100 protein-coding genes, 6 tRNA genes, 2 rRNA genes and 1 pseudogene (1 of these 109 running past the window's edge) are annotated in these 114987 nt (G+C 37.8%); 87 read left to right on the top strand and 22 right to left on the bottom strand.

All coding sequences use genetic code 11. The annotated features are described in order from the left end of the window. From MKY27_RS17055 to MKY27_RS16900, 32 genes are all read left to right on the top strand, one after another. Positions 1-2737, top strand: a 23S ribosomal RNA gene (locus MKY27_RS17055) (it extends 192 nt beyond the left edge of the window). 87 nt (positions 2738-2824) lie between these two features. Continuing rightward, positions 2825-2940 (top strand): 5S ribosomal RNA (gene rrf / locus MKY27_RS17050). 248 nt (positions 2941-3188) lie between these two features. Continuing rightward, positions 3189-3821 carry a FusB/FusC family EF-G-binding protein gene (locus MKY27_RS17045; RefSeq protein WP_339174331.1) on the top strand — a complete coding sequence of 211 codons (633 nt, stop codon included), beginning with the start codon at positions 3189-3191 and terminating at the stop codon, positions 3819-3821. 99 nt (positions 3822-3920) lie between these two features. After that, entirely contained in the window at positions 3921-5207 is a 1287-nt protein-coding gene (locus MKY27_RS17040) for an alpha/beta fold hydrolase (RefSeq protein ID WP_339196534.1), read from the top strand. 163 nt (positions 5208-5370) lie between these two features. Further along, positions 5371-5446, top strand: a tRNA-Asn gene (locus MKY27_RS17035). 129 nt (positions 5447-5575) lie between these two features. Continuing rightward, positions 5576-5650, top strand: a tRNA-Glu gene (locus tag MKY27_RS17030). A 45-nt stretch (positions 5651-5695) separates the two neighbouring features. Beyond that, positions 5696-5771 (top strand) — tRNA-Val (locus MKY27_RS17025). Positions 5772-5801: 30 nt separating this feature from the next. After that, positions 5802-5885 (top strand) — tRNA-Tyr (locus tag MKY27_RS17020). A 13-nt stretch (positions 5886-5898) separates the two neighbouring features. After that, positions 5899-5973: transfer RNA gene (locus MKY27_RS17015), tRNA-Gln, on the top strand. A 17-nt stretch (positions 5974-5990) separates the two neighbouring features. Beyond that, positions 5991-6063 (top strand) — tRNA-Lys (locus tag MKY27_RS17010). 196 nt (positions 6064-6259) lie between these two features. After that, positions 6260-7165, top strand: a complete 906-nt coding sequence (gene rocF, locus MKY27_RS17005) for an arginase (protein WP_339174326.1) — start codon at positions 6260-6262, stop codon at positions 7163-7165. Between the two features lie 149 nt (positions 7166-7314). Next, the gene (gene sigW / locus MKY27_RS17000; RefSeq protein ID WP_008405972.1) at positions 7315-7878 is read left to right on the top strand and encodes an RNA polymerase sigma factor SigW; all 564 of its coding nucleotides are present in this window, start codon (positions 7315-7317) and stop codon (positions 7876-7878) included. Between the two features lie 13 nt (positions 7879-7891). Next, entirely contained in the window at positions 7892-8506 is a 615-nt protein-coding gene (locus tag MKY27_RS16995; RefSeq protein ID WP_339174322.1) for a zf-HC2 domain-containing protein, read from the top strand. Positions 8507-8714: 208 nt separating this feature from the next. Further along, positions 8715-9551 (top strand): diadenylate cyclase CdaA, encoded by an 837-nt coding sequence (gene cdaA, locus MKY27_RS16990; protein WP_339174321.1) that lies wholly within the window; start codon positions 8715-8717, stop codon positions 9549-9551. After that, positions 9544-10560, top strand: coding sequence for a CdaR family protein (locus tag MKY27_RS16985; protein WP_339196531.1), 1017 nt, complete (start codon positions 9544-9546; stop codon positions 10558-10560). The genes cdaA and MKY27_RS16985 overlap by 8 nt, the downstream gene beginning before the upstream one ends. Before the next feature lie 83 nt (positions 10561-10643). Beyond that, a complete protein-coding gene (gene glmM, locus MKY27_RS16980) occupies positions 10644-11996 on the top strand; it encodes a phosphoglucosamine mutase (protein ID WP_339196529.1) in 1353 nt (450 codons plus the stop codon). A 416-nt stretch (positions 11997-12412) separates the two neighbouring features. Next, on the top strand, positions 12413-12937 hold the full coding sequence (locus MKY27_RS16975) for a type 1 glutamine amidotransferase domain-containing protein (protein WP_339174314.1): 525 nt from the start codon (positions 12413-12415) through the stop codon (positions 12935-12937). 702 nt (positions 12938-13639) lie between these two features. Beyond that, on the top strand, positions 13640-15439 hold the full coding sequence (gene glmS / locus MKY27_RS16970; RefSeq protein WP_339174312.1) for a glutamine--fructose-6-phosphate transaminase (isomerizing): 1800 nt from the start codon (positions 13640-13642) through the stop codon (positions 15437-15439). 169 nt (positions 15440-15608) lie between these two features. Continuing rightward, positions 15609-16820, top strand: a complete 1212-nt coding sequence (locus MKY27_RS16965) for a hypothetical protein (RefSeq protein WP_339196527.1) — start codon at positions 15609-15611, stop codon at positions 16818-16820. Positions 16821-16842: 22 nt separating this feature from the next. Beyond that, on the top strand, positions 16843-17652 hold the full coding sequence (locus MKY27_RS16960; protein ID WP_339196525.1) for a TnsA endonuclease N-terminal domain-containing protein: 810 nt from the start codon (positions 16843-16845) through the stop codon (positions 17650-17652). After that, positions 17652-19787, top strand: coding sequence for a Mu transposase C-terminal domain-containing protein (locus MKY27_RS16955; protein ID WP_339196523.1), 2136 nt, complete (start codon positions 17652-17654; stop codon positions 19785-19787). The genes MKY27_RS16960 and MKY27_RS16955 overlap by 1 nt, the downstream gene beginning before the upstream one ends. Beyond that, positions 19780-21348: an ATP-binding protein gene (locus MKY27_RS16950; RefSeq protein ID WP_339196520.1), complete on the top strand. Its 1569-nt coding sequence runs from the start codon at positions 19780-19782 to the stop codon at positions 21346-21348. The genes MKY27_RS16955 and MKY27_RS16950 overlap by 8 nt, the downstream gene beginning before the upstream one ends. A gap of 11 nt (positions 21349-21359) precedes the next feature. Further along, a complete protein-coding gene (locus MKY27_RS16945) occupies positions 21360-23252 on the top strand; it encodes a TnsD family transposase (protein WP_339196517.1) in 1893 nt (630 codons plus the stop codon). After that, positions 23224-24786 carry a Tn7-like element transposition protein TnsE gene (locus MKY27_RS16940; RefSeq protein ID WP_339196515.1) on the top strand — a complete coding sequence of 521 codons (1563 nt, stop codon included), beginning with the start codon at positions 23224-23226 and terminating at the stop codon, positions 24784-24786. The genes MKY27_RS16945 and MKY27_RS16940 overlap by 29 nt, the downstream gene beginning before the upstream one ends. A gap of 25 nt (positions 24787-24811) precedes the next feature. Further along, the gene (locus MKY27_RS16935) at positions 24812-30661 is read left to right on the top strand and encodes a hypothetical protein (protein WP_339196512.1); all 5850 of its coding nucleotides are present in this window, start codon (positions 24812-24814) and stop codon (positions 30659-30661) included. A 418-nt stretch (positions 30662-31079) separates the two neighbouring features. Further along, entirely contained in the window at positions 31080-31343 is a 264-nt protein-coding gene (locus tag MKY27_RS16930; protein ID WP_339196509.1) for a hypothetical protein, read from the top strand. A gap of 785 nt (positions 31344-32128) precedes the next feature. Continuing rightward, on the top strand, positions 32129-33241 hold the full coding sequence (locus tag MKY27_RS16925; RefSeq protein WP_339196506.1) for an ABC transporter permease: 1113 nt from the start codon (positions 32129-32131) through the stop codon (positions 33239-33241). Further along, complete coding sequence (locus MKY27_RS16920; protein WP_339196505.1) at positions 33242-33919, top strand: ABC transporter ATP-binding protein; 678 nt, start codon at positions 33242-33244, stop codon at positions 33917-33919. It abuts the gene before it with no gap. A gap of 121 nt (positions 33920-34040) precedes the next feature. After that, positions 34041-34745 (top strand): ZIP family metal transporter, encoded by a 705-nt coding sequence (locus tag MKY27_RS16915; RefSeq protein ID WP_339196503.1) that lies wholly within the window; start codon positions 34041-34043, stop codon positions 34743-34745. Positions 34746-34844: 99 nt separating this feature from the next. Then, complete coding sequence (locus MKY27_RS16910) at positions 34845-35774, top strand: phosphotransferase family protein (protein WP_339196501.1); 930 nt, start codon at positions 34845-34847, stop codon at positions 35772-35774. 20 nt (positions 35775-35794) lie between these two features. Next, positions 35795-36004: an ATPase gene (locus tag MKY27_RS16905; RefSeq protein ID WP_339174301.1), complete on the top strand. Its 210-nt coding sequence runs from the start codon at positions 35795-35797 to the stop codon at positions 36002-36004. Beyond that, positions 36001-36714: a class I SAM-dependent methyltransferase gene (locus MKY27_RS16900; RefSeq protein ID WP_339196499.1), complete on the top strand. Its 714-nt coding sequence runs from the start codon at positions 36001-36003 to the stop codon at positions 36712-36714. The genes MKY27_RS16905 and MKY27_RS16900 overlap by 4 nt, the downstream gene beginning before the upstream one ends. A gap of 267 nt (positions 36715-36981) precedes the next feature. On the opposite strand, the gene MKY27_RS16895 is transcribed toward MKY27_RS16900, so the two are convergent. Then, positions 36982-37749, bottom strand: a complete 768-nt coding sequence (locus MKY27_RS16895) for a sulfite exporter TauE/SafE family protein (protein ID WP_339196497.1) — start codon at positions 37747-37749, stop codon at positions 36982-36984. Positions 37750-37848: 99 nt separating this feature from the next. Between MKY27_RS16895 and MKY27_RS16890 the strand changes: the two genes are divergently transcribed. Both MKY27_RS16890 and psiE read left to right on the top strand, forming a co-directional pair. Continuing rightward, positions 37849-38736 carry a LysR family transcriptional regulator gene (locus MKY27_RS16890; RefSeq protein WP_339196495.1) on the top strand — a complete coding sequence of 296 codons (888 nt, stop codon included), beginning with the start codon at positions 37849-37851 and terminating at the stop codon, positions 38734-38736. A gap of 121 nt (positions 38737-38857) precedes the next feature. Continuing rightward, on the top strand, positions 38858-39286 hold the full coding sequence (gene psiE, locus MKY27_RS16885; protein ID WP_339196493.1) for a phosphate-starvation-inducible protein PsiE: 429 nt from the start codon (positions 38858-38860) through the stop codon (positions 39284-39286). 42 nt (positions 39287-39328) lie between these two features. On the opposite strand, the gene MKY27_RS16880 is transcribed toward psiE, so the two are convergent. Next, positions 39329-39469 carry a hypothetical protein gene (locus MKY27_RS16880; RefSeq protein WP_339196491.1) on the bottom strand — a complete coding sequence of 47 codons (141 nt, stop codon included), beginning with the start codon at positions 39467-39469 and terminating at the stop codon, positions 39329-39331. A gap of 599 nt (positions 39470-40068) precedes the next feature. Between MKY27_RS16880 and MKY27_RS16875 the strand changes: the two genes are divergently transcribed. After that, positions 40069-41637: an IS1182 family transposase gene (locus tag MKY27_RS16875; protein ID WP_339196489.1), complete on the top strand. Its 1569-nt coding sequence runs from the start codon at positions 40069-40071 to the stop codon at positions 41635-41637. Positions 41638-41768: 131 nt separating this feature from the next. Here the strand turns inward: MKY27_RS16875 and MKY27_RS16870 are convergent, their stop codons facing one another. Further along, on the bottom strand, positions 41769-42737 hold the full coding sequence (locus tag MKY27_RS16870; RefSeq protein WP_339196487.1) for a DMT family transporter: 969 nt from the start codon (positions 42735-42737) through the stop codon (positions 41769-41771). Positions 42738-42878: 141 nt separating this feature from the next. Between MKY27_RS16870 and MKY27_RS16865 the strand changes: the two genes are divergently transcribed. The 6 genes from MKY27_RS16865 to MKY27_RS16840 all read left to right on the top strand — a co-directional run bounded on the left by MKY27_RS16865 (position 42879) and on the right by MKY27_RS16840 (position 48996). Further along, a complete protein-coding gene (locus MKY27_RS16865; protein WP_339196485.1) occupies positions 42879-43739 on the top strand; it encodes a LysR family transcriptional regulator in 861 nt (286 codons plus the stop codon). Positions 43740-43950: 211 nt separating this feature from the next. Beyond that, positions 43951-45135 (top strand): amidohydrolase, encoded by a 1185-nt coding sequence (locus MKY27_RS16860; protein WP_339196483.1) that lies wholly within the window; start codon positions 43951-43953, stop codon positions 45133-45135. A gap of 128 nt (positions 45136-45263) precedes the next feature. After that, positions 45264-46445: an amidohydrolase gene (locus tag MKY27_RS16855; RefSeq protein WP_339196481.1), complete on the top strand. Its 1182-nt coding sequence runs from the start codon at positions 45264-45266 to the stop codon at positions 46443-46445. Between the two features lie 62 nt (positions 46446-46507). After that, positions 46508-46801: a DUF5316 domain-containing protein gene (locus MKY27_RS16850; RefSeq protein WP_339196479.1), complete on the top strand. Its 294-nt coding sequence runs from the start codon at positions 46508-46510 to the stop codon at positions 46799-46801. Positions 46802-46905: 104 nt separating this feature from the next. Continuing rightward, on the top strand, positions 46906-48033 hold the full coding sequence (locus MKY27_RS16845; protein ID WP_339196477.1) for an S-layer homology domain-containing protein: 1128 nt from the start codon (positions 46906-46908) through the stop codon (positions 48031-48033). Positions 48034-48171: 138 nt separating this feature from the next. Next, on the top strand, positions 48172-48996 hold the full coding sequence (locus MKY27_RS16840; RefSeq protein WP_339196475.1) for a methyl-accepting chemotaxis protein: 825 nt from the start codon (positions 48172-48174) through the stop codon (positions 48994-48996). A gap of 44 nt (positions 48997-49040) precedes the next feature. Here the strand turns inward: MKY27_RS16840 and MKY27_RS16835 are convergent, their stop codons facing one another. Further along, complete coding sequence (locus MKY27_RS16835) at positions 49041-49499, bottom strand: DUF2975 domain-containing protein (protein WP_339196473.1); 459 nt, start codon at positions 49497-49499, stop codon at positions 49041-49043. A gap of 133 nt (positions 49500-49632) precedes the next feature. Between MKY27_RS16835 and MKY27_RS16830 the strand changes: the two genes are divergently transcribed. The 5 genes from MKY27_RS16830 (at position 49633) to MKY27_RS16810 (ending at position 52733) form a co-directional block, all read left to right on the top strand. Further along, a complete protein-coding gene (locus MKY27_RS16830) occupies positions 49633-50052 on the top strand; it encodes an ABC transporter permease (RefSeq protein ID WP_339196471.1) in 420 nt (139 codons plus the stop codon). 33 nt (positions 50053-50085) lie between these two features. Beyond that, on the top strand, positions 50086-50535 hold the full coding sequence (locus tag MKY27_RS16825) for a GNAT family N-acetyltransferase (RefSeq protein ID WP_339196469.1): 450 nt from the start codon (positions 50086-50088) through the stop codon (positions 50533-50535). A gap of 16 nt (positions 50536-50551) precedes the next feature. Then, positions 50552-51088 carry a GNAT family N-acetyltransferase gene (locus MKY27_RS16820; protein ID WP_339196467.1) on the top strand — a complete coding sequence of 179 codons (537 nt, stop codon included), beginning with the start codon at positions 50552-50554 and terminating at the stop codon, positions 51086-51088. A 106-nt stretch (positions 51089-51194) separates the two neighbouring features. Further along, on the top strand, positions 51195-51626 hold the full coding sequence (locus MKY27_RS16815; RefSeq protein WP_339196465.1) for an NUDIX hydrolase: 432 nt from the start codon (positions 51195-51197) through the stop codon (positions 51624-51626). Positions 51627-51671: 45 nt separating this feature from the next. Further along, complete coding sequence (locus MKY27_RS16810) at positions 51672-52733, top strand: sorbosone dehydrogenase family protein (RefSeq protein WP_339196463.1); 1062 nt, start codon at positions 51672-51674, stop codon at positions 52731-52733. Between the two features lie 54 nt (positions 52734-52787). Here MKY27_RS16810 and MKY27_RS16805 read toward each other — a convergent pair whose 3' ends face one another. The 5 genes and pseudogenes from MKY27_RS16805 to MKY27_RS16785 form a co-directional block, all read right to left on the bottom strand. After that, positions 52788-52991 carry a helix-turn-helix transcriptional regulator gene (locus tag MKY27_RS16805; RefSeq protein ID WP_079523390.1) on the bottom strand — a complete coding sequence of 68 codons (204 nt, stop codon included), beginning with the start codon at positions 52989-52991 and terminating at the stop codon, positions 52788-52790. Continuing rightward, entirely contained in the window at positions 52988-53515 is a 528-nt protein-coding gene (locus MKY27_RS16800; RefSeq protein ID WP_339196460.1) for a DUF6773 family protein, read from the bottom strand. Before MKY27_RS16800 ends, MKY27_RS16805 begins: the two co-directional genes overlap by 4 nt. A gap of 151 nt (positions 53516-53666) precedes the next feature. After that, complete coding sequence (lepB, locus tag MKY27_RS16795) at positions 53667-54227, bottom strand: signal peptidase I (protein WP_339196459.1); 561 nt, start codon at positions 54225-54227, stop codon at positions 53667-53669. Positions 54228-54269: 42 nt separating this feature from the next. After that, positions 54270-55442 carry an amidohydrolase gene (locus MKY27_RS16790; RefSeq protein WP_339196457.1) on the bottom strand — a complete coding sequence of 391 codons (1173 nt, stop codon included), beginning with the start codon at positions 55440-55442 and terminating at the stop codon, positions 54270-54272. Positions 55443-55461: 19 nt separating this feature from the next. Then, a pseudogene (locus MKY27_RS16785) lies at positions 55462-56004 on the bottom strand (GNAT family protein). A gap of 386 nt (positions 56005-56390) precedes the next feature. On the opposite strand from MKY27_RS16785, the gene MKY27_RS16780 reads away from it, so the two are divergent. After that, positions 56391-58094 (top strand): GGDEF and EAL domain-containing protein, encoded by a 1704-nt coding sequence (locus MKY27_RS16780; protein WP_339196455.1) that lies wholly within the window; start codon positions 56391-56393, stop codon positions 58092-58094. A gap of 252 nt (positions 58095-58346) precedes the next feature. Here MKY27_RS16780 and MKY27_RS16775 read toward each other — a convergent pair whose 3' ends face one another. Further along, entirely contained in the window at positions 58347-58748 is a 402-nt protein-coding gene (locus MKY27_RS16775) for a PH domain-containing protein (protein WP_339196454.1), read from the bottom strand. A 77-nt stretch (positions 58749-58825) separates the two neighbouring features. Then, positions 58826-60037 (bottom strand): FAD-dependent oxidoreductase, encoded by a 1212-nt coding sequence (locus MKY27_RS16770; RefSeq protein WP_339174245.1) that lies wholly within the window; start codon positions 60035-60037, stop codon positions 58826-58828. Between the two features lie 120 nt (positions 60038-60157). Here MKY27_RS16770 and MKY27_RS16765 point away from each other — a divergent pair, with 120 nt between their 5' ends. The 4 genes from MKY27_RS16765 (at position 60158) to MKY27_RS16750 (ending at position 62732) form a co-directional block, all read left to right on the top strand. Next, positions 60158-60820 (top strand): phospholipid phosphatase, encoded by a 663-nt coding sequence (locus tag MKY27_RS16765; protein ID WP_339196451.1) that lies wholly within the window; start codon positions 60158-60160, stop codon positions 60818-60820. A gap of 116 nt (positions 60821-60936) precedes the next feature. Then, on the top strand, positions 60937-61251 hold the full coding sequence (locus tag MKY27_RS16760; protein ID WP_339174242.1) for a PadR family transcriptional regulator: 315 nt from the start codon (positions 60937-60939) through the stop codon (positions 61249-61251). 1 nt (position 61252) lies between these two features. Then, complete coding sequence (locus MKY27_RS16755; RefSeq protein ID WP_339196449.1) at positions 61253-62299, top strand: DUF4097 family beta strand repeat-containing protein; 1047 nt, start codon at positions 61253-61255, stop codon at positions 62297-62299. 76 nt (positions 62300-62375) lie between these two features. After that, positions 62376-62732, top strand: a complete 357-nt coding sequence (locus MKY27_RS16750) for a hypothetical protein (RefSeq protein WP_339174238.1) — start codon at positions 62376-62378, stop codon at positions 62730-62732. Between the two features lie 90 nt (positions 62733-62822). Here MKY27_RS16750 and MKY27_RS16745 read toward each other — a convergent pair whose 3' ends face one another. Both MKY27_RS16745 and MKY27_RS16740 read right to left on the bottom strand, forming a co-directional pair. After that, positions 62823-64535 (bottom strand): ABC transporter ATP-binding protein, encoded by a 1713-nt coding sequence (locus tag MKY27_RS16745; RefSeq protein ID WP_339174235.1) that lies wholly within the window; start codon positions 64533-64535, stop codon positions 62823-62825. Further along, positions 64532-65275 carry a MerR family transcriptional regulator gene (locus MKY27_RS16740; protein WP_339199771.1) on the bottom strand — a complete coding sequence of 248 codons (744 nt, stop codon included), beginning with the start codon at positions 65273-65275 and terminating at the stop codon, positions 64532-64534. The genes MKY27_RS16745 and MKY27_RS16740 overlap by 4 nt, the downstream gene beginning before the upstream one ends. A 348-nt stretch (positions 65276-65623) precedes the next feature. Here MKY27_RS16740 and MKY27_RS16735 point away from each other — a divergent pair, with 348 nt between their 5' ends. The 8 genes from MKY27_RS16735 to MKY27_RS16700 all read left to right on the top strand — a co-directional run bounded on the left by MKY27_RS16735 (position 65624) and on the right by MKY27_RS16700 (position 71797). Next, positions 65624-67204: an NlpC/P60 family protein gene (locus tag MKY27_RS16735; RefSeq protein WP_339196447.1), complete on the top strand. Its 1581-nt coding sequence runs from the start codon at positions 65624-65626 to the stop codon at positions 67202-67204. A gap of 129 nt (positions 67205-67333) precedes the next feature. After that, positions 67334-67735 (top strand): DUF948 domain-containing protein, encoded by a 402-nt coding sequence (locus tag MKY27_RS16730; protein WP_339196445.1) that lies wholly within the window; start codon positions 67334-67336, stop codon positions 67733-67735. Between the two features lie 340 nt (positions 67736-68075). Next, positions 68076-68198: a hypothetical protein gene (locus MKY27_RS16725; RefSeq protein WP_339174224.1), complete on the top strand. Its 123-nt coding sequence runs from the start codon at positions 68076-68078 to the stop codon at positions 68196-68198. A 23-nt stretch (positions 68199-68221) separates the two neighbouring features. Beyond that, entirely contained in the window at positions 68222-68344 is a 123-nt protein-coding gene (locus tag MKY27_RS16720; protein ID WP_339174221.1) for a hypothetical protein, read from the top strand. Positions 68345-68770: 426 nt separating this feature from the next. Continuing rightward, complete coding sequence (ahpC, locus tag MKY27_RS16715; protein WP_339174218.1) at positions 68771-69334, top strand: alkyl hydroperoxide reductase subunit C; 564 nt, start codon at positions 68771-68773, stop codon at positions 69332-69334. 212 nt (positions 69335-69546) lie between these two features. Then, positions 69547-71103 (top strand): alkyl hydroperoxide reductase subunit F, encoded by a 1557-nt coding sequence (gene ahpF, locus MKY27_RS16710; RefSeq protein WP_339196443.1) that lies wholly within the window; start codon positions 69547-69549, stop codon positions 71101-71103. Between the two features lie 96 nt (positions 71104-71199). Next, entirely contained in the window at positions 71200-71490 is a 291-nt protein-coding gene (locus MKY27_RS16705) for an RNA polymerase alpha subunit C-terminal domain-containing protein (protein ID WP_339176666.1), read from the top strand. 85 nt (positions 71491-71575) lie between these two features. After that, positions 71576-71797 (top strand): hypothetical protein, encoded by a 222-nt coding sequence (locus tag MKY27_RS16700; protein WP_339174214.1) that lies wholly within the window; start codon positions 71576-71578, stop codon positions 71795-71797. Between the two features lie 121 nt (positions 71798-71918). Here MKY27_RS16700 and MKY27_RS16695 read toward each other — a convergent pair whose 3' ends face one another. Further along, positions 71919-72794 (bottom strand): MerR family transcriptional regulator, encoded by an 876-nt coding sequence (locus tag MKY27_RS16695; protein WP_339196441.1) that lies wholly within the window; start codon positions 72792-72794, stop codon positions 71919-71921. Between the two features lie 178 nt (positions 72795-72972). Here MKY27_RS16695 and MKY27_RS16690 point away from each other — a divergent pair, with 178 nt between their 5' ends. Continuing rightward, complete coding sequence (locus tag MKY27_RS16690; protein WP_339196439.1) at positions 72973-75174, top strand: MMPL family transporter; 2202 nt, start codon at positions 72973-72975, stop codon at positions 75172-75174. A 78-nt stretch (positions 75175-75252) separates the two neighbouring features. On the opposite strand, the gene MKY27_RS16685 is transcribed toward MKY27_RS16690, so the two are convergent. After that, complete coding sequence (locus tag MKY27_RS16685) at positions 75253-76989, bottom strand: ABC transporter ATP-binding protein (RefSeq protein WP_339196437.1); 1737 nt, start codon at positions 76987-76989, stop codon at positions 75253-75255. Continuing rightward, the gene (locus MKY27_RS16680; RefSeq protein ID WP_339174204.1) at positions 76989-78731 is read right to left on the bottom strand and encodes an ABC transporter ATP-binding protein; all 1743 of its coding nucleotides are present in this window, start codon (positions 78729-78731) and stop codon (positions 76989-76991) included. The genes MKY27_RS16685 and MKY27_RS16680 overlap by 1 nt, the downstream gene beginning before the upstream one ends. Before the next feature lie 593 nt (positions 78732-79324). Here MKY27_RS16680 and MKY27_RS16675 point away from each other — a divergent pair. The 5 genes from MKY27_RS16675 to MKY27_RS16655 all read left to right on the top strand — a co-directional run bounded on the left by MKY27_RS16675 (position 79325) and on the right by MKY27_RS16655 (position 84378). Next, entirely contained in the window at positions 79325-79831 is a 507-nt protein-coding gene (locus MKY27_RS16675; RefSeq protein ID WP_339174201.1) for a fructose-2,6-bisphosphatase, read from the top strand. A gap of 17 nt (positions 79832-79848) precedes the next feature. Continuing rightward, complete coding sequence (locus MKY27_RS16670; RefSeq protein ID WP_339196435.1) at positions 79849-81429, top strand: amidohydrolase; 1581 nt, start codon at positions 79849-79851, stop codon at positions 81427-81429. Between the two features lie 155 nt (positions 81430-81584). Beyond that, entirely contained in the window at positions 81585-83207 is a 1623-nt protein-coding gene (locus tag MKY27_RS16665; protein ID WP_339196433.1) for a glutathione ABC transporter substrate-binding protein, read from the top strand. Between the two features lie 109 nt (positions 83208-83316). Then, positions 83317-83823, top strand: a complete 507-nt coding sequence (locus MKY27_RS16660) for a DNA-deoxyinosine glycosylase (protein WP_339196432.1) — start codon at positions 83317-83319, stop codon at positions 83821-83823. A gap of 84 nt (positions 83824-83907) precedes the next feature. Further along, on the top strand, positions 83908-84378 hold the full coding sequence (locus MKY27_RS16655) for a DinB family protein (RefSeq protein WP_339174191.1): 471 nt from the start codon (positions 83908-83910) through the stop codon (positions 84376-84378). 77 nt (positions 84379-84455) lie between these two features. On the opposite strand, the gene MKY27_RS16650 is transcribed toward MKY27_RS16655, so the two are convergent. Continuing rightward, positions 84456-85226: a TSUP family transporter gene (locus MKY27_RS16650; RefSeq protein ID WP_339174189.1), complete on the bottom strand. Its 771-nt coding sequence runs from the start codon at positions 85224-85226 to the stop codon at positions 84456-84458. Between the two features lie 133 nt (positions 85227-85359). Here MKY27_RS16650 and MKY27_RS16645 point away from each other — a divergent pair, with 133 nt between their 5' ends. From MKY27_RS16645 to MKY27_RS16615, 7 genes are all read left to right on the top strand, one after another. Continuing rightward, a complete protein-coding gene (locus tag MKY27_RS16645) occupies positions 85360-86079 on the top strand; it encodes a YjjG family noncanonical pyrimidine nucleotidase (RefSeq protein ID WP_339196430.1) in 720 nt (239 codons plus the stop codon). Between the two features lie 54 nt (positions 86080-86133). Next, a complete protein-coding gene (locus MKY27_RS16640) occupies positions 86134-86802 on the top strand; it encodes a nuclease-related domain-containing protein (protein WP_339196428.1) in 669 nt (222 codons plus the stop codon). 134 nt (positions 86803-86936) lie between these two features. Next, complete coding sequence (locus MKY27_RS16635; RefSeq protein ID WP_339196426.1) at positions 86937-87812, top strand: polysaccharide deacetylase family protein; 876 nt, start codon at positions 86937-86939, stop codon at positions 87810-87812. 100 nt (positions 87813-87912) lie between these two features. Continuing rightward, positions 87913-88749 carry a putative RNA methyltransferase gene (locus MKY27_RS16630; protein WP_339174179.1) on the top strand — a complete coding sequence of 279 codons (837 nt, stop codon included), beginning with the start codon at positions 87913-87915 and terminating at the stop codon, positions 88747-88749. Between the two features lie 6 nt (positions 88750-88755). Continuing rightward, the gene (locus tag MKY27_RS16625; RefSeq protein ID WP_339174177.1) at positions 88756-89646 is read left to right on the top strand and encodes an NAD-dependent epimerase/dehydratase family protein; all 891 of its coding nucleotides are present in this window, start codon (positions 88756-88758) and stop codon (positions 89644-89646) included. A gap of 63 nt (positions 89647-89709) precedes the next feature. Beyond that, entirely contained in the window at positions 89710-90312 is a 603-nt protein-coding gene (locus MKY27_RS16620; protein ID WP_339174175.1) for a 1-acyl-sn-glycerol-3-phosphate acyltransferase, read from the top strand. 56 nt (positions 90313-90368) lie between these two features. After that, positions 90369-90830, top strand: a complete 462-nt coding sequence (locus MKY27_RS16615) for a low molecular weight protein-tyrosine-phosphatase (protein WP_339196424.1) — start codon at positions 90369-90371, stop codon at positions 90828-90830. Positions 90831-90903: 73 nt separating this feature from the next. Here MKY27_RS16615 and MKY27_RS16610 read toward each other — a convergent pair whose 3' ends face one another. After that, positions 90904-91650 (bottom strand): hypothetical protein, encoded by a 747-nt coding sequence (locus MKY27_RS16610; protein WP_339196422.1) that lies wholly within the window; start codon positions 91648-91650, stop codon positions 90904-90906. A 172-nt stretch (positions 91651-91822) separates the two neighbouring features. Here MKY27_RS16610 and MKY27_RS16605 point away from each other — a divergent pair, with 172 nt between their 5' ends. The 7 genes from MKY27_RS16605 to MKY27_RS16575 all read left to right on the top strand — a co-directional run bounded on the left by MKY27_RS16605 (position 91823) and on the right by MKY27_RS16575 (position 99447). After that, positions 91823-92686 carry a neutral zinc metallopeptidase gene (locus MKY27_RS16605; protein ID WP_339174170.1) on the top strand — a complete coding sequence of 288 codons (864 nt, stop codon included), beginning with the start codon at positions 91823-91825 and terminating at the stop codon, positions 92684-92686. Between the two features lie 159 nt (positions 92687-92845). Beyond that, positions 92846-93565, top strand: coding sequence for a YebC/PmpR family DNA-binding transcriptional regulator (locus tag MKY27_RS16600; protein WP_339196418.1), 720 nt, complete (start codon positions 92846-92848; stop codon positions 93563-93565). Between the two features lie 195 nt (positions 93566-93760). After that, positions 93761-95509: a methyl-accepting chemotaxis protein gene (locus MKY27_RS16595; RefSeq protein WP_339196416.1), complete on the top strand. Its 1749-nt coding sequence runs from the start codon at positions 93761-93763 to the stop codon at positions 95507-95509. A gap of 171 nt (positions 95510-95680) precedes the next feature. After that, positions 95681-97378 carry a M3 family oligoendopeptidase gene (locus MKY27_RS16590; RefSeq protein WP_339196413.1) on the top strand — a complete coding sequence of 566 codons (1698 nt, stop codon included), beginning with the start codon at positions 95681-95683 and terminating at the stop codon, positions 97376-97378. 149 nt (positions 97379-97527) lie between these two features. Next, positions 97528-98616, top strand: coding sequence for an AI-2E family transporter (locus MKY27_RS16585; protein ID WP_339196411.1), 1089 nt, complete (start codon positions 97528-97530; stop codon positions 98614-98616). Between the two features lie 115 nt (positions 98617-98731). Beyond that, positions 98732-99199 (top strand): hypothetical protein, encoded by a 468-nt coding sequence (locus MKY27_RS16580; protein ID WP_339196409.1) that lies wholly within the window; start codon positions 98732-98734, stop codon positions 99197-99199. Positions 99200-99219: 20 nt separating this feature from the next. Beyond that, positions 99220-99447: a hypothetical protein gene (locus MKY27_RS16575; protein WP_339196407.1), complete on the top strand. Its 228-nt coding sequence runs from the start codon at positions 99220-99222 to the stop codon at positions 99445-99447. A 495-nt stretch (positions 99448-99942) separates the two neighbouring features. Here the strand turns inward: MKY27_RS16575 and MKY27_RS16570 are convergent, their stop codons facing one another. The 4 genes from MKY27_RS16570 to MKY27_RS16555 form a co-directional block, all read right to left on the bottom strand. Beyond that, positions 99943-102060, bottom strand: coding sequence for an MMPL family transporter (locus tag MKY27_RS16570; protein ID WP_339196405.1), 2118 nt, complete (start codon positions 102058-102060; stop codon positions 99943-99945). Positions 102061-102167: 107 nt separating this feature from the next. After that, positions 102168-103184, bottom strand: coding sequence for an inorganic phosphate transporter (locus tag MKY27_RS16565; RefSeq protein ID WP_339196403.1), 1017 nt, complete (start codon positions 103182-103184; stop codon positions 102168-102170). A 22-nt stretch (positions 103185-103206) separates the two neighbouring features. Continuing rightward, entirely contained in the window at positions 103207-103827 is a 621-nt protein-coding gene (locus MKY27_RS16560) for a DUF47 domain-containing protein (RefSeq protein ID WP_008405849.1), read from the bottom strand. Positions 103828-104028: 201 nt separating this feature from the next. Next, the gene (locus MKY27_RS16555) at positions 104029-105192 is read right to left on the bottom strand and encodes an SAM-dependent methyltransferase (RefSeq protein WP_339196401.1); all 1164 of its coding nucleotides are present in this window, start codon (positions 105190-105192) and stop codon (positions 104029-104031) included. 136 nt (positions 105193-105328) lie between these two features. Between MKY27_RS16555 and hflX the strand changes: the two genes are divergently transcribed. The 8 genes from hflX to MKY27_RS16515 all read left to right on the top strand — a co-directional run bounded on the left by hflX (position 105329) and on the right by MKY27_RS16515 (position 114957). Next, positions 105329-106606 (top strand): GTPase HflX, encoded by a 1278-nt coding sequence (hflX, locus tag MKY27_RS16550; protein ID WP_339196399.1) that lies wholly within the window; start codon positions 105329-105331, stop codon positions 106604-106606. A 315-nt stretch (positions 106607-106921) separates the two neighbouring features. Next, positions 106922-108406 carry a peptide MFS transporter gene (locus MKY27_RS16545; RefSeq protein ID WP_339196398.1) on the top strand — a complete coding sequence of 495 codons (1485 nt, stop codon included), beginning with the start codon at positions 106922-106924 and terminating at the stop codon, positions 108404-108406. Positions 108407-108807: 401 nt separating this feature from the next. Further along, on the top strand, positions 108808-109641 hold the full coding sequence (locus MKY27_RS16540) for a GNAT family N-acetyltransferase (RefSeq protein WP_339196397.1): 834 nt from the start codon (positions 108808-108810) through the stop codon (positions 109639-109641). 44 nt (positions 109642-109685) lie between these two features. Beyond that, on the top strand, positions 109686-110795 hold the full coding sequence (menC, locus tag MKY27_RS16535; RefSeq protein WP_339196396.1) for an o-succinylbenzoate synthase: 1110 nt from the start codon (positions 109686-109688) through the stop codon (positions 110793-110795). Positions 110796-111072: 277 nt separating this feature from the next. Further along, a complete protein-coding gene (locus MKY27_RS16530) occupies positions 111073-112029 on the top strand; it encodes an ABC transporter permease (protein ID WP_339196395.1) in 957 nt (318 codons plus the stop codon). Then, positions 112016-112972 carry an iron chelate uptake ABC transporter family permease subunit gene (locus MKY27_RS16525; RefSeq protein ID WP_339196393.1) on the top strand — a complete coding sequence of 319 codons (957 nt, stop codon included), beginning with the start codon at positions 112016-112018 and terminating at the stop codon, positions 112970-112972. The genes MKY27_RS16530 and MKY27_RS16525 overlap by 14 nt, the downstream gene beginning before the upstream one ends. Next, positions 112969-113736 (top strand): ABC transporter ATP-binding protein, encoded by a 768-nt coding sequence (locus tag MKY27_RS16520; RefSeq protein WP_008405841.1) that lies wholly within the window; start codon positions 112969-112971, stop codon positions 113734-113736. Before MKY27_RS16525 ends, MKY27_RS16520 begins: the two co-directional genes overlap by 4 nt. Before the next feature lie 183 nt (positions 113737-113919). Next, positions 113920-114957: a siderophore ABC transporter substrate-binding protein gene (locus MKY27_RS16515; protein WP_339196391.1), complete on the top strand. Its 1038-nt coding sequence runs from the start codon at positions 113920-113922 to the stop codon at positions 114955-114957. Positions 114958-114987: the final 30 nt, after the last annotated feature.

Genomic DNA, 114987 nt, shown 5'->3' with positions numbered 1-114987 from the left:
ACTGAAACATCTAAGTACCTGCAGGAACAGAAAGAAAATTCGATTCCCTGAGTAGCGGCGAGCGAAACGGGAAGAGCCCAAACCAAAGAGCTTGCTCTTTGGGGTTGTAGGACACTCTATACGGAGTTACAAAAGAATGAACTAGACGAAGCGACTTGGAAAGGTCCGCGAAACGAGGTAAAAGCCCTGTAGTCAAAAGTTCATTCCCTCCAGAGTGGATCCTGAGTACGGCGGAACACGTGAAATTCCGTCGGAATCCGGGAGGACCATCTCCCAAGGCTAAATACTACCTAGTGACCGATAGTGAACCAGTACCGTGAGGGAAAGGTGAAAAGCACCCCGGAAGGGGAGTGAAATAGATCCTGAAACCGTGTGCCTACAAGTAGTTAGAGCCCGTTAATGGGTGATAGCGTGCCTTTTGTAGAATGAACCGGCGAGTTACGATTACGTGCGAGGTTAAGTTGAGAAGACGGAGCCGCAGCGAAAGCGAGTCTGAATAGGGCGAATTAGTACGTGGTCGTAGACCCGAAACCAGGTGATCTACCCATGTCCAGGGTGAAGGTGAGGTAACACTCACTGGAGGCCCGAACCCACGCACGTTGAAAAGTGCGGGGATGAGGTGTGGGTAGCGGAGAAATTCCAATCGAACCTGGAGATAGCTGGTTCTCTCCGAAATAGCTTTAGGGCTAGCCTCGTGATTGAGAATACCGGAGGTAGAGCACTGTTTGGACTAGGGGGGCATCTCGCTTTACCGAATTCAGACAAACTCCGAATGCCGGATATTTATACACGGGAGTCAGACTGCGAGTGATAAGATCCGTAGTCAAGAGGGAAACAGCCCAGACCACCAGCTAAGGTCCCCAAGTAATCGTTAAGTGGAAAAGGATGTGGCGTTGCTTAGACAACCAGGATGTTGGCTTAGAAGCAGCCATCATTTAAAGAGTGCGTAATAGCTCACTGGTCGAGTGACGCTGCGCCGAAAATGTATCGGGGCTAAACGATTCACCGAAGCTGTGGATGCATACTTTGAGTATGCGTGGTAGGAGAGCGTTCTAACAGCGTTGAAGTCAGACCGGAAGGACTGGTGGAGCGGTTAGAAGTGAGAATGCCGGTATGAGTAGCGAAACATGGGTGAGAATCCCATGCACCGTATGACTAAGGTTTCCTGAGGAAGGCTCGTCCGCTCAGGGTTAGTCGGGACCTAAGCCGAGGCCGATAGGCGTAGGCGATGGACAACAGGTTGATATTCCTGTACCACCTCCTCACCGTTTGAGAAATGGGGGGACGCAGTAGGATAGGGTAAGCACGCCGTTGGTTGCGCGTGTTCAAGCAGTAAGGCGTGTATGTAGGCAAATCCGCATACTCTAACGTTGAGCTGTGATGACGAGCTCGTATGAGCGAAGTTCCTGATTTCACACTGCCAAGAAAAGCCTCTATCGAGGTGAGAGGTGCCCGTACCGCAAACCGACACAGGTAGTCGAGGAGAGAATCCTAAGGTGTGCGAGAGAACTCTCGTTAAGGAACTCGGCAAAATGACCCCGTAACTTCGGGAGAAGGGGTGCTTCTTTGGGTGCATAGCCTAGAGAAGCCGCAGTGAATAGGCCCAGGCGACTGTTTAGCAAAAACACAGGTCTCTGCAAAACCGTAAGGTGACGTATAGGGGCTGACGCCTGCCCGGTGCTGGAAGGTTAAGAGGAGCGGTTAGCGCAAGCGAAGCTGTGAATTGAAGCCCCAGTAAACGGCGGCCGTAACTATAACGGTCCTAAGGTAGCGAAATTCCTTGTCGGGTAAGTTCCGACCCGCACGAAAGGCGTAACGATCTGGGCACTGTCTCAACGAGAGACTCGGTGAAATTATAGTACCTGTGAAGATGCAGGTTACCCGCGACAGGACGGAAAGACCCCGTGGAGCTTTACTGTAGCCTGATATTGAATTTTGGTACAACTTGTACAGGATAGGTAGGAGCCAGAGATCTCGGAGCGCCAGCTTCGAAGGAGGCGTCGGTGGGATACTACCCTGGTTGTATTGAACTTCTAACCCATGCCCCTTAGCGGGGTAGGAGACAGTGTCAGGCGGACAGTTTGACTGGGGCGGTCGCCTCCTAAAGAGTAACGGAGGCGCCCAAAGGTTCCCTCAGAATGGTTGGAAATCATTCGTAGAGTGTAAAGGCATAAGGGAGCTTGACTGCGAGACCTACAAGTCGAGCAGGGTCGAAAGACGGGCTTAGTGATCCGGTGGTTCCGCATGGAAGGGCCATCGCTCAACGGATAAAAGCTACCCCGGGGATAACAGGCTTATCTCCCCCAAGAGTCCACATCGACGGGGAGGTTTGGCACCTCGATGTCGGCTCATCGCATCCTGGGGCTGTAGTCGGTCCCAAGGGTTGGGCTGTTCGCCCATTAAAGCGGTACGCGAGCTGGGTTCAGAACGTCGTGAGACAGTTCGGTCCCTATCCGTCGTGGGCGTAGGAAATTTGAGAGGAGCTGTCCTTAGTACGAGAGGACCGGGATGGACATACCGCTGGTGTACCAGTTGTCTTGCCAAAGGCATCGCTGGGTAGCTATGTATGGACGGGATAAGTGCTGAAAGCATCTAAGCATGAAGCCCCCCTCAAGATGAGATTTCCCATTACGCAAGTAAGTAAGACCCCTGAAAGACGATCAGGTAGATAGGTTCGAGGTGGAAGTGCGGTGACGCATGCAGCTGACGAATACTAATCGGTCGAGGACTTAACCACATTTTATTGCACAAACTCAATGAAACGTTTATCCAGTTTTGAAAGAATGAAAATTCTTTTACATAGGCTTTTTAAAGCCCACTATAGTGAAGTGATGATGGCAAAGAGGTCACACCCGTTCCCATACCGAACACGGAAGTTAAGCTCTTTAGCGCCGATGGTAGTTGGGGGCTTCCCCCTGTGAGAGTAGGACGTCGCTTCGCTCAAAAAGTCGCTGCTGATTTAGTCAGTAGTGGCTTTTTTATATTATTGAAAATTGTATAGGTTACTATAGAATATAAAGAGTAAACCAAAGATCGTGTCTTAACGGACTACTTTCTTTGGTTTTTCTATTATTAAAGTGTTTTACCTGTCTAAATAAGGTAGCTTAAGTAGTTGACCATTAAAGCAGAAAGAAATACGATTATTAAATGTAAAAAGTTTTACAAGGCATAACAGTGGAGGAAGTAACATGACAGCACCATTTTTAATGGTAGTGGACCTACGATTAATCGAACAGCAAGTAAATAAAATACTGCAGGCAAAGTTAGCATCAAATGATAAGAAAATTGTTTCAGCTGTAAGAGAGCTGGCAATTGCAGAGCTAAGAGAAAAACTGACACATGTAAATGAAGATATTATTAAAGAAGTAGAAACAGTTGAGGATACTATCGGGGCAGAACTATTTTTCCAAAGCTTAAAGTCATATACTATTCCGTTTAAACCGATTTCCGAGCAAGGTTTGCAAAAGCTTTTTAAAAAAGATAAGAAGCTGAAGCTGCCTAGACTAGAAATGATTGATTGGCAAACAATCAGCTATCTGTCATGGGTTGATAAAGGGACGAATCGCCAATACATTGTACTGGAAAAGGAAGGCGATTATACAGCATTACGTGGAGTTGTTGATGCTCACAATCCTATTAAAGGCGTTTGTTCGATTTGTAACCAGCATAGTGCAGTACATTTGTTTACAGCTACAGTAAAGGGCAATGGGGATAACTATACATCTTACAGCAATTACATATGTGATGATTCACAATTATGTAATCAAAAGGTCAGTGATTATGAAAAACTTCAGGAATTTGTTGACCGTAATTTAATTTAATCTATTGGAAAAGTCATCGTCATTTGATGGCTTTTTATTTTGAAACTTTTTCCTATTCTAACCGTAAAGGAAGTAAAGAATGAAGTGGGAGGAAGAGTCATGCGAAAAATTGCTTATAGTTTAGCTGTTGTGTTATTGCTGTCAGCTTGTAATGGTGAAGATACGGATAAGTCAACGGCAGAAGAACAAACAAAGCAGGAGGTTGTGCATATGGAACAAGCGTTATTAGGAAAGTGGCAAGGAATGATTGAGATTCCGCAGTCGCCTCTTGAAATTATACTAAATTTGGAAGAGTCGAGTGGGAGTATTTCCGTACCTGCACAAGGACTGAGTGACTTTGCATTTGAATCAATTAAATATAACAAGTCGGATGTAGCCATCACCATTAATTTAGCCGGATCTCTCGTTAAAATTGACGGGAAGCTAAATAACGAAACAATAGAAGGAACGTTCACACAAAATGGACAGTCCTTTCCAATTACGTTAAAGCCTTATACAGAGACACCAGTTACGTATGATGAGCTATCGATTCCAGTTTCCGGCGGACAGCTTAAAGCCGCGTTGGAAATGCCTGATAAAGCTACGGGCGAGCTTGTTATTATCCATGCAGGGTCTGGACCTACTAATAAAGACGGTAATACAATTGGAGCTGGTTCGAACAATAGTTTAAAGATGATTGCAGAAGGGTTAGCGGAGAAAGGAATTGCTTCTATTCGGTTCGATAAGCGTGGAGTCGGTGAGAATACGGCATTAGTTAAAAAAGAAGAAGATTTAACGTTTGAAGTCTATGTAGAGGATGTTAAATCTATTGTAGATTACGCTAAAAAGGATGACCGATTTAATGAAATTCATTTATTAGGTCACAGTGAGGGTGCATTAATAATGACCATTGCTGCCCAGCAAAATGATGTAGCTTCTCTCATTTCGGTAGCAGGTATTGGTAGACCTGCTGATGAAGTTTTAATGGAGCAGTTATCAGCAAGCTTACCTCAGAACTTATTGTCGGAATCAGAAAAAATACTGCAGCAATTAAAAGCGGGTAATGAGATGAAAACAGTGTCTCCACAGCTCCAATCATTATTTAGACCATCTGTTCAACCATATATGATTTCATGGCTTAAATACGATCCCCAGCATGAAATTAGTAATGTTAACGTTCCGATAATCATCCTTCAAGGTAAAAAAGATATTCAAGTAACCGAAGAAGATGCGGAAAACTTACATGCAGCAAATAATGATGCGACAATACACTATTTCGATAAGATGAATCATGTGTTAAAGGATGTAGAAGGTGACCGAGAACAAAATCTTGCGAGCTATTACAATCCTGATTTACCGCTAACAAAGGGATTAATCGAAGAAATGACCGATTTTATAAAACAGTAAAATAGAAAGAAGTATTCATTATAAGTGGCTCTTCCCAGGGAGGAAGGGCCTAATAAATAAAATGTTCAAATTATTTCAAAAAACTACTTGTATAAATTTAAAACGTTGCTATAATAATAAATGTACGAAAGATGGCTTGTACATCAATGTATAATAGTAGCGTTCCGAAGTAGCTCAGTTGGTAGAGCATCCGGCTGTTAACCGGCAGGTCGCAGGTTCGAGTCCTGCCTTCGGAGCCATTTTTTTTGCCTTTTTACTATTAAAAATAAATAATAAAACTTTTTTAAAAAAGTTTTTAAAAAAGGCTTGCACTAGATAAAAAATGATGATATTATAAATCTTGTCTTAAAGAGAACATCTTATAAAACGGCCCGTTGGTCAAGTGGTTAAGACACCGCCCTTTCACGGCGGTAACACGGGTTCGAATCCCGTACGGGTCACCATTTAAGGCTTCATAAAAAAATAAAGCAGTAACACTTGTTATGTATGGAGGATTAGCTCAGCTGGGAGAGCACCTGCCTTACAAGCAGGGGGTCGGCGGTTCGAGCCCGTCATCCTCCACCATTCAACTTTAACAGTGTTGCATCATTTGTCGGAGGGGTAGCGAAGTGGCTAAACGCGGCGGACTGTAAATCCGCTCCTTAGGGTTCGGCGGTTCGAATCCGTCCCCCTCCACCATCTATAAAATGTTTGGGGTATAGCCAAGCGGTAAGGCAACGGATTTTGATTCCGTCATGCCCTGGTTCGAATCCAGGTACCCCAGCCATTTTTTTTATTTTTTATGAGCCATTAGCTCAGTTGGTAGAGCATCTGACTTTTAATCAGAGGGTCGAAGGTTCGAGTCCTTCATGGCTCACTTTTATTTTATAAACTTAGAAGTGTACTTAAATATCAAATAACAATCCTTTACTTAATTATAAGTAAAGGATTTTTTGCGTTTATAGAGGGAAAATCGTTTAGTTACTCGAAATTCTATAGAAGGGTGAGCGGAGAATAGAATAGATTAGAACAGAAAAGAAAGAACAAATGACAACATGATAGGGGATGCAGAAATGATGAATCAGAAAATTTCAATCGTAGGGGTACCATGTGATTATGGGCAACAACGCCGTGGAGTAGATATGGGTCCGAGTGCCATCAGATATGCCGGTGTGCAGCAGCGTTTGGCCGATCTTGGCTATGAAGTTGAAGATGAAGGGAATATTCAAGTTATAGAGGGGGATGCAGCTGCAACGAAAGATGAAAAGCTGCTTAATCTGGATGAGGTAATCAAGGTAAATACAGCACTTGCCGAAAAAGTATATAACGTTGTAAAAAAGGATTACATACCGCTTGTATTGGGGGGCGATCATAGTATTGCAATTGGTACATTGGCTGGCCTATCGATGAAATATAAAAATCTGGGTGTCATCTGGTTTGATGCACATGCAGATTTAAATACACCGGAAACAACGCCTTCAGGAAATATTCATGGGATGCCATTAGCAACAAGTATCGGGCTAGGACATGAAAGGCTAACTTCGATTTTACATGCTGAACCTAAAATTAAAGCAGAAAACATTGTTATAATTGGCGGACGTTCTATCGATGAAGGGGAACGGGAGCTAATTAAAACACGAGGGATTAAAATATATACAATGCATGAAATCGATCGTCTAGGAATGACATATGTAATGGAAGAAACACTGAAACATTTTAAGCAGTTGAAAATTGATGGTCTTCATTTATCGCTTGATTTGGATGCGTTAGATCCTTTATATACTCCTGGTGTAGGGACACCTGTAGCAGGGGGAATTACTTACCGGGAAAGTCATTTAGCGATGGAAATGATACAGGAATCCGGGTTAATGACATCAGCGGAGTTTGTAGAAGTGAATCCCATATTAGATGAGCGAAATAAAACAGCAGAGTTGGCGGTTGCGTTAATCGGCTCTTTATTTGGCGAAACTTTAGTATGATTATTACGAAAAAATTCGATTGGTCGTTATGAAGTTTGTTATAATAAAGGCACATATTTATGGGTGGAAAAAATTTTTAAAGAAAATGAAACCTTTTAATAAGCAATCCGTATATATAGAACAGCTGAAAAGGTGGAGAGGAAAGACAAATGGATGCGTTAGTTAATAAAAGAATAAAGCAAGTGCTTAAAGGTGATCAAAACGCATATGCCGACATCGTTAACCTCTACCAGCACAAGCTGTATCAAGTGTGCTATCGAATGCTTGGAAATAAACAGGAAGCAGAAGATATCGCACAGGAGGCATTCATACGTGCCTATATTAATTTACATTCGTATGATCAAAATCGAAAATTTTCAACATGGCTTTACCGAATCGGAACAAATCTTTGTATTGACCGGATTCGTAAAAAGAAGCCCGATTATTATTTAGATGCGGAAGTAGCAGGAACAGAAGGATTGGATATGTATTCCCAGATTGCCGCAGATGAGCAGTTGCCCGAAGAGGCCGTTGAGCAGATGGAGCTTCAGGATAGAATACAATATGAAATCAGCCGTCTTCCCGATAAATATCGATCGGTCATTGTATTAAAATATATAGAAGAGCTGTCCCTTCAGGAAATAAGTGAAATTTTAGATATGCCTTTAGGAACAGTTAAAACACGTATTCACCGTGGCCGTGAAGCGTTAAGAAAGCAGTTAAACAATTTGTAGGAGGAAGATACGCATGAAAACGTGTGCATCAGAATTCGTGGATTATATGCACGAATATTTAGATGGTGATATTAGTCGTGAGCATGAACAAATATTGAAGCAGCATTTGCAAACATGCCCTGATTGCCAACAACATATGCATGAATTAAGTGACACGGTTGCGTTTATCAAGAGTGCAGCACATATTACTGCCCCTCCGCGCTTTGAGGATCAAGTGATAAGTCGTTTACCGAAACGCAAAAGTTCTGCCGGCATTAAACGTTGGTTCCGTCAGCATCCTGTACTTATGGCTGCAGCAGTATTCTTTTTATGTATGAGTGCCACATTGTTAGGCAGTTTCCCGAATGATGATCAATTCTCCGTGACGAAACAGCCTAATTTAGTTATTGAAGGACAAACGGTAACAGTGCCGGTCGGTGAAGTTGTTAAAGGTGACATCGTCGTGAAAAATGGAGATATTATTGTCGAAGGAGAAGTGGACGGCAATATTACAGTGATCAACGGCAATTACATGGCATCTACGGCGGTTGTTACAGGGCAGGTAGAGGAAATCGATGAAATGTTCGAATGGCTCTGGTACAAAATTAAAGACGGCTTCAATAGAGCAATCGCTGTTTTTAATAAGTAATAACTTTGAACAATCAGCACGATCATTACAACAAAAAATAATATTTTCTAAATAAATCGGAACTTTTCTTAAAAAAAATCCGTTCTAGAATAGAAAGAAAAGTCTACTCTTTCGGGTAGACTTTTTTCTGTTAGGAAAGTTAATCACTGACAGAATTGTGCTATACTAAAACCAAGATGGAATAGCAAGTAAAGGTGGGGGATGCCACATGCAAATAATTGAGCAATTTACAGACATTGCTGCTGTAGATATGATTTTTAAAGTACTGGACGTACTGCTTGTATGGTACGTAGTTTATAAAGCATTGACCCTCATTAGAGGAACGAAAGCCGTTCAATTATTGAAAGGGTTATTAATTGTTGTGTTAGCAAAATTTGCTACCTACGTTTTCGGTTTAGACACCCTTGATTGGTTATTGCAAGAAGTAATTGATTGGGGTTTCTTAGCAATTATTATTATATTCCAGCCGGAAATACGTCGAGCTCTTGAGCAAATCGGACGAGGAAAGATTTTCCAACGGACGAATAACCAGCAGGAAGATGAGCAGACACGCTTAGTCGAAGCGATGAAAAAATCTGTAAGTTATATGGCAAAGCGTCGAATTGGAGCACTTATATCAATTGAAAAAGATACAGGATTAAATGAATATGTGGAAACAGGTATCAAGATGGATGCCGCGATTTCTTCTGAATTAATGATTAATATTTTCATCCCTAATACACCGTTACATGACGGGGCCGTAATTATACAGAAAAACCAAATAGCCGCTTCGGCATGTTACTTGCCATTGTCAGAAAGTGCATTTATTTCCAAAGAACTTGGTACACGTCACCGGGCAGCACTTGGGTTAAGTGAAGTAACAGATGCAATTACAATTGTTGTATCCGAAGAAACAGGTGCGATTAGTATTACTGCTAATGGTAATTTACACCGTAATCTCAATATTACAGAATTTGAAGAATTACTGCGTAAACTATGGTTTGGTCCTGAACAAGATTCTAACTTAGCATCTAAGTGGACTTGGGGAGGGAAAAAGAATGGATAAAATATTTGATAGCTCATGGATGCTCCGTTTAACCGCTTTATTTTTAGCGGTGGCACTATTCCTGTATATTCAAACAGAAGAAAAACGTGAAACGGACTCGAGCACATCCAATGAAACAGATGTCATCACAAATGTGCCATTGGAAGTGTATTATGATTCTGATAATTTATTTGTTACAGGTCTCCCTGAAACGGTCGATGTGAAAATTTCAGGGCCGAAACGAATCGTAATGAAAACAAAGCTTGAAAAGGATTTCAAACTTTTTGTCGATTTAAACTCATTGTTAATTGGTGAACATAGCGTTACAATACATCAAGAAAACTTTTCGGAAAAACTGGATGTATCAATTGAGCCTAGAATAATAAATGTAACAATTGAAGAAAAGGTTACTGAACAGTTTCGCGTAGAGCCGGAAATGAATAACCGCCTTTTAGCCGAAAACTTCGTACTGAACGAGATGACAGCAGAACCGTCAAAAGTGGCAGTAACAGGAGCGAAAAGCGTTATTGATAGCATAAGTTATGTAAAGGCGACGGTTTCTGGTGAGAAAGATTTAAATAAAACATTTGAGCAGGAAGCGGCTGTAAAGGTGCTAGACCGCGACCTGAATAAGCTGGATGTCAGCATTAATCCGGATAAGGTCAATGTAAAAGTAGAAATTAATGAATATAGTAAAGAAGTCCCGATTAAGTTAAATGAAATTGGGGAACCAGTAGAAGGGCTTACAATTGACAGTTTATCCCCGGAAAAATCTAACATAACGGTATATGGTTCAAAATCTGTAGTGGATTCATTAAAAGAAGTTGTCGTAGACGTTGATGTTTCAAAAATTAAAAAATCCGGTTCCCATGAGTTTAAAATTGAGCTTCCAACAGGGACTACCAAGTTATCACAAGAGAAGCTTAAGGTAAACGCAACTGTGAGTGGAGAGCCAGTTCGTGATCAGGGAAAAGATAGTGAAGCAGAAAAAGATGCAGATTCTAATAATGAAGGTACAGATGGCAACTAACTATCAATAAACAAAGCAATCCACTTTAGGTGGTAAATTTAAAAACGTATGGTATTTCAAGCGTTGAAGGAGAGAAAAAGTAAATGGGTAAATATTTCGGAACAGATGGCGTTCGCGGTGTCGCAAATAGTGAACTAACACCAGAGTTGGCATTTAAACTAGGCCGTATTGGCGGCTATGTGCTGACTAAGGATGCTAAAGATCGCCCGAAAGTATTAATTGGACGCGATACACGTATTTCTGGGGAAATGTTGGAAGGTGCACTTGTTGCAGGTCTTCTTTCAATTGGAGCAGAAGTTATGCGTTTAGGTGTAATTAGTACACCAGGTGTTGCGTATCTTACACGTGTCATGAACGCTGAAGCAGGTGTTATGATTTCAGCATCTCATAATCCTGTTGCAGATAATGGCATTAAATTTTTCGGTCCAGACGGCTTTAAATTAACAGACGCACAAGAAGAAGAGATTGAACGTATTCTTGATGCAGAAGAAGATACATTACCACGTCCAGTAGGTGCTGCTGTTGGTTCAGTGACAGACTACTTTGAAGGTGGACAAAAATATATTTCATACTTAAAACAAACAGTTGAAGAAGATTTTGAAGGATTACATGTGGCATTAGACTGTGCGCATGGTGCGACTTCTTCTTTAGCAACTCATTTATTTGCAGATTTAGAGGCAGATATTTCAACGATGGGTGCTTCTCCGGATGGACTGAACATCAATGAAGGTGTCGGTTCAACACATCCTGAAAAGTTAGCAGCATTTGTTGCGGAGCGCGGCGCAGACGTTGGTTTAGCATTTGATGGAGATGGAGACCGCTTAATCGCTGTAGATGAGAACGGTACAATTGTTGACGGTGACCAAATTATGTTCATCATCGGAAAATATCTAAATGCAAAAGGCCGCTTAAATAAAGGCACGATCGTATCTACAGTTATGAGTAACATGGGCTTCTACAAAGCGCTTGAAGACAATGAAATGACAAGTGTTAAAACAGCAGTCGGAGATCGCTATGTTGTAGAAGAAATGCGTGCAAATGACTATAACTTAGGTGGCGAACAATCGGGCCACATCGTATTTTTAGATTACAATACAACAGGAGATGGCTTGCTTACAGGTATCCAGTTAGTGAATATTATGAAAGCAACAGGCAAAAAACTTTCTGAGCTTGCAGGTGAAATGACGATTTACCCGCAAAAGCTAGTGAACGTGCGTGTAACAGATAAACATGCTGTAACACAAAATGAAAAGGTTGCCGCTGTCATCGCAGAAGTAGAAGCGGAAATGGCAGGCAATGGCCGTGTATTAGTTCGCCCTTCAGGTACAGAGCCTCTAGTGCGTGTTATGGTGGAAGCAGCTTCTGAAGAGGCTTGCGAAAACTATGTTGTACGCATTGCAGATGTAGTTCGTACAGAAATGGGTTTAGCTGAATAAATCAAATAGACCGTACCGGAAGTGATGGAGACATTGCTTCCGGTATTTTTTTATGATGGATTATCTAATATTCGGGTTTGAAGTTCAAATATAACTAAAAGAGTTCTAATAAAAAGCTGTTTTTCTAATAAAAGCTTCCTATGTTCTAATATGTACCATAACTTTTCAAATATCCTTATGAGAAGTTCAAATATCAGATGCAACACTTCTAATATCGCCTTCAACTCTTCTAATAAAAAACACATAATCAACGCTAAATGCCTTTTTACCGCTTAAACCCAGTTATAAATTTTACCGTTTCAATGAATACTGAAACTGTTCTAATAAAAGAACGTGACCTATTGAATTATGTTTCATGTTCAAGAATTCGGGGAAACAAAATAAAGTATCCTAATAAGACGAAGGAGTGTTTTACATTGGCTAAAATTGCAACATTAATTACTGACAAATTTGAAGATGTGGAGTTCACAAGTCCGAAACAGGCTCTAGAAGCTGCAGGGCATACAATTGTAACGATTGATAAAGAAGGAAATAAATCGGTTACAGGTAAAAATGGCGAAGCAACAGTTCAGATTGATAAAGGGGTAGCAGAGACAAGCCCTGAGGACTATGATGCGTTATTTATTCCAGGTGGTTTCTCACCGGATTTACTGCGTGATGATGAGCGCGTTGTAGCATTTGCAAAGTATTTTATGGATGAAAAGAAACCTGTCTTTGCAATTTGCCATGGACCACAGCTGCTAATTACAGCGAAGTCATTAGAGGGACGAGATGCAACAGGTTATAAATCAATCAAAGTTGATATGGAATATGCAGGGGTTAAATTCCATGATGAAGAAGTATTCGTTTGTCAAAAACAGCTTGTAACGAGCCGTACGCCGGACGATTTACCTGCATTTAACCGAGAAATTGTAAACTTATTAGAAGAAAAGGGGCTTTAATCGAGCTCTTTGCATACTATAGAAAATAGTGCATATCCCGTTTTGATGTCATGTGGAGTAAGTTTTGTAATCAGTGGGAATGACAACGTTACTGCTGTTACAGAATCTATTTCCCAATCAAAACGGGATGTTTTTTCTTACGTGAGAAATTCGCACATGTTAGGAACAGCCACACTATTTCAAGAAAAAACTTTCTGTGAAGCGCTTTCAGTGATAGCGTAGGATTGACGGTGAAATTGTTTATGTGTATGATGTAAATGCTCAGCAAAAGGAAAATCGTTGAGCTGCGCAAAAGGGGAGAAAATCGCGCATACAAAATCGGAAAACAATAATAGCGCCAGAACTAAGGAAATCGAGCGGACGCAATCCTTAGTTGACGAGGTGGAGGTTTATCGAAATTTCGGCGGATGCCTCCCGATCGCACATGCCCGGTTGTAATTTTCGTTTTAAAACAGAGAAGTGATTCTCTGGACAGAAAAGCGAAACGGCATACAATTAAAAATAATATTCAGCTACATCACCTTTTTAAAAAAAGAGCAGGAATGTTACCGATGCGTGCAAGCTTTGCTAAACGAGAGCAAACATCACCATTGCGTTCACTTTCCTAAAGCGCACTAGGCGAAAAAAGGCAGATTTCGTAGTCTACTTTTGTGTTGCCGAAATGTGCTTCGATGTAGCGATTACATTGGAGGAAAACGGATTATGTGTGGAATTGTAGGATATAACGGCGTATTGGACGCTAAAGAGATTTTATTAAAAGGTTTAGAGAAACTAGAGTACCGTGGCTATGATTCTGCAGGAATCGCTGTACACAATGAAGAAGGCGTAACAGTATTCAAAGAAAAAGGCCGTATTGCAGATTTACGTAAAGCAGTAGATGGCGATGTGGAAGCAGCTGTAGGGATTGGCCATACACGTTGGGCAACTCACGGAGTACCAAACCGCTTAAATGCCCACCCTCATACAAGTGCTTCAGGCCGATATACGCTTGTACACAACGGGGTTATCGAAAACTATCATTTATTACAAAAAGCTTATCTTAAAGGAATTAAGATGAACTCTGATACAGATACAGAAGTGATCGTACAGTTAATCGATTTATTTGCAAAAGAGGGCTTATCTACGTTAGAAGCATTCCGTAAAACATTATCGTTATTACACGGTTCTTACGCATTAGCACTTTTAGATAATGAAGATGTGGAAACGATTTACGTAGCGAAAAACAAATCACCTTTATTAGTAGGTGTAGGTGAAGACTTCAACGTGATCGCTTCAGACGCAATGGCGATGCTGCAAGTAACTGACCAGTTTATCGAATTGCACGATAAGGAAGTTGTAATCGTTCGTAAAGATAAAGTTGAAATCACAACATTAAACGGCCGCGTTGTTGAGCGTGCACCATATACAGCACAATTGGATGCTTCAGATATCGAAAAAGGAACATACCCTCACTATATGTTAAAAGAAATGGATGAGCAGCCTACTGTTATCCGTAAAATCATTCAAGCATATGAACAGGGCGAAGATGTTACAGTTGATAAAGATATTTTAAAAGCATTGGCAGAAGCGGACCGTCTATATATTATTGCGGCAGGTACGAGTTACCATGCCGGCTTGATCGGGAAACAGTATTTCGAGAAAATCGCTGGTATCCCAGTAGAAGTACACATTTCAAGCGAGTTTGGCTATAATATGCCATTACTTTCGAAAAAGCCATTATTTATTTTCATTTCACAATCAGGGGAAACAGCAGATAGCCGTCAAGTATTAGTAAAAATCAAAGAGCTTGGCTACAAAGCGTTAACTGTAACGAACGTACAAGGCTCAACACTTTCTCGTGAAGCGGATTACACATTACTATTGCATGCCGGACCGGAAATTGCTGTAGCATCTACAAAAGCGTATGTGGCGCAAGTAGCTGTTTTAGCAGTAGCTGCCTATGCCGTTGCAAAAGAGTTAGGAATGGAACTGGACTTTGATTTAAAACAGGAGCTGGCAATCGTTGCAAACGGTATCCAGACAATTATCGACTCTAAAGAGGAAATGGAGCAGATTGCCGAAGATTATTTAAAAATCGCGCGCAATGCATTCTTTATCGGTCGTAATATGGACTTCTGTGTATCATTGGAAGGTGCATTAAAACTTAAAGAAATCTCATACATTCAGGCAGAAGGTTTTGCCGGTGGTGAGTTAAAACACGGTACAATTGCATTAATCGAAGAAGGAACACCAGTCTTCGCTTTAGCAACACAAAAAGGTGTGGCACTTAACATTCGCGGTAACGTGAAGGAAGTTGTAGCGCGCGGTGCCAATGCATGTATTATTGCAATGGAAGGCATGGAAGAAGAGGGCGACCGTTTAGTCATCCCTTCAGTACATGAGCTATTAACACCACTTGTATCTGTTGTACCATTACAATTGATCAGCTACTATGCTGCACTTCACCGTCGTTGTGATGTTGATAAACCTCGTAACCTTGCAAAATCAGTTACGGTTGAATAGGATTTAATATAAAAACCGTTCGCTTTGTATTTGAATAAAAAAGTTGTTTAAAAGATAAAAAAGTTGTTTAAAAGATAAAAAAGTCGTATAAAAATTTGAATGATAAACATCTGTTCGCTTATAATAAATATAAGCGAACGGATGTTTTTATTTGTAAGGAGTGAATTATGTGATTGTAGCTTTAGAAAAGTTAGAGTTCTCGAAATTAAACCCACGTTTATTACATTTATCTCAAGAGGAAATAATTCAACTGATTAATCGATATTACGATGGTGAAACGGTTTCTAAATTAATCAAGGACTACAAAATAAAGATTACTGCTTCCCAATTATATTCAATTTTCCCACCAGTAAAATCTGAAGAAAGGTGTGATTATTGTGAGGGACAAGTAGTTTATCCATGGGGATCTAAATCATGGTCAGAAAGATTGAGTGTTAACCAAAAGTATTGTATTAATTGTAACCATAAATCAAGAAGTAATTGTAATTGTGGAAAGTGCCGTGCAAATAGAGCGATTGAAGAAGCCGAAAAATTGAGAATCAAAATTGAAGAAGAGAAACGAAAACGTGCCATTATTGAGGAAACCTTTGTTTCTAAAATGGAAAATATGCATTTTGAAGATAATCTTACATTGGAAGATAGAATTTACCTAGCGGTTATTTTAAGGTCAAGTTTATCAGAAGATATGGAAACTATTCAACCAACCTTACATAACATTCAAAGGATGTCACCATCACATGAATTCAGTAAGGAAATTCTAGATACTTTGATTGAAAGGGACATTCTTATAGTGGATGGATTTACATCAAATTTAGATGCCTTTGAGATTAAAGAAGAAAAAATTAGCTATCAGATGTTTAATGTTAATTATGATCTAAATATCTTAGCAAATGATTTTGAAGACGATTATAAAAAAGTAGGTTTAATAAAAAGGTTAATGTACCCAGATTCGAATTTATTTACTAAAGATTTTTGCTATGAAATGTGGAAACGTGTGGCGCTTGAAGAAAGTAAACAATATTTACTTTATCAAATGAAAAAAGTAGGATATTCATTTAGTCCTGGTGAGAAAACAAGTAAAGTTTTTGAGTATTTAGTTGAGAATTTTTCGGTTGCCCAGGTTTATAATATTATTTATCAAGCAATTGCTTATAGTACAGCTAGATACCAAGCTGGTGAAATAAATAAAATCCATGCACAAAACTCAGTTATTACTTCTTGCGAAAAACGTGGTGAAAGAGCAAGAGCAGAAGGTTGGTCTATAAAAGGCTATGGAAGAATAAAAGATTTGCCAGAATCGATAATTAGTGAAGTTTTATTTACATCAATTATGAAAATCTCATATTTAGGTTTTAGTGAAAAACCTACATCAAACTTCTAATAAAAGAAATGAGGGAATAATATTGCCAAAACGACAAACTGGTTGGACTGAAGCAAAAATCTCTCGGTATATCAAGGAAGGTAGAGGGCAAGGGGAACTTGCCTTTTACAACCCTTGGCTAACAATTCAAGATGTTCCTTCTAGTGGTCGAGTACATCATTTTATTGGTTGGAAAACATCAAGAGAACATCATTTATTATCAGATTTAGAGTTTAACTATCATTGCATTTGTGATTGGGCAGAAAATGTTGTGGATATTCGCGAGCAATTTCCTTTAGATCGAGAAATAACATTACAAATAGCGGACGAACTAGGTATAAATCATCCAACGGACAGGAAGACAAATACTCCTATAGTAATGACTACGGATTGCTTTTTAACTATAAGAGAAGGCAATTTGATTGTCTATAAAGCTCGTACTCTTAAATTTGAAAAAGACCTTAATGATCATAGAAATATCGAAAAATTTGAAATAGAAAGATATTATTGGGCACAACAAGGTATTGACTGGGCGATTGTCACTGAAAAAGAGTTACCTACAATTTTCGTAAATAATTTAAAGTTTTTACGCGATGCGTATTTTATTAATGACGACGAAAATTTAGAGTTGCTAATGGGAGAGTGGCACACTTTTACTGGCTCTATACTTGCAAATTTACAAGCTTTTGATATTAAATTTAATCTTGAAATTGGAACGGGAATTAGCTTATTTAAACATGCCTTAGCGAAAAAATTATTAAAAGTGAATATGCATGAAAAAATAACTTTAAATGAAGATGTTTCTAATGTAATAGTGGCGACTTTAACTGATTCTAAAAAGAGGTGGGCTTAATGAATTTTTATGTTAATGAAATTTTACAAGACTGCCAACAAGAAAAAGTATATAGAATTCTTTGGATTGATTCTGGCAATATCATTATGTACATTTTAGAACTTAATAATCCTAAAGCCTTTCCTGAAAAAAAGTTGGTTTCTGAAATAAGTGATTTGATAGTCGATGATTGGAGAAAGATAATTGATACTTCCTATGATGCGATTGTATCGGATGAATATGAAAAGAAGCATTATGAAGTGCGAGATGCTGCGTGGGAAATTATTGAAGAAATCGTGAAGGAAGAACCAACTATTTATGAAAAGTCTTTTCGTACGAAGCTTATAAAAGAAACACAGGAAAAGCATCAAGTAACCTATCCAACTATGCGTAAATATTTATATAAATATTGGTCAAGAGGTAAGACGATAGATGCTTTGCTTCCGGATTATAAAAACTCTGGTGGAAAAGGAAAAGAGAAAAAGGCAGGAGAAAGTAAGCGTGGTAGACCATCTGTATATGGTGTAAAAGGAATAAATGTTGATGAAGAAACGAAAAGAATTTTTAGACTAGCTATTGATAAGTATTATTTAACTTCAAAACAAAACAGTATAACTGCAACATATAAGTTTATGCTAAAAGAATTTTATGCAGAGAATATTTATTTTGAAAATGGTGTTGAAAAGGTTCTTTTAAAAGATGAAGATGTTCTTCCGACAATTACACAATTTAAATATTGGTATCAAAAAGAATATAATGCACCAGAAGTATTAATCGCAAGAAAAGGTGAAAAACGTTTTAATAAAGATCATCGTGCAGTTTTAAATACATCTCAATCAGAAGTATTTGGCCCAGGTTCTCGTTATCAAATTGACGCAACAATCGCAGATGTTTATTTAGTTTCGGAAGTGAATAGAAATTGGATTATAGGGCGTCCAGTTGTGTATTTAGTAATGGACGTATTTAGCCGAATGGTAGTCGGCATGTATGTCGGTTTAGAAGGGCCTTCATGGGCAGGGGCAATGATGGCAATGACCAATGTTGTTGCTGATAAAAAGAAGTATTGTGCGCAATATGACATTGAAATAAGTGAAGAGGATTGGCCAAGCCACCACTTACCAGAAATTTTGTTAGCAGATAAAGGTGAATTTGAAGGATACAATGTTGAACGACTGGTAAAAGCATTTAACTTACATGTTGAAAATGCTGCTTCCTATCGTGCTGATTGGAAAGGCATAGTAGAGAAGCAATTTGATTTAATTCAAAAGAAAGTAAAGCCTCTACTGCCAGGTTATATTGACGTAGATTTTCAAGAGCGCGGAGCAAAAGATTATAGATTAGACGCAAAACTGACATTGAAGGAATTTACGCAAATTTTAATTAAGCAAGTTTTACAACATAATACAAAGCATTATTTAAAAACGTATGTACGTGACCGAGATTTAGTAGCAGATGATGTACAGCTAATCCCTCTTGAACTTTGGAATTGGGGCATTAAAAATCGTACCGGAAAGCTACGAGCCTTCGCTGAGGATTTAGTGAAGCTTCACTTACTTCCTAGAGGTACGGCTACTGTGAATTATAAAGGGATTCAGTTTAAAGGCATATCTTATAGCTGTGATAAAGCTATTCAAGAAAGCTGGTTTGAAAATGCTCGAATGAAGGGCTCTTGGAAAATTGAAATTGCGTATGACCCTAGAAATATGAGCTATGTTTACGTCTTAAACGATATGGATAGTTCTTTTGAAGCTTGCTATATGCTAGAAGTATCTAAAAGGTATGAAGGTTTAAGCATAGATGAAATAACATATTGGAAACGACAAGAGCGACTGCTAGAAAAAGGACAAAATCATAAACAGCTTCAAAAAGATGTTGATTATATTGCTGATGTGGAAGCGATTATTAAGAAAGCGGAGAAAGCGAAAAAGGAACAGCAAGATCCGACGCTAAGTAAATTGGAACAAGTTAGTGCGATTCGAGATAACCGTAAGGAAGAAAAGGAAAGACAGCACAAAGCGGAAGCAAAGCCAATAATTGAAAAGCAAGTAGCAGATACAGAGGTTATTGAGTTTCCTCAAACAATTGCTGAAACAGACTTTAAAAGACCTAATGTACGAGATTTTTTAAAACGTAGAAAGGGTGATAAAGATGAATGAGCCAAATCTTCAAGGAATTATGCCAGCTATATACAATGAGCAAGAAATTATTGATTTCAAAGGTAATCCTTTAATTGAAGCATTACCACCAATTCTTTCACCCGAAGAAGCGTACGAAAAATTAAGCTACTATCCGCCTTACGATGTACAGGAAGCTAATTTACCAACACATATACGCTATCATGCGATTCCTCGCATTAATAAATTTTTTCAGCCAGTTATGCAGCATTTGGATTTGGAACAACGATTTTCTAGATTGTTACGCCATGGTTATGTTAGTAGGAATCCTAGGCTACCAGATTATAATCGTGCATTAAACGGATCTCAAGATATCCGTTCCACAGCATCTAGTATGACGTTAATGGGATTTTCGGGTATCGGTAAAACAACGGCGATTGAACGGGTATTATCGCTTTATCCGCAAGTGATATTGCATGAACATCCATTAAATTTAATGCAAGTCGTGTGGTTAAAATTAAATTGCCCGCATGACGGATCATTAAAGTCTTTATGCTTAGATTTCTTTTTAAAGATGGACGCGCTACTTGGTACAAATTATTATGAGAAGTTTGGCAATCGAAGAAACTCAATCAGCTCCATGGTTACGCAAATGGGGAAAATTGCTCGCTTACATTGCATTGGTGCAATCATTATTGATGAAATCCAACATTTATTAGCGACACGAGATAATAATTCAGAGAAAATGATGAATTTCTTTGTGACGTTGATTAATGAAATTGGTGTACCTGTAATATTAATTGGAACGATGCGAGCAAAAGCGGTGTTGCAGCAGGATTTTCGACAAGCACGTAGAGGTAGTGGCCAAGGCGATATGGTTTGGCAGCAAATGAAGAAAGATGATGATTGGGATTTACTTATTGAGAGTCTATGGGAATACCAATGGATTCAAAAACGTACAAGCTTAACTGAAGAGCTAAATCAAACCTTTTACGAAGAGAGCCAAGGCATTGTAGATATAGCTGTAAAATTGTTTGCATTAGCACAAGGTAGAGCTATTGAAACAGGTGCGGAGATGATTACTCCGGCAGCAATTAAGCAAGTAGCAAAGGACGATTTAAAGCTAGTACAGCCAATGTTGAAAGCACTAAAGGATGGACGAACATCTGAACTAGAGAAATATGCCGATATTATGCCAATGGATATTGAAGAATATTTAGTTATGCGAGAGTCGAAAATTGATTTAAGAGCAACTATTCAAAAGAAAAAGGAACTGCAAGCTCAAAAGCGTCAAGACAAGCGGCTTACGCATATAGAAACTATTATGAGTTCTTTAATAGCATTAGGAATCGATGTAGAGATAGCGCAAAAAGCTACTACTAAGGCATTGAATGAAACAGATAATAAAGATTTACCGTCACTAATGAAATCAGCAATTAATATAGCGGAACAATTGAGCAAGCCGAAGCAAAAAGTAACTAAAGAACGTACAGGCACATTAGTAAAAATAGTAGAACAAGCAAAGAAAAATAAACAATCGAATTATGAATTATTGAAAGAAGCAGGATATATCAAATCGCCTTTGGATGAATATGCAATGTAGGAGGAAAAGCCATGCTTAGTTATTTTCCTAATCTTTATCCGGACGAATTGTTGTATAGCTGGTTTGCACGCTATCATGATCACTCCGGCAACACAAGCTCAAAGCGAACAATGAAAGAATTGTTCGGAAATATGAGTTCAGTAGCCGTAGTAGATTTCCCTAATAATTTAGAGAGTTTTTATAGAAACATCGCACATTTTAATCCACCTAATATCAATGAATTGGTGAGAAATCATACACTGTATAATTACTACACAGCTTTTCAATCAGATATAATGAAATGTCGTGCAAGAAACCATATTAATAACGGCGGAAAGCCTGGAGCTATTCATATGTTTCTAGGCATCGCTGCTTCCACAATCAAAAATTGGCAATATCTTCGGTTTTGTCCTAGTTGTGTACAGCAAGATAGAGAACAATACGGAGAAGCTTATTGGCACATGAGTCAGCAATTGCCGAAAGTGTTTTATTGCCACTTACATCAAGAATTACTTCACGATTCAACTATTGAATTTCGCAACCCACATAAACATGAATTTGTTTCAGCTGAAAAAGCAACGTTATCATCACCACATTTACTTACTGTATTTTCACCAAAGATTGAGCAACAATTGAAAAAGCTTTCCAATGAAAGTATTAATTTAATCCACTATGTAGAAAACACACAAATACAAGACTTCACACAAATCTATAAATATTTAATGCAAGTAAATGACTATGCTAATCATTTCGGAAAAGTGCATCAGCAATATTTTACGCAGCAGTTCAAACACTACTATGGAGAAGAATTTTTAACATTAATGGATTGCAATTTCGATGAACATTCCGATACGTCATGGCTAAGAAGCATTGTTAGAAAACACCGTAAGGCATTTCATCCAGTGCAGCATCTATTGTTACTACAGTTTTTAAACGTTTCTTTTAAAGATTTAGAAAAGTTTATAGGTAAGAAATATGAGCCGTTTGGACAGGCACCCTATTATTGTTTAAATCCAGCGGCGGATCATTATAAACAACGTATTGTATCAAACGTTACTATAACAACTTGTACGGATACTAGAAAGCCTGTTGGTACGTTTAGCTGTGACTGTGGATTTGTTTATTCAAGGCGCGGACCAGATATGGACAAGTTAGATGCCCTGAAAGTAGGTAGAATAAAGAATTTTGGTCCTGTATGGCAGGCTAAATTAATCCAATTAGCAACAAGAGGATTAAGTCTGTATAGTATTGCGCAAGTTTTAGAATGTGATTATGCAACGGTGAAAAAATATATATCTAACTCAAAAGATAAATCTCTAAATAATAAAGAGCTTCTTATGGATTTACGTATTCAAAAAGAAGCAGAGTGGCTCAAGTTAATAGAAATATATTCTGATTATACCGTTACGCAATTAAGAGAAATCAATTCAGCTTTATATGCTTGGCATTATCGTAATAACCGTAGTTGGTTAACAGAAAATCCTCCTAGAACGACCATGAAAGTGGCAGTTAATAAACGAGTTGATTGGGAGAAGCGAGATTTAGATACTCTTCATTTGGTGAAGAAAGCAATTCAAAAATTGTACGCCATCGAAAAGCCTGTATACGTCAATAAAAGTAGAGTAGCAAAGAAAATCGGGCAATTATCATTGCTTGAAAAGCTATTAGATAAGCTCCCGCAAACAAAAGTTTATCTCAATAAACATATAGAAACACGCGAGCAATTTCAAATTCGTCGTATTAAATGGGCATGTAGAAAGCTTTACATGGAAGATGAAAACAATATAGTAACTTGGAAAGTTAGACGCATAGCAGGATTAAGGAATAAACTAAGCAATGTTGTAGAAATAGCTTTAGAAAATGAAATAAAACTTTATCAGCAAGGGGAAATGCAAAATGAAATTAAGACCATGGACTTTTGGTAAGGATAAAGAAGTAGTTTTGAAATGGGTTGGTAATGTTGAAATTAAAGATAAACAGTGGAGAATTAGGGCTGCTTTTGAAGTAGATAATCAAATTAAAATGCTAGATTTTCCAATTGCTGCATTACCTTTGTTACGGGTAGGTGCATTTTATAAAGATGGTCAGCTTATGGATACTAATACTACGGGTATTGTTTATGACGTAAACATACCTCAGTTGAATCTATATAAAGTTGTAAGCTCTTTAGATGCTTGTAAGGCGTTTGGTTATTACTTGCATAAGATGCCTGAGTTGATGTTTCAAAATGTTTTTGAATATACGGTGGAAGGTAATACATATTTCCTTCCACAATTTGAATTTATTCGCGCGGTATTTGCAATTAATAAAACTATTACAAACTCAATGATACAACCTAATGGATTAGAGCTTTTGGTTAAAAAATCATATATAAATAATTACAAAGCTTATTTAGAACTTGCATATGAGATTCCTAATGCGGTTGTAAAAGATGACAATTTTTTACGGTATTTTGTCTGGTTATACTTTAGTCCCGAGATTAAAACTTCCTTTGAATCTATTTATACATTAATCAAAACTAAGGAAAAAAATGGAAGGTATATGAGATTAGAAGTGCAGCTCCCTAGTAGCAGTAACACTCAAATTCGTTTCCGAGGATTACAAAATGGTAACAAGTTTTTGATTTTACAGTGGTTAGGTTCTGATTTAGAAGGAACGTACTTTAATGATATAGAAATTATACATAAGGCATTTAAGAAAAGAATTTATGCACCAGCTGATCGAAAATATCGAAATTCACAATCAAAAGATGGATTTGAAAGTATTTTAAATGATGATTCAAATGAACGTTCAAGGCAAGATACTAATCAGCCAGTAGAAAATATATTAGGTACACAATTTGATTTTGGTAATCCTGCGACTATACATAAGGTATTTGGCGATACTCAACATGTAAATCAAGGTGATATTTATATTTCAAATAAAGGTCAAGGTGGTGGTATTCAAAAGGAGCAACACCAAATAGTAGGTTTGGATGATTCAGTCTTAGGAGGGACGATTCAACCGATTGAATTTAATTCGGTGGAAGTAACTAGAAATACTAGAGGGCAAGGTCTAGAGAAGTTTATAAAGATGATTCAATTGTTGTCTACATATACTCATAAATATCAAGTTGCTTTGAATTTTATTAATTTACCGTTAGGAAGGAAATTTTCGTTATTACCGGATGGAACAAGAAGAATTTGTTGTTTAGTACATGTAAAGTGCAAACTGAGTAATAAGGAATATTACATACTTGAAATAGCGACTCCCGATAAAAGGAACCTGTCAACATTAATACTTACATCTATGGATAAATCTAATATTGAATTAAGCATATTAACAATTATTAAAAGTCTTGTATTCAATAGCGGGAATTGGAAGACAGAAGAACTTTTCAAATATGATTTTAAAAGATTAAAACATATCGACCAAAATTATTTTGAGTGGAAAATACGTTTAGAAAAGGCATTTCAATAAATTACTTTGAATAGTGGTGAATTATATGGCTTTAAATGCAGCTCATAGAGGATATATTTATCAAGATTTGGTAACAGCTTGTTATTTTGCACAATCAATAACGCATAACTATGAAAGTATTATGGTAGACAAAAAATTATTTAAAGGGGATTCTCTTGATGATTTAACGATTTTTATAAGGGGGAAAACGATTAGAAGACAATTTAAGTATAGTCAAAATCGAATATTAGAACTTAAAGATATAAAAGATGAAAAAGGCACAATCAGTATAGTAGAAATTATTAAGAGTCATTTAGAATTTAAAAAAGACGGTGAGAAAGAATACAGGTTATGTTTAGCATGGGATGATCCAGTAGAAGATGAAATATTATCAGTTCTAAAGAAAATTGAATGTGAACCAAGTTTAGAAGTATTGACTACTAACTGCTACAAACTACAAATAGATAAGTTGTGGCCAGAGGGCAGTGAGCCTATTTGGGATGAAATAGCGAAGTTAAATATAGACAGACGAGATATTCAAGAGCTATTTGATTTTCTTATTATTGAATTGAATTGGCCAAAGGCATCTTTGGATTTAACATCTCCGGGTATATTAGAAAGATATCTTATTAATATATTAGAAGATAATATTGGGATTGGTAAGTACCCCAATGAAGATAGAAACGCAATAGATGTGGCAGCAACGCTTATTAGGTTAGCCAATATTTGTAGAGCAGAAAGTAGAACTATTACTCCCAAAGAAATTGTTAGCCAGTTAGGTATAAGAACGGATTTTGGAAAAGTATCTCAGAAAAATATTGTAGATTTAAAAAGATACGTAAACAGAGAAAGCATTCTCGATGACTTTAAGTTATCTATAGATAAAGCATTTACAGTTTTAATTGGAACACCAGGTTCAGGGAAATCATGGTTATTATCGATGTTGTACGAAAATCTAAAAACGGATTACTTAGTTGCTAGACATTATTGCTATTTAGAACCGGGGGATCAAGATGTACAAAGACGTATTACAACTAATGTCATGTTCGGAAATCTAATAGCAGATTTGATGAATTCAGAAGATGGAAAGAGATATTCAAAGAAAACATTATTTAGTGCTGATGAGGACGAATTAAATAATATTTTAGAACAAGCATCAGTCGATAATGAAAAAGTCTATATTATCGTAGATGGATTAGATCATATTTCTAGAGTATTCAATACTACAACAGATTTATCAAGAGATGAAATAGATATAGTTGATAAATTAATGATGTTAAAGATCCCTGATAACGTTCATATTATACTAGGAACACAACCTGGTAAGCATCTAGAACCTTTATCGAGGTTAGATAATACTCGTTATTATGAAATGTCTAATTGGGGAAATGAAGAGATAAAACAATTATTTAATAATTATCAATTACACGATAAGGTTACATCGTTAGTAGGTTCCGATATTGATTTTTATGAAGAGATTAAGAAAAAAACTGAAGGAAATCCATTATACGTTACTTTTTTGATAAAGCGTTTATTAATAGATGTTGATAAAAAAGTAATTAATATGGAAGAATTTATAAGTAATATACCTTTAATAGATGGGGATATTAGGAATTATTACGAATATTTACTTCAATCAACAACAGACTCTGGGGCTAATTTGGTTGGAGAAATTTTATCTTCAGTAGATTTTGGTTTAACTGAATTAGAAATAAAAGAGATTTTAGGACCATATGGTAGATTGGTATCTCCAGCATTAGAATTATTATCTCCTATACTCGTTAATGTATCTGCACAAGGTGGAATTCGAATTTATCATGAAAGTTTTAGAAGGTTTATTATAGAAAGATTAGAGCATGATGGTGGATCAATTAAAAGTTTAGTTCAACCCATTATAGATTGGTTAAGAACTAAAGATTTCTTTTTAGATTCTAAAGCCTATGAGTTTTTATTAAGTATGCTTAGAAAAGGCGAATTACTAGATGAAATTAAAAGTATAGTAAATAACGAATTTATAATTAATAGTATATCTTATTGTCATCCTAGAAAAGCTATAGAAAGAAATTTAATACTAGCATCTAACGCTGCAAAAGAATTGAATGATTTTGGATTGCAGATTAGGATAAATGAATTAAAAAAATCTTTATACGTAGCATATGAAGAAAAATTAATGGACATTCGTTTATATGCAAAAACATTTGGATTGCTTTATGGATTTGATTTATTAGCGCAGAGATTGATACTTGATGGTCGTATTACTTTAGATATTAATTCCGGACTTATCCTATGCGATTTAATTGATAAGCAAGGAGAAGTAGCTCCATGGGCAGAATACTGTGAAGCTTATAGGGAGCTTGATAAGCAAGAGAATCTAGAGGCAGCTTTAGCATATTTTAGAGGGGTTTTAAAGCTAGAATCTTGGAATGAAAAAAGACCAATATTAATTGATTGGTTTAAAAATTTGAATGAAGAATTTAATGGTTCGTATGTTAAGGGAATTATAGGTATATTATTAGATTTAGACTTAGCGGATTTTATTAGTGAATTAGTTAATATGGAATTGAATGAGGAATTAAAAAATACACTTAGATTTGAGTTGGTAAAATATTTTATTTCAGTAGATAGAGTTAAGGCAAAAGAAATGCTTCTAAGTTTACCTTCCGAATGGAATAGAGAAAAACTAACAGATTTATTCTTACAGTTTGGAGACATCTCTATTCTAGAAGGTGTAAAGGTAGAAAACCCATCAGAAATAGATTTATTTTTGAATGGTCATATTTCAAGAGCCGAAAATATATATAAGTGGATATTAGCTATTAGGATACATGCAGCCCAAAAAAATAATGAAATAATAGATTCAGAGTTAGATAGGGTTTCAGGTCGTGGTTGGTATAGAAAGTGGCTTGTTTTTAATATAAAAATGGCACAAATTGAATTTTATGATTTTAAATCCGACTTAGAAAGAGAAAATGAAGTTTTAAAATCCTTTAAATCGCTATTAAATATTATCGGTCCATTTGAAGGAAAACCCCGTGCTTGTGATTTGTATAGTATAGAGCCTTATATTTATGATTCATTTAGTAAAAGTGTTAAATATGTATGTAGTGTAAGTAGATGGGAAGAATTATTACTTATTTTAGAGAGTATTTCTAAGAAAACGACTACATATTTAATGGGGAGTGCTGGTGGTCCACTAATTTCCTCCAAATTGATTGAATTACTTTATTCATTGACTAATGTAGATGTTGCAAAGCCAGCAATTGTTGATGCTATAGAGAGACTTACTCATAAAGCAAGTAGAAGTGGCGAATATTTTGAAATTCAAGCAGAACACGAAATGTATTATTCAATTATTATGAATGAAGTGGGGAACAAAGAAGCTGCATTTTCTAGTTGGAACAGGGTTTGTAGATACTTATCTTCTTATGGCTTCCATAAAGATATTACTATTTATGAGTTGCTTTATAGTACGGAATATTTTATTGGAATTGATGATGAATGGATAAAACACGGGTTATTTAAGTTGTTACCATTATTAAATAATATTTTAAATCATACGGATCAAAAAGAAGTAAGGTATGTTCACAATGATTGGTTTAAATATTTATTACGTTTGGATTTTAATCTGGCCACTAGAATATTGTCTCAATCTTTAAAATCTAACTGGGGAAAAATTAATTGGAAACTAGAAGAAGCACTAGAAGAAGTAATGATTAAGAGTTATGGTGTAATCCCTGCAGATGCTTATATCATTTCAGTTTTTTCAACTAGTGTTCCTTTAAGTCACGAATTAGTGAAAAATTTGATTGAAGCTATTAAGTTAATTAAAGAGACAAATATAGAAAAAGCTAATAGTCTTTATAGTCTTGTAAAAGCTAGAATTTATGAAAATAACTTTGAAGATAAAACTTTAAACTTATTGAATGAATTTGAGGGTAAAGGGTCCTTTGTCGATACAAGAGAGGTTAAAGGTGAAGAGGATTTAATTAAAAAGGGAACTAATGAGATGGTAGAGTACTACCTTTCCGAGGCCTCTTTCATGGAATTAATTTTATATATTAAAAGATTAAATTATGATGAACTATGTACCGAAAAATTTATTAATTCATTAGGTTATAAAATGGTTGATTATTCAAATCATGGAAAACACGAAGAGATTAATAAAGTTATCGAGCTATTAGCCAAAAAACTTAGACTCTATAATAAAGAGTTATGTTATATATTTAATAATTTAATAGAAGGTTTAGAAAGGCATAACATAACTGAGCCTGCAGTATATTTATCAATTCTACAATTTACAAGAGTATATGAAAACGGATGGAGTTATTTTGGTGGGAAAGAAATAATTCCAAAAATAGAAAGTTACTATAGTGAATATCCTGAATATGTTGAGAGTATTCTTCAAAATGAACTTGTACTCAATACATATAGTGAGATACCTTCTTTTGGGGTAACGTCCAATCTTATAAATTTATTTGTGAAATTAAATATTGATTTAGCTAAAGAACTTTGGGCTGAAGCGTTTGAGGTAATTGCATTACGTTTAAAAACTGAGCGAAAATTCTCTGGACCGTTTATAGATTGTGAAGATATAGGGGTCAGAACGAATAGTTTAGAAAGTATTATTGAACTAGTATTATCCAGATTCACACATCCAGAATTAAAAAGAAGAACATGGGCCTTATGGGGAATGCAATATAATTACTTTAACTATGAAGATGAATTTTTAAATGCTTTAAACGAGTTTGTGAAAACAGATATATATGAATCAACATTTGAGGTAATTTTATGTCTCTTGTTAGAGAAGGAAATTCCTGAGAAAATTTTGAGTAGTGAATGGATCCAATTTTTATTAACATCGGATTATTTCAGTATAAAACAGTTAGCTCATTTTGCTCTCGGAATTAATCCTGAAAATGAAGATAATAAATTAGCTAATGAGTTATTGGTTGAAACTTATTATGATAAGAGCATCTTGTCTTTAGACAGAAATCAAGCAGCTATAAATATAGAAAAATATTTACCAAACTTAGTGGAGAAAACTTGTAATACTTTTAAGAGTATATTTGATAGTAATGAAGCTTATTTAGAAGAGATGCGAAGTATGTATAATGCTTTTAGAAGTACAAGAGAGCGTATATTACCCAAAGTACATTATTGGGGGATAGAAAACGAAATTTATAAACAAGTTTTAAATAGAGAAGTATCGAATTTTGGTAATGTACACCCATTAGTATTGACGTATATGATTAGTGATTTAAAGATTCCAATTTCAATGAATTATAGCAAAGTTCGCTATCCAGAAAATACGAATAAAGTATTAGAAAAATATTCTCCTCAAAAGTCAAATCTAGATGGATTTGAAGGCTGGATTAAGATTGCTAGTATTCAAAATGAAGTGATTTTAGAAGAAGGCTACTCTGCAAACATGATAAGTCAAAATAAGTTTTATAGTGGTCTTGTAAGTACTGATTTTGCTGAAATTAGTTATATTAAATCCCCATTTAAGAAAGAAGAAGATTTAGATTGGTGGTATATTGATGAGTCATCTGATATCAATTCTTCAGGACAATCGTTACTTCATTTAGTTAGATACAAAAAGATTTATAATGATTTTGGAGAATACCACTTATTGAAATTAGATGATTCAATAATAAAAGAATTAAATTTAACGGCGGCAGATTTTCCAAGTAAATTAGATTTGCTAGATCATAATAATGAAGTTGCGGTAGCTTATAGAAGTTGGGATTATGACTTAATTGGAACAGATCTAAGTGAAGAAACATTTAGATTATCAGGTTGTGAATTGGTAATGAGACCGGATATATTTGATAAATTATATAAAAAACTTAAAGGAGAAGTCTATCAGGTAGTAAGGGTATATGACTCTCATTAAAAGTAAGTGTATTAATTAGTTACTTAATACACAACGCCATTTGTTATCTGAGGAGAACTAAAGTAAAAAATTAAAAGGCTTTAGATATTATAAAAAAGTAAAAGCAAATAAGTTAATAATTAAACAAAAAATAAACAACTTTATTATTTGTTTTAAGCTTAAACCAAAGGAATAAAATGATTTTTTAAACAACTTTAATACCACCTTTCATATTCACAGATAGGTGGTTAGTGCATTTATAAGATTAAAATTAAACAACTTTATTATCAGTACACACGCTTTGGTGGAGATACAAGAAGTTATGATCAAATGTTAGAGGCGGGTATATATAACGTTGTCATATTTAATTCATAGTTAAACATGACATAAAAGGTCCTCCCTTTGTGTCAGTTGTTTATTTACTAAGGGGGCATTTTGTGTGGATTTATTGTATGTTGTTTGGATAACTTTAATTATTATTGGAGTTGTATTAGGTTTAATTCTAATATTTAAGGAAAAACTTACAGGAGATACTACTCCGAAAAAAAAGCGAGAATTATTAGGGAATTTATTTTTTACCTTAGTAATGTTAGTGATTTCTATTCTAACTTTAACAAACAATGAATATTCAGCTATCGCGCCACTATTTGTTGTTCTATTTATTTTAGGAATATTCTTGTCTATAAGAGCCAAAAGAGCGTAAAACTAAAACTCTACAATAATCTAAAACATCCATTTTGAACAAAGATTCAAAATGGATGTTTTAATTTATCTTATATTGTGGGTCTACTAGGTATTCGAATCTAACCTTTTCGAAAGTTGATTATTATCTTGTAGAATTCCTAACTAGGTTAACTTTTTTTACTACTGAACGATAACACAATGGTAGTCGTGTTTTTCGATAAGTAGCGTTTGTTTTCACTGCTTTTTCCAGTGCTTCATCATTTTGTTGATATTCAACTAACTAGAGCTTATTTAGTTTAATAACGATTTTCAACAAAACAAGCTAATAGAAGCTACTCAGTTATTCCATTATAAGGCGCGTTTTTAGAATAAGAAAATAATCAAACTTTTTTATAAAAACCAAACTTATAAAAACAAACGAAGAATCCATTTTGAACAATCTTTTTTCTAAATGACTTCTTCTTATTAATCGTAAAATAGGGATTTACGAGGTGTTTTGCTCAAACTTTATTTCAAAGCTACATCGCTTTTAAATAAGCAAACGGTTTTTTATTTTACTATAACGAGTAATTTGCCGGAAAATATTTATATAAAATATTAAATAGTTTATATAAAGTTCATAATAAAGGTCTATACTAGAGAACGGAAATGGAAGAAAATTATATTTATCCAATTTTTAATAACTGTAAATTGATATTGAACTATAGTTTTTGAAAGTAGGATAATTTATTTAGAGGTGATCAGTTTTCTAGTAATTAGAACAATTGAAGAATCGGTTCATATAAAAACTAAGGAGGATTTATAATGTTTTTAGCAATTAAAGAAATGAAACACGCTAAAAAACGTTTCATGATGATTGGCGCAATTATTATGCTTATCGCATGGCTTGTATTTATTTTATCAGGATTAGGTAATGGCTTATCATCATTAGCTGCAGCCACAATGAAAAATATCGACGGAGATCTTTTTATTTATGAGGAAGGCTCTGAAGCAACAATGATGAAAACAAAGGTACCAGGTACGATTGCCGATGATGTGGAAGGACAATTTGGTGTAAAAGAGGCTGCTAAATTTGGACAATCTACTGTTATCGTGAAGTCACCGGATGCGAAAGATAAAGTGGACGTAGCATTCCTTGGAATCGAACCAGGGAAGTTTATCGAGCCAAAAGTTGCTTCAGGTAACCAGTTATCTGCTGAAGACAAAATGGGTGTAATCATCGATGAGTCATTACAGGAAAAAGGCTATGAAATCGGCGATAAAATTGAGGTAACAAGCTCAAGCATCGAATTAACAGTAGTCGGTATTACAAAAGGTGAAACATTCAACCATTTACCAAGTGTATTTGTAAACGTAGACGTTTGGCAAAGCTATGCATTTGCAGCACCAGGATCAGATAATGGCCTAGAGAGCCCAGTAGCAATGATCGCATTACAAGGTACAGACATTGACGCTGAAAAAATCGAGGACAACTATGCTGAAATTGATACATTTACAAAATCTGAAGCTGTAATGGGTATGCCAGGTTATAAAGAAGAAAGCGGCACAATCTATATGATGCTTGCCTTCCTATTCATTATTTCAGCTGTAATTATTGCAGTATTCTTCTATGTATTCATTTTACAAAAAACACAACAGTTTGGTGTTATGAAAGCAATTGGTGCATCAGACAGCTTTATTAAAAAATCAATTATTTCTCAAGTATTCGTGTTATCACTAATCAGCATCATTGCCGGCATTGTATTAACGTACTTGACTGCTCTTGTTTTTCCAGAGGGAATGCCGTTTAGCTTAGACTTTAAAATGGTTATTTTATATGCCATTGTGTTATTAATTGTTTCTGTTTTAGGTTCTGTTATTTCAGCCCGCCAAGTGACAAAAATTGATCCTTTAACAGCGATTGGGAGAGTGGAATAAATGCCAGGTTTAGTACTGAAAAATGTAACGAAAACATTCAAAGAAGGGTCTTCTACAGTAGATGCATTAAAAAATGTATCCCTTACAGTAAACCCGGGTGATTTCATCGCGATTATCGGTCCATCAGGTTCAGGGAAAAGTACACTTTTATCGATTGCGGGAGCATTACTTCAGCCATCGACAGGCGAAGTACTTGTTAACGGGACAGATATCGGCAAGATGAAGGAAAAAGATTTATCGGCTTTTCGCTTAACAGATGTCGGTTTCATTTTACAAACATCGAACTTAATTCCTTATTTAACAGTGTTAGATCAGTTGTTGCTTGTACGTAAAATGAAAGGTAAAGTTACAGCTGAAGATACAAAATTTGCAAAAACATTATTAACGGAATTAGGATTAGGCGATAAGTTCAACAAATTCCCGAATGAATTATCTGGTGGGGAACGTCAACGTGTTGCGATTGCTCGTGCGTTCGTGAATAATTCAAACATCATTTTAGCGGATGAACCAACAGCAAGCTTAGATTCTAAGCGCGCATTTGAAGTTGTAAAGCAAATCCGAAAAGAAGTTAAAGAACGTAACAAAGCAGCAATTATGGTAACCCATGATGAACGTATGCTGGAGTTCTGCGATAAAGTTTATCGTATGGAAGACGGAATTTTAACTTTGGAAGCATAGTCAAATTAAATTATATTTACCGTATTTAAAGTAAGCTCATACTTTAAATACGGTTTTTTTATTTTCATAAATTCCCTTCACTAACCATACGACTAACTATACTCAGTGAAAGGTGATATCGATGTGGCTACTAGGGTTTTTATGGACTTCTGCAGGTATATTCATTGGTGGCATGCTCGCTTGGCTTTTTAAAGGAATTAACAAGAAAGCACATATTATTTATGCGCTTTGTACTGGGATTATTTTAGGTTTAATCAGTTTTGAGGTACTCCCGGAAGCGGTAGAGTCAGGTGGCTGGTTAAGTACGGTTATCGGATTCATTCTGGGGATGATGCTATTCAAAGTGCTACATAGCAGATTGCATTTTAGAGAAGACAAAAGTCACACTGTAAAGAAATTATATATTCGTACTGGCCTATTATTGATGCTTAGTTTTGCGGTTCATAATTTACCGATTGGAATAACGTTAGGAGCCAATGAAAAAGCCGATTTTACAAAGGCCTTACTGCAAACCCTTTTATTTCATAGTATTCCCGAGGGAATAATTTTGTTTATGCCATTAGTTTTGGCTGGGTTAAGTCTATTTGCTATTTTACTAATTTCACTACTCGTATCGATTCCAGTTGCTTTAGGTGTTTTTATCGGTGGTTTTCTAGTTAATCCTTTCCTTAATACGATCTTCATGAGTTTCGCTATGGGGATGATCTTTATCGTTACCGTATCAGAAATCTTATATCCGGCACTTCATAAATCTACAGTACTAAAAGTTGTATGCTGCACATTAGTCGGGTTTGGACTAATCGGATATTACCTTCATTTACTTTAGGGTCATTAAAGGTGACTATCAATTTTAACTTATTTGGAAAATTATGTACTTGAATATGTTAAACTACTACATACAATCACGAACAAATGGAGGAAATTTATGGTCGATATAAAAAACTATGAATCATTCATGAAAATTGAAGCGATCAATAAAGGATGGTCGGACGATAAAAAGTACTATATTGAAACAGCTACAGATGAGAGGCTGTTACTGCGCATTAATGATATTGCAGAGTATGACAAAAAGAAAAGGGAATATGAAATTATAAGCAGTTTAGCTGAAAGAGGTTTGCCTGTTTCACGCCCAGTTGATTTTGGAATATGTGACAACGGCAAAAGTGTCTATACGATATTCGTATGGTGTGATGGTGAAGATGCGCAGCAGATACTGCCGAATCTGACAGAAGCCGAACAATATTCATTAGGGGTGAAATCAGGGCAAATACTGAAGGGAATACACAGTATTCCTGCACCGGCAGAGCAGGAAGAATGGGCAACACGATTTAACCGTAAAGCGGACAGTAAAATTAAAATGTACCAAGAATGTGATGTGAAAATAGCGGGTGACGATAAAGTTATTCAGTATATTGAAGCGAACAGACACCTCCTCGAAGGCAGGGAGCAATGTTTTCATCATGGAGATTACCATGTTGGAAATATGATTATATCCCCCAAAAAAGAGCTATATGTTATTGACTTTAACCGCAGTGACTACGGCGACCCGTGGGAAGAGTTTAACCGGATAGTGTGGAGTGCCGATATGAGTCCGTACTTTGCCACAGGTCAGCTTAACGGATATTTTAACGGAACACCACCGATGGAATTTTTCGCATTGCTTGCATTTTATATAAGCAGTAATATGCTGTCATCCATTCCTTGGGCTTTAGATTACGGGGAAGAAGATTTGAACATCATGAAAAATCAGGCTAAAAATGTTTTGGAATGGTTTGACGGAATGAACAATCCCGTCCCAACTTGGTATAAGGGAGAATTAAATTTGGTTGATCAAAAGCTAGAGAGCAATAAATAGAATAGAACGGAGATGAAAAAATGGGGAAAGTATTTTGGATTCCACTAATTTCCTCCTTTGCGACGATAGCCGTATTATATTTTATCGGTTATTTAGCTGATATAAATTTTCTTATATTTAAAATTTCACTCTCACATACTGAAATAGCTTTGCTGCCAATCTTTGTGGGAGCAGCAGTAGGGATAATAACTGAACGGATGCTTAAGAGGAAGGAGGGGGAAGTTAAATGATTGCCTATTACTACGATCAGCTTCATACATGGGGAAAAGAGGATGACTTCTTCATGGAGCTTCTCCAATCAACAAAAGCTAAAAAGATAGCCGACTTAGGATGTGGTACTGGACGGGTAACGATAGAATTGGCAAAGGCGGGTTATGAAGTAACTGGAATCGATCCAAATGAAGAAGCCGTTCTTCGTGCTCAAAACAAAGCGCATGCACAATCGGTTTCATGGATAATCGGTGATAGTCAGGACCTGACAAGTAACTCATATGATGCAGTAATCATGACAGCGAATGTGGCGCAGGTTTTTATTTCGGAAGAGAGCTGGAATCGTGTACTGCAGGATGTATTTACAGCATTAAAGCCTGGTGGGCACTTTATTTTTGATGCGCGGAATCCTCAAGCAAAAGTATGGGAAGAATGGCAAAAAGATGAGACAGTAGACGAGCTTCAAGACGTTCATACAGGGGACCCGTTGCTGTACTGGGATGAATATGAAGGTCTAGATCGGAATGTTTTTACCTTTTATGAAAAAATCAAAAATGTTAATACGGATATTACATACGAAGCAAAGGTTCAGCTAATATTCCGTAGCTTTGAAGAAATTTCGTCCTCTCTTAAAGAAGCGGGATTTTCGACAGTGAACGCGTATGAAGATTTTAAATTACAGCTGGCTACGAACCAGGCAAAATCGTATGTCTTTCATTGTAAAAAATGATTTGAATGATAATAGAACAGGAGAGGATTTTTTGGATAACATACTGGAAAATGCTTATCAAATTTCGGGAGTGATCCTCCTCATATGTGGTGTATATTTTTATTGGCATTTTAAAAAGCTGAAGAAACAAAACAAGCTTACATCCTCTGAACGTGCGGTTTATATTGTTACACGAATTGCGATGTTTGTTTTTGCAGGGAGCTATTTTCTTCTGTTTCTAAATAATTCATAATGGCTGGGACAGTTTAGTTTGTCCCAGCTACAGTATTAAAATAGTAAATCCGATATCACTTGGATAATTAAAAGGAAAAATATAATGGGGAGCAGAATTTCAACCCATTTTCCTTTTAAATAAGGAATGATTTTTAAACCAATGTGTGAGCCGACAATCGAGCCGACAGCTACCGGTACAGCGACTCCCCAATTAACAATGCCATAAAATAAGTAAAATAAAAAAGCAGTCGTACAGCTTGCAAACATTAAAAAGCGAGTCATTTCAGCAGCCATTACATAGCCGACTTGTTTCTTTAGAAAATAGGTAATGTTAAGAAGTGCAGACCCTGTTCCTAGCCCGCCATCATAGATGCTGATAAAAAACGGCGCGATTAAATTAGTTTTCTTTTCGATGTCCGGCTGCTCACTTTTGACTTCTTTCTTCTTCCTTTTAATAACGAAAAAGAACATTACGATCAATACAGTACAGGCAACAATATTCATCGTCTGTTCCGCTAATCTAGTCGCTAAAAATGCCCCGCTTATTCCGCCGCTTGCAGCAATCAGCATAAAAGGAATCATTTTTTTCAGCGAGACTCTTTTTTTCATCGTTAAAACAATGACAGTCGAAAATGAAGAAATGCCTGTTGCAAATTTATTAATCGCGACAGTCGCATGAATTGGAATTCCGACTAACAATAGAGAAGGAAGCAATACGAATCCAGCAGCCCCAAACATGACCCCTACAACGGAAGCAAGTATGCCAATCGCGAATAAAATGAGCCCGTCTACTGATAGCCACTCTATAAATAAATTCTCCATACAAATCCCTCCTAGTCTCAAAATACTGCTATACTACTCATAAAACAAATATATATATTTTGTGTATTCATAAATAGAAGTTATGAGTGGGGTGAGAAAATGAATTTACATACGCTAAGAATCTTCACAAGTGTTGCGAAGCTAGGCAGTATAACAGAAGCAGCAAAACACCTTCATATCAGTCAGCCTGCTGTTACTGTGCAAATCCGTAAACTCGAAAGAGAAATCGGAGTTAAACTTATTGAAGGTAAAGGAAGAGGGATACAGCTAACATATGAAGGTGAATTTCTTTATGAGCAAGGGCTACGGTTATTTCATCTGGAAGAACAGATTGATGAAAAGTTTAAAAACTTTTTGGAAAAGAAAGAGAATATAAAAATCGCTTCTTCCTATATTTCAACGAATTATATTTTACCGCCAATCATTGCAGGCTATAAAACGGAAAATCCGAATATCGATATGTATGTTTCACTAGGAAATGTTCAATCTGTTGAACGTCTTGTTCTCGATTATAAAGTCGATTTTGGTTTCGTAGTGCAAAGCAATATAGGTCATGAAGATTTAAACTTCGAAAAAATAATGGATATTCCATTTTGGTTTGTTGTTCATCCAACACATCCTTTGGCAAATAAAGTAGTATCGATTTTTGAACTAAGTCAACATGATTTTATATATAGGGAACGAGGCAGTTCAACGCTGGACTTGATGGAGGCTATTTTTTATACGCATAATTGCCCGTTACCGAGGTTTGGCTTACAAATAGAAGGTGTACTGGAATCGATTAAAGTTGTTGAAGCGGGGTATGGAATGGCAATTGCTCCAGCATTCAGTGTAAAGGAAAAGTTATCGCAAGGCAGCATTGCACGCGTCTTTGTAGATCAGGTGGAAATCAGCCAGAGCCTGTTTTGCTGTACAAGAAAAGTGGATAAGATGGCGCATCCGTTTATTCAATATTTGAAGGAGAACTTAAGCAATTTAGATATTTAAATTGCTTTTTTTATATAAAAATCTATGCAAAAAAATTTTTTGAAATAGTAATCGCTTACAAAATTGACACATTTCAGATGATGGAATAATCTGAAAATATAACGTCTGGAGGTGTGAATAAATGAAATTTTTATCCAAACCTAAGCCTTATAAAGAAATCATTCCGAAAGTACTGCAAGTGATTTTGAATACTGGTTTAACAGTACTGGCGTTGGCTCTTTGCGTCATGCTCATTATCGAAATGGTCGAGCTTTTAAAATTCATATTCAATGGGGAAAAGCATGAATACAAATATTTTCTGGCTAAAATTTTAGTATTCTTCCTGTATTTCGAGTTTATCACAATGATTGTGAAGTACTTTAAAGAGGATTATCATTTCCCGCTCCGTTATTTTATGTATATCGGAATTACGGCAATGCTCCGGCTTATTATTGTCGAACACGATTCCGCAATCGATACACTCATTTTTGCAGGTGTGATTCTCATTTTGATTATTAGCTATTATATTATCAATATTACACCGAGAGAAAGGCCGAACAGAAAAACGTAAATTTCAACTTATACAAAAAGGCTAATCAATAAGGTTAGCCGTCTAGCCGTTGCAATCTAACTCCTGATAATTGATCTTCTCTACATTCAACTGCCACTTTCCGTTTGCATCCTTTGAAACAGCCATTTTTATATTAATATCTTCAAATAAAATATCTCCTTCTTTATAAATCATCGTTGCCATAGCCACAGCATTTAAATAGCGTAAATCTCTATAGGAAGCTAACTATTTAACAGTTGAATTTTTACAATGAACTATAAAGTAGCAGAATTTCGAGGGTGGGACATAAGTAAAATGACCGTTAAATAACAGGAAGCCCTTTGTTAAATAACGGATATTTTGCAAAATTGATTGGAATGCAGGGCGACTCCTGCGGGAATAGCGTGACGCCTGAGACTACAGGCTCAGGCCACGCCCGCGGAAAGCGTCCCGGAATGGAAATCAATTTCAACGCTCAGCAAAAAAAGGGGGTGGGACAAAACCCGCCTCAAAATCAAAAGCCGTTCAAATTTACGATGAGTAAAGTTTGAACGGCTTTATTATTATGTGTCTACTATGTAGTCGTTGTTCTCCGTTACGGCGGACGCTTTCCTGGGGGCACGGCTCGAGCCTGTAGTCTCTCCCACGTGCTTGTCCCCTGGGAGTCGCCGCCTTCACTCCGAACAACTAATTTTTCTTCTATATCAAGTAAATCTCTGCATAATTTCAGGCATGAAAAAAGGACATTCTCTGTTAAAATTTAAGTATCCTACAACCAAATTTCAAACGAAAGAAGTGTCCCTATGTTTAAAGATTATAACATGAATCAAATTATATTACCGCTAGATTTAGAAGTAAAGTTACATAAAAATGATATTGCCTTTTCTATCCATCATTTGGTCGAAAGCATTCCGAACGAAGCTTTCGCTCCTTTTATTCACCATACTGGTTGTCCATCATATCATCCACGTATGATGCTAAAGCTGATTTTATGCGGTTACACACAATCCACTTTTTCAGGAAGAAAAATAGAGGATCTGACAAGAGACAGTATCCGTATGATGTGGCTTGCCCAAGGATATGAACCAAGTTATCGCACTATTAACCGTTTTCGTGTACATCCCAATATGAAGGAACTCATTCGCCAATGTTTTGTACAATTTCGTTGTCAGCTAGTTGAAGAAAAACTCATCGATCAAGAAGCGATTTTTATCGATGGCACAAAGATTGAGGCAAATGCCAATAAGTTCACATTTGTTTGGAAAAAATCAGTGGAAAAACATCATACCAACCTCGTAGAAAAATCAAATAAACTTTACGATGAGTTATTGGAACATCAAATTATTCCTGAAATCAAACGTGAAAGTGATGAGCAGTTATCGATAGAAGAGTTAACTCAAGTAGCACATCACCTAGAAGAAGTAGTCGACGACTATACAAGCAAAATAGAACATTCTGAAGATGTCATTGAGCGAAAAAGATTACGTAGCGAACGAAAAACACCAAAGCAAATCCTCAAACAAGTACATGATTGGATCATAAGAAAGCAGAAATACCAAAAAGATTTTGAAGTGTTTGGCACACGTAACAGTTATTCAAAGACGGATCATGAAGCAACATTCATGCGGATGAAAGATGACTATATGCAAAACGGTCAATTGAAGCCAGGTTATAATGTACAAATCGCTACTGAAGGTCAATACACACTCGCTTATGATGTATTTCCAAATCCAACAGACACGAAAACACTTATTCCATTTCTTAATCAAATTGAAGAAAATTATTTTGAGTTACCAAAACATATTGTAGCGGATGCCGGATACGGCAGTGAACAGAATTACCATGATATTCTTAACAAACGCAAACGAACTCCACTCATTACATTTAATCAATACTTGAACGAACAGAAGCGAAAATATAAAAATGACCCTTTTAAGACAAGTAATTGGGTGTATGAGAAAGAAAACGATGTCTACATTTGTCCAAATGAAAAGAGATTAAGATTCCAATACAATTCTGTTCGTACGGATAAAGCAGGTTTCCAACGAGAATTTAAAATCTATGAATGTGAGGAATGTACAGGGTGTCCTTTCCGTACAAAATGTACAAAAGCTGCAGAAGGTAAAAATCGAAGACTCATGATTAATGAGAAATGGGAAAAACAAAAAGAAGAAGTAAGAGCGAAGCTTTCAGAAGAAAAAACGGCTGCCATTTATCGTCGACGTAAAATCGACGTGGAGCCAGTTTTTGGATTCTTGAAGGCTAATTTGTGTTTCCGTCGATTTTCTGTTCGTGGAAAATCGAAAGTTACTAACGAAATAGGTTTGGCATTAATGGCCACAAATTTAAGGAAGTATGCGGTAAGAGGATAACACCTCTTCCAATATTTTCTTTATAAAACGCAAAAAAGAGAAATTGCATTGTGCAATTTCTCTTTTTGCGTGAACTGGAACTAATTCTGTCCCAACCCCTTTTTGGATTATGTCCCAGTCGCTTATTGTAATTAAGAAACCCCTTCGCTCCATGTAGAACGTACGGAATGATTAGTCCTTTTCTTGTCACGCATTCTTAAATACATATTGTTAGATAGAAGTGCGATGATGATCAATACCGTTCCAACAATATCGAATACTGTTACCGCATTTCCCTGAATAATGGAAATGAACAGAGTTGTCACAGGAACAAAGTTGATGAACAGTAATGCATTTAAAGGGGTTAGGTAGCTAACGCCAATGTTCCAGCCCAATAAAGCAATAACACCCGGGAAAATAATCATAAACAGTAAGTGGGGACCTACTGTGACTACATCATTAATAGCCGGTACCGGTACAGCGCCGAACATTGTTGCACCTAGGGTAACGAACAATGCCGTAATAGTTCCGAGTAAACAGCTCAATGTCGAATAGCGCAATGCAGACCAATGACTGAATTCATTGGCACCCATTGTATAAATAACCCAGCCAACGACAGCAATAAAAATTAATAGTGATGGGATAAACTGACCCGTTGTGCCTAAAAACGCCTGGAGATCGCCTTTTGTAATGACTAATACTGCCCCGACAAATGACAGCAATACACAGAGTAATGTAAATAGGGATGGACGATGTTTAAAAATCATCCATGAAATTACAATTGAAATCATCGGCATCAGTGATTCCATAATTGAGGCCGTCATAACACCTGATTGGCCGAGTAAATCTTCGCCCCAGAAAATAAGCAAATTATAAATTGTAAAGGCCATTGTACCGAAAAACCAAAGCTGAAGACCTTTTCCTTCCATACGGAAAGCGCGCTTTCCTTCTTTCCATAATAGCAGTGCAACCAAAATGATTGTTACAGCGCCATATCGGAAAATTGTAAAGTAAAACGGATCTATATGTTTAAACGCATCATGTGCTACCGGAAACATGGCACCCCATGATACTGCAGCTATAAAACAAAGAATGGAACCTATAAAAACACTGTTTTTCAATCTTCTTTACCTCTTTCATTCAATTAATATCTACATCATCTTACAATTGAAATGGTATCTCGTAAAATGAATAAAAAACATTGTTAATATCATATTTTTTGATACCATAATAGAAGGTTATGTAGAAGGATGGTGAAAAGTGTGGAGTTTAAAGACTTGGAAATTTTCCAGCTCGTTGCAGATAAAGGTACGGTTACAGAAGTCGCAAAAGAGTTGAATTACGTACAATCGAATATTACATCAAGAATACAAAAGCTTGAAGCGGAGTTAAATACACCATTGTTTAACAGACATCGTCGAGGAATGATATTAACTCCCGAAGGAAAGAAACTGTTGGCCTATAGTGAAAAGATATTAATGCTGACAGAGGAAATGAAACGCGCCGTCCTGAATAAAGATGAACCAGTCGGCAAACTTGAAATCGGTACAGTAGAAACGGTTTATCATTTACCGAACATCTTGTCTACCTATATAAAAAGCTATGAAAATGTAGACTTGTCACTTGTAACAGGCGTCACTGAGAAACTAGAAGAAAAAGTATTGAATTATAAATTGGATGGTGCATTTATTACGGCCTCAAATGTTCATCCGGATCTTGAAGCGTATGATGTATTCGATGAGGAGCTTGTCCTCATTACAGAACCTCGTAAGAAGACATTGGAGGGGCTGAAAGATGAACCGTTCCTATGTTTTAAAAAAGGCTGCGGTTACCGGGCTCGTCTGGAAAAGTGGTATGAGCACGAAGGTGCGATGCCCGAAAAAGTGATGGAATTTGGAACGCTGGAAACAATTATACGCAGTGTTGCAATGGGACTTGGTGTATCATTTGTTCCGAAATCAGCGGTAGCTCATCTGGAAAAAAGCGGAGAGATTACTTGTCATCAATTGCCAAGTGAATTCAGCAAAGTGAAAACAGTCTTTATCCGCAGGGCAGATGGGTACTTAACGACAACTATCGAAAAATTTATTGAAACAATTCAACATAATCGACAGTTAATCTAAACATCATTCACTAGGGTTTAATGTTATAAATAAATTTAAAGCAATTGTTGTATTTTCATCGCAGCAATTGCTTTTTCTTTTTGACCATTTCTTACGAGTGGAAAGTATGATTTAAAGAGATATGAAGACATTATAGTTGTGCTTAAAAAATATGAAGGATTTATCTCATTTGATACAATTCATTTAAAATAGATGCTTAGGAGTGGTTACCATGAGACAAAAACTAATGGACATGCTGGAAGTTCGTAAAAATGAAATCATTCAAATCCGGAGACATTTACATCAGCATCCCGAAGTATCGTTCCAAGAGGAAAACACCGCACAATATATTCTCGATTTTTATAAAGGAAAAGATGTAGAAATTCATTCAAACGTAGGGAACGGTTATGGAATTATCGTTACGATTAAAGGCGGAAAACCAGGCAAAAATATCGGGCTTCGCGCAGACTTTGATGCACTGCCGATTACCGAAGAAGCCGATGTTCCGTTCAAATCGGTAAATGAAGGGGTCATGCACGCATGCGGCCATGACGGACATACCGCCTATTTGCTTGTATTGGCGGACTGTTTTATCGAGTTGAAAGATGAGATTGCAGGAACAATTAAAATTATTCACCAGCATGCAGAAGAAGTTCCGCCGGGCGGAGCGAAAAGTATTGTAGAGTCAGGGCTTCTCGATGATCTAGATAATGTTTTCGGGATTCACTTGCTGCCCATGGGACCTGCAGGATTTATCGGTTATAATTCAGGTTTTGCGTTCAATGGCCGTGCGTACTTGAAACTGAAAATTCAAGGACGTGGCGGACATGGTTCCTCACCACATTTGGCAAACGATGCGATTGTTGCGGGTGCCCATTTTGTCACTGCAGCACAAACAATTATTAGCCGCCGATTAAGTCCGTTTGATATCGGTGTAATTACAATAGGATCATTCGATGGTAAAGGGACATTCAATGTCATTAAAGACAGCGTGGAACTGGAAGGCGATATTCGCTATATGACGATAGAAACGAAAGAAAAGATTGAAGCGGAAGTAAAAAGATTAGTAAGAGGTCTTGAAGAACAATTTGGTGTTACTTGCGATTTGACGTATGAAAATGACTACCCGCCATTATATAACGATCCCGAGCTAACGGCGAAAGTCGCGGGTTATTTAATAGATGCGGATGATCCGGACATTAAAGAGGTGAAGGAAGTACCACCAATGTCGCCATCTGAAGACTTTGCCTATTATGCGGAAAAGTTCCCTTCTTGTTTCTTCTATATTGGCTGTACGCCAAAAGGAGTGGAAAAACCTTTCTACAATCATCACCCAAAATTTGATATCGATGAGGATGCACTTCTAGTAGCAGCAAAAGCAGTGGGACAGGTTGTTGCCGGCTACTATGAAGAATAAAATTTATAAAAGTTTCGGATTCATGCCGAGGCTTTTTTTATTGGATACCATCTATACCGAACATCTCATGCAACAACTGTATATACTAATTTGATGCGTAAAAACGAACGAGAGAAGGGTGTGTTCAAGTGCTAAAAGAATGGCATGAAGAAGTTGAGGCAGTATACGATCAAATGGTTGCTTGGAGAAGACATTTGCATGAGAATCCTGAACTGCCATTTCATGAGGTACAAACAGCGAGAATGGTCGGCGATATTTTAGCTGGGTATAGGATTGAAGTTCAACGGAATGTTGGCGGGCATGGTGTAGTCGGTATATTAAAAGGAGGAAATCCAGGGCCGACCATTGCACTAAGAGCTGATATGGATGCATTGCCGATTCAACAGGAAAATGACGTTCCCTATAAATCGCAAGTACCGAATGTGATGCACGCATGTGGTCATGATGCACATACGGCAACATTGTTAGGGGTGGCAAAAATATTAAGCAAATATCAAGATCAGTTACATGGTACGGTTAAATTTATATTTCAACCTGCTGAAGAACAATTTCCGGGTGGAGCCATTCAAATGATAGAAGAAGGTGTACTGGAAGGGGTAGATGTGATTTTCGGTAATCACTTACTATCTTCTGTTCCATTAGGTAATTTTACGGTACCTAAAGGGAGTGCAACGGCTTCCAGCGATTATGTAAAGATTAAAATAATCGGTAAAGGTGGACATTCTTCTGCTCCCCACACTTCAGTCAATCCGATTGTGATAGGTGCACAAATCGTCAATCAAGTTCATCTGTTGTTGAGCCAAAAAGTTGATCCAGTACAACCAGTAGTAGCGGCGATTACTATGTTCAATTCCGGTGTAGCAATAAACATAATACCGGAAGAAGCTACAATCGCGGGGACGGTCCGTACATTTAACCAGGAACAAAGGGATAATGTCAAAACGATTTTAACGCATATTCTCAACAATGTCACAGTAACTTACGGGGCCACTTATGAGCTGGAGTATAAGAGGGGGTATCCGCCATTAGTTAATACGGATAAAGAAGCAGAAATTGTAAAAGACTTACTGAATAATATCGACCATTTAAGTGTAATTGAAATCCCTCCTATTATGGCAAGTGAAGATTTTGCCTATTATCTCCAACATGTTCCCGGAATATATTTTTATACTGGTTCAGCTACAGAGGACCCCGCCACGCAATTTCCTCATCATCATCCCAAATTTAATATCGATGAACGGGCAATGAAAAATTCTGCGAAAGGATTTCTAAGTATTGTCCATCATTATTTAATTCCAGAGGATGCTTAACATTTTTCTGTTTTGAAACCTTTTCCAAATTAAGAAAGTATAAAGGAGAAGGGGGAATGAATATGAAATACTTTTTTATTGGTACAGGACTATCTCTAATCGGTATTTTGCTAGCTATTATTATTTGGGATGTTCATATGATTTCCAATATTACGAGCGGGATTGGTTTTATCTTTTTAATTGTGGCATGCCTTTTTTCCGGGGCGTTCGTAAATGGTGACCGGATGAGGGCAAACTTGGCAATGGAAACGAAAGAAAGCTGGGTTCAAAGAAATAAGATTGCTTGGTGTTCCCTCATAATGGCAGTTCCTAACTTTGTCGTTGCATTCATTTTTTACTATTATTTAGGCTATTAATTTATCTCTCAAAAACATTACCATTATATACTTGTATTCATATAAATTCAGTTTAAGTAATATGTTAATGTATTATAGATTTTGGAGAAGTGGGGTTAACTAGATTGAAGGTACTTCAATTAGCATTTTTATTAATTTTTGCAGTTTGTTTTATTACTGTAACGCCAGCATCGGCAGCAGTAAAAACAATCGATCAGTATTACATGGATGATGTAAGTTATGAACATGGCGCATATGAGCAGTTGGAACGTTTCTTGTATGCAAATATTATCGATGGATATGAAGAACCAACAGTTTATGAAGAAGATGGGGAAGTATACGAATATACTTCAATTCTTTTAAAGCCCGAAACTAGTATTACGCGTGCACAGTTTACAAAGATTTTAGTGAACGCAATGAATTTAAAAAACGGGGATTTAAAAAAAGAGTTCCCTGATGTAAACAGTTCTGCCTGGTATTATGATTTTGTCCATATTGCCAGCAGTCAAGGCATCATTACCGGGAAAGAAGACGGTACGTTCAAACCGAACGATAAAATTACACGTGCACAAATGGCAGCGATGATTTATCGTGCATTTAATGGCACAGTGGATTTCTCGAAAACAGGGAAAATGTTTAACGATGTAAATCCGAATAGCTATTCTTACGAAGCGATTGTTAAAACTGCAGGTGCTGGTATTGTAAATGGCTACGGAGAAACATTTAAACCGAATGATTATGCAAAACGTTCTCATGCAGTATTGATGATTGACCGTGCACTGCATTTAGAGAATGGTGAAGCAACAGATGAAGCTTCAATTATTGCCACAGTAAATCGCTATATTGATCAAGAGTTTGAGTTTTCTTCAGACACAGAAAATGTTGAAGATATGGATGCGCTTTATCGCGAAACGACAACAGGTTACTATTTAGCTTATTCACTTGATAGTCAATTGCTGTTGGAAGACGCAGACTTTTCAACTGGTTCAAGTTCATCTCAAAAAGTCGGCGAGTATTCTAGTGAGCTGATTACGCTGAATAAACGTTTTGCAGCAGTAAAAATTGATGATTTGAAAGTTCATATTAAGATGACTGATCCTGAAATCAACTTTAATCTTGAAATGACATTAGACTTATCCGGAACGGCTTATTTAAAGAAAACAGATGACGGCCTATGGAAAATCTATAATTTGGTCTATGATGAAGAAGATTATGATAATATGCTGACTGCTGCGGCGGCAATGGAAGAATAGTGAAAATTCCCCTTTCTATTTAGTAGAGGAGGGGATTTTTTCATGGAAAAATGTTGATCTGATGATAGAATGGTATTTTGAAAATTGAAATATTTCTATATCATTATTTAGTATATAATACTTATAAAGGGGAGATGGATGATGCATACAAAATTACAAGCAGTAGTAGATACGATGGAGTTATATCAGGCAACTTTTCCGGAAGATGCATGTATCGTTGTAGCGAATAAATCTGAGGTTATCGGATATCAGCCAGGTCAGGTCATTGATTTGAAAATTGCTGTAGGGATGAAACTGGAGAACTTCCGAGGGACCGTTACAGAGCGGGCGTTAACATCCAAACGTTTTTTAAGAGAAGAAAAAGGTCCTGAAAAATTTGGGTTTGCTTATATTTCAACAGCACAGCCTATTTTTGATAACGGGGAAATAATTGGGGTCGTAAGTGCCATTATTTCAAATGAAAAAATGGATTCTATGCGCCAATTAGCGACAGAGTTATCGAGTGCAGTAGAGGAAATGACAGCGACGAATGAAGAGTTAACCTCAGCGAGCATGGATGTTTCAAATCGTTTGGACGGGCTTGTCACATCTACAGAAACGATGACCGCAGATATAGGGGAAATTAATCAAATGGTCGAGCTTGTAAAAGGGATTGCATCGAAATCACAAATTTTAGGATTAAATGCATCAATTGAGGCTGCCCGTTCTGGTGAGCATGGAAGAGGCTTTGCAGTTGTAGCGAAGGAAATTCAAAAAATGGCGCAGAACAGCAAAGAAAGCGCAGAAAAAATTGCTGCGCAGTTAAATAATATTCGTGTTTCCATTGAAGATGTAAATGGAACGACAAGCCAAATCGCAGCGTTTACAGAACAGTTTGCAACAAGTATGCATGAACTGAACGATGCATATGGAAGTGTGAATGGCACGGCAGAAAAGCTGTTGGAGATTAGTGAAGTAAAATAATAGAATCGAACAACCACTCCGAAAGATGATCGGAGTGGTTGTTTTTAATTTATATTCAATCGGCTTTTTATAAGTTCATGTTTTAAAAATGCCGCACCTGTAGCAATGAGAATTGTAATTAAAATGATCACAATACCAATTGCCGCAACTAACGGAGGCAGTGCATTTGTATAATCGAGTAGAAAGAAACCCGAAATGTACAAAGTAAGAATGGCATAGGCGCAATATTTAATATAGTTTAACCCCTGTTCAAGACGACTGGAGAAAACAGACTCCCGCTCAATAATAGTAATCATCTTCAAAGTTTCATAAAGCGCATAAAAAAACGGAATAGCGGTCGCATACATACCAAGCAAAATCGGATATTGAAGGTAAGCAACTTCCGGATTTAAATGCGCAGTTTCCTGAGCTAACCACGGTAAAACAAATACACATAATAACAACACAAGTATACCCGTTGAAATAATAACAGTTTTTAAAAAGATTGAGTTTAATTTCCGCATGTTAATCCTCCTCTTTTTTCCGCAATATATACTATAGACGTCGGAAAATTCGGAAAGTTTCTGAGTGCATAAAGCGATTTACTGCTCCTCTATATTCCATTAATTGTTACAATAAGTAAAAGAGGTGAATGGAATGTTTGATACAGATGCGTATAAAAAATTAGAAAAGAATAGAAAACATTTCTTGATTTTTAATCTCATTACGATTCTATTTTTTACGGGAATATCTTTTACTTTTGTTATTCCAAGTTTAAAGGGATTTGATTTAGGCTCTACATTGATAGTGTTTCTAATCTATATTGTTGTTGCAAATGTTTTTGTAGGGATTTTTGTTCACAAAATAGAATTGGTTTTCTTAATTTCGTTGTTATTCAGTGCTCTTGGAATGGGCTGGCGTCTATGGCTTGAGTGGGGGGAATTCAGTTTAGTCGAACATACAAACATTGTTGTGATGATAGGTTATCCATGTATTACAGCACTTGTAATCACACTAATTTATGCTGTTTCAGAAAAGTTCAAAACGAAAAAGATCGTCATGATAGATAGGGAATAGAAGAGATTCATAAAATCAGAAAGGTGGATATAAATGGAGTTTCGATTGGCTACTACAGAAGATATGGAAATATTAATAGATTTACGCAAACGATTATTAGTGGAGGAAGGGCAAACAGTATCTTCCAATATCGATGAACAATTAAGAAGCTTCTTTGATAAGCAATTAAACTCTAATCAATTTGTTCAATGGATTATCGAGGAAGAGAAACGTGCGATCGCTACAGGGGGCATTCAGTTTATTTCTTTTCCCCCTAGTTATTCCAATCCTACAGGAATTCGCGGCTATATTTTAAATATGTATACAGTCCCGGAAAGCAGGGGTAGAGGGCTTGCCAAACAGTTGGTGGAGCGGTTGCTGGCAGAAGCACAAGAAAGAAATGTGCACCACATATTTTTGATTTCCTCACCGATGGGAAAACCGTTATACAAAAAAATCGGTTTTAAGGAAAATGATATTTATATGGAATATTTCATTAAATAGTTTAGGGGATGAGGAAATGATTTTAGAAACGGAAAGACTCATATTAAAGCCATATGAAATTGAATTTGCGGATGCTATTTATGAAGTGGTAAAGCATAGGGAAATCGCGGATACGATGGTCATGATTCCGCATCCGTACCCACGGGAAGTCGTTGATCAGTGGATTTCCTATTTGCAAAAAAGCTTTGAGCAAGGGACAGCCTATGAGTTTGCTGTGTTTTTAAAAGAGAACGGCCGCTATATCGGGAATTGCGGACTCGTAACAGTTTCAAAAAACCACCGTAATGCAGAGGTAGGTTATTTTATCGATGTCGCAGAGTGGGGTAACGGCTATGCAACAGAAGCGTGTAAAAAAATAATAGATTACGGATTTCAGGAACATCAGTTAAATCGAATTTACAGCCGTTGCATGGTTAGAAATGTCGCATCAAGAAAAGTAATGGAGAAGTCCGGCATGGTGTGGGAAGGACGCCACAGACAGGAGTTTTTAAAGGACGATATATATGAAGATATGGATTACTTAGCTATTTTAGCTGAAGAATATTTTAATTAGAGTATGCAGGCTTAAAGAAACATTCTATTAATGGCAGGGTTTTAAATTTTCTATCTAGAACCTTTTAAAATAAGCGATAATGATACTTTTAAAAGGACTGATGAAATTGGAACAAATTCAGCAGAAAATAAATACAACGCCAAAACATATTGTGTCTGCCGCAACAATTGTACTGAACAGTAAAAATGAGATTCTGCTTATAAAAGGACCTAAAAGAGGATGGGAAATGCCTGGCGGTCAAGTAGAAGAAGGCGAATCTTTGACTGCTGCAGCGATTAGGGAAACAAAAGAGGAATCGGGAATTGACGTAGAAATACTTAAATTCTGCGGTATTTTTCAAAATGTAGAGAAATGTATTTGCAATACACTTTTTCTGGCAAAACCAATCGGGGGGACACCGACAACTTCACCGGAAAGTCTGGAAGTCGGTTATTTCCCCATGGAAAAGGCATTGGAAATGGTGACGGCCGGAAACTTTCGCCAAAGAATAGAATATTGTTTAGATGCAACGAAACACCCGTTTTTCATAGATTTTTAAATGAAGAATCCTTGAGGCGATTTGTACCGTGAAGGAGGTTTTTCTGTGAAACAGTTATTCTTTGGATTAGGTATTTCCCTAGTATGTCTAACAGGATGTTCTACAAATGAGAAGGGATCTGTGTCCAGTGAAAGGAATAGTTCGCAAACGTTGGTGCAATACGAAACAATCTCTGCTAATTTAGAGGCACCATGGGCTATTAATAAACTTGGGGACGCTTTTTATATAACGGAGCGAACAGGGCATATTGCAAAAGTGGAGCAAGGAGAAGTGACAAGGCAGGAAGTGAAGCTTGAAAGAATGCTTTCCACTGCTTCAGAGGCAGGGCTTCTTGGCTTTGTATTAGCACCGGATTTTGAACAATCAAATGAGGCATATGCGTATTATACGTATGAAAAGGGGAGTGACCAATTTAACCGGATTGTATTGCTTTTCCTTGAAAATAATAAATGGCTGGAAAAAAGTGTACTTCTCGATGGAATCCCTAGTGGTACGTATCATCACGGAGGACGTGTGAAAATTGGTCCGGATCAGAAGCTTTATGCGACAGCAGGTGATGCATCGAATCCTCAAACAGCACAGGACTTGTCTACACTCGGCGGAAAAATATTGCGCCTGAACTTAGATGGGAGCATTCCGGACGACAATCCTTTTCCGAATTCATACGTATACAGTTACGGACATCGAAACCCGCAAGGTATTACGTGGTCACCGGACGGCACAATGTATGCAAGTGAGCATGGACAAAGCGCAAATGATGAAATCAATAAAATTGAAGCTGGGCAGAATTATGGCTGGCCATCAATAGAAGGAGAACAAACGCAGGAAGGATTCATATCTCCTTTATTTACATCAGGTAGTGAACATACATGGGCCCCTTCCGGTATGGCATTCTTCAACAACAAGCTATATGTTGCGGCACTGCGGGGAACAGCAGTCCTTGAATTTGATTTGCAGACAAAAGAGGTAAAAGAAATCGTCAATAATATGGGAAGAATCCGCGATGTCTGGATTGAAGATCATACATTGTATTGGATTACGAATAATACAGACGGGCGCGGTACACCAGGAGAAAAAGATGATCAGCTGTACAAGCTTGAGCTATAGCAAAAGGAGTGTAAAAGTGAAATAACTTTTGCACTCCTCTTTTTGTCGTTGCTGTTATTCTGACTGTTCATCCCAAAACAGTTCATCCAAAGTCTTGTTTAATGTTCTGCATATGGCGATACAGACACTTAATGTCGGATTATACTTGCCAAGCTCGATGAGACCAATTGTTTGGCGTGTAACCCCAACCTTTTTTGCGAGTTCATCCTGTGATAGATCATGTTCAATTCGAGCCATTTTCAAGCGAATATTTTTCATCGGTTTCGCCCCGCATCATCATCTTCTTCAAGCATTTTACTGTTCACTTTTTGACTTTTATTCAATGCGCTTTTATAGGCACCAAATAAAAGCAGTAAATAGAATGGAACGTAAATCATAAGTGAAACGATAAACACTAAAAAGAAATATTCAATTGCTTGAGAAGAGCTGTCCGCATATTGGTATGCGCTATTAATTCCCATGAAAAGTGCGATGACCAGACCTAATCCACTACCGACAATCAGCTGTTTTGTACTGTATGAAAACTTGCTGTTGGCATCATGAAGTTCAACTTCATCCGAAAATACCCCGAGTTGCGCCGAACGGAAGCCGTAATATAAACTCCCACATATTAAAATGACCATCTCTGTTGCAACAGACTCCATACTTACTCCGGAAAGGTAAAATTTAACCGCAATTGAAGCGATAACAATGATCATCGTAAGTATATAGATTTCCCGGTAAATTTTATTTTGCGTGTTGTACACACGCTCATCCACTATCTTTTTGTTCCAAAACCCCATTTTATCCCCTCCATATTTGTTGTTGTTAACCTCATTATACATTATATAATTCATAATGCAATTTATATATGTCATTTTGTAATTTATTTTATTCAATTACAATAAAAAACCGTGACTGCTTTCATTAGCAGTCACGGCATATGTTCTTTGATCATTTAACTATACCTAAGGAATCGAGCGGGTAAAAACGGATCGATGTAGAGCCGAGAATTTGATCTTTTGAGACTAACCCGATGCGTGGATCTCGGCTGTCACTACTTTTACGGCGGTTATCACCCATAACAAAATAATAGTCATTCGGAATTTCTGATACACCAGCTATATCTTCCAGTGTGAAATCGAGAGTCAAATCACCAGGGTCGTTAAGAGCAGACTTATATTCATCCAAATAAGGTTCGTCGATTTCCTGACCATTTATATAAAGTACATCATCTTTATATTCGATATGGTCACCTGGAACTCCGATAATCCGTTTAATAAAATATTCGCTTTCCAGACCATCAAACACAATGACATCGAATCGATCAAAATCATGAAGCGATTTTCCGATTTTATTGACGATAATCCGGTCTCCGTCTTCATATGTCGGCATCATGGAAGCACCTTTCACATCAATCGGAGTGAAAATAAATGTGCGAATAGCTACAACAAACAAGGCGGTTATGGCGATAACTTTAATCCATTCAAAAAGCTCATTTTTTTCTTTTTTCATTTTCTATAACCTCCTTAAAGAACCTAGCAGCTTGGGTTAAAATTATTTTACAACCCCATGAAGCTTCAATGCTTCCACAAACACATCCGCAATGTTCAACATAGACTGTTCATCAACATCAAATCTTGGATGATGATGCGGGTAGATGGCATCGATCTCCGGATTGCCGCCGCCTGTGAAGAAAAACGTGCCGGGCTTTTCCTGTAAATAATAAGTGAAATCTTCTGCGCCCATACGAGGTGGAGCATTCAATACTTGCAAGTCCGGCAAGTTTATTGAGACAGCTTCGCGAAGCATGGCTGTTTCGTTCGGGTGATTATATACAGCGTCATAGCCGCGAGTATATTTAAATTCAAGTGTAGCACCGTACTGAATTTCAATCGCTTTGCATAAATTGTTCAACTTTTGCTCTACCATATCGCGAATTGCCGGATTGAATGTACGCACTGTTCCTGTTAAATGTGCTTTGTCTGGGATGACATTGCCGACTGTGCCACTTTCAATTTTTCCAATTGTAATAACAGCAGATTCAATCGGATCAGTATTTCTGCTGACGATTGGCTGCACACCAAATACAAACTGTGCCGCGGCAACAATCGGGTCTACTGTTTCGTGAGGAGATGCCCCATGTCCGCCTTTACCTTGAATCGTAAGTTCAAAAAAGTCGGCTGCTGCCATTGCGTAGCCTTCACAAAACAGCACAGTACCTAATTCGCTCCACGATGAAATATGAGAGCCGTACACATAGTCGACACCGTCAAGACATCCTGCTTCTACCATTGCCTTTGCACCACCTGGTACGACTTCTTCCGCAAATTGATGGATGAATACGATATTGCCATGAAGTGCGTCACGGTTATCAGCAAGTGATTTTGCCAACCCGAGTAGTGCAGCTGTATGGATATCATGACCACAAGCATGGCTTACTCCATCGACTTGCGATTTATAAGGTACATCTTTTTCATCTTGAATCGGTAGTGCGTCAAAATCTGCGCGGAACGCAATTGTCGGTCCCTCAAAGGCACCTTTTAAATAGCCTACAACGCCATTACCACCAACATTCTCTTTCACATCAATCCCATAAGAACGAAGCTTTTCGGCAACGAGTTTTGGTGTATTCACTTCTTTAAATGACAGCTCCGGATACATATGCAGATGTCTTCGGATTTCAATCATATCCTCATAGTTTGCTTGCAGTTTCTCTTTTACGCTCATTTTCTCCACCCCTGAAAAATTATTCGTTATTCAATGCTTCCCATTCTTCTCTAAGTAACCCCATGCGAATCGAGTCATAATAATGCCCTTCGTAATAGCGAACTTTACGGATTTTGGCTTCAAGCTGCATCCCCAGTTTTTCACCAACACGAATCATGCGTTCATTGCCTGACCATGTCGTGAAGCCAACACGCACTAATGGCATTGTATGAAATAAATGTGCAATCCATAATTTTAGTGCCCGTGTTCCAATACCTTTTCCCCATGATTGTCCCTCATGCAGGACGATGCCCATTTCAAGCCACTTTGACGGTTCGTGTTCCCAGTAGTAGGAGATAATCCCACGGACAACCCCCGATACTTCAATAACCCACATGCTAGTATTTCCGATCCAATCATGCATTGTTTCGATAAATTGTTCATATGGAATCGCTCTATGCGGATAATACGGTGCATCCCATTTTTTTCATTCTGGCTGCTCATCTTTATAAATGAGTTCCCATAAACGGTCCATATCTTGTTCTAAAATTGGTCGTATGATTAGTTCCTGGTCTGTATACATTGTTTTCCTCTTTTCAAATAATTTTCTGTTTATAATGGATTGAAAAGAGTGGAAAGATTACTTTTCAATCACGTTCGTAAATGTTCTCATTTTTATCAATCCTTTCAATGGAAATTACTATTATTTTATCAGAATATTCCAGTAAAAGTAGAAATTGTTGAACTTTAATAGAATATTTAAGTAAAAAATTGGATAGATTTCAAATGAAACTGAGACCAACTGAAAGTAAAAAATATAAAGAAAAAGTAAAAAATTATAAAAAATAGTCGAAATTATCTAAAAGAACTACCAAAATCAATAACTAAGAACTATAATTATGGTTTGAAGAATGCAAAATTTTAGAAAATATATTAGAAAAGAATCACTAAATAGAAGTTGGTGAATAGATGGTGAAAACAGAAGATACAAATGTGCTAAGTTCAATGCAGCTAACAGTAGAGGAATTACAAAATATTAAAGTTGCATTAGACGAGTCGTCCATTTTGGCTGTTACAGATCAACGAGGCATTATTACAATGGTAAATGACCGATTTTGTAAAATTTCCAAATATGAACGTTGTGAACTCATTGGCAAAGACCACCGACTTTTAAATTCTGGCTATCATCCTAAGAAATTTTTTAAGGAAATGTGGCGTACGATCGGTTCTGGTAAGACATGGCATGGGGAAGTATGCAATCGCGCAAAGGATGGTTCAACATATTGGGTACAGACGACGATTGTGCCTTTTTTGAATGAGAAAGGAAAACCGTATCAGTATATTTCGATTCGTAATGATATTACGGCCCAAAAGAAAATTGGGGAAATGATACATATTGCACACCATGATGATTTGACCGGTTTGCCAAATCGCCGGATGTTACTTAATGATTTAAAAACACTGATCGAAGTTGAGCAACAACCGTTTTCACTTATGTTATTTGATGTGAACCGTTTCAAAAATATTAATGATGGCTTAGGTCATCGTGTTGGAGATATGTTTTTAGTAGAAATTGCAGAGCGAACAAAAACGTTGAATAGTCCGCTTCAGACTTTTTACCGTTTAAGTGGGGATGAATTTATCTGTATATTAAGAGATTCAGACCTGTTAGAAAGTACTGCAGAAAATATACAGGCGTTATTTAAACACCAATTCAATTTAAATAACCATGCGTTTTATGCATCGATCAGCATCGGGGCGGTAAATTACCCGGAACATGGGCACTCGGCGCAAGATATTTTAAAATATGCAGATATTGCGATGTATGAAGCGAAAAAAAGCAACAATAAAGGTTTTGTCGTCTATAAAAAACAACAGCGCTTTTCACATAACCAGCTACTGACATTGGAAACAAAGTTACATGATGCCATTAAAAATGAGGCATTTGAACTGTATTACCAGCCGAAAGTGAATCTCCAAACGAACAAAATTGAAGGTATGGAGGCACTGATTCGCTGGTTTGATGATGAGCTTGGTTTTGTACCTCCGGATCAGTTCATCCCATTTGCAGAGGATTTCGGGCTGATCAGTGATATTAGTGAGTGGGTTATTGCTAAAGCCGGTCGTCAAGTAACAGAATGGAATGAACAGTATAATTTAAATCTTCGCGTAGCAGTAAATATTTCGCCTAGTCATTTGAAAGCAGATAACTTTATCGAGCGCTTAAATCATATTTTATTGCAGCATGAAATTTCACCAAGCGCGCTGGAAATCGAGATAACAGAAATGAGTTTTTTAGATCAAAATTCAGATTTGCTCCATACAATTAAGCAATTGAATGAAATGGATATTACGTTAGCTATTGATGATTTTGGGACTGGCTACTCTTCATTGAGCTATTTAAAAAAGTTCCCGGTAGACTTATTAAAAATCGATCGTACATTTATTCATGAAATGTATAAAAACAATGCAGACATTGCGATGGTTTCTGCGATGATTTCTTTGGCCCGCGCACTTAATTTAAAAGTAGTGGCAGAAGGTGTCGAAGAACATGAAGACTTACACCTTTTACGGGAGTTTGACTGTGAATTTGTACAGGGTTACTATTATAGCCGCCCATTGACGATCGATGACTTTTCGCAACGTTTAAGTGAAAAGGGGATACTTGTATAAAAAAGTGGCCGGGACATAAGTAGAATTATTGCTAAATAAATGGAATGCCTTTATTAAGAAATGGATATATTGCAAAATTGATTGGAATGGAGGGCGACTCCTGCGGGAATAGCGTGACGCCTGAGACTACAGGCTCAGGCCACGCCCGCGGAAAGCGTCCCGGAATGGAAATCAATTTTAACGCTCAGCAAAAAAAAGCTATTTTTCTCTCAGAGAAAAATAGCTTTTTTGGGTTATGTCCCAGTCTCTTTTTCATGATTTGAGGGTAATACTTGGATTGATTTCAAGGAGCTTTTTTACAAACAGCTCCTTATCCTTAGGAGATACCAGAATGATTTGAATATGCGGGTCAAAGGTAATTTCTATCCGGTCAATTGACATAGCCGGAGCTGATAGAGGATTTTTCGATGGGCGTAAGCTTCGGATTTGGTTGATGGGAATACGCTTTTTATAAATCCCGCCGTAAACGATGAGTTCATCCTTTTCGATAACGTATTTTGTACCAAAAAACAGGATGCATAATAGGACAATTATAAGTGCCGTAACAAGCAGCAAAACAGCACTTGGTTCAGTAATGACCCCGTATATCATCGAGATGGGCACAAAAATAAAAACTATAGCTATCCAAATATCCACTTTTGATTTAAAAATCATGAAACGGCCCCCTTCTCCTTATAGCTTATAACATAGAGGCAGAAATTAAAAATACAATTCTAGTAATAGGGGATAGGTTATTTAATTCCATATTTTCGATCCAATGTTACAAGGCGCGCATCGTCATTCGGACGGTTCATGACTAAGTCGGCAATAATTTGAGAGCCAAGCATACTATAAACCGTACCGTTACCGCCAAATCCGAGCAGGTAATAGTGATTCGGCTGTTCTGGATGCTGTCCGATAAAAGGGAGATGGTCTAAAGACTCGCCGAAGGAAGCACAGTATTTATATGGGGCATGGAAATTTTCATCAGGCAATAACTCATGTAGCTTATCCAGCAGCACGTTAGCCATTGCATCCACTTTTGTTTCATTTTTGGCAGGATCGGCTTTCTTTTCGTCTAATCCGCCGATTACTACACGGTGATCTACCGTCTTTCGCATATATAAATACGGGCGAGCTGTTTCCCAAATGAGTGCATTTTCATACCAGCCTTCAAAGCCGGGTTTTTGCTCTGTCACAATCGCATAAGAACGGTTAATGTCAGCCCCCTTCATTTTTCCGTAAGGAAGACGCTCATACCCGGTCGTGTATACAATGCGGGATGTTGTAAAGGTTCCGTTCATAGTGTGCAAAGTGATCTCATTTCCCTCATCTTCAATCACATTGGCATACGTATTTTCAAATAAATCGAGTCCTTTTGCAATCAGCTGCTCAGTTAGTGAAACAACGAACTTATAAGGATTTATTTCTGCATCATTTTGTGTGTACAAAGCGGCAGGAGCTTTAAATGGCAAGCGCTTTTCTACAACTAATTCATTCCAAAATTCAGCAGGGAATCCGTTCTTCACCAACATTTCACATTCCTTTTCCAGCTTTGATACATCTTTTTTTTCACTGGCAAAACAGATGCTGGGACGTCGTATAAAATCTGCAGTATCTTTTAGAGGTTGTGCAATTTTTTCAATCTCGTCAACTGCTTCATAGCAAAGTTTATAAAAGCGTACAGCATCCTCCTCTCCAATTTTTTCACTTAGTTCATGTAGTTGAATATCATTTGAATATTGAAGTAATCCTGTATTTGCCGAGGTACTGCCGGAGCCAATCTCGTTTCGTTCTAAAACGGCTACCGTTAAGCCTTCATCAATTAGTGCTTTCGCTGTCAGTATTCCGCTCATTCCCGCACCTACGACAATTGCATCATAATGAGGTTTGATTGGTGGGTTGGTGTGAGGTTGTTTTAAAAGTGTTGTTGGCCAAAATAATAAACCGTTGTGTAATTCCATAAATAGTCCTCCTCGTATAATCTAAAGAATAATTCCCGCTCTTTGCTGTTTCTAACCTTGAAATTTTTAATAACTTACTTTCGGGGTAAAGGGGAAAGAATAGAAATTAAAAGGAGGGATATGATGGATCCTTATATTTTCGGGTTTTTCACGATTGCCTATATTGCCATCTTCGCCTGGGGAATGGCAAAACATAAAAAAACGGCATCTGCCATTTTGTTTTTAGTTATTGCCGCTCTGATTTACGATAATGCAATATTAGCGCTAGGCCATCTCATCGGAGAGGGAGACCTTCTTGAAACCCTAAGCTATGGCCGTTTTTGGCTTCATGCAATCTTTACCCCTACGTTAATACTTTTTTCATTATTTGTAATGAAAGAGGCAAATCTACACTTCGCCTATAAGAACTGGGTTCCCTTTACATTTGGTGCCTTATGGATTGTTGCCGTGATTGTAGAATATTTTGCGGAATTGAATGGACTGGAACTAGCTTCGGAAGAATCGTATGGTGTACTTAGCTACAGTACAACAGAAGCAGCATCCGGACCGCCGCCAATGATTTTGATTGTCCTTGTCGCCTTATTAATTGCCGCAATCATGCTTGGCAGGAAAAGAAAATGGTGGTGGATGCTTGTCGGGACAATCGTTATGACAATCGGTAGTGCATTTCCGATTGATATTGGGAGTGACGCAATTACAAATGCCTTTGAGCTAGTATTAATTGCGACTTTAATGTGGACAGCGATTCATTTTTCGAATGACAGACCATATAGAAGATTTTAATGAAGAATAATTGTGCTAAGGGGATCGCTTAGCACAATTATTTTTTGTATACTACCTTGCAATGAATAATAGTGTTTGTTAAACTACTGTATAATGAATAGTAGTGAGGTGAAATAATGAATCCTCAATTTAAAAAAGGCGTGCTGAATTTATGTGTCCTCGCCTTGTTGGAAAAGAAAGATATGTATGGATATGAACTCGTTCAAGCAATTTCTACACAAATCGAAATATCAGAAGGGGCGGTATACCCGCTGTTGCGCAGGTTAACAAAAGACGGTCTTTTTACAACATATTTAATGGAGTCCACAGAAGGCCCGCCGCGTAAATATTATCAAATTACCGAACTAGGGATTGAACAACTACAGAGCTTACGTAATGAATGGGAAAGTTTTATTTCAGGTGTAAATACTTTAATTCAAGGGAGCGAATAAAATGAACGAACAGCAATTTTTGGATTTACTTGATTACCATTTAGTAAAATTACAACAGCAAGAAAGAGATGACATCCGCAGAGACTTTGAAGAGTATTTTGAAAATGGTCGTACAGAAGGAAAAACGACAGAAGATATTATAAAATCATTTGGAAGTATTGAAGAATTGGCGGAAGAGCTCCTTGCTTCATATGATGAAGAAGATTTCATGGAAAATGTTGCGGTTGTAAAAAATGATAAGCCAATTCCGTACCAAAATGTAGAAATTGAAGCTAACGGTGTGAATGTGGTAATTGTTCCTACTGACGCTGAAGAGGTTATTATTGAAACAAAGGATAAGGATCACCTGACAGAAGCAGCGATGCAGATCAAAGATGATACGCTATATATCTCGATTAAGCGTCAGGAACAGGTTCGCCGTTTTTGGTTTATTACGATAATAGGAACGATCAATACAATAGATACAGTTGTTTATCTGCCTAAAAAGCAGTATGAAAAACTTGTGATTCATAATGACAATGGACGGATTAAAGTGTCGGAAACAATCGCGCAGCAATTTTACCTGCAATCAGATAATGGACGCATCTTAACAGACTATATCCAAGGGAAAGTTCTTGATGCCCATTCGGCTAATGGGCGAGTGGTGCTTACAGAAACGAATATTGATCTTGTAAAGGCAAGTTCAAATAATGGACGGATTATCGCAGAGAATGTGAAGGGTCAAGAGCTTCAGTTTGATTCAGATAACGGACGTGTCGAAATGAAAAATGTTTTAGGTGAAATTAAAGCACGATCACGAAACGGCCGGATCGTTGCACAGTTAAATACTGTCCAATCACCTATAAATTTTGAAACCGATAATGGTCAAATAATATTGAGTACAGAAGGCAAAATTCAAAATATAGAAATTGATAGCTGGACCGCTTGGGGATCTGTATCCATTTATAATGAAAAAACATCGCATTATTCGCATGGAACTAGAGCAAACACTATAAAGTTAAAAACAAGCAATGGGAAAATTACGGTTGAGGACCTTTTAGCTCAGTAATCTATGTAAAAGTTAGAAATTCATCGGCACAATCCGTATAATAAAACTAATGATAGTTGAAATGGAGTCGTTAACGATGAAAACATATAGCTTTAAATTATTTGGTGGCTATAAGGTGATACTTGATAAAACAGAAATAACAATTGACTATGCCGGCGAAAAGTTTCTATTTATAAATAAATCTAAGCCCCGTATGAAAACTATTTCTTACGATGACATATTGAGAGTCGATTACAAGGAAGCCGGTATGACATTCGGTTATGTGCGTCTTATTACTGCGGAAAATGCGCCATATGTTAGCAGTTCGTATGTCGCGCAGCATGATGAAAACGCCTGGATGGTCGAAAAGGATGAAATTAGTTTTTTAAATGAAGTATTGGGTGTGCTGAAAAAGCGCTGTAAAAATATACAGTTCGCTCAATTGAAAGCTTAAAATTAATACATTGCACGTCAAAAGTATTTGATGTGTTTTTCTATAGTAAAAAAAGTGCTCCGAAGAATACTTCGCAGCACTTTTTTTACTTTAAACTATCTGCATTTTTGACCACAGCTGTTTGTAGTAGGAATGGGAGTCAATAAGCTCCGCGTGTGTACCTTCACCTGACAGCTGGCCGTCTTCGAACAGTAAAATCTGGTCGGCATTAGTAATTGTAGAAAGACGATGTGCAATAATGATCGTCGTCCGGTTTTGCATTAATGTATGCAATGCAAGCTGTACTTCGCGCTCGGATTCATTGTCCAAATTGGATGTCGCTTCATCAAGCAGCAATATTTGAGGATTGCGTAATATTGCCCGGGCAATTGCAATCCGCTGCTTTTGTCCCCCTGAAAGCTTAATACCGCCTTCTCCAACTTCTGTTTCGATTCCTTGTTCAAGTGCCATGACAAATTCATAGGCATAGGCGGCCTTCAATGCATCTATTACTTGTTCGTCTGTTGCTTCGCTTTGACCGTACAAAACATTTTCGCGGATTGAGCCATTCATAAGTGGTGCATCCTGCGTCACATAGCCAAACAATTTTCGCCATTCATATAAATCATATTCTTCAATATTCGACTGTCCATATAAAATTTTCCCCTCTGTTACTTCATAAAAACGTTCGATTAAAGAAAACATTGTCGTTTTTCCACCGCCACTGCTACTTACAAATGCGGTTGTCTTTCCGGAAGGAATCGTAAAGTTCATTCCTTTTAAAATAGGCTGCTCGGCATATTGGAACTTTACATTTTGAAAAACGATATTTTGTGCCTTAGCAGGAATTGAAAGACCGGATAATTTTTCGGTTGCCTGAGCGATAATTGCTTGAATACGTTCTGTTGCTCCAAGCGCTTTCTGTAAGGCTGTAAAAAATGTCGCCATTTGCGTAAAGGGAATAATGATTTGCACAAGGTAAATCATTATCGCCACAAGCGCTCCTGAAGATATTGCTCCCGAAGATACTTGTGTTCCCCCATATCCGAATAAAAGAATCAGCACAATCATCATAATGAGCGTCATAATCGGAGATAAAATAGCGAGGATTTTCGCCTCCTTTAAACCAAATCGGTAAAGCTGCTCAATCCGGTTTCCACCCCTTTCTTTTTCCAATGGTTCGGTCTGTGAAGATTTTACAAGTCGAATATTGGATAATACACGTCCAAGATGCCCGCTGAATGAAGCAAGTTCATCCTGATTGGCTTTAGCGATTTTATGCATTTTTTGTCCAAGCGGTAATGTAACAAAAATCGCAAGCGGTACGGCTATTAACATAAGAAGCGTCATTTTCCAGTCGATCCAAAGTAAAATTGCAATCGCCCCGATTATAGAGAAAATGCCCGACACAAAATTTACCAGGTGGTCTGTTACAAGTTCCTTTACGACGCTTGTATCTTGTGTAATACGGCTCATCGTTTCCCCTGATTCATGGGCATCAAAGTAAGGGGTTTTTAAATGTAAAATATGCTGCCATAGTGTATTTCGCAGATTTGCTACAATCCGTTCCCCGAGCATACGCATCAGAAAGTAAGTCAATCCACTAAGAACCGCCTGTATAACTAAAATTAGTGCAACGGCAGTGACCGCTGTCCAAGCAAAACCTGAAGTCGAGAAATCATTGATCATATTCATCGTAAATAACGGCACAGCCAGTGAAGCAAGTGTTTCGATAATACTTAATACAAAAACAATAATGACGAGCTTCTTGGGGAATTTGCTTTTTTTTATAAGTTCCCATAATTGTTTTAGTTGAACGTTCATGTAATAACCCCCTCTAATATGTTCAATCGTGCAGCTTGTTCCAAGAGCCAATTTTCTTCTTCAGCAGAAAGCGGAATTGTAAACAGCCAGTTATCAAAATCGACATTTGGATATTTTTCAAATTCCTGCGCTAAACTTTTCGTTAATTCTGCCGGAATAATAGAAAATAATTGTTCAATTAGTCGTTTCAGTTCCGTATTATCTGGCGGATGCAGGAAAGCCTGCTTAATTTCATAGAGACTTTCAATGTAACGCCGATTAATTTCAATGAAGTTAATATCTAAATAATTGTAGATCTGTTCAATGAGCGGCTCCGGGATATACTGTTTTAAATAATCCTTCTGGGCATCCTCTGTCAGTAAACTATGAATAATGAGCAGTAAGGTAGTAGAATCAACAGCCGCACTTTCCTGGTGAATGAGAATGGCCGTATCAATCGTTGCAAGCATTTGATCCAACTGCTTTTTCTTCTTTAATAACTGTGCTTTTTGATTTTCCAAAGATTGAAGCAGTGAATCGTCTTTTTTGAGCAGCTCTTTAATTTCCTCCAAAGAATAATCAAGATATTTGAAAGTCACGATTTTTTGGACAGTGATAATATTGGCGTCATTATAATAACGCTGCCCGCCTTCCGAAATGCGTGCAGGTACTAATAACCCCTTTTCTCCGTAGTAACGCAAAGTACGAATTGTAATGCCGGTCTTTTTAGAAAACTCCCCGATTGAATACAAAGTCCTCACTCCTTGTATGTAGTATAAAAGCTGACGTAACGTAACATGCAATAAAAACATTTGAAAAATATAAAATAGTTTAGTTTGCGACAGAAATTTAAAGTAACGATGTCTTTTATATTACAAAAAAATAATGTTCGAATTTATCGAAAGTTGTCAGTTTATGTTCCACGTGAAAAAAATCCAACTAAATATGAATCATTTAAAAGAAAGAAAATAATAAAAATTTGTAAAAATCAAAAAATAATAACGAAATAACATAGAAAAAAATTACAATAAATACTATTATATTTAGAAAGAAAGGGTAAGCGCGTTAATAGATCGTTAAATTTTTATAATATGGGAGGTTAGGGAGAAATGATGAGTAGAAATATGAACAGTATAAGGAAAATTGTATTTCAGATTGGGGTAATTTGTTTCCTGTTAGCAGCTGCAGCAACTACAGGCTATGCCCAAATGTTTTCTGATGTAAAAAGTGATTCTAAATTAGATGAAGAACTGACAGTGTTAAATAATTTAGGTGGAGTAATACAATCACCAAATGAAAAATTTCGTGCAGATGATCCGATTACACGCTATGAAGTGGCTGAGTTTATCGTACGTACACTGCAAATTGATTTAGAGATGAGTACAACAATTCCTACATATTTAGACATTCCTGCCGAAGATCCGCGAATGCCAGTCATTGCAGCAATAACTGAGCTTGGGATGATGACGGGATTTGAAGGGAAATTTAATCCTGACGCAAAATTAACGCGCGCACAGGCGGTAAAGATTTTGATGCCTGCGTTTCAGTTAACTGGGCAGGCGGCAATCTCCTATACGGATATTGCAAAAAACCATAGTGCCGTACCTGCAATTCAAGCACTGTTGGCAAATAAAATTGTATATCCGGCAAAAAACCAAAAATTTAATCCGAACGAGCTGATGACACGCGGGGATTTTGTTTCATATCTTGCGAGAATTATTGAGCCATCATTAAGACCTACTGAACCAGAACAGCCTGTCTTCCAAAGCTGTGTGAAAGAAACGGCGAAAAAACGTTATGTAGTTGATGTCGCAGTAACAAACTTATGGAATAAACCTGACCAGGCACGTGCTGTTGACTATCCTTCGACAAAAAATCCGGTAGAAATGCAAAAATGGATTTCATCATTAAGTTTAGCTCAAAAGAAATGGCTTGTTGGTCGTACAGATACCCAGGCGTTGTACGGCGATGAAGTATCAATGCTTGAAACAAAAGGAAAATGGCAACGTGTTGCGGCAAAAGATCAATATGTACCATATTTAAAAGCAGGCTATCCTGGCTGGGTTCCACAATCTCATATTGTGGCAACGAACAAAAACTATGATGACTGCGGCATTGCGATTATTACTGCTGATAAAACAAATCTGTTAGAAAAAGATGCGAAAACGAAATTTTTACAGATCAGCTATGCGACGATTTTGCCGGTAATTGATGAGACTGCAAAATATTATTATGTAGAGACACCAGGTGATGGGGTCAAGCTACTAAAGAAAAGTGCAGCAAAATCATATGATTCCTATAGCGATGTCCCTAAACCGACAGCTGCTACAATCATTAAAGAAGCGAAACGCTATTTAGGGTTACCGTATCTTTGGGCGGGCACCTCTTCATGGGGATATGACTGCTCGGGCATTTTATATGGTGTTTTCCGTACACACGGTATCATGATTCCGAGGGATTCATTCTATCAGGCGACAGGGGGTAAAGCTGTTGCGAAGAAGGATTTAAAACCGGGTGACCTTGTATTCTTTGCGTATAATGGCGGCAAAGGGAAAGTTTATCATGTCGGCCTTTATATCGGTGACGGTAAAATGTTACATGCACCGCACTACGCATCAAAAGTTAAAATTGAATCAATGAATAGTGGTGTCTACAAAAAGAACTATTCTGGCGCAAGACGCTATTTATAATAGGCATGCACAGTTAATCAAAAATTTTCCGTTTCTTTTTAACTTACATGTCGAACTATTTAGTGTATTGTTAGGAGTAAGTTGGGTATATGTAAGGAATAAAGGAATTTTAATAAGGAGGCATATTTTATGAATCCGTGGTTAATAGCGTCCCTTGTTGTACTGGGAATTGCTGTAGTTCTGTTAATCGTCTGTATTGTTGTAGTAATCGGACCAATAAAAAAGGTCGTTACACTGCTGTTGGCACATGCTGAAGGAATCAAAAAACAGCTGAACCCTATTCAAACCGAAACAACAAAATTAACAACAACAGTCAATCGCATGATGGCAGATATCGAATATAAAAAAGAATCTGTCCAGTCAGTCATCCAATCTGTCAAACAGACTGGTAAGGTACTGGATCAAGTAAGCGATGAGTCACACGATGCGACTGTGAAAGTAATGAAGAAAGCAAACAATGATCCACAAAGACAAGCTGAGGTAGAACGTTGGACTAATACTGCAATGGGTATTATTCAGCGAAAAGCATAAAAGGAAAAGGAATGTACAAAAACTCTGTACATTCCTTTTTTAATTCAAATTTAACGTAATTTTGAATGTAAGCGTTATTTTTCTGTACTAGAACAGAACTTGCTGGCTTATAATCTATTCTTCTGTTTTTTGTTTAAAACATTAAATTCAAGGCATTCATAAATTGTTCAAATTAATCAGATAAATTGTGAAAACATTGTGAATATAGGGGATTGGGGGTTTCTTTTTAAATTAAAAGGAGTAATATAGAAAACAGGAAATGTGTTATATAACAAACTGCAACTGTCACGGGAGAATCGACTATTTATAATACAGTTTTATAAAAAAGGAGAAATGAAACATGTGGGTAGTAACAGTATTTAACAATATAAACGATATTCGTATATTTGAATATACGACGAAGATGGAAGCAACATCAACATTAGAAAAATATAAAAACGCAATCTTATCCTATACAAAATAAAAACGAAAAAGGAGCGGTAAAATATGTGGGTAGTAACAGTGTTCAATAATCCAAATGATATTCGTATGTTCGAATACGCAACGAAAAGCGAGGCTGCTGCATTTTTAGCAAAGTACAAAAATGCTGTCCTATCGTTTACAAACTAATTTAAAAAGGTCTATGCAGGAAACGGAAGAATCCTGCATAGACCTTTTTATTTGCGGTGGAATATTGAGAGTGGATCGGTCCATTTTTCTCGTTTATTTAATTAAAGGTATCTTAAACGAGAATGACGACGCTTAGAGAGATTTCTGGCTGCTAGTTACAGAAGAAGAGGAGAATGTTATAAGAACGATAACTATACTTTAAATAGATGGGTATACAGAAATAATGATTCTAAGTAGAATTTTTATGTAGTTAGTTTCGGTCTTAATTAATGTGTGACATAAATATGCAATTTATATAGAAGTATTTACTGAATTTATTTTATAGAAGGTTGACGAAATATAGCTAATATAAGATAATTTTAAATGGTAATAATAATTATTTTATAATAATTATTTCATTGATATTTATATAGGAGGAATTTTAAAATGGCATTAATCGGTAAAGAAATCGCACCATTCGCTGCAAAAGCATTCCACAAAGGTGAATTCATCGACGTATCTTCAGAAAACTTCAAAGGACAATGGTCAGTAGTATGCTTCTACCCTGCAGACTTCACATTCGTTTGCCCAACTGAGTTAGAAGACTTACAAAATGAATATGCTACTTTAAAATCTTTAGGAGTAGAAGTTTACTCTGTATCGACTGATACACACTTCACTCACAAAGCATGGCACGATACTTCTGATGCAATCGGTAAAATTGAGTACATCATGATTGGTGACCCATCTCATACAATTTCTAAAGCGTTTGACGTATTAAATGAAGAAGACGGCTTAGCGGAACGCGGTACATTCATCATCGATCCAGACGGTGTTGTACAAGCATTAGAAATTAATGCTGGCGGTATCGGCCGTGACGCTTCAATTTTAGTGAATAAAATTAAAGCGGCTCAATATGTACGTAACAATCCAGGTGAAGTTTGCCCAGCTAAATGGGAAGAAGGCGGCGAAACTTTAACACCAAGCTTAGATCTAGTAGGTAAAATCTAATCTGAGTAGTAAATAACAAACAAGTAAGCGACAAAAACAACCTTTATGGCTTGGTTTTTGTCGCTCTGTTTTTAACTTGAGATAAGAATGGGAAGCTCTCTACCTTCTAAATTAAATAGGAAAGAGGTGGAAGGCTGGCTGTATTAGAGAGAGAATCGCCGCTTATTTTTCGGGAGAGAACGATAAGCGGTATTCATACAGCAGCTTGTGCAGTGTTAGATAATCAGATTAAAGCGCAATTACAGCAGTATTTATCAATGCTGGAAGGTGATTTATTAATTAAAGTGAGTGTTAATGACGACAAAACATCGCAAGAAATGCTCAATTTAGTTGAAGAGCTGGAAAAGATGTCACCCCGCATTACGGTACAGCATGCAATATTAGAACGTACACCGAGTTTCAGTATTAATAAAGTAGGCGAAGGGGAATCTGGTGTTACGTTTGCTGGATTACCACTTGGTCATGAATTTACTTCATTAGTTTTAGCGCTTTTACAAGTTTCAGGTCGCGCACCGAAAATCGATGCAGCTGTTGTAAAACGCATTCAGGCGATTAAGCAACCATTGAAGTTTGAAACGTACGTAAGTTTAACTTGTCATAACTGTCCTGATGTTGTGCAGGCATTGAATATTATGGCAGTTTTAAACCCGAACATCTCGAACACGATGATCGAAGGTGGAGCATTCCAGTCTGAAATTAAAGACCGAGACATTATGGCAGTACCTACTGTATTTTTAAACGGCGAAAACTTCGGTGGCGGTCGTATGGAGTTAGAAGATATTTTAACAAAGTTAGGCGAAGTATCGGACGGCTCGGAATTTGCGGATAAAGAAGTATTTGATGTATTGGTAGTAGGTGGTGGTCCTGCAGGTTCTGCAGCTGCTATTTATTCGGCACGTAAAGGGATTCGTACGGGTATCGTGGCAGAACGCTTCGGTGGTCAGGTTAACGATACGCTATCAATTGAAAATATTATCGGGACAAAGGCTACAGAAGGTCCTGCTTTTGTATCGAGCCTGGAAGCGCATGTATTGGACTATGACATTGATGTGATGAAATCGCAACGTGCGGCAAAAATCGAGAAAAAAGATCTGATTGAAGTGACGTTAGAAAACGGCGCGGTATTAAAAGGGAAAACAGTTATCCTTTCTACAGGGGCTCGCTATCGTCAGCTTGGTGTACCTGGTGAGGAAGAGTTTAAAAATAAAGGCGTTGCGTATTGCCCGCACTGTGACGGCCCGATATTCAAAGGGAAAGATGTTGCGGTAATCGGCGGCGGTAACTCAGGCGTAGAAGCGGCAATCGACTTAGCGGGTATTGTTAACCATGTTACGTTACTGCAACGCAACAGTGAGTTGAAGGCAGATAAAGTGTTGCAGGAGCGTGTTCGCGGCCTGAAAAACGTTACAGTAATTACAAATGCTTCAACTACTGAAATTACAGGAACGGATAAAGTAAATGGTCTAACGTATAAAGATGTTGTGACAGGTGAAGAAAAGCATATCGGATTACAAGGTGTATTCGTTCAAATTGGTTTATTGCCAAACACAGAATTCCTTGAAGGAACTGTAGAAATGAATGCGCATGGCGAAATTATTATCGATAAGCACGGTGCAACTAATGTTCCTGGAGTTTTTGCAGCAGGCGATTGCACAGATACAGTATACAAGCAAATCGTTATTTCGATGGGCTCTGGGGCAACAGCTGCTTTAGGTGCATTCGACTATATGATCCGTAATGTAGATTCACGTGAATTTGTAGAAGCATAATTATAAAATCCGTTGTACGTAAAATCGTGCAACGGATTTTTTTTAAGGGTAAAATAACGGTAATTAAATCAAGCTTAACGAGAGTTGGTGAGAATGGTGAAAAGGGAGCGAACATTGCGTATTTGTCCAAAGGGACACCGATATTATAAAAGTACAGATTGTGGAACTTGTCCTAAATGCGAGCAGGCTAATAAACCGTCAAAAGGATTTTTATCTCGTTTAACTTCACCTGCACGAAATGCCTTAATAAATGCGGGCATTACCGAGTTGGAGCAGCTTGCTGAATATACGGAAAGTGAAATTTTACAATTGCATGGGATTGGACCTTCTTCGATGCCTAAATTAAAACAAGCGATGGCTGAGAAGAGCTTAAATTTTAAAAGTTAAAAATGTTAATGCTTAAAAGTAAAAGTGTAAGCATCTCTAATTTCGGGTAATAGATAAGAGAACATTCGAAAAGGAGGCTTTTATAATGAAAGACGATAAAATAAAACATAAAAAGCTCGACAATCCGGATTTATTGAATACCGAAAAGGAAAGCATTTTCGATATAGATGAGGAAATGAAATTTGTGGATCCAATTCCGATGGAAGAATTGAATGATCAGGTGAAAGATGAAAAATATCGTGCGAACACGAAAACTACTTCCGGTAGTGAGCGTAAAAATTCGCCGGACGAAACGAAAGATAAGTAATTTACAAATAAAGTTTAGAGGTTGGCCATTTTGCAAATTAGGCAAAGTGGTCAATTTTTGCTGTTCGAAATTAATCAGCAAAAAGCCCGCTGTAAATGAACGCAGCGAGCTTGGTGTGAAACTACGAAAGACTGACGGGAGGAAGAATATCATCAATTGTTCGTGCTAATTTTAACGCTTTTAACTGGAACTGTTCATAAAAGGCTTCTGTCCCTGCACCACCGATATAAAAAGAAATATGCTCGTGAACTTGTGCCAATTTTTCTAGGGTATGAATAGATTGGGCGAATTCATTGTAAGCAATCTCGGTAGATCCTGTTAATAAAACAATTGCCGGCTTTTTTAACGCGATAGCAGATTGTATCGCAGTTGGTGCTGGTGAAGGACCGAGCATAAGTGTGCGGTAACCCCGCAACATACATTGGATGAGTAGAATTTGCATAGGGATTTCATGTCTTTCTCCAGGTAGACAGCTCCCTAATGCGAGCGGCGCATCGTCCGGAACATAAAAATGTCGACGAAGGTGGCTTAAAAAGTCGCGCACTGTTTGACTGCTTATTGCTTCTTGGTATTCACCCCAGGCTTTTTCGCACCAAAGCTGTCCAACTTCGTGAAGGAAGGGAACAACAATGTCCCGAATCAGTTTCTCTACACCAAATTTATGGTGAGCCTGTTCGAGCAAATGTAATATTTTATGCTCATTCGCATCGGTACCGGCCTGAATTAGTGCTTTGTGGAAGTACGATACAGGGTCTTCTTCCGGTACATCCTTATTTTTAATATAGTGATCGACCGCTTGTTTGATCGTCATGCCGCTATTCACATACTGTTTCAGCTGCAATAACGTTTGAACTTCATCTTCCGAATATACGCGATAACCATTGTCTAATCTGTCCGGTTGAATGATCTGGTAGCGATCTTCCCATTTTCGGATCAGTTGTTTAGAAAGATTTGTTAAGTTAGATACTTGTTGTATTGAGTATGTTTTTTTAGTCATATTTTACCACCTCCTAAAAGGAATCCTTGTTAAACTCTATTCAACCGAAAAATAAAGTACTTGTCAAATGTTTTTCATATACTGTACAATGTTTGTATAACATGAAGTGAGGGGTATTATAAAAAAGTGCCATCACCTTGCAATATTTGGAAGAAATAAAATAAGAGGAGGCTATGTGATGTCTAAACATCCATTGGAAAAATGGGGAACTGTAATGGGCGGTAAGAAAACACGTTGGGTCGTTTTGGCTTTATGGATTATGTTTGCCGTTGTATTTGCACTTATCTTTCCGCAAATTAATAGTGTTGAAAACTTTGTAGGCGATGAAATCCCTGATACTTATACATCAATTCAAGCAGGAAAAATTATGGAGGAAGAATTTTCTTCTGACAGTGGGATCCCGCTATTAATTACTTGGTATAACGAATCAGGCCTTACAGAAGAAGATTTGACAAATATTCAAGGGTTATACAAACAGCTGGCGGATGATCCGTTAGATGGGCAGGAAACAATCCCGCCATTCCATGAACTTCCCGTTTCAGCATTAATGGGATCACTTTCCGAGAACGGTGCAGCACTTGTTACACCTGTTTTCTTTTCAACAGATAAAAATTCAGATGTCTTAAAAGAAAATTTAGCGATTATTAAAGAACGTACAGAAAGTCAATTTGGCGAAAATCCATATGATAATAATTTAGAAGATGAAGGACTTCATGCTAGATTCTCTGGACCGGTTGGTATTTCGATTGATGCGACAGATCTATTCAAAGCAGCTGACGTACAACTAATGGTTGCCACTGTAGTAATCATTTTAGTCATCTTATTAGTAATTTACCGTTCGCCAATTTTAGCGATTATCCCGTTAATAGTTGTAGGGATTGCGTATTTAGTTGTAAGTCCACTATTGGGCGTGATGGCTGAAAACGGATGGATCGATAAAGACGCACAAGCGGTAGCAATTATGATTGTACTATTGTTTGGTGCAGGTACGGACTATTGTTTATTTTTAATCACACGTTACCGAGATATATTGCTGACTGAAGACAATAAATTTACAGCATTGGCATCGGCTGTGCGTGAATCGACAGGTGCAATCGTCATGAGTGGCTTAACAGTAGTTATCGGTTTAGCGACATTGGCATTGGCAGATTATGGGGCATTCCAGCGTTTTGCGGTTCCGTTTAGCTTTGGTGTATTAATTACAGGTTTTGCAGTAGTTACATTGCTGCCGGCTATTCTTGGTATTTTAGGTCGCGCTGCGTTTTGGCCATTTGTTCCACGTACGGAAGAAGCTGAAAAAGCACATGCAAAAAAGAAAAATAAACCATATAAACAACGTAAACCTAATCACCGCTATATGCGCAAGATTGGTGAATTTGTTACTTCGAAACCATGGCTTGTCATAATTGTTGCAGGAGTAATATTAATTGGTTTAGCATTCGCTTCAACAAATATTAAGTACAACTACGATTTAATTTCTTCCTTCCCTGAAGATATGCCTTCACGTGAAGGATTTACAATCATTGAAGAAAACTTTACACCAGGTGAATTAGCACCGGTTCAGTTGTTAGTAGACAGTGAAGGAACTGATTTGAACATTACTGAGCAATTATTAAGACTCCCTTATGTCGGTGTAGTAAAAGAAATGCGTAAAGGGGAAACAAATAACAACATTCAGCTTTATGAAATTGATTTGGATAAAAATCCATACTCGAATGAAGCGATGGATGATGTTGAGCAAATGAAGGACGATGTTAAAGAAATACTTGCTGATAAAAATCTGGAAGACGGTAAATTCTGGATTGGGGGCGAAACGAGTTCGCAACTTGATACAAAAGTCGTTCAGTCAGGCGATGAGAAAATCATTCAACCTGTCATGATTATTATTATTTTCGTCGTATTATTAGCCTACTTACGTGCCTTAATCACATCGGTTCAATTAATGGTAACAGTAGTGATTTCTTTCTTCGCTGCTTTAGGTGCAGGCTGGCTGATCATTCATTACGGTTTAGGACATGAAGCAATGGCTAGTTCGATTCCGTTGTATAGTTTCGTATTTATTATCGCATTAGGTAATGACTATAATATTTTCATGATTTCTGATATATGGAAAAACCGCAAGCGCGGTATTGCACATAGAGAGGCCATTTCAAATGGTATAGCATCAACAGGTGCGGTTATCACATCTGCTGGTCTAATTTTAGCTGGTACATTCCTAGTATTAGCGACATTACCAATCCAACTGCTAGTACAATTCGGTATCGTAACAGCCGTAGGGGTATTGCTAGATACATTTGTCGTACGTCCATTACTTGTACCGGCGCTCATTACGGTGTTTGGTAAATGGTCATACTGGCCGAACAAAAAGCTCGAAAAATAAGAAAAAGCGTATAGCTCCCTAATTTTAAGGGACTATACGCTTTTTTTAGTGTTATACGGGCGCATTAGCGCTTTTGTTCTAGGAAGTTAATGAACCGGATTGCAGGCGATACATGAGTTCATACTTGCCGCCAAGTGCGACAAGTTCATCATGGTTGCCTTGTTCAACAATTTCACCACGGTCCAATACTAAAATTTTATCTGCATTTTTAATAGTTGAAAGTCGGTGAGCGATAATAAATGTTGTACGACCTTTTTTCAGTACATCCATTGCATGTTGGATAATTTCTTCTGTTTCTGAGTCAATGTTCGATGTCGCCTCATCCAGAATAAGAATAGCCGGATTAAATGCAAGCGCTCGCGCAAACGAAATTAACTGGCGCTGACCAGAAGAAAGCGTACTGCCTTTTTCGATTACAGGCTCATCAATTCCTTTTTCGAATTTTGATAATACACGATCGCCTCCGACTGCTTCGAGTGCTTTTTCAACGGTTTCTCTTGAAATCCGCTTATCATTGAGGCTAATGTTCGAAGCAATTGTCCCAGTGAACAAGTAAGGGTCCTGCAATACGATTCCCATATGTTCACGAATTGCTTGACGGGGTAGCTTCGTAATATCTTTTCCATCAATAATGATGCGGCCTTTTTGCGGGTCATAGAAGCGGAACAATAAATTCATGATCGAACTTTTTCCTGAACCTGTATGACCGACAAGTGCAATTGTTTCGCCTTCTTTTGCTTCAAAGTTAATACCCTTCAACACATACTCATCATTTTTATAGGCAAATGATACATGATCGAATACAACATTACCTTTATAGCGTTCAATTCGTTCTTTACTTACAGTTTCCCCTTGCTGATCCAGCAGTTCAAATACCCGTGAACCAGCAACAAGTGAACGTTCAAGCTGGGAGAACTGGTTGACTAAATTCGTAATCGGATTGAACAGACGCGTAATATAATCAACAAATGCATACAGCGTACCCGCTGTTACCGCTTCAGGCAATGTCATCGATTGAGTACCGAAGTAAAAAACAAATACGGCAAACATTCCTAGTCGTAAAATGTTGACAAGGTTATGTGACGTCGCGGAGTCCAGCATTAAAAGTTTACGATTGTATTTATAATGTTCGTCATTCATCTCATCGAACTCTTGCTTCATCTGCTCTTCACGGCGGAATGCCTGAATAATCGTCATCCCGTTGATCGACTCATTGATCATTGCATTAATATCCGCAATTTTTGTTCGAATAATATGATTGTACTGGGAAGCAAATTTTCGGTATAAAATCATCCAAATATAAACGATCGGAACGAGTAATAGAGCAAAGAGTGCCATTTTCCAATTTAAAATAAATAAGGCTATATATACCCCTGCAATGGTAATAAAGCTGTTCGCAAATTGCGAAAGTACAGTTACATACAGATTTCGAATTGCTTCGGTATCATTTGTGACACGGGCAACAACTTTCCCGGCTGGTAAGTTATCGAAGTATTCAATTGGCAGCTTTTGAATATGTCCGAATACATCTTTCCGTAACTGCTGAATAACGAAGTTTGCACCACGTTGTAAAAAGATGAACATTAAATAACGGAACACAGCAGTAAGCACAGATAATAGGAAGAAAATCGACAGCAGTATCGCAATCGGTTCTACTTGCAAATTACCTGGTTCCATATAATGGTCGATAATATATTTCGCGATGAACGGTCCTGCAATATCAGTTGCGACCGCAATTGTTAATAAAGCTAAGCCGATTAAAATCGGTTTTTTAAATTTTAAAGCATAAAGGTACAGTCGTTTTGATGTACTCATTATTGCTCCACCTCCTCAAGCTGCTGGCGGTCAAACTGTTCTTTGTACCAGCCACCTAAGCGAAGGAGCTCTTCATGTGTACCTCGTTCAACGATATAACCATCATCCAGCACGATAATTTCATCCGCATGCTGAATACCTGACAGGCGGTGTGTTGAAATGATTGTTGTTTTTCCAGCGCGCTCTGTTTGTATATTTTCGATAATTTTTGATTCTGTTTTAGCATCGACAGCAGATAAAGAATCGTCCAAAATTAAAATTTCGGGATCTTTAATCAATGCACGTGCAATGGATACACGTTGCTTTTGGCCACCTGATAAAGATACACCTTTTTCACCAACAAGCGTCTCAATACCAAGCGGTAAATTGGACAAATCTTTCTCGAAATCTGCCAGTCGAATGGCTTCTTCAATTTCACTGTCCGTTGCATTTTCTTTCCCGAATAAAATGTTTTCTCGGATTGTACGTGAAAATAGTATATGGTCCTGTGGCACATAGCCGATCCAGTCCAAAATTTGTTCTTTTGTCATTTTTGCCAAGTCCGTATCATTAATAGCAATTTGCCCATTGCCTAACGGATATTCACGCAGCAGCTGACGAATAAATGTCGTCTTTCCTGAACCAGTTTTACCGACAATGCCGAGTGTTTGCCCTTTTTTGAGGTTCAGGGAGATTTGCTGCAAGTTTTTCACCTGAGATAGAGGGTACTGGAATGTAAACTCAGAAAACCCGATAGAATTCGGTACATGATGCGTCATTGGCGAAGGAGGATTTTGAACATCCGCTTCATATTCCAATGTATCCTGTACACGGTCAAGGGAAGCACTTCCTTGCTGCATAACATTAATAAGCTCGCCAATAGCAAACATCGGCCAAATTGCCAAACCTAAATAGACGTTAAATGAAACGAGCTGACCGACCGTTAGCTCATTATTTGAAACAAGAACAGCACCATAGCCTAATGCGATTACATAACAAATACCCGTTCCGATTTTCGTAATTGGCATAAAAAGTCCGTTAATATATGCAACACGCATATTTTTGGCGAAAATGTTCTCACTCATTTCCGAGAAGCGTTCTTCATCTTTTCCTTCTTGAACATATGCGCGGATTACACGCGTTCCTGCAACAGATTCAAGCACGTTGTCATTCATCTCACCGAATGCATCCTGTGCTTTCATGTAGCGTTCATGAACAATTTTCCCTAAATATTGAATGATTATAGCCATTATTGGAATCGGGAGCATTGCAAAAAATGTCAGCTTCCAAGAGATGAAAAAGCCCATCGCTAAAATGATCAGTGCCATATAGACCGTCGAATCAATGAGGGTCATAATACCGAAGCCGGCAGTTAATGTAACGGCATTTAAATCGTTTGTGGCTTTGGCCATCAAGTCACCAGTACGGTTTTTTTCATAAAACGTCGGCGTCATTTTTAAAAACTGATGCATCAGTTTTTTTCGCAAAATACGGTCAAGTGTAATGGAACCGCCAAATAACTGATATTGCCAGATGAAATTTAAAGCGTAGCTCACGATGGCAGCCCCAATAACGAAGCCTACATACTTCAGCAGCAGCATCTGAGTCATGTCTCCACTTGTCATATCATCAATGGCCTCACCTAAAATCCATGGAGGCAAAACTTCGATAAAGCTCGCCAACATTAGGAGTACAATCGCAATTGTATATTGCTTACGGTACATTTTTAAAAACCATTTTAATTTCACAAAAACATTAAACATTACGTATACCTTCTTTCTTCAATGTTGATCGTGTTGCTACCCATCATCGTATCGATCCATTTTTAATAGTTTTCGGTTCAAAAAGATAGTCATATAAAGCCCTCCTGTAATTTTGTTACACTAAAATGCATCGTACATTTATTCACATGTTTAATGCCTGCATGATGTAAACAAAAAAGACACCTTTCCAATTTTTCGAAAAGGTGTCAAAACGAAAAAGGGCACAGGGGAATCCATACCTGTGCCTTTTATTTACATGTACGTGCAAAATTAAAACAAAAGTTCAGGTTAGGGCAATATGAAATTGTCGCTTTTGAAATGTGTAAATTTACAATTGATGTGTTCATATCCCTTAACTCCTTTCCTTGTTTTAATTTATTTAGTGTTCCTTAATATTAGTGTAGGCAATTATCGTTGTCAATATTTTTTGAAAACATTTTATTTTCAGTGTTGTAATTTATTGTATTTATTATAATTAAATAGACTTAGAGGATTCCGACTGTAAATGGTACTCATAAAAGTCACTGGAAGTTTGAAAATTGTTTGTTAATTCTGTATCTTGAAAGTAATACATCAAAAGGAGTGATACAACAATGAAGAAATTGTTAATGGTCGTGCTATTTGCGCTTGTACTCGCAGCATGCGGGACAAAAGAGACGAGTGATGATGTAAATAATGTCCCGGGAAATAATACAGACGATGTGACACAGGGTAGCCCTGAAGTGAAAGAGGAAAAAATCACTTTATATAAGTCAGATGATAATGCGGAAAATACCGTACCATTTGATGAAAATTTTGATAGCAGTGAAGAAGAACTAGTCCCGTTTATTTTCTCAAAAGTAAATGAACATGATGTAGAGCTGCTGGATTATACGATGGAAAATGAAGATAAAACCTTAGTGCTTAATTTAGGTGACGATATATACACGATTCAAGGTTCAGCAGGTGCCAATATGTTTGTTGAAACATTAGCGCGTTCTTATTTTGAGAATTTACCTGAATTGCAGGAAGTGACGTTTTTATATAAAGGATCGGATGAACCAGTCTTGGATCATATGAATATAGGATTACCATATAAACGAGAAGATTTTGATATGTAGACGGGGGATAGCTGAAGATGAAGCAACTATGGACTAATGGCACGATATATACGATGGAACAAGAAGGCGCAACTGTACAGGCGGTGCTTGTTCAGGACGGTAAAATCGTAGAAACAGGAACATTCGATGAATTACAAGTATATGCGGATGACATTATCGATTTGCAGGGTGCAGTTATGTATCCAGGTTTTGTAGATAGCCATCTCCATATGATTGGACACGGTGAAAAGTTGTTGCGTCTTGATTTGACAGTAGCTACAAGCGGTGAAGAGCTTGTAAAACTGGTGAAAAATGCGGCAGCTCAACTTCAGGAAGGGCAGTGGCTCATTGGGGATGGCTGGAATGAAAATCAATTTACAGATAGCCGCATCCCAACGAAAGAAGAATTGGATGCAGTAACGAATAACCCTGTATTCCTTAATCGTGTGTGCCATCATGTTGCCTTAGTCAATTCAGCTTCACTTCAATTGGCGGGGGTTACAACAGGTACTGAAGATCCGGCAGGCGGAATGATAGGACGGAATGAAAATAATGAGTTAAACGGATTGTTGTACGAACAGGCAACGAGTCTAGTATCTTCATTATTCAAACAAGAGGGAGATAGCTATATTGAGAGCTTAGCGCAGTCATTGCAGCTGGCGATTGAACATATGCAATCTTACGGATTAACTGGCGGGCATACAGAAGAGATGAGTTATTATGGTCATTATTTGAATCCATTGACTGCCTATCACCGTGTAGTTGGCGAACGGAAGCATTTCCGAGTTAATTTATTGCGTCATCATACTGTATTCGAAGAAATGATGACGAATAATGCACAGTTCAATGAACCGTATATTGAGCCGGGTGCGATGAAAATTTTTGCGGATGGTTCGTTAGGCGGCTCTACTGCTGCACTTTTGGCACCCTATTCAAATGATGAACAAAATAAAGGGATGCTTATTCATACTGACGATCAAATGGAAGCACTCATTCAATTAGCGCGTAAATATAATGAAGCGGTAGCCATTCATATAATCGGTGATGGGGCAATGGAACAGGTGCTACAGTATTTAGAAAAATATCCTGTAGCTGACGGGAAGCGCGACCGACTGATCCATTGCTGTGTCGTATCAGAAGAACAACTTGCCCGAATGAAGAAGCTTCAAGTTATATTGGATTTGCAGCCGGCCTTTGTTACATCAGACTATCCATGGGTAACGGAGAAACTTGGTGAGAACCGTGCTGGTCATCATTATGCGTGGAAAACGTTTATAGAAGAAGGGTTTATATGTGCTGCAGGTACTGATGCGCCGATTGAAGCAATGAGTCCATTTGAGACAATCTATGCGGCAGTCGAGCGAAAGAAACCGACAGATGCACATGAAGGTTATGACCCTAAGCAAAAGCTTACACGTTTTGAGGCAGTAAAAATGTACACGGTTGGAAGTGCTGAGGCAATTTGCAAGGAAGACGAGCGCGGCTATATCCGAAAAGGATATGATGCAGACTTTACAATTCTCGATACAGATTTAATGAAATGCAGCCCGGAGGAAATTCTTCAGACAAATGCATTGCTGACAGTTGTTGGAGGTACGATCGTTTATAAAAGAGACTAGGATAATAAAAGAATCACAAAATAATGTGGTTCTTTTTATTTTGAAATATATCCTAGTAAACATATAGTAATTATATAATAAGGGGTTGTTATTATTTCCAATAAAAGTTAATATATTAAAAACAGAAAATTCAGTTAAAAAGGAGGAAGGTAAGAATGAAGTTACAAAAAGTATGGTGGCTATTATTGTTTTCTTTTATCCTCATATTGGCTGCATGCAGTAATGACGAGGAAACATCTCCAAACAGTTCGGCCGATTCTAGTGCCGAAACGGATGCTGGTAAAGATTCAGCTACAGAGAATACATCATCAGAAGGCGGCGAGCTTGTAATTGAAGTTCTTTCAGAAGCAGTTGAATTAGATCCACACGGCTCAAATGATGTCCCTTCATCAAATGTACAACGCAATATTTTCGAGACATTAGTTGTCCGTAATTTTGATACTGGTGAGATCGAACCTTTATTAGCAGAGTCATGGGAATATCTCGACGATTTAACATTGCAGTTAAAACTGCGCCAAGGGGTAAAGTTCCATGATGGGACAGATTTCAATGCGGAAGCGGTTAAAGCGAATTTAGATCGTCTGCTTGATCCGAATATTGCATCACCTCGTCTTTCTAATTTTGAACCGATTAAAGAAGTAGTCGTTGTCGATGACTATACAGTTCAGATTAAAACAGAAGAGCCTTATGGACCGTTGCTGTTTGCATTAACACATCCTGGCGGCGATATGATGAGTCCGGCGGTTATTGAAGAAGATTATAAACGTATGGAAAGTGGCGGTGAAGCGCGTGCATACGGAAATGAAAATCCGATCGGCACTGGCTTCCTGAAGTTAGAGAAGTGGACACCTGGTCAGGAAATTCGTCTTGTGAAAAATACAGAATACTGGGGTGATCAAGTAGCCTATGATTCTGCTGTATTTAAAACCGTGCCGGAAAGTGCAACACGGGCGGCTGACTTGGAAGCAGGCTATGCGCACATTATCGACCCGGTACAACCAACAGAAGTACCGCTTGTCGAAGGGTTTGCCCAAGTAGTAAAACAGCCTTCAGTTTCCATTTCCTATTTAGGTTTCAATACAGAAAAAGCGCCATTTGATAATCCGAAAGTACGTCAGGCCATTTCAAAAGCGCTTGATCGTGAAGCGATATTAAAAGGCGTTTATGATGGCTTTGGTGTTCAGGCATTTGGCCCGCTATCGCCAATGGTATGGGGTTATAACGAAGAAGTGGCGAAACAGGACACTAATATTGATGAAGCAAAGAAATTGCTGGAAGAAGCAGGCTTCCCGGATGGATTTAAAACGACAATCTGGACAAATGATAACCCGCAACGCCAGCAAATTGCGATCATCCTGCAAGAAACGTTAAAGCAGCTCAACATTCAGGTGGAAATTGAAGTAATGGAATGGGGCGCTTATTTAGAAAGAACATCTAAAGGTGACCACGATATGTTCATGCTTGGGTGGGCACCTTCTACAGGAGATGCGGACGGGGCACTTTACCCGCTATTCCACACTTCTGATATCGGCAATAACAACCGTACACGCTACAGCAATAAAGAGCTGGATGAGCTATTGGAAGTTGGGCGCATTGAGACAGACGAAACGATTCGCATGGATATTTATAAACAGGCACAGGATATTATTATTAATGAAGCACCTGCAGCATTTATCCACCACCAAGCTTATTTAACAGGTTATGCAAATAGCGTTACAGGCTTCTCAATCGATGCGACTGGCATTTATCAGATCCAAAACGTGAAAATTTCACAATGATTTAATATAAGTACTGTTCACTAACCGGGCTATTTGGGGGAGTGGACAGTATTTTTGTTTGGAAAATTTATTTATAATAATACTGACTATAGCGAAGGGGTGGGAAACGATGGAGCCAATCCGAAACATATTACCTCCGATTGTGGATGAAACGACTAAAGTGCTTATCCTTGGATCGATGCCAGGAAAGCAATCGCTGGAGAAGCAACAATACTACGGCAACCGACGGAATCACTTTTGGCCGATTATGGGAAAGCTTCTAGCAACCGATATTCCGGAAGACTATAACGAAAGAATCGCACTTCTTCGTAAACATCATATAGGGCTATGGGATTCGATCGAAAGCTGTGAACGCGAAGGCAGTCTGGATGCAAAAATAAAAAATGAAGTACCGAATAACTTTTCGGAGCTGTTTATTAGGTATCCGCAAATACAGCTTGTCTTATTTAATGGCGGGAAGAGCTTCGATGTTTTTAAAAGACATATCGGACTTGAGGTGTTGGACGGACGGGCATATAAAAAAATGCCATCAACCAGTCCGATTCCGGGAAAGAATATTAAAACCTTTGATGAAAAAGTTGAAATATGGAGCATCGTGCTAAATTATTTATCTTAATCAAAAATCTTACTTGTTGATTGATAGCGCAATGCCATCAACTTCGGTATGATAAAAACAAATCGTAGTAAAGGGGAATTATTTATGTATCGTGTAGCAGAAGATTTCGTAAAAGATTGGGCAATTTCATCTAAGGGTGCATTGAAAGTAATGCAAGCAATTCCGGATGACAAAATGCATATCGCCATCGTAGATGAGCACAATTCATTAGGATGGTTATCTTGGCATTTAGTAAGTGTAGCAGGCGCATTCGGCCACTTTGCAGGATTACAAATTCCGGGTCCAGGGCCTGATATGCCACAGCCGGAAACAATGGCTGAAATTACGGAGAAGTATGAAATGGTACGCGAAGCGTATAAAAAAGAAGCGGCAGCATTAACAGAGGAACAGCTTTTAGAAGAAGTACCTGCTTTTGGAGGGATGATGAAGCGCGGTGAATTACTAGGCAAAGTGATCTCACACCAAACACATCATGTTGGGCAAATGACAGTATTACTTCGCCAAGCAGGCTTAACAGTACCACCAGTAATGGGACCTACAAAAGAAATGCAATAAGATTTAAGCTCCGAACATGTTTCGGGGCTTATTTTATAAAAAAAAGATGCCCAAGTTAAATTGGACATCCGGTACATTTATTTCAAGAAAAAATCATAGCTATTTTTTGCAAGTAAAGTAATCGTAACGACGATAAAAAGGACACGCACATAGCCGCTTCCACGCTTAATTGCAAACCGTGAACCGACAATCGCTCCGACAATTTGAGCGGCCCCCATTATCAAGCCATATGTATAATTGATTTGCCCTAAGTAGATAAACATTAAAAGAGCCCCGATATTACTTCCGAAATTAAGGAGCTTTGCATTACCGGCTGCCTTTAAGAAATCATAGCCGACCATTAGAAACGCAAAGATCAGGAATGATCCAGTACCAGGACCTAAAAACCCATCATAAAAACCAATGAGTGAAATCACGAAGAAAAACAGAATATACTTTGTCTTTGAAAGGGATTTAACCGCTGAAATACTGCCCCAATCTTTTTTGAAAATTGTATAGACTGCTACGGCTGCCAGCATTATCAGCATTAAAGGTTTTAATAAGTTCGGATCAAGTAAATGGACAATCCAGGCCCCGATCATCGAACTAATAAAAACCCACGGAAAATACTTCATGACAGATTTAATATCTAGCTTTCCAGACCGATAAAAGGTAATAGTACTCGTTAAGGAACCCATTGTCCCGGCGAGTTTGTTTGTTGCAACAGCTGCAGAGGGACTTAGCCCGGCAAACATTAATGCAGGCAGTGAAATAAGGCCACCGCCTCCCACAACAGAATCGATAAATGCTGCTAAAAAACCAAAACAAATTAAAATAATAACTAGTTGTGGGTCTAACTCAAATCCCATAAAAGAACCCTTCTTTCTTCACATCGAGCAATACACTCATGCTATCGAAAATTAGGAGTAGTGTAAATAGTTAAAATTATGATTCGATTATGATAAGGTAATATATTAGTATAACGGAACGGAGTATAGATGAATGAAGGATTATCAGTTTTTATTGTTTGACTTAGATGATACATTATTGGATTTTAAAGCTGCGGAAAGATTGGCTTTGCCGAAATTATTTGAAGCACATCAGCTGCCATTAACACCTCAAATCGAAGCTGTTTACCGCGAAATTAATACCGGTTTATGGCGCTCGCTTGAAGAAGGGCTGATCACTCGTGACTTTTTGATGGAAACCCGTTTCGGCAAGACATTCGAGCATTTTGGCGTTGAAGTGGATGGCAGGTTATTGGACGCCGAGTACCGTGGCTATTTAGCAGAAAGTAAAGTTTTTGTTGAAGGTGCACTGGAGCTGATTCAAACATTGGCACCTGAATATGAACTGTATATTACATCGAATGGATTGGCGGAGACACAGAATAAACGTCTCCAAGTAACAGGGCTGGCACCTTATTTTAAGCAAGTCTTCGTTTCGGAGGATACTGGCTATCAAAAACCGATGAAGCCATTTTTTGATTATGTGTTTGAACGGATTCCAAATTTTGATCCAAACAAGGCGATGATTATTGGTGATTCTTATAGTGCGGATATTATCGGGGGTGTAAATGCTGGAATCGATACGTGTTGGCTTAACCCGTCGAATGCAGTACCATCAACAATTCATCCGACTTATGAAATACAAACGCTGGCTCAACTTTTGCCCATTATAAACAGTAATAAAGCCATCAATCAACAGCCTTTAGGTATTTAGCTTAAGGCATTAGTATATAAAATGAAATGCAATAATGCAGAAGGAGTGTACGCAATGACATTATTTATACTGGTCGTTCTCATTGCGATTATAGGTTACTTTATATTTAAATTATATAAGCATGACAATACACCATTTTATCAGTTGACCGGTTATTCCTATTTTGACATCCTATTGAATAAAAGTGTCCGAACTTCCTACCAGCTTATAAAGGAATTGGAGCATGTTCAAGGTACAAAGAAAATAATGGTGAATCTACAATTACCTGTACAAAATGAAATTCAAACAATTGATGCCCTTTTACTCCATGAATCAGGAATTTATGTAGTGAATGTGAAAGAGAAGTCAGGATGGATAAATGGACGGGAACAGAGCATCGAGTGGATTGAGCTATTGTATAAAAATCAAAAACAAGTATTTAATAACCCAATTCATGAAACGAAGCGTTTAATCCATACATTAAAAGACCGGCTGCCGGAAGTAGATGGTACAATTTTTGAAACAATAGTAGTTTTTACGAATGATTGTTCATTCCAGCAAATTGAGATTCAATCTTCCGATGTAGAAGTGCTGAAAATCGGGGATTTGAAAAAGTGGGCAGCAACAATTGAAGGAAAACGTTTATCGGAGACAGAGATTGAAAATTTGTATGCAACATTAGAAACCTTTATGCAAAGAAAAAATGTGAAATTACGTTCAAAAACGGCCACATCGGTAAATTAATTAGAAGAGAGCAAAGTAGTTTTTTCTGCTTTGCTTTTTCTTATAGGAAAAATATATAAAAAAATCCAAAATTTTATCAACTTTTTGCTCTCCTTAAACGTCTAATAAAAAGAAGAGTAAAGGAGGGTAGTAGAATGGGCAAAAAAATAACAGTGCTCAGCATATTATGTGGAATATTAATAGTTGTCGGTTTTCGTGTATGGACTAATACACCGCCAACTTATGCTAGCAATAAAACGGTAGTGAATGCTACTTATAAATTGCCGTCCATTTCCAATGATTATATAAACAAGTCGTCCGCCAGCTTAAATAAAATGATGCCGTATTATATGAATGACGGCGGGGCACCGGGCAGAAATTGTACAACATACATAAAGGTTGAAAATATATTGGATAATAAGGAGGCAGATGTTGTACAAGAAAGTGATCAGCAGCAAAAACAAACAGAACAGGAAGCCAATCACAAAAGAATTGCACTTACGTTCGATGACGGCCCCCATAAAAATGTGACCGACCAAATTTTAATGACACTGCAAAAGTATGAAGTGAAAGCAACATTTTTTGTACTCGGTCAAAACGCTGCAAAGTATCCTGATGTCGTAAAAAAAGCGGATGCTTTCGGTCATGAAATTGCCAATCATACGTGGAGCCACAAAAACTTAACGAAGCTAAACGCACAACAAATGCAAGCGGAAATCGACCGGGCAAACGACGCAATTTGTGATGCAACAGGGAAGACGCCTACGATGTACCGTCCGCCATTTGGAGCATTGGACGAAAAAGTACGGGAATCGATTGATTTAACGCCGGTACTCTGGAATATCGATACACTTGACTGGCAGCATAAAACACCTAAAAAGACATTGGCGAATCTAAAGGCACAAGCAAAGGACAATGGCATTATTTTGATGCATGATATTCACCAGCAATCAGCAGATGCATTAGAGGATGTCATATTGTATTTGAAAGAAGAAGGCTATGAATTTGTGACAACGAGCCAACTATTATAGATTGAAAGGATTTGAAGGGAGTAGTGACCACTATTTCCTTTTTTTATTTGAATGAGTTTATGGTACGATACTAGCGAACACATATGAAGGAGGATCCATCATGGGTCTATTATCAAAGCGAGCGTTAAGTATTCAGCAGTTTCAAGTCAATAGCCGACTTTTTGCATGCCCTATTTGTAAAAAGGAAATAGAGATTAGTAATGAAGGAAAAATGAGCTGTCTATCGAATCATACATTTGATGTGGCAAAACAAGGCTATGTTTATATGTTAAACCGTCCTGTCCAATCCATGTATGGAAAAGAATTATTCGATTCGCGCCATACAGTTATTCAAGCAGGGATTTACGATCGGTTGCAGGCAGCAATTGCCCGGGAAATCACTGTAGCCAAACCAGTACTTTTAGATACAGGCTGTGGCGAGGGGTCTCATTTACATCGTATTTGCGAACAGCTTGATCGCCCTGTTGGTGTTGGAATCGATATTTCAAAAGAAGGGATAATCGCAGCGGCAAAGTATAATCCCGAACAGCTTTGGTGTGTCGGTGATTTAGCGAATAGTCCGTTCAATGAGCAATCATTTGATGCGATTTTAAATATTTTATCCCCTGCAAATTATGATGAGTTTAAACGTCTATTAAAAAGAGGCGGTAAAGTAATTAAAGTTGTGCCACAGGAAAATTACTTGAAAGAACTGCGTAAACAGGCTTTTGCAGATTCGGAGAAGGAAAGTTATACAAATGCCCAAACGGTAGAGCGTTTCAGGGCAAGTTTTGCAAATACCGAAGTGAAAAGAATTACGTATACAGTACCGCTTGAACCATATTTAGTACAAAACCTGCTAGAAATGACACCGATGGGCTGGCATATTGAAGATAAAGGAAGCATTCAATTACAGGAAATTACAATTGATTTAGATTTATTAATTGGAATGGAGTGATCGTAGATGAAGAAAATCTTAGTATTAGGCGGGACACGATTTTTTGGCCGTAAATTAGTGGAACTTTTATTGGAGCAAAAGCATGAGGTAACAATTGTTACGCGCGGAATGTCGGAGAACCCTTTTGGCGATGCAGTGGAGCATATTAAAGTGGACCGTAAAGATACAGCAGCTTTCGAGAAAGCATTGGAAAACCGTACATTTGATATTGTGTATGATAATATTTGCTATTCGCCAAACGAAGCAAAACAGCTGTGCGATCTATTCAATGGGAAAATCGGCAAGCTTGTTTTCACATCTACATTATCTGTATATGATGCTGATGGGAAGGCGCATTCTGAAGAAGACTTCGATCCGACTACCTATGACATCATCATGGGCGACACACATGAATTTACGTATGGTGAAGGAAAGCGTCTGGCAGAAGCGGTATTTTATAAATTTGCCGAGTTTCCTGTAGTGGCAGTCCGTTTCCCAATTGTTATGGGAGAAGATGATTACACGCGCCGATTGCATTTCCATATTGAGCGCATAATGAATAAAGAACCGATTGGATTTGTGAATATGGATGCGGAAATGTCCTTTATTCAGGCAACAGAAGCGGCTCGATTTTTACAGTGGGCAGGTAATGATAATGTGGAAGGCCCAATTAACGCGACAGCAAATGGTGCGATCTCTTTAAAAGAACTTATTGCTCTTATTGAAGAAAAGACAGGGGAACGTGCCAAAATCGCGCTGCTTGGGACAGAGGAAATCCGTTCGCCATACGCGATTCCCGCAACATGGTATATGAAAAACGACAAGGCGGAGCAATTAGGATTCTCGTTCAGCAAGCTTGAAGACTGGCTGACTCCATTAGTTGAGCAAATTGTAGGAACTACAGTAAAGCAACAGTAATTGAATGTAAGTATGACTTTCAATTAAAATGAAGTGAGATTAACGATAAGGTAGGAATGAAACGTGTATAAATTTATTGCAAGACTTGTATCTGGAATTTTAGGGGTTAACGGAGCAAAGGCTAAGGTATATGGGAAAGAAAATATACCGAAAGAAGGCGGTTTTGTTGTTGCCTGTACTCATAATGGCTATATCGATATTTTGAACCTGGGGATTTCAATGCTGCCAAAAGAAGTACACTTTATGGCTAAGAAACAACTATTTGATGTAAAAGGTTTAGGCTGGCTAATTACGAGATTGAATGCATTCCCTGTGGATCGTGACAATCCGGGACCAAGTGTTATTAAAGTACCTCGCCAGCTTATTAAAGAAGGAAAAGTAGTCGGGATCTTTCCTAGTGGAACACGAAGCTCTGAAAACTCAGAACTGAAAGCCGGTGCAGTGACGATTGCTCAACTGGCGAAGACGGAAATATTACCGGCTGCTTATATCGGTCCGAAAAATGCAAATGGTGTATTCAAACGCCAAAAAGGCTATTTAATTTATGGAAAGCCGTTTACGGTTGGCGCAGGAAAAGAAGGCCGTGAACAATCCGTGCAATTTTTGGAAGAAGAACTGAACCGATTGACAGCACATTTAAAAGAAATGCATCCGGAAGTAAAATAACAGGAGCTGCGCGAAAATCTTTCGTGCGGCTTCTTTAAGTAGGAGTGGATAAAGAGATGAAGCAAGTACTATTCGTATGTTTGGGCAATATTTGCCGCTCTCCTATGGCAGAGGCGGTTATGCGTGATTTAATTGCTAAACGCGGTTTGACGGATCAAATTACAGTCGATTCGGCCGGAACGAGCAATTACCATATCGGAGAACCCCCGCATAAAGGAACAACGGCAAAATTAAAAGAATACGGAATTATGCCAACAGGTATGCTTGCAAGACAATTACGCTCGTCCGATTTAGACAGCTTTGACTATATTGTCTGTATGGATGAAAGCAATGTGAAAAATACGATTGAAATGCTGCGTGCAGAAGCAGATGCAAAAGTGTTCCGTTTCCTTGATTTGACGTCACATCAAAAAGATGTACCGGATCCTTGGTATACAGGGGACTTCCAGGAAACCTATGATTTATGTGTAGAAGGCTGTGAGGCATTGCTGGAACGGATATTACAAGATATAAAATGATTATGGAAAGCGGATTAGATTTAGTGTTAATCAAATCCGCCTTTTTCATCTTCCTACGGCAAAGACAATTCGATTATTTTGTTATTGGCGGCTCATTAATAGAAGCGAGCACCGAAGTTACCTCTCCCCCTTCATTCATAATATACTGTTCCGCAATGAGCCCATCTTCATCGTCATAATAAAAGTGATTTTTCCCACCCTCGACCGCTTCGGAAATTTGAATTAAATTATCATAGTTCTTGTAAGGAGTTTTAAAATTTACTGGATAAGTTACCGATTTATTTTCAAATGTTTCGCCACTAACTATAGGCCACTGTAAAATAATATGGAGAGAGTCTAATTGATTCAACTGTGCTAAAGTAAATGATTTTTTTTCTTTTTCTATTATTTCCTCATATACGAGCTCTATCGCATTTTGTTGTATATGATAAACTTTTTGGATTACTGCACCTCCATTATCTTCTTGGACTTCAACATAATTATCGAAAAGCCATGCTGTTGTTTCTTTAAATGAGGCATATTCGTTGCCCATTCCTAAAAAATAAGCAACATCGCCGTCTTGTTTAAAATAATTTCGTAATGGTAAGTTTGGTTGTTCTCCGATTTCCTCATTGCTTGAATCATTTTCTTCGTTTGAAGGCAGTAAGGCTTTGTTGGCATCATTTGTTGACCATGGCTGCAAGAAAATTGTCAGTGCTGCCAGTGCAAAAATAGCCGTAAAGATTGCATAGTATAAACTTTTCGGTTTTTTTGTTTTCGGATTTTGCCGTTTTTTCTCACTTGTTTTTGAAATAAAGACCCCTTTACCGGAAAGCATCATGATAAAGCACCCCTTTTTCTTTAATTACCAATTAGACGAAGCGAAGGATCGGTACGTTACACTAGATTCATTAAATATAAAGGCTATTTTATTATTACTGTCGGTTATAAGAAGCTTTGTTAAGGGTAATTATATGGCAAAGTATGTACAGAGTCATATGGAGGGAAAAACTATGGATGTGAAAGGAAGACGAAAAAGCAGTAATGTGGAAGATCGCCGGGGGATGAGTGCCGGGAAAATCGGTGGAGGACTTGGTGGAGTCGGAATAATTATTGCTATTATTTTTACATTGCTTAATGGCGGAGATGCGGGGGATGTTGTTTCGGAAGTATCAAAGAGCATTACGCAAAACGGTGCAACTTCTGAAAACTATGAACCAACCGCTGAAGAAGAGGAACTGGCGGAATTCGTTTCCGTAGTACTTGCGGATACAGAGGATATTTGGCAACAACTGTTTGCTGACAATGGACTGACATACGAAAACCCGACGCTCGTATTATTTACGGACAGCGTAAGTTCCGGATGCGGGATGCAAAGTGCAGCGGTTGGGCCATTTTACTGTCCGGCGGATTATAAGCTTTATATTGATTTAAGTTTTTATAAAGAATTAAAAAACCGATTTGATGCACCGGGTGATTTTGCAATGGCTTATGTAGTGGCACATGAAGTCGGTCACCATGTCCAAACATTGTTGGGTACATCCGAACAAGTACACGCGCTGAACGGAAAAGTATCGCAAGCTAAATATAATGAAGCAGTGAAACGTCTGGAACTTCAGGCGGACTATTACTCGGGTGTATGGGCACACCATGTCCAGGATAAGGGCTATTTGGAAGAAGGCGATTTTGAAGAGGCATTAACGGCAGCGAATGCCATTGGCGACGATACATTGCAGATGGAAGCGCAAGGCTATGTCGTTCCGGAAAGCTTTACACATGGTACAAGCGAACAACGGATGCGCTGGTTCAAAAAAGGCTATAATGCCGGTACACTTCAAGGCGGCGATACATTTAGTTTAGAGGCTTCCCAACTATAAACGTGTGACCTATAGCATCGAAAAAGTGCTATAGGTTTTTACATTTTTTTGTGCAGAGTAATTTAAAATTATTTCAAGTTTATGTATAATAAATAAGTTAAATATATTTTTTCGTTTTTAAATAACGTTACTAATAGAGTATGAAAGAGAGTGAACAAAATGGGTCGTAAGTGGAATAACATTAAAGATAAAAAGGCTGGGAAAGACGCAGCAAATAGTCGTATCTATGCTAAATTCGGTCGTGAAATTTACGTAGCAGCAAAATCAGGTGAACCAAACCCTGAATCTAACCGTGCATTAAAAACAGTTTTAGAACGTGCAAAAACTTACTCTGTACCGAAACATATTATTGAAAAAGCAATCGACAAAGCAAAAGGCGGCGGCGATGAGCAATTCGATGAGTTACGCTATGAAGGTTTCGGTGTTGCGGGTACAATGGTAATCGTTGATGCGTTAACAAACAACGTAAACCGTACAGCTTCTGAAGTACGTGCAGCATTCGGTAAAAATGGCGGTAACATGGGCGTATCAGGTTCTGCAGCGCATATGTTCCAAAACACAGCTGTATTCGGGATTGAAGGTAAATCAGAAGATGAAATTCTTGAAATTTTAATGGAAGCTGATTTAGATATGCGTGACATCATGGATGAAGAAGGCACAATCATCGTGTATGTTGAGCCGGAACAATTCCATGCAACACAAGAAGCATTTAAAGGAGCAGGCATTGAAGAGTTCACTGTAGCAGAGTTAACGATGCTGCCAATGACAGATGTTGCTTTAACTGGTGATGATTTAGTGAAGTTCGAAAAAATGATTGATGCATTGGAAGATTTGGAAGACGTGCAACGCGTCTACCACAATGCTGATTTAGGCGAATAATGATGTAAGTCCAAAGATAATTCTTTGGGCTTTTTATTTTTGCTGATTATTGGAAACTAACGGGAAATGGATGGTGCTATTTTCTTATTATTCATTAATAATATGTAGTATTCTCGAAAAGCAGTTGCATTTAAATAACTTTTAATTCAAAATAAATTTAACAATCAAATATTATACTAGGAGACATAATAGGCTATGAAAAGAATGGACAAATTAGGAAGTAGAATCATCTTGATGATCGGCATTATTTTCGCGGTTATTTTAGTATTAACCGTTGTTATGCTTCAATTTAATTCCGCGCGCTCAGTACAGTCATCAGTGAAAGAACGTACGATTGAAGTAGCTAGTAATATAGTAAATTACGTAGATGTGCAAAAGTATGAGCAACTTATTGAAAACCCGGAAGAAAATGCAACATATTGGGAATTACGTGAACAGTTAAACGAATTACGCGAATATAATGGTGTCATGTATGCCTATACCTATTTTGTACCAGAAGAAAATGGGGACGTTACCTTTTTAGTTGATGGCATGCCTTCAGATGATACTGAAAATGCCGGGAAACTGGGTGAAGTTTCAGGTTCAACAAAGTACGAGCATATCGAGCACGTTATCGAAGACGGCCGCTTTGCAACAGATATTTTAAGCAGTGATTTTGGTGAATATATTACCGGTATTGTTCCGATTAAAAATGATGCAGGGGAAACAATTGCCTATTTAGGTGTTGATATCAATGCATCATATGTCTCGGCTCTGACAAAGGATGTGGCAAAGGAGATTGTGCCAATTATTGCGCTGATTTTCATTGTTATATTTGTAGCAGCTTTAATCGGTATTTACAGTTATATCCGTCGGGCGTTAGCTCCATTAGAAACATTGAATAAAGCAGCAGAAAATCTAGCTTCAGGTGATATTGTTGAATCACAGTCTATGTTGGAAAAGCTGAATTTTAAAACGAATAATGAAATTACAGCGTTCGCTAAAAATTTCCAAAGCTCGCTTGTCGAGTTATCAGCTACATTCCAAGTATTGAAGGAACGTACAAATGGGCTGGGAGAAGTGGTTAATTTAATTGAAACATCAACAGAACGTGTGAACACATCAAATGAAAAAATGGTGGAAAATATTACTACAATTTCACATAGTGGGTCATTACAGCAAGTAAGCAATAATGAAGTAAATGCGGCGATGAATGAAATGGCAATCGGTATTCAGAAACTGGCCGATACATTTAATGAAATTGCGGAAATCTCTTCTGATATGACAAGCCTTGTTGAAGATGGCGCACAAAGTTCAGGTAAGGTAGTTGACCAGATCCACGGGGTAGAAAAATCAGTGGAAAACACTGCTAAGCTCGTGAAAGAGATGGGAGAAAACTTCCACTCAATTAAAGAAATGGTAACAGTCATCACGAATATTTCGGATCAGACGAATTTACTTGCGCTCAATGCAGCAATTGAAGCAGCACGTGCCGGGGAAGCCGGAAAAGGATTTGCGGTTGTGGCGGATGAAGTGAAGAAACTGGCTGAAATGTCCCGTACATCAGCGGATGAAATTTCCGGTCATCTTCAAAAATTTTCGCATATTACGGATCGTTTACTAGTTGAGATTGATATGACAACAACAGATGTTAAAGAAGGAACGATGGCAGTAGGTGAAATCGGTCAGCGCTTAGATCAGATTTTAAACTCTGTACTAAATGTCAACAATCGCATTCAGGACGATTCAGCAGTTGTTGAGCAGATGTCAGCAGGTGCAGAGCAGATTTTAGCTTCGACTGAGGAAATGAGCCGGTTAGTAAACGATACTTCCGACTATGCAAAACATTTGGCACTTGCTTCAGATGAACAAACACTCGTAGTCGATGATTTAACAAAAGCTGTTGAAGAATTGGATAACCATTCACAACAAGTTGTACTGGAAATGAATAAATTCAAGATATAATATGGGCATAAGCAGCTGAGACCATTTCTCGGCTGCTTATTTTTATGGCTTATCACATAAAATAAAGCCAGATAAATATTCTGAAAATAATTGCAATTTTTGCCATAATCATAAATAATAAAAGAGGGAATTTCGAATTCCGAATGAAGTGAACTGATGGGGTGAATGAGTTTGGTAACATTTAAAGACTTTGATTATAAACGTCCAGATTTAGAACAAATGAAAGAACAGACAGCAGCATTATTGGAAGAATTTAAAGCTGCAACTACTGTAGATGAACAAAGCGAAGTTATCGAAAAATTAAATGCGATTCGCAACACATTTTCTACAATGGCTAATATCGTCTATGTACGTGCATCAATTGATACAAATGATGAATATTACCAAAAAGAACGTGACCATTTCGATGAAGTAAGCCCAATGGCAGATGAGCTTGTATTTAATTACTATACGGAACTAGTGAAATCGCCATTCCGTGCACAACTGGAAGAAAAATGGGGTACGCAGCTGTTTGCTTTAGCCGAAAACTTATTAAAAGGTTTCTCGCCTGCAGTAATCGAGCTTATGCAAAAGGAAAATAAATTAACATCTGAATACAGCAAACTCGTAGCTTCTGCTCAGATTGAATTTGACGGCAAAACATTGACATTGGCACAGCTTGGACCATATGCAGAATCGACTGAGCGTGATGTTCGAAAAGCAGCACGTGAAGCGACTGCAGACTTTTTTGCTTCAAACAAAGAGAAGTTCGATCAGATTTATGATGAGTTAGTAAAACTTCGTCATGAAATCGCGACAAAGTTAGGCTTTAAAAACTATGTGGAGCTTGGCTATGTCAATATGAACCGTGTTGACTACAACGCAGAGATGGTCGCAAAATTCCGCGAGCAAGTGCGCGAATATATCGTGCCGCTTGCAACAAAACTGTACGAGCGCCAAGCAGAACGTATCGGTGTGGAAGACTTCAAATTCTATGATGAAGGCTTAACATTCCTAACAGGAAATGCCGTTCCTCAAGGTGACCCAGAGTGGATTATCGATAACGGTAAAAAAATGTACGAAGAATTATCTAAAGAAACAGGCGAGTTCTTCAACTATATGATTGAGCATGACCTGATGGATCTTGTTGCGAAAAAAGGTAAGGAAAGCGGCGGATACTGTACGTTTATCGAAGACTACGAATCACCGTTCATTTTCTCGAACTTTAATGGCACATCTGGTGATATCGATGTACTGACACATGAGGCAGGACATGCATTCCAAGTGTATTCAAGCCGAAATATTGGAATCCCGGAATACTTATGGCCGACATATGAATCAGCTGAAATCCATTCTATGAGTATGGAATTTTTTACATGGCCTTGGATGGAGCTATTCTTCAAAGACCAAACAGATAAGTATAAATTCTCGCACTTAAGCAGCGGGCTACTATTCTTGCCATACGGTGTAGCAGTCGATGAGTTCCAGCATGTCGTGTATGAAAATCCACAAATGTCACCTGCCGAGCGCAATGCTGCATGGAAAGAAATCGAAGCGAAGTATTTACCGCATCGTGATTATGATGGCCATGACTATTTAGAATCAGGAGCTATTTGGCAGCGACAAGGCCATATTTATTCATCTCCATTCTATTATATTGACTACACGCTGGCGCAAATTTGTGCATTCCAGTTCTGGAAACGTTCATGCGAAGACTTTGAAGGAGCCTGGAAAGACTATCTGCACCTATGCAGTCTTGGCGGGTCATTTGCTTTCACAAAACTTGTTGAGGAAGCGGGCTTAATCTCGCCATTTGACGACGGCTGTGTGGAGTCGGTTGTAGGAACAATCGAAGACTATTTAAATTCAATCGACGATAAAAAGCTATAAAAATTTAAGAGGTGCGTTTCGCAAAAAATGCTTTGCGAAACAATCCTTTTTTATTTTTTGTGTTTTATGAAGCTTTATGGCATGCTAAAACGTACATAGTTATAGTGAAAATTAAAAGTAAAAGAAAGATTGAGAAAGAGAGTGAGCCGATGACAAGAAAACTGTGGTTCCAAGTGGGCGTAGGTATTCTGATTACATTATTAATTATCAAATATTTTATTGAAATTCATTCGATTTTTAATCCGATTATCATCATCTTTACAACAATCCTTGTTCCGTTATTACTCGGTGGGGTGCTTTATTATATTTCGGAGCCATTGCAGCGAATATTGGAAAAACGGGGTATGCCGAGATGGGGAAGTTTAGTAACAATTGTCCTTATAATTGCAGGTGTATTCGCAACCTTTTTAATTTTAGTCGGTTCTCCAATTGCAAACCAAGTAAACAGACTTGTTGAAAATGCACCGACAATCGCTAAGGATATTGAAGAAACAGCTGATTTTATTTTAGATAATAAGGATAATATTCCGATGCTGCCGCCGCAAGTAGAAGAGTTTATAGGTTCTGTAACCAATTCCATACAAGACATTGCTGTCACAAGCAGCAGATATCTTGTTTCATTTTTAAGCGGGGCGGTAACGGTAACATTAACACTAGTACTGGCGCCATTTTTCTTTATTTTTATGTTGAAAGACCATGAAAAATTCGCTCCTCAAATTTACGGTATATTTTCCGGGGAACGCCGCACATGGGTGAAGAAAACATTAGAAGATATTGATAATGTATTAAGAAGTTATGTACAGGGACAAGTACTGGTCAGCTTTTTACTTGCGATCATGATGTACATTGGTTATTTAATCATTGGTTTGGAGTATTCATTATTACTTGCCTTATTTGCATTTTTCATGAATATGATTCCATTTATCGGTCCATGGCTTTCGCTGGTGCCGGCTGTGATTGTGGCACTGATTTATGATCCGTTTGACGTTATTTGGGTTGCTGTTATAACACTTGTCGCACAACAAGTAGAGAGTAACTTAATTACGCCGAATGTAATGGGCAGATCTTTGGATATTCATCCGCTGACAGTTATTTCTATCGTATTGGCAGCAGGAAATATTGCCGGATTTATCGGAATTTTAATCGCTATTCCTACGTATTGCGTCCTGAAAGTAATCGTTCAAAATATTTATGAAGAACGTACACAGATTAAAGAGACTGCCAATAAAACGGTATAATTTATTTTATTTTGCTAAATTGCGGGACATATGTGATAAACATATGCTTCGCTTTTTAATTTTCGCCGGACACGGTATACTTATTAATTGAAAAGACATTTAAAAGGAGCAGACAATGCTAACATTTGAACAAAAACAAGAAATTATTGAATCATTTCCACAGCTGACTAAAAAGGAAATTTCATTAAAACGTGTGAATTATCACTTTGAAGGAAGTCTTTACGAAAAGTCGATCGTTGTAGAAAAATTGCATCCAAACGGCAATGGCTTTGTCTTCGTGGGCGACTTATTGAAATATGAAAAAGAAGCAGGCGACAACGGATTAGTTAATATTCGTGACTACAGCGAGGAAGCGTTACGTGAAATCGTGCGCGACGCAATCAACTATTTATCTGAGGAAGAAGAAGAGACTTTACCGATCGTCGAAACATGGATATCGCGTGAAGGCACGACGAAGCTGGAACTGGAGTTTAACGATCGTTCTTGGAATATTTATCATCAAGGAAATTTAGAGGAAACATTCGGTACGCGTGAAGACGCTGTTGCTTATTTACGTGAGGAAGGTTTCCGACTTTCAAAATAGATAAGTGAGGGAATTGGAGAATGACACAACAGAATTCATCGAAGGAAATGTCCGGAAATAAAATGGTCAAAATTATCGTCGGTACAATTGTAGTAGCATCCATAGTTATTGTCATTGCAATTCAAGCATTTTACATGTTGTGGGAACCTAAAGACCCGAAGCAAATCGAGTTGAACAAAAGTGATGAGGAATCGAGCGCTGTAAATTCAGTTATGTTTCCGTTTGAGGAACGGCTGTATTTAGGTTAGTTATGGAATCCCTTGCGTCGGTAGTGGCGCGGGGGATTTTTTTTGTTTGTGGTCTGGCGGAGTGGGCGTGGTTGCGGTGGGCGTGGTTTTCTAATAAACAGGTGAAATGTTCTAATATATTTTAAAATGTTCTAATAAAATTGCGATTTTCTAATATCTTTGCCCAATGTGCTAATAAGTGTTCGAGATCTTCTAATATCGAGGGTAGATGTGCTAATATCGTACCAAGTTGTTCTAATATAATTAAAAATGTTCTAATAAAATCAAAATCTCCAACCCGGACAGCCTAAATTAAAAGGAAAAGCAGCTTAACCGGCATACGTTTCCCCCGGTCTTCTAATAAAAGCAACGAAAGTTCTAATAACCACATGATTTCTTCTAATAACCTCGGCATTTGTTCTAATAAACTTAAACAGCTCCCGCACTCCACCAGATTTCCAAATAAAAAGCCGTCCAACCCATATAAAACAGGCCAGACGACTATTTACTAATCAACTATCTCGTATTCTTCTTAAATGGCAGCCACCAGTTCCAGTCGCCAAACAGCTTCATGAAACTTGGGACGAGCATCAACCGGATGATTGTTGCATCAATGGCAATCGCGATCGCAATACCGACCCCGATTTGCTTCACGGGCATAACATCCGTAAATGCGAAGGCGCCTGTAATAACGATCATAATAAGCGCTGCCGATGTAATGATTTTACTTGTGGAAACAAGCCCATCGACTGTAGCCTTCGTATTTGTTGCCCCTTTTAAATATTCTTCCTGAATACGGGAAATTAAAAATACTTCATAGTCCATACTCAAACCGAAAACTAAGCAGAACGTCAACACCGGAATAATCAGCACAATTGTCGTTGCTTCCAGACCGAAGTGGCCGTACTGGAAAACGTAGACAAGGATACCGAATGTCGCACCTAAACCAAGGATGTTCATTAAGATCGCTTTCAACGGAATTAAAATCGACCGGAACGCAATCATTAAAATAAAGAAGGTAGAGACAATGATGATCGCAACGGCAATGAGTACTTTACCGGCAATTTCATCAAAAATTTCCTGATTGAACTTCGCTTGACCGGACAATGCAAAATCGACACCTAAGTCTTTTTCACTCCAGTCGCGTACGAAATCCTGTGCTTCGAATGAAGAACCGTCTGCATGCAGATAAGCAACCATATACATTTTGTCTTCCTGAATAAAGTTTTCCGCTACTTCATCCAGTGCACCGGGTGCTTGTGGGTTGCTGTTTGCCATTTCCCACATTTCAACAGACTCAATATTGGCTACAGTAAACATTGATGTTACCCGGTCAACAAGAGGGTCATCCAACAGCTGTTGCTGGATATCGAATATTTTTTCGCGTCCTTCTGTCGTATCCCAATCACCGGCAACTTCATTTTCTGCCAGAAGGAAAACCGGTGTATCGTCGCCGAGTCCGAATTGTTCATCAAGTGTATCGAATGTTTGGCGCGATTCATAGGATTCCGGCAATGATTCCGTAGAAGGGATCGTTAACTCGATATCTTTGATCGGCACCATTGCAACACATAGCAATATAATGGCCACAACAATAATTGTGACAGGTCGTTTCATAACAAAGGCGGCGAACTTCTGCCAGCGGGAGGCAGTCGGTTTTATTCGGAAAACACGGCCTTTATTTAAACGGTCACCAAGAAGCATCAATGTTGCCGGTAAAAGTGTAATACCTGTTAAAACAGCCAACAACACGACAATTGATCCGCCAAGCGCGATGTTCATAAAAATCTCCACGTCAATGACGATCATAGCACCAAGACCGATCATGACACAAAGTGCGGAGAAGATAATCGAACGTCCGGCTGTTTGGATGGCTGTTTGAACAGACTGCTCAATCGATTGGGTATTGCGCTCTTCACGGTACCGGTTAATAAGGAGCAATGCAAAATCAATGCTTAAAGCCAGCCCGAGCATTGGGACGATATTTAATACGAAAATCGACAGGTTCACACTGTCGCCTAAAAGAGCCAATAGACCAAGTGTAATGACAACTGTCGCACCGCCGACTAAAATCGGCAGTAAAGAAGCTACGATTGTACCGAAAGCCAGCAGTAAAACGATTAAAGCAATCGGAAGACCTATCGTTTCCGCTTTAATTAAATCATTTTGACTTGCGACATTAATATCCTTTGAAATAACCGGTTCACCTGTAATGGAAATACCGTTGTCTTCGCCGAGTTTTTCACGGAGCTCATCAATAATCGGGAAGTAATCATCCACCGAATTATCAAAATCGAGCATTCCATAGGCAAACCCGTCTTTATTTAATTCTTCGACACCTACGGGAGATGTGATTGTTTGAATCTCTTCTATTGTTTCTAAACTTTCTAGGGCGGAAGAAATTTCTTCATCTGTTTTATTTTCAAACAGCACAAAAATTGTTTTTGCGGGTAAATTGAATGTATCCGATAGCTCGTTCGTTACATACGAGTGGTCGCCATCGTAGAAAAAACCATCCCCTTGCAGTTTAGAAGGGAGTTGAAGCGCAAAAAATGCTAGAACAACTAAAAGTGCACACCATAGTAGAACAATCGGTTTTGCGAATTTTGTAATGAATGCTGCGAACTGTTTCATAAATTACCGCCTTTCTTTCTCCATATTTACAGTGTAATGGATTCGCAGAAAAAAAGAAAAGAGGGAGGTTTGTCCGAAAAAAATTCGAAACATACCTGTCCTCTTGATTAAAAGAATAGATTTAATATTGTATAAATAATCGCTGCCATGACAGCAGAAATAGGCATTGTAATAATCCATGTTGTAACAATTTTACGAGCCATACCCCAGTTTACGCCTTTTACATTTTGAGCCGAACCAACACCCATAATTGCAGAAGAAATAACATGTGTTGTTGATACAGGCAAGTGAATTAACGTTGCACCGAAAATAATGGATGCGGAAGCAAGATCTGCAGCAGCACCGTTTACAGGACGGATTTTCATGATTTTACCGCCGACTGTTTTAATGATTTTATAACCGCCGATTGATGTACCAAGACCCATTGCTAAAGCACAGGCAAAACGTACCCAACCTTGTACATCATCCGTTGTCTGCCAATTCGCTGCAATAAGTGCCATTGTAATAATCCCCATCGCCTTTTGAGCATCGTTTGTTCCGTGGGTAAATGATTGAATGGCAGCAGTGAAAATTTGCATAATACGGAAACCTTTATTTGTTTTATATAGGTTCATATTCTTAAAAATGAATTTCATTATTGTCATCATGATATAACCGGCACAAATCGCGATGATTGGTGATGCTAATAAAGCAATGATGATTTTTGAGAATCCGCTATAGTTTAAAACCCCGATTCCAGATGCTGCAATGGCAGCACCTGCAATCGAACCGATCAATGTATGAGAAGAACTTGATGGAATTCCAAAATACCAAGTGACCAAGTTCCAAGTAATCGCCGATAATAGAGCGGCCAAAATAACAACAGTACCGATTAATGGTGCATCAGGTGAAGATAATGCAAACGGGTCAACAATATCGGAAGCAATTGCTTTTGCTACTCCAACGAATGTAATGGCACCTAAAAAGTTCATAATGGCTGCCATGAGTACCGCTACTCGAGGAGGTAGGGCACGTGTTGAAACAGATGTTGCAATCGCATTTGCCGTATCATGAAAACCATTAATGAAGTCAAATGCAAGTGCAAAAAAGACTACTAGGACGGTAATGATAAGTAGTGTATTCATTATTAAAAGGACTCCTCATTAATTACGCATTACGCATAATGATTGTTTCGATTGTGTTAGCAACAGTTTGACAGTAGTCGGCAATTTCTTCTAACTGCTCATAAATATCTTTGAATTTAATTAGACGAATTGGATCTTTCTCATTTAAAAACAGCTTTTTAATAGAAGAACGTAATACTTCATCACATTCGCGCTCATAATCTTTAATTAAAATTGCGTGCTGACGCATTCCAACAAGATCTTTTTTGTTCAATAGTTCCATCGCTTTAACGATTTCATCCGTCGATTTAGCGATATAGGCTAGGAAATCACGCATCGATTCATCGATTTCTGTTAATGAAAACATTTCGAAGTGTGCAATCGTACCTTCTGCGCCATCTAACACGTCATCCATACGAATCGCCAATGATAAAATATCTTCACGCTCGATTGGTGTCATAAATGATTTATTAAGCATGACGATTAATTCATGAATTAATTTATCACCTGCTGTTTCGTATTGCTTCATACGAATGCTGATTTCCTTTAAGTCTGCAACCGTTTCAATGCGGAAATCATTAGCATAATGGATACCTTCACGCATATTTTCAGCAATTTTTAATAAGGCTGAGAAAAACGGATCTTGCTTCTTTGAACTAAACATGGAATGCCTCCTGGATATATATAATTAAAATAATTTTAAAAATTAACCTCAATTATCATAACAAAAACTTAAAAAAATCTATACAAATTTTACTTTAATCTAATTAATCTTTACAATTCTGTAACAAAAGGAAAAGGTGAATGAGTAATTGATTTCAGTCGAAATATAGAAAAAACAAGTATAAACGAGAGTGATGTTTTTTTATGATAGTAAATATTGCAGCTCGTTTTCCAAAAATGGTTTCGCATTTAAAAAGCGTACAAATTCGTCATACTGTAATCTCTGCTCACTCGTTGGCTTCTTCCCGGTATAATATGCACGTATTAAAATATTCTTTGGAGTGTTTTCCATATCGATAAATTCCAATAACTGCGTATCATAGCCGACAAGTGATAAAAGTTCAGCGCGGATTGAATCCGTAGCCAATGCGGCAAAGCGTTCCTTCACTAAACCATGCTGTGTCATAATCGATAATGCAGGTGCCTGCAGCTGACGGTTCAGTTCATGTTGACAGCATGGAACACTTAAAATAACTTTTGCGCCCCATTTCACTGCACGGGCTAATGCCATATCTGTCGCAACATCACAGGCATGAAGGGTTACGACCATATCTACAGCAGTTTCTTCATTGAAGTCATTAATATCCCCAACTAAAAACTGCAGATCTTCATATTGTAAATCGGCCGCAATCCGGTTACATTCCTCAATTACTTCCTTTTTGAGATCAAGTCCTGTGACATGTATATCAAGACCCTTTTCAATTTTTAAGTAATGATACAAAGCGAATGTTAAATAAGATTTACCTGAACCGAAATCTAGTATGCGAATTGTTTTGTCTTTCGGTAAATGGGCTAAAGAATCATCGATAAACTCAACAAAGCGATTGATTTGTTTAAACTTATCGTATTTCTGTTTCTTTATTTTCCCATCCTCTGACTGCACGCCTAAACGGACTAAAAACGGGTGAATCCGGGAATCATCCAATAAATATTGTTTTTTTCGGTTATGGGATAAGTTCACTTGTTTAGTGGTAGCATTTTGATCAGATTTCCAAAGCACTTTATTTTTCTTCGAGAGCTGCACTTGTACTGTCTGCTCCTGAAACTCAGCATGTACTTGACGGAACTGTTCAAAAAGAGCGTCGAGCTTCGCGGCTATATCTTCAACTGTAATATTTTCATGCTTTAAAATGCGCTCAAATTGATATTCCAGCTGAATCATATATTCTCCGCGAATTTCAACGGGCTTCAGTTTGACCCGTCTTAAGTCACTCGATTTTTGACGTGGCTGGCTAATAGTTGCCTGTAGTAGTGTTTTATTAGAAATGAGTGCTTGAAGCTGCACTTTCATTTGTTCGAATTCCATAAAAACCGCCTTTTCTTTTTTCAAAATAATGTGTCCCTATAGTATCATAATGCGCTTATATGTTGTCATTGTACAGGCTTTTGAATTGTATGTTACGATGGGGAAAAACTATAGATTGTAGCAAGGAGGCAAAAATTTGAAAGATGTTGAAGTATTAATTGAACGCGGTATATTAGTTGGCGTCAATTTACAAAAAGATGAGCATTTTGATTACTCAATGGAAGAGTTGGCAAATTTAGCACAAGCTTTAGATGTAGAAGTTGTCGGCATGGTGACGCAAAATCTGGAACGTGTGACACCTTCGCATTATGTAGGTACTGGTAAAATTGAAGAAATTAAGGCGTTCTTTGATGAAACAGATGCCAATATTGTTATCTTTAATGATGAACTGTCCCCATCCCAAATCCGTAATTTAGAACGTGATTTACAATGTAAAGTAATTGACCGTACAATGCTGATTTTAGATATTTTCAGTCGCCGTGCAAAAACACGTGAAGCACAATTACAAGTAGAGCTCGCTCAATTACAGTATATGCTTCCGCGCCTAGTTGGGCTCCATGCTTCACTATCCCGTCAAGGGGGAGGAACAGGCGGCGGCTTTAAAAACCGTGGTGCAGGGGAAACAAAACTTGAGCTGGACCGTCGTAAAATTGAAGATCAGATTTCGAAAATCAAGAAAGAGCTGGAATCCGTTAAAGAACAGCGTGAAACACAGCGGAAGCAACGCCGTAAAAATGCAGTACCTGTCGTATCAATTGTCGGTTATACAAATGCAGGGAAGTCCACGATTATGAACCAGTTACTTGCAAAGGCGGGGCAAGATGATACGAAGCAAGTGTTTGAAAAGGATATGTTGTTCGCGACACTTGAAACTTCGGTCCGCAATATTGAACTGGAAGACAATAAATCCTTTTTACTGACTGATACGGTTGGTTTTGTTAGTAAACTGCCGCATCACTTAGTAAAAGCATTCCGATCGACATTGGAAGAAGCGCGAGAATCCGATCTGCTGCTGCATGTTGTCGATGTTTCAAATGAGGAATACCGCTTCATGATGGAAGTAACGAATGAAACATTAAAAGCGATTGATGTTGAAAATATTCCTACTATATATGTATACAATAAATCCGACTTGGCTGATGTGGAATATCCGTTAGTCAGCGGGGATAATATTTGGCTTTCCGCGAAGGAAGATGTAGGACTGGAAGAGTTGCTACAGCAAATCAAACAACAAATTTTTGCTAATTATGTTACATGTCAAATGCTTATTCCATATAATCAGGGCGGAATTGTTTCCTATTTAAATGAGCAGGCAACTGTTTTGGAAACGGAATATGAAGAAGAGGGTACATTATTAACGCTTGAACTTAAAGAGGCGGATTATCAGAAGTATGAAATTTATGTGGTAAAGTAATAACGGACATAACAAGCTAAGGTACATTGCAGTGGCATCGTACTTTAGCTTTTTTATTTTTATTAAATTTTTGCCTATATAAAAAGTCAAAATAATTTCTTTACTGAATTAATTGTTTTATAATACAAAAATCCTGTTGTGGTATTTTATTTTATTTGTCCGAAAATAACGAAAAAACACAAAATTATAACATTTTGATTATTTGTTGATTTTAATCCACTATTAGGCTAAAGTGTTCAAGTATATTATTTCAAATGTCAGACAACAGACCATGGAGTTTATTGTCAGAATATTTATTAATCGGGAGGATTTCAAATGTATTCAAAAGAAGAAATCGTGAAGTCCGTTCCTCAAACTGGTTTTGTCGGTCAACCTAAAGGGTTGTTTACACTATTCTTTACAGAGTTTTGGGAACGTTTTTCATATTATGGTATGCGTGCCATTCTACTATTCTACATGTACTATGCAGTTAAAGATGGTGGATTAGGACTAGATCGTACGCAAGCTAACATCATCATGTCGATTTACGGTTCATTAATCTACATGTCAGGTATTATCGGCGGGTGGATCGCTGACCGTATTACTGGTATGCGTAAAGCGATATTCTACGGCGGAATATTAATTATGATTGGTCATATACTATTGGCCTTGCCGCTTGGTGTAACAGCATTATACTTATCGATGTTCTTTATCATCATTGGTACTGGTCTATTAAAGCCAAACGTTTCATCAGTAGTTGGTGACTTGTATGCAGAAAATGATGCACGTCGTGATTCAGGATTCTCTATTTTCTATATGGGGATCAACATGGGTGGTTTCCTGGCACCTTTATTAGTTGGTTTATTCCAAAAAAACTGGGGCTTCCATGCAGGATTCAGTGTTGCTGCAATAGGTATGTTCATCGGTCTGGTTGTTTACTTAATGTCACAAAAGAGCCTTGGTTTAGCAGGTTCTGTAGCACCAAACCCACTTTCTGATAAAGAGAAGAAAACGACAACTCGTAACTTCACAATCGGTGGTTTAATTATTGTAATTTTAGGGTTTGTAGCTTACCAAACAGGTAACGCTAGCATTGAAAACTTCTCATTATTAATTACATTCTTAGGTGTAATGATTCCTACGTTATTTATTATTTATATGTATCGTAGTCCAAAAACAAATGCAGATGAAAAATCTCGTCTATTAGCATATATCCCATTATTCATTTGTGCGGTAATGTTCTGGGCGATTGCTGAACAATCTTCAACAGTTATTGCAACGTTCATCGATACTCGTACAAACTTAAATTTATGGGGCTTTGAAATTCCGGCTGCATGGTTCCAGTCATTTAACCCGTTATTCATCATCATTCTAGCGCCAATGTTTGCGTTTATGTGGACGAAATTAGCGGATCGCGGACCATCAACTCCGAAGAAATTTGCTTTATCTTTATTCTTTGCAGGTATTTCATTCTTCGTAATGATCGCAGCAATCGTTTTAACTCCGGAAGGTACGTTAGTAAACCCACTTTGGGTTGTATTCTCAATCTTCCTGTTAGTATTAGGTGAGCTATTGCTTTCACCAGTTGGTTTATCAGCTACAACGAAATTGGCACCAGCTGCATTCGCAGGACAAACAATGGCGTTATGGTTCCTGGCATCAGCTGCTGCACAAGCAATTAACGCACAGTTAGTTCGAGTTTACGGAATCGTATCTGAAACAACTTATTTCGGTGTGTTAGGTGGTTTATCAGTTGTATTAGGTGTTATTATCCTACTGATTTCACCAATCATCTCTAAAGCAATGCGCGGTATTAAATAATTACCAAACCTTTATTTACAGAAATTCTGTAAATAAAGGTTTTTTCTTTTGCCTAATAAGGAATAATAAAAGTTAACTACTTAAAATGGTAGCATGTGGTATATAATGAGATTGGGATGATACTTAAAGAAGCGCTACAAAATCTTTCAGTAAAAAAGTATCGATTCTTCACATGAACTTCTTTTGGCGATTGTCAAAAACTTTTGCCGAAAGAGACCTATTTGGGTTAATTTCGCTACATTTGGTCGAAAATAACCGGGGTAACCGATATATGTAGAACATTCCCGATGGTTACACATCTTTTTCAAAAATCATGCAACAAAGCATGATTGCGGAGAGACACTAAGTAAAGCAAGGCGTTTTAAAGTATGAAGAATAGTAACTATAGGGGAGGCAGAATTATGTTAGAATCAGTGACGATTAAAGAATTAACGACAATTGAACAAATTGAAGAGGCACGTAATCTAGAGCATGAAATTTGGGCTGTCGGCAGCATTCCGGTACATCAGACAATTGCAACGATTCGCAATGGCGGGATTGTACTTGGTGCATATTTAAATGACGAAATAATTGGTTTTAACTATAGTTGCCCTGGATATATGGATGAGAATATATACTTATATTCCCATATGATTGGTGTAAAGCGTAATTATCGTGAGCAAGGCGTTGGAGAACTGCTTAAAAATTACTTAAAGGATATCGCAATCGAGCGCGGTTACAGAACTTGCCGCTGGACATTCGATCCACTTGAAGCGCGCAGCGGATTTTTAAACTTCTCAAAGTTGCGTGGTTACAGCGATACTTATATAGAAAATTGCTACGGTGAAATGGAAGACCCGTTTAATCGGGTATTACCTACAGACCGTCTTTGTGTAGAGTGGCAACTTGTTGATAATGATTACTTGCGCTGGGATGCGAAAGTGGAGGAATTACTGGATGAAGCAAAGCCTGTAGTGAATTGGGAAGAAAATATGGTAGGTCTTCCGACATTGGATCCGGAACAAAAGTTTGATAAAGAAGAGGCGCTTATCCATGATGCCTATCTGTTGCCGATCCCTACGAACTTCCAGAAAATCAAAGTGGAAAGTGTTGCTTTAGCAGAAGATTGGCGCTATAAAACAAGACATATTTTACAGGCAATGTTCGAGCAAAATTATAAAATAATTTATTTAAATAAAATAAATGATAATATTAGCCATTACTTGTTAGTAAAGCGTTCATTATTTGCTCTTTAATCAGTGAATGATGAGGCAGCTAAATATTATTAGGAGCAACAAAGATGAAATTAGTAGAAGTGACAATACATGAACTAGTGATGCGAATGAAAACACCGTTTACGACAAGCTTAGGGACGATGCAAGACAAGCGTTTTTTAGTTGTAGAGGCGACGGATGAAAGTGGTGTAGTCGGCTGGGGCGAGGGTGTTGCATTTGAAGAGCCTTCCTATACAGAAGAAACTTTTAAAACTTCACTTCATGTATTGGAGGATTTTTTAATCCCTGCATTACTCGGGGAAGAATTAAAGCATCCGGATGATGTGTATGAGCGATTCCGAACTATTCGGCGCAATAACATGGCGAAAGCATCGATTGAAGGAGCGGTATGGGATATTTATGCCCAATTGACGAACCAATCGTTGGCATCGGCTGTTGGCGGAGTCCAGGAAAAAATTGAAGTTGGAATCAGCATCGGTTTACAGCCTACAGATGAACAGCTGATTCATACAATTCAGCATTATTTGTATGAAGGTTATAAGCGGATTAAAGTAAAAATCAAACCGGGAAAAGATATTGAGCTGATCCGAACAATACGGCAAGCATTCCCGGCAATTCCTTTAATGGCAGATGCAAATTCTGCATATACATTGGATGATATCGATCGGTTAAAAGAGCTGGATGCATTTAATTTAATGATGATGGAGCAGCCATTAGCGCATGACGACATCATCGATCATGCCACATTGCAAAAGCAACTAAAGACACCGATTTGTTTAGATGAAAGTATTACTTCGTTAGAGGATACGAGAAAAGCGATTCAACTAGGCAGCTGTCAGGTGGTAAATATTAAAATTGCACGAGTTGGCGGTATTAGCGAGGCGAAGCGTATCCATGACTACTGTATGGAACACCATATTCCTGTGTGGTGCGGGGGAATGCTGGAAGCGGGTATCGGCCGTGCGCAAAATGTAGCACTGACGAGTCTTGCAAACTTTATAATGCCTGGGGATACCGCTGCTTCTGAACGCTATTGGCATGAAGACATTATTCAACCGGAAGTAACTGTTACAGATGGCTACATTACTGTCCCAAAAACAAAAGGGCTTGGCTATAATGTAAACCGTGAAGCAATAAATAAGTACAGTGTAAATAAAAAAACATATCGCATGTAAATGTGAGGCCACAATTTTAATAGTTGTGGTCTTTTTCTACTCAATTTTTCTTCCTATTAGAATACATACGGGATGTTGTAAATAAAACGGAGAATCGCTCTAAAAGTGCATTTTTCAGTCTATTCCTCTTTTAATACTCCTTATTATAAATTGTCTGTTTGATTTTCATTATTAGCAATTATATAATGATGTAGGGAAAGAGATGATTCTCATTTTCATTTAGAATTTACGTCATATATAAAAATCTAAAATATATAAAGAATAGTGGGAGAATGTAATGAGACTTTGGATGCTCGTAGCAGCGACCATCGTTCTGTCCTTTTTATCATTATTTATTGGTGCGATCGATATTAAGCCATCTGATTTATTAGATTGGGAATCAGATAAAATGCAAATTTTCTTAATGAGTCGAGTACCACGATTGATGGCAATTATACTTGCCGGGGCAGGGATGGGTATTTCTGGATTAATTATGCAAAGCTTAAGCCGTAACAAATTCGTATCGCCGACAACGTCCGGTACACTCGATGCGGCAAAGCTAGGTATTGTTGTATCAATGATATTTTTCACAAGTGCAGGATATATGGAGAAGATTCTCTTCAGTTTTGCATTTGCACTAATCGGTATGATGATTTTCATGCGTCTACTTGAAAGCATTAAATTCAAGGACGTTATTTTTGTGCCCCTTATCGGGATTATGTATGGAAATATTATTGGTGCCATTTCAACATTTCTTGCGTACGAGGCCGATGTGCTGCAAAGTGTGGATACATTCTTCCTAGGGAGTTTTACACTTGTTGTATCAGGCCGCTATGAACTGCTTTATGTAGCAGTCCCTGCAATTATCCTTGCGTACTTGTATGCCAATAAGTTTACAGTGGCTGGTATGGGGGAAGATTTCGCCAAAAATCTTGGATTAAGCTATCGTACCGTATTAAATCTCGGTTTAGTACTGGTAGCGATTATTTCTACAACAGTTGTTTTAACGGTAGGGATTATACCTTTCCTGGGATTAATCGTACCGAACCTGGTTTCATTATATATGGGGGACAATTTACGTAAAACAATTCCGCATACAATTTTCTTAGGTGCAGCATTCCTGTTAATGTGTGATATTTTAAGTCGTTTAATTGTATACCCGTTTGAAATTCCAGTAAACACGACAGTTGCGGTAATCGGCAGTGCGATCTTCTTAGTAATGTTGTTTAGGGGGAAAGCATATGCGAAAAAATAGTACGAAGCTAATACTTTTAGCAATTATCGCACTGGTGTTTATTGCGTTATTTGCTTTTTATAATATTCAAGGCGGCTTTAGCTATGCCTTTCCAAAGCGTTTGGAGCGAATAGCGGCAATGGTGATTACTGGTACGGCGATTGCCTATGCGACCGTTACATTCCAGACAGTTACACATAACCGTTTACTGACACCTTCCATGATGGGTGTCGATTCGATGTATGAAGTAGTGCAGACGGTTATTTTCTTCTTTGCAGGCTCTGCATCTATCTTTGTAGTGAGTCGTTATTTAAACTTTGGTTTATCCATTGTGGCGATGGTACTTTTCGCCCTGATTTTATACCGGTTCTTATTCCGGGCAGATAAACATCCGATATTCCTGCTTTTACTTGCCGGGATGATAATCGGAACATTGCTCGGCAGTTTTGTAACTTTTTTACAGGTAATTATAGACCCTGTAGAATATGAAAGCTTACAGTCTCGTTTGTTTGCTAGTTTCATGAATGTGAAAACAGAGCTGTTGCTTATTGCTGTCATTATTTTAGTGGCATCATTTATTTACGGTTACCGTTTATTGCGTGATCTGGATGTAATGTCGCTAGGTCGGGAGAATGCAATAAACTTAGGTGTAAATTATGATAGAATAGTATTGAAAGTATTAATTTTATCTTCAATTTTAATTGCAACATCTACAGCCCTGGTTGGTCCGATTACATTTTTAGGGTTAATCGTCTCAAACTTGGCTTATCAGTTTTTTGCTACGTACAAGCATTCGGTTTTAATAGTCGGTGCGAGTTTAATTAGTATTATTGCACTTGTCGGTGGGCAGTTCCTAGTACTGCATGTATTCCAGTTAAGTACGACGATCAGCGTTATTATTAACTTTGTCGGAGGACTTTACTTTATTTACCTAATACTGAAGGAAAGTAGGAAAGCAGGATGATTGAAATTAAAGGGCTTTCTAAAAGCTTTGGAAAAAAACCGGTCGTTGAGGATGTCTCATTAACTATACAGCCGAAAGCAATCACTTCATTTATCGGACCGAATGGTGCAGGAAAATCAACATTATTATCAATGGTAAGCCGATTGCTTGATGCAGATACAGGTGAAGTATTTTTAGATCAAAGTGATGTAAAAAAAATGAAGTCCAATGATTTTGCGAAACGTGTCGCTATTTTACGCCAGTCAAATCATTTAAATGTGCGTTTAACAGTTCGTGAACTTGTCTCATTTGGGCGTTATCCATATTCGAAAGGCCGTTTGACTCCGGAAGATGAACAGCATATTGACCGTGCTATTGAATATATGACATTGGGTGAGATGGAACATAAGTTTTTGGATGAACTATCAGGCGGTCAAAAACAGCGTGCCTTTATCTCGATGGTCATCGCTCAGGATACGGAATATATTTTATTGGATGAGCCATTGAACAACTTGGATATGAAACACTCTGTTCAGATTATGAAAATTTTACGCAAGCTTGTCGATGAGTTGGGCAAAACAGTAGTAATTGTTTTGCATGATATTAACTTTGCTTCCGTGTATTCAGATCGCATTGTCGCATTGAAAGATGGACGCCTTGTAAAAGATGGTCCAACAAATGAGATTATTAACTCAGAGGCATTAAGAGAAGTTTACGATATGCATATTCCGGTGCAGGAACAAGACGGCTGTCGTATTTGCGTATATTTTAATTCACATAGTTAATTATAAATGGAAATAAATGCATAAGTTTTCTCGCTTATGCATTTATTTTGTAAATTTAATTGAGAATGAATATTAGTTTCAGAATATTCGTTGACAACTATAAGCAGTTGATTTACACTAACGTTAGTTAATTGAAAACGATTATCACTCTCGCTTGAGAGAACAGTAGGAGGAAAAGTAATAATGAAAAAGTGGAAATTTTTAACGGCAGCAGCATTAACATTAATGTTAGCAGCTTGTGGTTCAGATGAAGAAACATCGACAAAAGATGAAGCAAACGAACCAGCTAAAACAGAAGAGACAACTTCAGCTACAGAAGCTTCAGCTTTCCCGATGACAGTTTCTTCATTATCAGCAGGCAGTGAAACAGAAGATGGTAAGTCCCTTACTTTCGAAGATGTTACATTTGAAGAAATGCCAAAAAACATCGTAGTATTTGACTACGGTTTCTTAGATACACTTGATGCATTAGGTGTTGAAGGTATTGTAGGTATCGCTGCAAACGGCGGTAAAGGTAACTTCCCTGAGCATTTAAAAGAAAAATATTTAACGGATTCAGTTGTTGACGTTGGTTCTTTAAAACAAATTGACTTCGAGAAAGTAGCAGCTGCTAATCCGGATGCTATCTTCATCTCAGGTCGTCAAGGTTCATTCTATGAAGAATTAAAAGAAATTACACCAAACGTAGTCTTCATCGGTTCTGATAACTCTAACTATGTTGATGGCGTATTTGAAACAGTTGATTTAGCTGCTGAAATCTTCGGCAAAGAAGAAAAAGCTGAAGAATTAAAAACTGCTTTACAAGAAAAAGTTGACGCTGTAAAAGAAAAAGCAGCTGGTTATGAGAATGCATTAGTAGCAATGTACAACGATAAAAAAATCTCTGGTTTCGACAACGGTGAAGATTCTCGTTTCGCATACGTGTACAATGACTTTGGTTTCAAACCATCAACTACTGACATCAAAGCTTCATCACACGGTTCTGACTTCTCTTATGAATCAATTCTTTCTGTAGATCCGGAAGTATTACTAATCATCGACCGTACAGCATCTGATGTAGACACAATCAAAGCTGATATCGAAAATGATATCATCAAACAAACTCGTGCATACAAAGAAGGTAAAATCGTTTACCTTGATGGCGTAAACTGGTACTTCTCTTCTAACGGTGTAACAACTGAAGCAGAGAAATTAGATGAAATCTTAAATGAATTAAAATAAGATGGAAATATGGCATGTCTCTTAACTGGA

It is taken from the genome of Solibacillus sp. FSL R5-0449 (assembly GCF_037975215.1).
Lineage (GTDB): Bacteria > Bacillota > Bacilli > Bacillales_A > Planococcaceae > Solibacillus.
Note: the sequence above shows the minus strand (reverse complement) of the source record. Positions and strands in the feature narration are given on the sequence as shown.

What these genes read in the sequence shown, in the direction of transcription:
- MKY27_RS17045 (WP_339174331.1), top strand. Translation starts at nt 3,189, where the DNA reads ATGACAGCACCATTTTTAATGGTAGTGGACCTACGATTAATCGAACAG.
- MKY27_RS17040 (WP_339196534.1), top strand. Translation starts at nt 3,921, where the DNA reads ATGCGAAAAATTGCTTATAGTTTAGCTGTTGTGTTATTGCTGTCAGCT.
- rocF (WP_339174326.1), top strand. Translation starts at nt 6,260, where the DNA reads ATGATGAATCAGAAAATTTCAATCGTAGGGGTACCATGTGATTATGGG.
- sigW (WP_008405972.1), top strand. Translation starts at nt 7,315, where the DNA reads ATGGATGCGTTAGTTAATAAAAGAATAAAGCAAGTGCTTAAAGGTGAT.
- MKY27_RS16995 (WP_339174322.1), top strand. Translation starts at nt 7,892, where the DNA reads ATGAAAACGTGTGCATCAGAATTCGTGGATTATATGCACGAATATTTA.
- cdaA (WP_339174321.1), top strand. Translation starts at nt 8,715, where the DNA reads ATGCAAATAATTGAGCAATTTACAGACATTGCTGCTGTAGATATGATT.
- MKY27_RS16985 (WP_339196531.1), top strand. Translation starts at nt 9,544, where the DNA reads ATGGATAAAATATTTGATAGCTCATGGATGCTCCGTTTAACCGCTTTA.
- glmM (WP_339196529.1), top strand. Translation starts at nt 10,644, where the DNA reads ATGGGTAAATATTTCGGAACAGATGGCGTTCGCGGTGTCGCAAATAGT.
- glmS (WP_339174312.1), top strand. Translation starts at nt 13,640, where the DNA reads ATGTGTGGAATTGTAGGATATAACGGCGTATTGGACGCTAAAGAGATT.
- MKY27_RS16955 (WP_339196523.1), top strand. Translation starts at nt 17,652, where the DNA reads ATGAATTTTTATGTTAATGAAATTTTACAAGACTGCCAACAAGAAAAA.
- MKY27_RS16950 (WP_339196520.1), top strand. Translation starts at nt 19,780, where the DNA reads ATGAATGAGCCAAATCTTCAAGGAATTATGCCAGCTATATACAATGAG.
- MKY27_RS16945 (WP_339196517.1), top strand. Translation starts at nt 21,360, where the DNA reads ATGCTTAGTTATTTTCCTAATCTTTATCCGGACGAATTGTTGTATAGC.
- MKY27_RS16940 (WP_339196515.1), top strand. Translation starts at nt 23,224, where the DNA reads ATGAAATTAAGACCATGGACTTTTGGTAAGGATAAAGAAGTAGTTTTG.
- MKY27_RS16935 (WP_339196512.1), top strand. Translation starts at nt 24,812, where the DNA reads ATGGCTTTAAATGCAGCTCATAGAGGATATATTTATCAAGATTTGGTA.
- MKY27_RS16925 (WP_339196506.1), top strand. Translation starts at nt 32,129, where the DNA reads ATGTTTTTAGCAATTAAAGAAATGAAACACGCTAAAAAACGTTTCATG.
- MKY27_RS16920 (WP_339196505.1), top strand. Translation starts at nt 33,242, where the DNA reads ATGCCAGGTTTAGTACTGAAAAATGTAACGAAAACATTCAAAGAAGGG.
- MKY27_RS16915 (WP_339196503.1), top strand. Translation starts at nt 34,041, where the DNA reads ATGTGGCTACTAGGGTTTTTATGGACTTCTGCAGGTATATTCATTGGT.
- MKY27_RS16910 (WP_339196501.1), top strand. Translation starts at nt 34,845, where the DNA reads ATGGTCGATATAAAAAACTATGAATCATTCATGAAAATTGAAGCGATC.
- MKY27_RS16905 (WP_339174301.1), top strand. Translation starts at nt 35,795, where the DNA reads ATGGGGAAAGTATTTTGGATTCCACTAATTTCCTCCTTTGCGACGATA.
- MKY27_RS16900 (WP_339196499.1), top strand. Translation starts at nt 36,001, where the DNA reads ATGATTGCCTATTACTACGATCAGCTTCATACATGGGGAAAAGAGGAT.
- MKY27_RS16895 (WP_339196497.1), bottom strand. Translation starts at nt 37,749, where the DNA reads ATGGAGAATTTATTTATAGAGTGGCTATCAGTAGACGGGCTCATTTTA.
- MKY27_RS16890 (WP_339196495.1), top strand. Translation starts at nt 37,849, where the DNA reads ATGAATTTACATACGCTAAGAATCTTCACAAGTGTTGCGAAGCTAGGC.
- psiE (WP_339196493.1), top strand. Translation starts at nt 38,858, where the DNA reads ATGAAATTTTTATCCAAACCTAAGCCTTATAAAGAAATCATTCCGAAA.
- MKY27_RS16880 (WP_339196491.1), bottom strand. Translation starts at nt 39,469, where the DNA reads ATGGCAACGATGATTTATAAAGAAGGAGATATTTTATTTGAAGATATT.
- MKY27_RS16875 (WP_339196489.1), top strand. Translation starts at nt 40,069, where the DNA reads ATGTTTAAAGATTATAACATGAATCAAATTATATTACCGCTAGATTTA.
- MKY27_RS16860 (WP_339196483.1), top strand. Translation starts at nt 43,951, where the DNA reads ATGAGACAAAAACTAATGGACATGCTGGAAGTTCGTAAAAATGAAATC.
- MKY27_RS16850 (WP_339196479.1), top strand. Translation starts at nt 46,508, where the DNA reads ATGAAATACTTTTTTATTGGTACAGGACTATCTCTAATCGGTATTTTG.
- MKY27_RS16840 (WP_339196475.1), top strand. Translation starts at nt 48,172, where the DNA reads ATGATGCATACAAAATTACAAGCAGTAGTAGATACGATGGAGTTATAT.
- MKY27_RS16835 (WP_339196473.1), bottom strand. Translation starts at nt 49,499, where the DNA reads ATGCGGAAATTAAACTCAATCTTTTTAAAAACTGTTATTATTTCAACG.
- MKY27_RS16830 (WP_339196471.1), top strand. Translation starts at nt 49,633, where the DNA reads ATGTTTGATACAGATGCGTATAAAAAATTAGAAAAGAATAGAAAACAT.
- MKY27_RS16825 (WP_339196469.1), top strand. Translation starts at nt 50,086, where the DNA reads ATGGAGTTTCGATTGGCTACTACAGAAGATATGGAAATATTAATAGAT.
- MKY27_RS16820 (WP_339196467.1), top strand. Translation starts at nt 50,552, where the DNA reads ATGATTTTAGAAACGGAAAGACTCATATTAAAGCCATATGAAATTGAA.
- MKY27_RS16805 (WP_079523390.1), bottom strand. Translation starts at nt 52,991, where the DNA reads ATGAAAAATATTCGCTTGAAAATGGCTCGAATTGAACATGATCTATCA.
- MKY27_RS16800 (WP_339196460.1), bottom strand. Translation starts at nt 53,515, where the DNA reads ATGGGGTTTTGGAACAAAAAGATAGTGGATGAGCGTGTGTACAACACG.
- lepB (WP_339196459.1), bottom strand. Translation starts at nt 54,227, where the DNA reads ATGAAAAAAGAAAAAAATGAGCTTTTTGAATGGATTAAAGTTATCGCC.
- MKY27_RS16790 (WP_339196457.1), bottom strand. Translation starts at nt 55,442, where the DNA reads ATGAGCGTAAAAGAGAAACTGCAAGCAAACTATGAGGATATGATTGAA.
- MKY27_RS16780 (WP_339196455.1), top strand. Translation starts at nt 56,391, where the DNA reads ATGGTGAAAACAGAAGATACAAATGTGCTAAGTTCAATGCAGCTAACA.
- MKY27_RS16775 (WP_339196454.1), bottom strand. Translation starts at nt 58,748, where the DNA reads ATGATTTTTAAATCAAAAGTGGATATTTGGATAGCTATAGTTTTTATT.
- MKY27_RS16770 (WP_339174245.1), bottom strand. Translation starts at nt 60,037, where the DNA reads ATGGAATTACACAACGGTTTATTATTTTGGCCAACAACACTTTTAAAA.
- MKY27_RS16765 (WP_339196451.1), top strand. Translation starts at nt 60,158, where the DNA reads ATGATGGATCCTTATATTTTCGGGTTTTTCACGATTGCCTATATTGCC.
- MKY27_RS16760 (WP_339174242.1), top strand. Translation starts at nt 60,937, where the DNA reads ATGAATCCTCAATTTAAAAAAGGCGTGCTGAATTTATGTGTCCTCGCC.
- MKY27_RS16755 (WP_339196449.1), top strand. Translation starts at nt 61,253, where the DNA reads ATGAACGAACAGCAATTTTTGGATTTACTTGATTACCATTTAGTAAAA.
- MKY27_RS16750 (WP_339174238.1), top strand. Translation starts at nt 62,376, where the DNA reads ATGAAAACATATAGCTTTAAATTATTTGGTGGCTATAAGGTGATACTT.
- MKY27_RS16745 (WP_339174235.1), bottom strand. Translation starts at nt 64,535, where the DNA reads ATGAACGTTCAACTAAAACAATTATGGGAACTTATAAAAAAAAGCAAA.
- MKY27_RS16735 (WP_339196447.1), top strand. Translation starts at nt 65,624, where the DNA reads ATGATGAGTAGAAATATGAACAGTATAAGGAAAATTGTATTTCAGATT.
- MKY27_RS16730 (WP_339196445.1), top strand. Translation starts at nt 67,334, where the DNA reads ATGAATCCGTGGTTAATAGCGTCCCTTGTTGTACTGGGAATTGCTGTA.
- MKY27_RS16725 (WP_339174224.1), top strand. Translation starts at nt 68,076, where the DNA reads ATGTGGGTAGTAACAGTATTTAACAATATAAACGATATTCGTATATTT.
- MKY27_RS16720 (WP_339174221.1), top strand. Translation starts at nt 68,222, where the DNA reads ATGTGGGTAGTAACAGTGTTCAATAATCCAAATGATATTCGTATGTTC.
- ahpC (WP_339174218.1), top strand. Translation starts at nt 68,771, where the DNA reads ATGGCATTAATCGGTAAAGAAATCGCACCATTCGCTGCAAAAGCATTC.
- MKY27_RS16700 (WP_339174214.1), top strand. Translation starts at nt 71,576, where the DNA reads ATGAAAGACGATAAAATAAAACATAAAAAGCTCGACAATCCGGATTTA.
- MKY27_RS16695 (WP_339196441.1), bottom strand. Translation starts at nt 72,794, where the DNA reads ATGACTAAAAAAACATACTCAATACAACAAGTATCTAACTTAACAAAT.
- MKY27_RS16690 (WP_339196439.1), top strand. Translation starts at nt 72,973, where the DNA reads ATGTCTAAACATCCATTGGAAAAATGGGGAACTGTAATGGGCGGTAAG.
- MKY27_RS16685 (WP_339196437.1), bottom strand. Translation starts at nt 76,989, where the DNA reads ATGAGTACATCAAAACGACTGTACCTTTATGCTTTAAAATTTAAAAAA.
- MKY27_RS16680 (WP_339174204.1), bottom strand. Translation starts at nt 78,731, where the DNA reads ATGTTTAATGTTTTTGTGAAATTAAAATGGTTTTTAAAAATGTACCGT.
- MKY27_RS16675 (WP_339174201.1), top strand. Translation starts at nt 79,325, where the DNA reads ATGAAGAAATTGTTAATGGTCGTGCTATTTGCGCTTGTACTCGCAGCA.
- MKY27_RS16670 (WP_339196435.1), top strand. Translation starts at nt 79,849, where the DNA reads ATGAAGCAACTATGGACTAATGGCACGATATATACGATGGAACAAGAA.
- MKY27_RS16665 (WP_339196433.1), top strand. Translation starts at nt 81,585, where the DNA reads ATGAAGTTACAAAAAGTATGGTGGCTATTATTGTTTTCTTTTATCCTC.
- MKY27_RS16660 (WP_339196432.1), top strand. Translation starts at nt 83,317, where the DNA reads ATGGAGCCAATCCGAAACATATTACCTCCGATTGTGGATGAAACGACT.
- MKY27_RS16655 (WP_339174191.1), top strand. Translation starts at nt 83,908, where the DNA reads ATGTATCGTGTAGCAGAAGATTTCGTAAAAGATTGGGCAATTTCATCT.
- MKY27_RS16650 (WP_339174189.1), bottom strand. Translation starts at nt 85,226, where the DNA reads ATGGGATTTGAGTTAGACCCACAACTAGTTATTATTTTAATTTGTTTT.
- MKY27_RS16645 (WP_339196430.1), top strand. Translation starts at nt 85,360, where the DNA reads ATGAAGGATTATCAGTTTTTATTGTTTGACTTAGATGATACATTATTG.
- MKY27_RS16640 (WP_339196428.1), top strand. Translation starts at nt 86,134, where the DNA reads ATGACATTATTTATACTGGTCGTTCTCATTGCGATTATAGGTTACTTT.
- MKY27_RS16635 (WP_339196426.1), top strand. Translation starts at nt 86,937, where the DNA reads ATGGGCAAAAAAATAACAGTGCTCAGCATATTATGTGGAATATTAATA.
- MKY27_RS16630 (WP_339174179.1), top strand. Translation starts at nt 87,913, where the DNA reads ATGGGTCTATTATCAAAGCGAGCGTTAAGTATTCAGCAGTTTCAAGTC.
- MKY27_RS16625 (WP_339174177.1), top strand. Translation starts at nt 88,756, where the DNA reads ATGAAGAAAATCTTAGTATTAGGCGGGACACGATTTTTTGGCCGTAAA.
- MKY27_RS16615 (WP_339196424.1), top strand. Translation starts at nt 90,369, where the DNA reads ATGAAGCAAGTACTATTCGTATGTTTGGGCAATATTTGCCGCTCTCCT.
- MKY27_RS16610 (WP_339196422.1), bottom strand. Translation starts at nt 91,650, where the DNA reads ATGATGCTTTCCGGTAAAGGGGTCTTTATTTCAAAAACAAGTGAGAAA.
- MKY27_RS16605 (WP_339174170.1), top strand. Translation starts at nt 91,823, where the DNA reads ATGGATGTGAAAGGAAGACGAAAAAGCAGTAATGTGGAAGATCGCCGG.
- MKY27_RS16600 (WP_339196418.1), top strand. Translation starts at nt 92,846, where the DNA reads ATGGGTCGTAAGTGGAATAACATTAAAGATAAAAAGGCTGGGAAAGAC.
- MKY27_RS16595 (WP_339196416.1), top strand. Translation starts at nt 93,761, where the DNA reads ATGAAAAGAATGGACAAATTAGGAAGTAGAATCATCTTGATGATCGGC.
- MKY27_RS16585 (WP_339196411.1), top strand. Translation starts at nt 97,528, where the DNA reads ATGACAAGAAAACTGTGGTTCCAAGTGGGCGTAGGTATTCTGATTACA.
- MKY27_RS16580 (WP_339196409.1), top strand. Translation starts at nt 98,732, where the DNA reads ATGCTAACATTTGAACAAAAACAAGAAATTATTGAATCATTTCCACAG.
- MKY27_RS16575 (WP_339196407.1), top strand. Translation starts at nt 99,220, where the DNA reads ATGACACAACAGAATTCATCGAAGGAAATGTCCGGAAATAAAATGGTC.
- MKY27_RS16570 (WP_339196405.1), bottom strand. Translation starts at nt 102,060, where the DNA reads ATGAAACAGTTCGCAGCATTCATTACAAAATTCGCAAAACCGATTGTT.
- MKY27_RS16565 (WP_339196403.1), bottom strand. Translation starts at nt 103,184, where the DNA reads ATGAATACACTACTTATCATTACCGTCCTAGTAGTCTTTTTTGCACTT.
- MKY27_RS16560 (WP_008405849.1), bottom strand. Translation starts at nt 103,827, where the DNA reads ATGTTTAGTTCAAAGAAGCAAGATCCGTTTTTCTCAGCCTTATTAAAA.
- MKY27_RS16555 (WP_339196401.1), bottom strand. Translation starts at nt 105,192, where the DNA reads ATGGAATTCGAACAAATGAAAGTGCAGCTTCAAGCACTCATTTCTAAT.
- MKY27_RS16545 (WP_339196398.1), top strand. Translation starts at nt 106,922, where the DNA reads ATGTATTCAAAAGAAGAAATCGTGAAGTCCGTTCCTCAAACTGGTTTT.
- MKY27_RS16540 (WP_339196397.1), top strand. Translation starts at nt 108,808, where the DNA reads ATGTTAGAATCAGTGACGATTAAAGAATTAACGACAATTGAACAAATT.
- menC (WP_339196396.1), top strand. Translation starts at nt 109,686, where the DNA reads ATGAAATTAGTAGAAGTGACAATACATGAACTAGTGATGCGAATGAAA.
- MKY27_RS16530 (WP_339196395.1), top strand. Translation starts at nt 111,073, where the DNA reads ATGAGACTTTGGATGCTCGTAGCAGCGACCATCGTTCTGTCCTTTTTA.
- MKY27_RS16525 (WP_339196393.1), top strand. Translation starts at nt 112,016, where the DNA reads ATGCGAAAAAATAGTACGAAGCTAATACTTTTAGCAATTATCGCACTG.
- MKY27_RS16520 (WP_008405841.1), top strand. Translation starts at nt 112,969, where the DNA reads ATGATTGAAATTAAAGGGCTTTCTAAAAGCTTTGGAAAAAAACCGGTC.
- MKY27_RS16515 (WP_339196391.1), top strand. Translation starts at nt 113,920, where the DNA reads ATGAAAAAGTGGAAATTTTTAACGGCAGCAGCATTAACATTAATGTTA.